This is a genomic window from Arthrobacter crusticola, from assembly GCF_004357995.1.
Lineage (GTDB): Bacteria > Actinomycetota > Actinomycetes > Actinomycetales > Micrococcaceae > Arthrobacter_D > Arthrobacter_D crusticola.
Genome location: NZ_SMTK01000003.1, coordinates 447,170 through 559,198, shown reverse-complemented (window position 1 = coordinate 559,198; position 112,029 = coordinate 447,170). Strand labels below are relative to the sequence as shown.

109 protein-coding genes and 3 tRNA genes (2 of these 112 only partly in view) are annotated in these 112,029 nt (G+C 68.7%); 48 read left to right on the top strand and 64 right to left on the bottom strand.

Annotated features, from left to right (window positions below; all coding sequences use genetic code 11):
• A protein-coding gene (locus tag E2F48_RS10405; protein WP_133403902.1) for an NAD(P)H-dependent flavin oxidoreductase crosses the window boundary here: on the top strand, window positions 1-366 show its 3' end. Its footprint begins 693 nt before the window's first position; the window shows 366 of its 1,059 coding nt (coding positions 694-1,059); the start codon falls outside the window, past its left edge; its stop codon occupies window positions 364-366.
• 15 nt (window positions 367-381) lie between these two features.
• Here E2F48_RS10405 and E2F48_RS10400 read toward each other — a convergent pair whose 3' ends face one another.
• Window positions 382-789 (bottom strand): SgcJ/EcaC family oxidoreductase, encoded by a 408-nt coding sequence (locus E2F48_RS10400; protein WP_133403901.1) that lies wholly within the window; start codon window positions 787-789, stop codon window positions 382-384.
• A gap of 77 nt (window positions 790-866) precedes the next feature.
• Window positions 867-1,574, bottom strand: coding sequence for an SDR family NAD(P)-dependent oxidoreductase (locus E2F48_RS10395; RefSeq protein WP_133403900.1), 708 nt, complete (start codon window positions 1,572-1,574; stop codon window positions 867-869).
• 75 nt (window positions 1,575-1,649) lie between these two features.
• Here E2F48_RS10395 and E2F48_RS10390 point away from each other — a divergent pair, with 75 nt between their 5' ends.
• From E2F48_RS10390 to E2F48_RS10370, 5 genes are all read left to right on the top strand, one after another.
• The gene (locus E2F48_RS10390) at window positions 1,650-2,258 is read left to right on the top strand and encodes a TetR/AcrR family transcriptional regulator (RefSeq protein ID WP_133403899.1); all 609 of its coding nucleotides are present in this window, start codon (window positions 1,650-1,652) and stop codon (window positions 2,256-2,258) included.
• Window positions 2,255-2,827 (top strand): GNAT family N-acetyltransferase, encoded by a 573-nt coding sequence (locus tag E2F48_RS10385; protein ID WP_246018804.1) that lies wholly within the window; start codon window positions 2,255-2,257, stop codon window positions 2,825-2,827. The genes E2F48_RS10390 and E2F48_RS10385 overlap by 4 nt, the downstream gene beginning before the upstream one ends.
• Window positions 2,828-2,902: 75 nt before the next feature.
• Window positions 2,903-3,208: a DUF4193 domain-containing protein gene (locus E2F48_RS10380; protein ID WP_133403898.1), complete on the top strand. Its 306-nt coding sequence runs from the start codon at window positions 2,903-2,905 to the stop codon at window positions 3,206-3,208.
• 54 nt (window positions 3,209-3,262) lie between these two features.
• Window positions 3,263-3,385, top strand: a complete 123-nt coding sequence (locus E2F48_RS10375; protein ID WP_120164674.1) for a ribosomal protein bL36 — start codon at window positions 3,263-3,265, stop codon at window positions 3,383-3,385.
• A 140-nt stretch (window positions 3,386-3,525) separates the two neighbouring features.
• Complete coding sequence (locus E2F48_RS10370; protein ID WP_165968741.1) at window positions 3,526-4,311, top strand: carotenoid biosynthesis protein; 786 nt, start codon at window positions 3,526-3,528, stop codon at window positions 4,309-4,311.
• Between the two features lie 12 nt (window positions 4,312-4,323).
• On the opposite strand, the gene E2F48_RS10365 is transcribed toward E2F48_RS10370, so the two are convergent.
• Together E2F48_RS10365 and E2F48_RS10360 are read right to left on the bottom strand one after the other, a co-directional pair.
• Window positions 4,324-5,757, bottom strand: coding sequence for a phytoene desaturase family protein (locus tag E2F48_RS10365; RefSeq protein ID WP_133403896.1), 1,434 nt, complete (start codon window positions 5,755-5,757; stop codon window positions 4,324-4,326).
• Window positions 5,754-6,620, bottom strand: coding sequence for a UbiA family prenyltransferase (locus E2F48_RS10360; RefSeq protein ID WP_133403895.1), 867 nt, complete (start codon window positions 6,618-6,620; stop codon window positions 5,754-5,756). Before E2F48_RS10360 ends, E2F48_RS10365 begins: the two co-directional genes overlap by 4 nt.
• Before the next feature lie 218 nt (window positions 6,621-6,838).
• On the opposite strand from E2F48_RS10360, the gene E2F48_RS10355 reads away from it, so the two are divergent.
• Complete coding sequence (locus E2F48_RS10355) at window positions 6,839-7,864, top strand: 6-phosphofructokinase (RefSeq protein WP_133403894.1); 1,026 nt, start codon at window positions 6,839-6,841, stop codon at window positions 7,862-7,864.
• A 62-nt stretch (window positions 7,865-7,926) separates the two neighbouring features.
• Window positions 7,927-8,640: a GNAT family N-acetyltransferase gene (locus E2F48_RS10350; RefSeq protein ID WP_133403893.1), complete on the top strand. Its 714-nt coding sequence runs from the start codon at window positions 7,927-7,929 to the stop codon at window positions 8,638-8,640.
• A gap of 22 nt (window positions 8,641-8,662) precedes the next feature.
• Here E2F48_RS10350 and E2F48_RS10345 read toward each other — a convergent pair whose 3' ends face one another.
• The 4 genes from E2F48_RS10345 to E2F48_RS10330 form a co-directional block, all read right to left on the bottom strand.
• Window positions 8,663-9,067, bottom strand: a complete 405-nt coding sequence (locus E2F48_RS10345; RefSeq protein WP_133403892.1) for an ankyrin repeat domain-containing protein — start codon at window positions 9,065-9,067, stop codon at window positions 8,663-8,665.
• On the bottom strand, window positions 9,064-10,149 hold the full coding sequence (gene ygfZ, locus E2F48_RS10340) for a CAF17-like 4Fe-4S cluster assembly/insertion protein YgfZ (RefSeq protein ID WP_133403891.1): 1,086 nt from the start codon (window positions 10,147-10,149) through the stop codon (window positions 9,064-9,066). The genes E2F48_RS10345 and ygfZ overlap by 4 nt, the downstream gene beginning before the upstream one ends.
• 67 nt (window positions 10,150-10,216) lie before the next feature.
• A complete protein-coding gene (locus tag E2F48_RS10335) occupies window positions 10,217-10,816 on the bottom strand; it encodes a nitrobindin family protein (RefSeq protein WP_133403890.1) in 600 nt (199 codons plus the stop codon).
• Between the two features lie 289 nt (window positions 10,817-11,105).
• Window positions 11,106-11,849: a hypothetical protein gene (locus E2F48_RS10330; RefSeq protein ID WP_133403889.1), complete on the bottom strand. Its 744-nt coding sequence runs from the start codon at window positions 11,847-11,849 to the stop codon at window positions 11,106-11,108.
• A 210-nt stretch (window positions 11,850-12,059) separates the two neighbouring features.
• Between E2F48_RS10330 and E2F48_RS10325 the strand changes: the two genes are divergently transcribed.
• The 8 genes from E2F48_RS10325 (at window position 12,060) to E2F48_RS10290 (ending at window position 20,428) form a co-directional block, all read left to right on the top strand.
• Window positions 12,060-12,770, top strand: coding sequence for a winged helix-turn-helix transcriptional regulator (locus tag E2F48_RS10325; RefSeq protein ID WP_133403888.1), 711 nt, complete (start codon window positions 12,060-12,062; stop codon window positions 12,768-12,770).
• Window positions 12,771-13,026: 256 nt separating this feature from the next.
• A complete protein-coding gene (gene mshD / locus E2F48_RS10320) occupies window positions 13,027-14,040 on the top strand; it encodes a mycothiol synthase (protein WP_133403887.1) in 1,014 nt (337 codons plus the stop codon).
• 70 nt (window positions 14,041-14,110) lie between these two features.
• Window positions 14,111-16,333, top strand: coding sequence for an RNA degradosome polyphosphate kinase (locus E2F48_RS10315; RefSeq protein ID WP_133403886.1), 2,223 nt, complete (start codon window positions 14,111-14,113; stop codon window positions 16,331-16,333).
• Window positions 16,333-17,301, top strand: coding sequence for an NUDIX hydrolase (locus E2F48_RS10310; RefSeq protein ID WP_133403885.1), 969 nt, complete (start codon window positions 16,333-16,335; stop codon window positions 17,299-17,301). The genes E2F48_RS10315 and E2F48_RS10310 overlap by 1 nt, the downstream gene beginning before the upstream one ends.
• 107 nt (window positions 17,302-17,408) lie before the next feature.
• Window positions 17,409-18,185, top strand: coding sequence for a thymidylate synthase (locus E2F48_RS10305; RefSeq protein ID WP_246018893.1), 777 nt, complete (start codon window positions 17,409-17,411; stop codon window positions 18,183-18,185).
• The gene (locus E2F48_RS10300; protein WP_133403883.1) at window positions 18,182-18,739 is read left to right on the top strand and encodes a dihydrofolate reductase; all 558 of its coding nucleotides are present in this window, start codon (window positions 18,182-18,184) and stop codon (window positions 18,737-18,739) included. Before E2F48_RS10305 ends, E2F48_RS10300 begins: the two co-directional genes overlap by 4 nt.
• 65 nt (window positions 18,740-18,804) lie before the next feature.
• A complete protein-coding gene (gene asd, locus E2F48_RS10295) occupies window positions 18,805-19,950 on the top strand; it encodes an aspartate-semialdehyde dehydrogenase (protein ID WP_133403882.1) in 1,146 nt (381 codons plus the stop codon).
• Window positions 19,951-19,999: 49 nt separating this feature from the next.
• The gene (locus E2F48_RS10290; RefSeq protein WP_133403881.1) at window positions 20,000-20,428 is read left to right on the top strand and encodes a hypothetical protein; all 429 of its coding nucleotides are present in this window, start codon (window positions 20,000-20,002) and stop codon (window positions 20,426-20,428) included.
• 77 nt (window positions 20,429-20,505) lie between these two features.
• Here E2F48_RS10290 and E2F48_RS10285 read toward each other — a convergent pair whose 3' ends face one another.
• From E2F48_RS10285 to E2F48_RS17425, 6 genes are all read right to left on the bottom strand, one after another.
• Window positions 20,506-21,615, bottom strand: a complete 1,110-nt coding sequence (locus E2F48_RS10285) for a UDP-N-acetylmuramate dehydrogenase (protein ID WP_133403880.1) — start codon at window positions 21,613-21,615, stop codon at window positions 20,506-20,508.
• Window positions 21,612-22,052 carry a MaoC family dehydratase gene (locus E2F48_RS10280; RefSeq protein WP_133403879.1) on the bottom strand — a complete coding sequence of 147 codons (441 nt, stop codon included), beginning with the start codon at window positions 22,050-22,052 and terminating at the stop codon, window positions 21,612-21,614. Before E2F48_RS10280 ends, E2F48_RS10285 begins: the two co-directional genes overlap by 4 nt.
• Window positions 22,049-22,501, bottom strand: coding sequence for a MaoC family dehydratase N-terminal domain-containing protein (locus E2F48_RS10275; RefSeq protein ID WP_133403878.1), 453 nt, complete (start codon window positions 22,499-22,501; stop codon window positions 22,049-22,051). Before E2F48_RS10275 ends, E2F48_RS10280 begins: the two co-directional genes overlap by 4 nt.
• Before the next feature lie 76 nt (window positions 22,502-22,577).
• Complete coding sequence (locus tag E2F48_RS10270; protein ID WP_120164637.1) at window positions 22,578-22,814, bottom strand: hypothetical protein; 237 nt, start codon at window positions 22,812-22,814, stop codon at window positions 22,578-22,580.
• A gap of 20 nt (window positions 22,815-22,834) precedes the next feature.
• Window positions 22,835-23,758 (bottom strand): DUF2797 domain-containing protein, encoded by a 924-nt coding sequence (locus tag E2F48_RS10265; protein WP_246018802.1) that lies wholly within the window; start codon window positions 23,756-23,758, stop codon window positions 22,835-22,837.
• A 64-nt stretch (window positions 23,759-23,822) separates the two neighbouring features.
• Window positions 23,823-25,253, bottom strand: a complete 1,431-nt coding sequence (locus E2F48_RS17425; protein ID WP_185149810.1) for a MinD/ParA family ATP-binding protein — start codon at window positions 25,251-25,253, stop codon at window positions 23,823-23,825.
• Between the two features lie 152 nt (window positions 25,254-25,405).
• Here E2F48_RS17425 and E2F48_RS10255 point away from each other — a divergent pair, with 152 nt between their 5' ends.
• The gene (locus E2F48_RS10255) at window positions 25,406-26,611 is read left to right on the top strand and encodes a low temperature requirement protein A (RefSeq protein WP_133403877.1); all 1,206 of its coding nucleotides are present in this window, start codon (window positions 25,406-25,408) and stop codon (window positions 26,609-26,611) included.
• Window positions 26,612-26,692: 81 nt separating this feature from the next.
• Here E2F48_RS10255 and E2F48_RS10250 read toward each other — a convergent pair whose 3' ends face one another.
• Entirely contained in the window at window positions 26,693-27,274 is a 582-nt protein-coding gene (locus E2F48_RS10250) for a helix-turn-helix domain-containing protein (protein ID WP_133403876.1), read from the bottom strand.
• Window positions 27,275-27,380: 106 nt separating this feature from the next.
• Between E2F48_RS10250 and E2F48_RS10245 the strand changes: the two genes are divergently transcribed.
• Window positions 27,381-28,427, top strand: coding sequence for an NAD(P)/FAD-dependent oxidoreductase (locus E2F48_RS10245; RefSeq protein WP_133403875.1), 1,047 nt, complete (start codon window positions 27,381-27,383; stop codon window positions 28,425-28,427).
• Window positions 28,417-29,085 carry a class I SAM-dependent methyltransferase gene (locus tag E2F48_RS10240; RefSeq protein WP_133403874.1) on the top strand — a complete coding sequence of 223 codons (669 nt, stop codon included), beginning with the start codon at window positions 28,417-28,419 and terminating at the stop codon, window positions 29,083-29,085. The genes E2F48_RS10245 and E2F48_RS10240 overlap by 11 nt, the downstream gene beginning before the upstream one ends.
• A 98-nt stretch (window positions 29,086-29,183) precedes the next feature.
• On the opposite strand, the gene E2F48_RS10235 is transcribed toward E2F48_RS10240, so the two are convergent.
• The 5 genes from E2F48_RS10235 to E2F48_RS10215 form a co-directional block, all read right to left on the bottom strand.
• Window positions 29,184-30,122: a hypothetical protein gene (locus tag E2F48_RS10235; protein WP_133403873.1), complete on the bottom strand. Its 939-nt coding sequence runs from the start codon at window positions 30,120-30,122 to the stop codon at window positions 29,184-29,186.
• 541 nt (window positions 30,123-30,663) lie between these two features.
• Window positions 30,664-30,737 (bottom strand) — tRNA-Met (locus tag E2F48_RS10230).
• A gap of 54 nt (window positions 30,738-30,791) precedes the next feature.
• Window positions 30,792-30,863: transfer RNA gene (locus tag E2F48_RS10225), tRNA-Thr, on the bottom strand.
• A gap of 128 nt (window positions 30,864-30,991) precedes the next feature.
• Window positions 30,992-32,899: a DEAD/DEAH box helicase gene (locus E2F48_RS10220; RefSeq protein ID WP_133403872.1), complete on the bottom strand. Its 1,908-nt coding sequence runs from the start codon at window positions 32,897-32,899 to the stop codon at window positions 30,992-30,994.
• A 339-nt stretch (window positions 32,900-33,238) separates the two neighbouring features.
• Window positions 33,239-33,880 (bottom strand): MOSC domain-containing protein, encoded by a 642-nt coding sequence (locus tag E2F48_RS10215; RefSeq protein WP_133403871.1) that lies wholly within the window; start codon window positions 33,878-33,880, stop codon window positions 33,239-33,241.
• A 98-nt stretch (window positions 33,881-33,978) separates the two neighbouring features.
• Between E2F48_RS10215 and E2F48_RS10210 the strand changes: the two genes are divergently transcribed.
• Both E2F48_RS10210 and E2F48_RS10205 read left to right on the top strand, forming a co-directional pair.
• Window positions 33,979-35,190, top strand: coding sequence for an amidohydrolase (locus tag E2F48_RS10210; protein WP_133403870.1), 1,212 nt, complete (start codon window positions 33,979-33,981; stop codon window positions 35,188-35,190).
• Complete coding sequence (locus E2F48_RS10205) at window positions 35,187-35,624, top strand: hypothetical protein (RefSeq protein ID WP_133403869.1); 438 nt, start codon at window positions 35,187-35,189, stop codon at window positions 35,622-35,624. The genes E2F48_RS10210 and E2F48_RS10205 overlap by 4 nt, the downstream gene beginning before the upstream one ends.
• Window positions 35,625-35,657: 33 nt before the next feature.
• Here the strand turns inward: E2F48_RS10205 and E2F48_RS10200 are convergent, their stop codons facing one another.
• Together E2F48_RS10200 and E2F48_RS10195 are read right to left on the bottom strand one after the other, a co-directional pair.
• Window positions 35,658-36,824 carry a cystathionine gamma-synthase gene (locus E2F48_RS10200; RefSeq protein WP_133403868.1) on the bottom strand — a complete coding sequence of 389 codons (1,167 nt, stop codon included), beginning with the start codon at window positions 36,822-36,824 and terminating at the stop codon, window positions 35,658-35,660.
• Between the two features lie 22 nt (window positions 36,825-36,846).
• The gene (locus E2F48_RS10195; RefSeq protein WP_133403867.1) at window positions 36,847-38,223 is read right to left on the bottom strand and encodes a cystathionine beta-synthase; all 1,377 of its coding nucleotides are present in this window, start codon (window positions 38,221-38,223) and stop codon (window positions 36,847-36,849) included.
• Window positions 38,224-38,485: 262 nt separating this feature from the next.
• On the opposite strand from E2F48_RS10195, the gene E2F48_RS10190 reads away from it, so the two are divergent.
• Entirely contained in the window at window positions 38,486-39,460 is a 975-nt protein-coding gene (locus E2F48_RS10190; RefSeq protein ID WP_133403866.1) for a DNA-3-methyladenine glycosylase family protein, read from the top strand.
• A 145-nt stretch (window positions 39,461-39,605) separates the two neighbouring features.
• Here the strand turns inward: E2F48_RS10190 and E2F48_RS10185 are convergent, their stop codons facing one another.
• Complete coding sequence (locus E2F48_RS10185) at window positions 39,606-39,998, bottom strand: thioredoxin family protein (protein WP_133403865.1); 393 nt, start codon at window positions 39,996-39,998, stop codon at window positions 39,606-39,608.
• Window positions 39,999-40,194: 196 nt separating this feature from the next.
• Between E2F48_RS10185 and E2F48_RS10180 the strand changes: the two genes are divergently transcribed.
• Window positions 40,195-40,977: a hypothetical protein gene (locus E2F48_RS10180; RefSeq protein WP_133403864.1), complete on the top strand. Its 783-nt coding sequence runs from the start codon at window positions 40,195-40,197 to the stop codon at window positions 40,975-40,977.
• An 11-nt stretch (window positions 40,978-40,988) separates the two neighbouring features.
• Window positions 40,989-41,474, top strand: a complete 486-nt coding sequence (locus tag E2F48_RS10175) for a DUF6314 family protein (protein WP_133403863.1) — start codon at window positions 40,989-40,991, stop codon at window positions 41,472-41,474.
• A gap of 17 nt (window positions 41,475-41,491) precedes the next feature.
• On the opposite strand, the gene E2F48_RS10170 is transcribed toward E2F48_RS10175, so the two are convergent.
• A complete protein-coding gene (locus tag E2F48_RS10170; protein WP_133403862.1) occupies window positions 41,492-41,788 on the bottom strand; it encodes a hypothetical protein in 297 nt (98 codons plus the stop codon).
• Window positions 41,789-41,910: 122 nt separating this feature from the next.
• Here E2F48_RS10170 and E2F48_RS10165 point away from each other — a divergent pair, with 122 nt between their 5' ends.
• Complete coding sequence (locus tag E2F48_RS10165; RefSeq protein WP_133403861.1) at window positions 41,911-42,132, top strand: hypothetical protein; 222 nt, start codon at window positions 41,911-41,913, stop codon at window positions 42,130-42,132.
• Between the two features lie 70 nt (window positions 42,133-42,202).
• Here E2F48_RS10165 and E2F48_RS10160 read toward each other — a convergent pair whose 3' ends face one another.
• The 4 genes from E2F48_RS10160 to E2F48_RS10145 all read right to left on the bottom strand — a co-directional run bounded on the left by E2F48_RS10160 (window position 42,203) and on the right by E2F48_RS10145 (window position 45,751).
• On the bottom strand, window positions 42,203-42,586 hold the full coding sequence (locus E2F48_RS10160; RefSeq protein ID WP_133403860.1) for a YtxH domain-containing protein: 384 nt from the start codon (window positions 42,584-42,586) through the stop codon (window positions 42,203-42,205).
• A 147-nt stretch (window positions 42,587-42,733) separates the two neighbouring features.
• A complete protein-coding gene (locus E2F48_RS10155) occupies window positions 42,734-44,134 on the bottom strand; it encodes a D-alanyl-D-alanine carboxypeptidase family protein (RefSeq protein WP_133403859.1) in 1,401 nt (466 codons plus the stop codon).
• 96 nt (window positions 44,135-44,230) lie between these two features.
• On the bottom strand, window positions 44,231-44,917 hold the full coding sequence (locus E2F48_RS10150) for an HNH endonuclease family protein (RefSeq protein WP_185149809.1): 687 nt from the start codon (window positions 44,915-44,917) through the stop codon (window positions 44,231-44,233).
• A 402-nt stretch (window positions 44,918-45,319) separates the two neighbouring features.
• Window positions 45,320-45,751 carry a hypothetical protein gene (locus E2F48_RS10145; protein WP_133403858.1) on the bottom strand — a complete coding sequence of 144 codons (432 nt, stop codon included), beginning with the start codon at window positions 45,749-45,751 and terminating at the stop codon, window positions 45,320-45,322.
• Window positions 45,752-46,087: 336 nt separating this feature from the next.
• On the opposite strand from E2F48_RS10145, the gene E2F48_RS10140 reads away from it, so the two are divergent.
• The gene (locus tag E2F48_RS10140; protein WP_133403857.1) at window positions 46,088-47,074 is read left to right on the top strand and encodes a glycosyltransferase family 4 protein; all 987 of its coding nucleotides are present in this window, start codon (window positions 46,088-46,090) and stop codon (window positions 47,072-47,074) included.
• A 132-nt stretch (window positions 47,075-47,206) separates the two neighbouring features.
• Here the strand turns inward: E2F48_RS10140 and E2F48_RS10135 are convergent, their stop codons facing one another.
• The 3 genes from E2F48_RS10135 to E2F48_RS10125 all read right to left on the bottom strand — a co-directional run bounded on the left by E2F48_RS10135 (window position 47,207) and on the right by E2F48_RS10125 (window position 48,731).
• Entirely contained in the window at window positions 47,207-47,728 is a 522-nt protein-coding gene (locus E2F48_RS10135; RefSeq protein WP_165968740.1) for a right-handed parallel beta-helix repeat-containing protein, read from the bottom strand.
• A gap of 103 nt (window positions 47,729-47,831) precedes the next feature.
• Window positions 47,832-48,542, bottom strand: a complete 711-nt coding sequence (locus E2F48_RS10130; protein ID WP_133403855.1) for a hypothetical protein — start codon at window positions 48,540-48,542, stop codon at window positions 47,832-47,834.
• A 107-nt stretch (window positions 48,543-48,649) separates the two neighbouring features.
• Window positions 48,650-48,731, bottom strand: a tRNA-Tyr gene (locus E2F48_RS10125).
• 235 nt (window positions 48,732-48,966) lie between these two features.
• Between E2F48_RS10125 and E2F48_RS10120 the strand changes: the two genes are divergently transcribed.
• On the top strand, window positions 48,967-49,455 hold the full coding sequence (locus E2F48_RS10120; RefSeq protein ID WP_120164599.1) for a YajQ family cyclic di-GMP-binding protein: 489 nt from the start codon (window positions 48,967-48,969) through the stop codon (window positions 49,453-49,455).
• A 126-nt stretch (window positions 49,456-49,581) separates the two neighbouring features.
• Here the strand turns inward: E2F48_RS10120 and E2F48_RS10115 are convergent, their stop codons facing one another.
• The 9 genes from E2F48_RS10115 to E2F48_RS10075 form a co-directional block, all read right to left on the bottom strand.
• Window positions 49,582-50,529, bottom strand: coding sequence for a metallophosphoesterase family protein (locus E2F48_RS10115; protein WP_246018800.1), 948 nt, complete (start codon window positions 50,527-50,529; stop codon window positions 49,582-49,584).
• A gap of 173 nt (window positions 50,530-50,702) precedes the next feature.
• Window positions 50,703-51,755 (bottom strand): metallophosphoesterase family protein, encoded by a 1,053-nt coding sequence (locus E2F48_RS10110; protein WP_133403853.1) that lies wholly within the window; start codon window positions 51,753-51,755, stop codon window positions 50,703-50,705.
• A complete protein-coding gene (locus E2F48_RS10105) occupies window positions 51,752-52,012 on the bottom strand; it encodes a hypothetical protein (protein WP_133403852.1) in 261 nt (86 codons plus the stop codon). The genes E2F48_RS10110 and E2F48_RS10105 overlap by 4 nt, the downstream gene beginning before the upstream one ends.
• A complete protein-coding gene (locus E2F48_RS10100) occupies window positions 52,009-52,341 on the bottom strand; it encodes a hypothetical protein (RefSeq protein ID WP_133403851.1) in 333 nt (110 codons plus the stop codon). Before E2F48_RS10100 ends, E2F48_RS10105 begins: the two co-directional genes overlap by 4 nt.
• On the bottom strand, window positions 52,338-54,119 hold the full coding sequence (locus tag E2F48_RS10095; protein ID WP_246018798.1) for a glycosyltransferase: 1,782 nt from the start codon (window positions 54,117-54,119) through the stop codon (window positions 52,338-52,340). Before E2F48_RS10095 ends, E2F48_RS10100 begins: the two co-directional genes overlap by 4 nt.
• Window positions 54,116-55,405 (bottom strand): lipopolysaccharide biosynthesis protein, encoded by a 1,290-nt coding sequence (locus E2F48_RS10090; RefSeq protein WP_133403850.1) that lies wholly within the window; start codon window positions 55,403-55,405, stop codon window positions 54,116-54,118. The genes E2F48_RS10095 and E2F48_RS10090 overlap by 4 nt, the downstream gene beginning before the upstream one ends.
• Window positions 55,395-56,213, bottom strand: coding sequence for a glycosyltransferase family 2 protein (locus tag E2F48_RS10085; RefSeq protein WP_133403849.1), 819 nt, complete (start codon window positions 56,211-56,213; stop codon window positions 55,395-55,397). Before E2F48_RS10085 ends, E2F48_RS10090 begins: the two co-directional genes overlap by 11 nt.
• Before the next feature lie 10 nt (window positions 56,214-56,223).
• Window positions 56,224-57,315, bottom strand: coding sequence for a hypothetical protein (locus E2F48_RS10080; protein ID WP_133403848.1), 1,092 nt, complete (start codon window positions 57,313-57,315; stop codon window positions 56,224-56,226).
• A gap of 101 nt (window positions 57,316-57,416) precedes the next feature.
• Window positions 57,417-58,268: a glycosyltransferase family 2 protein gene (locus E2F48_RS10075; protein ID WP_133403847.1), complete on the bottom strand. Its 852-nt coding sequence runs from the start codon at window positions 58,266-58,268 to the stop codon at window positions 57,417-57,419.
• 984 nt (window positions 58,269-59,252) lie between these two features.
• Here E2F48_RS10075 and E2F48_RS10070 point away from each other — a divergent pair.
• Window positions 59,253-60,038: a glycosyltransferase family 2 protein gene (locus tag E2F48_RS10070; protein WP_246018796.1), complete on the top strand. Its 786-nt coding sequence runs from the start codon at window positions 59,253-59,255 to the stop codon at window positions 60,036-60,038.
• A gap of 1 nt (window position 60,039) precedes the next feature.
• On the top strand, window positions 60,040-61,038 hold the full coding sequence (locus E2F48_RS10065; protein WP_133403845.1) for a glycosyltransferase family 2 protein: 999 nt from the start codon (window positions 60,040-60,042) through the stop codon (window positions 61,036-61,038).
• A 41-nt stretch (window positions 61,039-61,079) separates the two neighbouring features.
• On the opposite strand, the gene htpX is transcribed toward E2F48_RS10065, so the two are convergent.
• The 3 genes from htpX to E2F48_RS10050 form a co-directional block, all read right to left on the bottom strand.
• The gene (htpX, locus tag E2F48_RS10060; RefSeq protein ID WP_133403844.1) at window positions 61,080-61,961 is read right to left on the bottom strand and encodes a zinc metalloprotease HtpX; all 882 of its coding nucleotides are present in this window, start codon (window positions 61,959-61,961) and stop codon (window positions 61,080-61,082) included.
• Between the two features lie 116 nt (window positions 61,962-62,077).
• Window positions 62,078-63,358, bottom strand: coding sequence for an MFS transporter (locus tag E2F48_RS10055; protein WP_133403843.1), 1,281 nt, complete (start codon window positions 63,356-63,358; stop codon window positions 62,078-62,080).
• Window positions 63,359-63,435: 77 nt separating this feature from the next.
• The gene (locus tag E2F48_RS10050) at window positions 63,436-64,128 is read right to left on the bottom strand and encodes an alpha/beta hydrolase family protein (RefSeq protein ID WP_133403842.1); all 693 of its coding nucleotides are present in this window, start codon (window positions 64,126-64,128) and stop codon (window positions 63,436-63,438) included.
• Window positions 64,129-64,219: 91 nt separating this feature from the next.
• Between E2F48_RS10050 and E2F48_RS10045 the strand changes: the two genes are divergently transcribed.
• Together E2F48_RS10045 and E2F48_RS10040 are read left to right on the top strand one after the other, a co-directional pair.
• Window positions 64,220-64,726, top strand: coding sequence for a Fur family transcriptional regulator (locus tag E2F48_RS10045; protein WP_133403841.1), 507 nt, complete (start codon window positions 64,220-64,222; stop codon window positions 64,724-64,726).
• The gene (locus tag E2F48_RS10040) at window positions 64,723-66,210 is read left to right on the top strand and encodes a catalase (protein WP_133403840.1); all 1,488 of its coding nucleotides are present in this window, start codon (window positions 64,723-64,725) and stop codon (window positions 66,208-66,210) included. The genes E2F48_RS10045 and E2F48_RS10040 overlap by 4 nt, the downstream gene beginning before the upstream one ends.
• 279 nt (window positions 66,211-66,489) lie before the next feature.
• Here the strand turns inward: E2F48_RS10040 and E2F48_RS10035 are convergent, their stop codons facing one another.
• The 3 genes from E2F48_RS10035 to E2F48_RS10025 form a co-directional block, all read right to left on the bottom strand.
• Window positions 66,490-68,013: an amino acid permease gene (locus tag E2F48_RS10035; protein ID WP_133403839.1), complete on the bottom strand. Its 1,524-nt coding sequence runs from the start codon at window positions 68,011-68,013 to the stop codon at window positions 66,490-66,492.
• Window positions 68,014-68,276: 263 nt separating this feature from the next.
• Window positions 68,277-70,823, bottom strand: a complete 2,547-nt coding sequence (locus E2F48_RS10030; RefSeq protein WP_133403838.1) for an MMPL family transporter — start codon at window positions 70,821-70,823, stop codon at window positions 68,277-68,279.
• A 96-nt stretch (window positions 70,824-70,919) separates the two neighbouring features.
• Window positions 70,920-71,558 (bottom strand): TetR/AcrR family transcriptional regulator, encoded by a 639-nt coding sequence (locus E2F48_RS10025; protein WP_133403837.1) that lies wholly within the window; start codon window positions 71,556-71,558, stop codon window positions 70,920-70,922.
• 126 nt (window positions 71,559-71,684) lie between these two features.
• Between E2F48_RS10025 and E2F48_RS10020 the strand changes: the two genes are divergently transcribed.
• On the top strand, window positions 71,685-72,659 hold the full coding sequence (locus tag E2F48_RS10020; protein WP_133403836.1) for an aldo/keto reductase: 975 nt from the start codon (window positions 71,685-71,687) through the stop codon (window positions 72,657-72,659).
• Window positions 72,660-72,734: 75 nt separating this feature from the next.
• Here E2F48_RS10020 and E2F48_RS10015 read toward each other — a convergent pair whose 3' ends face one another.
• A complete protein-coding gene (locus E2F48_RS10015; RefSeq protein WP_133403835.1) occupies window positions 72,735-74,456 on the bottom strand; it encodes an amidase in 1,722 nt (573 codons plus the stop codon).
• Window positions 74,456-75,499, bottom strand: coding sequence for an agmatine deiminase family protein (locus E2F48_RS10010; protein WP_133403834.1), 1,044 nt, complete (start codon window positions 75,497-75,499; stop codon window positions 74,456-74,458). The genes E2F48_RS10015 and E2F48_RS10010 overlap by 1 nt, the downstream gene beginning before the upstream one ends.
• A 132-nt stretch (window positions 75,500-75,631) precedes the next feature.
• On the opposite strand from E2F48_RS10010, the gene E2F48_RS10005 reads away from it, so the two are divergent.
• Window positions 75,632-76,273, top strand: a complete 642-nt coding sequence (locus E2F48_RS10005) for a TetR/AcrR family transcriptional regulator (protein ID WP_133403833.1) — start codon at window positions 75,632-75,634, stop codon at window positions 76,271-76,273.
• Between the two features lie 36 nt (window positions 76,274-76,309).
• Here E2F48_RS10005 and pntB read toward each other — a convergent pair whose 3' ends face one another.
• From pntB to E2F48_RS09975, 6 genes are all read right to left on the bottom strand, one after another.
• Complete coding sequence (pntB, locus tag E2F48_RS10000) at window positions 76,310-77,788, bottom strand: Re/Si-specific NAD(P)(+) transhydrogenase subunit beta (RefSeq protein WP_246018794.1); 1,479 nt, start codon at window positions 77,786-77,788, stop codon at window positions 76,310-76,312.
• Between the two features lie 41 nt (window positions 77,789-77,829).
• On the bottom strand, window positions 77,830-79,386 hold the full coding sequence (locus E2F48_RS09995) for a Re/Si-specific NAD(P)(+) transhydrogenase subunit alpha (protein WP_133403831.1): 1,557 nt from the start codon (window positions 79,384-79,386) through the stop codon (window positions 77,830-77,832).
• Window positions 79,387-79,594: 208 nt separating this feature from the next.
• Window positions 79,595-80,020: a DUF779 domain-containing protein gene (locus tag E2F48_RS09990; RefSeq protein WP_133403830.1), complete on the bottom strand. Its 426-nt coding sequence runs from the start codon at window positions 80,018-80,020 to the stop codon at window positions 79,595-79,597.
• A gap of 9 nt (window positions 80,021-80,029) precedes the next feature.
• Window positions 80,030-81,553 carry an acetaldehyde dehydrogenase ExaC gene (gene exaC / locus E2F48_RS09985; RefSeq protein ID WP_133403829.1) on the bottom strand — a complete coding sequence of 508 codons (1,524 nt, stop codon included), beginning with the start codon at window positions 81,551-81,553 and terminating at the stop codon, window positions 80,030-80,032.
• Window positions 81,554-81,694: 141 nt separating this feature from the next.
• Window positions 81,695-83,023 (bottom strand): GAF domain-containing protein, encoded by a 1,329-nt coding sequence (locus tag E2F48_RS09980; protein ID WP_133403828.1) that lies wholly within the window; start codon window positions 83,021-83,023, stop codon window positions 81,695-81,697.
• A 59-nt stretch (window positions 83,024-83,082) separates the two neighbouring features.
• Window positions 83,083-84,504: an FAD-dependent oxidoreductase gene (locus E2F48_RS09975; RefSeq protein ID WP_133403827.1), complete on the bottom strand. Its 1,422-nt coding sequence runs from the start codon at window positions 84,502-84,504 to the stop codon at window positions 83,083-83,085.
• Window positions 84,505-84,673: 169 nt separating this feature from the next.
• Between E2F48_RS09975 and rarD the strand changes: the two genes are divergently transcribed.
• Complete coding sequence (rarD, locus tag E2F48_RS09970) at window positions 84,674-85,675, top strand: EamA family transporter RarD (protein ID WP_246018773.1); 1,002 nt, start codon at window positions 84,674-84,676, stop codon at window positions 85,673-85,675.
• A 96-nt stretch (window positions 85,676-85,771) separates the two neighbouring features.
• On the opposite strand, the gene E2F48_RS09965 is transcribed toward rarD, so the two are convergent.
• The 5 genes from E2F48_RS09965 to E2F48_RS09945 all read right to left on the bottom strand — a co-directional run bounded on the left by E2F48_RS09965 (window position 85,772) and on the right by E2F48_RS09945 (window position 93,291).
• Window positions 85,772-86,614, bottom strand: a complete 843-nt coding sequence (locus tag E2F48_RS09965; protein ID WP_133403825.1) for a universal stress protein — start codon at window positions 86,612-86,614, stop codon at window positions 85,772-85,774.
• A 135-nt stretch (window positions 86,615-86,749) separates the two neighbouring features.
• Window positions 86,750-88,876: an amylo-alpha-1,6-glucosidase gene (locus E2F48_RS09960; RefSeq protein ID WP_133403824.1), complete on the bottom strand. Its 2,127-nt coding sequence runs from the start codon at window positions 88,874-88,876 to the stop codon at window positions 86,750-86,752.
• 98 nt (window positions 88,877-88,974) lie between these two features.
• Window positions 88,975-89,994, bottom strand: coding sequence for a glycosyltransferase family 4 protein (locus E2F48_RS09955; RefSeq protein ID WP_133403823.1), 1,020 nt, complete (start codon window positions 89,992-89,994; stop codon window positions 88,975-88,977).
• A 328-nt stretch (window positions 89,995-90,322) separates the two neighbouring features.
• Window positions 90,323-91,867, bottom strand: coding sequence for an APC family permease (locus E2F48_RS09950; RefSeq protein ID WP_133403822.1), 1,545 nt, complete (start codon window positions 91,865-91,867; stop codon window positions 90,323-90,325).
• Entirely contained in the window at window positions 91,864-93,291 is a 1,428-nt protein-coding gene (locus E2F48_RS09945; RefSeq protein WP_133403821.1) for a flavin monoamine oxidase family protein, read from the bottom strand. The genes E2F48_RS09950 and E2F48_RS09945 overlap by 4 nt, the downstream gene beginning before the upstream one ends.
• Before the next feature lie 132 nt (window positions 93,292-93,423).
• Here E2F48_RS09945 and E2F48_RS09940 point away from each other — a divergent pair, with 132 nt between their 5' ends.
• Entirely contained in the window at window positions 93,424-94,200 is a 777-nt protein-coding gene (locus tag E2F48_RS09940) for a TetR/AcrR family transcriptional regulator (RefSeq protein WP_133403820.1), read from the top strand.
• Between the two features lie 315 nt (window positions 94,201-94,515).
• On the opposite strand, the gene gabT is transcribed toward E2F48_RS09940, so the two are convergent.
• Both gabT and E2F48_RS09930 read right to left on the bottom strand, forming a co-directional pair.
• Window positions 94,516-95,883, bottom strand: a complete 1,368-nt coding sequence (gene gabT / locus E2F48_RS09935; protein ID WP_133403819.1) for a 4-aminobutyrate--2-oxoglutarate transaminase — start codon at window positions 95,881-95,883, stop codon at window positions 94,516-94,518.
• A gap of 10 nt (window positions 95,884-95,893) precedes the next feature.
• Window positions 95,894-97,333: an aminobutyraldehyde dehydrogenase gene (locus E2F48_RS09930; protein ID WP_165968739.1), complete on the bottom strand. Its 1,440-nt coding sequence runs from the start codon at window positions 97,331-97,333 to the stop codon at window positions 95,894-95,896.
• Between the two features lie 177 nt (window positions 97,334-97,510).
• Here E2F48_RS09930 and E2F48_RS09925 point away from each other — a divergent pair, with 177 nt between their 5' ends.
• From E2F48_RS09925 to E2F48_RS09875, 11 genes are all read left to right on the top strand, one after another.
• Window positions 97,511-98,941: a PucR family transcriptional regulator gene (locus E2F48_RS09925; protein WP_133403818.1), complete on the top strand. Its 1,431-nt coding sequence runs from the start codon at window positions 97,511-97,513 to the stop codon at window positions 98,939-98,941.
• Between the two features lie 144 nt (window positions 98,942-99,085).
• A complete protein-coding gene (locus E2F48_RS17420) occupies window positions 99,086-99,622 on the top strand; it encodes a hypothetical protein (RefSeq protein WP_185149806.1) in 537 nt (178 codons plus the stop codon).
• Between the two features lie 127 nt (window positions 99,623-99,749).
• Window positions 99,750-100,898, top strand: coding sequence for a PP2C family protein-serine/threonine phosphatase (locus E2F48_RS09915; RefSeq protein ID WP_133403817.1), 1,149 nt, complete (start codon window positions 99,750-99,752; stop codon window positions 100,896-100,898).
• Entirely contained in the window at window positions 100,895-102,847 is a 1,953-nt protein-coding gene (locus tag E2F48_RS09910; protein WP_133403816.1) for a glycosyltransferase family 2 protein, read from the top strand. Before E2F48_RS09915 ends, E2F48_RS09910 begins: the two co-directional genes overlap by 4 nt.
• A complete protein-coding gene (locus E2F48_RS09905) occupies window positions 102,831-103,163 on the top strand; it encodes an STAS domain-containing protein (protein ID WP_133403815.1) in 333 nt (110 codons plus the stop codon). The genes E2F48_RS09910 and E2F48_RS09905 overlap by 17 nt, the downstream gene beginning before the upstream one ends.
• Window positions 103,156-103,584: an ATP-binding protein gene (locus E2F48_RS09900; protein ID WP_133403814.1), complete on the top strand. Its 429-nt coding sequence runs from the start codon at window positions 103,156-103,158 to the stop codon at window positions 103,582-103,584. Before E2F48_RS09905 ends, E2F48_RS09900 begins: the two co-directional genes overlap by 8 nt.
• A gap of 21 nt (window positions 103,585-103,605) precedes the next feature.
• Window positions 103,606-104,226, top strand: coding sequence for a trimeric intracellular cation channel family protein (locus tag E2F48_RS09895; RefSeq protein WP_133403813.1), 621 nt, complete (start codon window positions 103,606-103,608; stop codon window positions 104,224-104,226).
• Between the two features lie 77 nt (window positions 104,227-104,303).
• The gene (locus E2F48_RS09890) at window positions 104,304-104,729 is read left to right on the top strand and encodes a hypothetical protein (RefSeq protein WP_120167907.1); all 426 of its coding nucleotides are present in this window, start codon (window positions 104,304-104,306) and stop codon (window positions 104,727-104,729) included.
• A 1-nt stretch (window position 104,730) separates the two neighbouring features.
• Window positions 104,731-105,201, top strand: a complete 471-nt coding sequence (locus E2F48_RS09885) for an HIT family protein (protein ID WP_133403812.1) — start codon at window positions 104,731-104,733, stop codon at window positions 105,199-105,201.
• 226 nt (window positions 105,202-105,427) lie between these two features.
• Window positions 105,428-105,715: a hypothetical protein gene (locus tag E2F48_RS09880; protein ID WP_133403811.1), complete on the top strand. Its 288-nt coding sequence runs from the start codon at window positions 105,428-105,430 to the stop codon at window positions 105,713-105,715.
• Between the two features lie 170 nt (window positions 105,716-105,885).
• Window positions 105,886-106,992, top strand: coding sequence for a S1C family serine protease (locus E2F48_RS09875; protein WP_133403810.1), 1,107 nt, complete (start codon window positions 105,886-105,888; stop codon window positions 106,990-106,992).
• A gap of 10 nt (window positions 106,993-107,002) precedes the next feature.
• Here the strand turns inward: E2F48_RS09875 and E2F48_RS09870 are convergent, their stop codons facing one another.
• From E2F48_RS09870 to E2F48_RS09860, 3 genes are read right to left on the bottom strand one after another with little or no spacing between them, the layout of a single operon-like run.
• Entirely contained in the window at window positions 107,003-108,097 is a 1,095-nt protein-coding gene (locus E2F48_RS09870; RefSeq protein WP_246018766.1) for a polyprenyl synthetase family protein, read from the bottom strand.
• Window positions 108,098-108,106: 9 nt separating this feature from the next.
• A complete protein-coding gene (locus tag E2F48_RS09865) occupies window positions 108,107-109,423 on the bottom strand; it encodes a geranylgeranyl reductase family protein (protein WP_133403809.1) in 1,317 nt (438 codons plus the stop codon).
• A complete protein-coding gene (locus E2F48_RS09860; RefSeq protein WP_133403808.1) occupies window positions 109,423-110,190 on the bottom strand; it encodes a demethylmenaquinone methyltransferase in 768 nt (255 codons plus the stop codon). The genes E2F48_RS09865 and E2F48_RS09860 overlap by 1 nt, the downstream gene beginning before the upstream one ends.
• Before the next feature lie 114 nt (window positions 110,191-110,304).
• Here E2F48_RS09860 and E2F48_RS09855 point away from each other — a divergent pair, with 114 nt between their 5' ends.
• Both E2F48_RS09855 and E2F48_RS09850 read left to right on the top strand, forming a co-directional pair.
• Window positions 110,305-111,645: an isochorismate synthase gene (locus E2F48_RS09855; RefSeq protein ID WP_133403807.1), complete on the top strand. Its 1,341-nt coding sequence runs from the start codon at window positions 110,305-110,307 to the stop codon at window positions 111,643-111,645.
• Window positions 111,646-111,772: 127 nt separating this feature from the next.
• On the top strand, window positions 111,773-112,029 hold the 5' portion of the coding sequence (locus E2F48_RS09850) for a transporter substrate-binding domain-containing protein (protein ID WP_133403806.1). It continues 538 nt past the right edge of the window; only the first 257 of its 795 coding nucleotides appear in the window; it begins with the start codon at window positions 111,773-111,775; its stop codon lies beyond the right edge, outside the window.

The window sequence follows — 112,029 nt, the reverse complement described above, 5'->3', positions numbered from 1 at the left end:
GCACACGAACTGGGGGCCGAGGGTGTGCAGGTTGGAACGGCGTTCCTCGTGTCGGATGAGTCCGCCGCCTCGGCGGTCCACAAGGAGGCGGTCACCGGGCCGGCCGGCCGCAGCACGGTCCTGACCGGCGCCTTCACCGGGCGCCTGGCCCGGGGTCTGGTCAACCGGGTCACCCGGGAGGCGTCAGGGTGGGACACCCAGGTTCCCTATCCGGCCCTTGGCTCGATGACCTCGCCGTTCCGCAGGGCCGCAGAGGAGAGGGGCCGGGCCGATCTCGCGAGTTTCTGGGCCGGGCAGTCGGCTCCCCTGGCCCGGCTGGGCCCCGCCGCCGAAATCTTCGCCTCGTTTGCCGGGGCGTACGACTGACGGCGGGGCCGGACCCTACTGGATCTTCGAGACGTGGTAGTGGCTGATGAGCCAGCTTCCGCCGGCTCGCTGCAGCACCACCGTCAGGTGGACCGGAATCACCCGGCCGTCAAGGAACGAGAAGTCGACGTCGGCGTAGGCCACCAGGACGTCGACCGACAGCCGGCGGTGCTCGAGGATCCGGTAGTCGGCCCGCAGACCGGCCGGCTGCTTCTCGTAGTAGGCGGTGACGACGGGCCGGCCGATGCCATGGCTCCTGTCAAGGCCCTGGAAGATGGCATCCTCGGTGAAAAGGGATGCCACCTCCTCCGGCCGGTGGTCCCGGATTCCGTTCGCCCAGGCGGCGAAGACCGCATTGACGATACCGAGTGTGCCGGTGTCCGAGGCGTTCGCTTCAGGTGCTTCGATTCCAGACGGTTCCATGTCTTGTCCTTCAATTGGAGTGCGGACACCTCCGGTGTCCCTGTCGGCGAGCGGGAGTGCGGCCCGCTCCGGGAAAGCTAGCTGCCGGCGCTCTGGCCGCCGTCGACGTGGAGGACATCGCCGGTGACGAACGGTGCCTGCTCCAGGTAGAGGACACCCTTGGCGATGTCCTCGACGGTGCCCATCCGGCCGATCGGGTGCTGCCCGGCGAGCTCGTCATGGTTGTTCCCTGCGTGCAGCGGGGTCTTGATGTGCCCCGGGGAGACGGCGTTGACGCGGATTCCGCGGCCCGCATATTCGACGGCGAGCGACTTGGTGACCGAGGAGACGCCGCCCTTGGTGAGGTTGGCCAGGGCGGAGGGAAGGCCCGAGTTGGCGTACTCGACCAGGGTCGTGGTCACATTCACCACGTGTCCGGAGCCCTGCTCGAGCATCCGGGAAATCGCCTGCTGGGTCACGTAGAAGAACCCGCCGAGGTTCACCTGCACCACCCGGTCGTAATCCTCTTTCGTGTACTCGGTGAAGGGCTTGCCGACGAAGATGCCGGCGTTGTTCACGAGGGTGTCGATGCGCCCGAACTTCTCGATCGCCGTGGTGACGACCTTCTCCGCGACGGCGGGATCCGAGATGTCACCGGCGACGGTCACGAAGTCGGGCTCATCGGCGGGGGCGATGGAACGGGAGTTTGCGACGACGGCATAGCCGATGCCGCGAAGGGCTGCGGCGAGCCCTTCCCCGATACCCTGTGACCCCCCGGTGACGACGGCGACCTTGCGAGATTCCATAGTGTGCAGCTTTCTGTAGACGATCGGTCAACTACCAATTGCACAGTTATAGCCGACTGGTCTTATAATTGCAACATGGGACGAAAATCAGACGCACGCGAAAGAATCCTGGAGGCCGGCACGGCGCTCTTCCAGCAGCGCGCCTATGCTTCGATCGGCGTGGCCGAAATCTGCACCGCAGCCGGCGTGCCGAAGGGGAGCTTCTACCACTTCTTCCCGTCGAAGCAGGCGCTCGCCCTCGAGGTGATCAATGCGCACTGGATCAAGCAGGGCGCCCAGTGGTCGGGCATCCTCACCTCCTCGGAGCCCGCCCTCGACCGCCTGCGGAAGCTCTTCCTCGCCACGGCGGAGGTGCAGACGACGGCACTGAAGGGAACAGGCTCGGTCACCGGATGTCTCTTCGGCAACCTCGCCCTCGAGGTCAGTGCGCAGGATAATCCGGTGCGGGAACGCCTGCAGCAGATCTTCGAGGAACAGATCGACCTCCTCGAGGCCACTGTCCGGGAGGGCGCCGCTGCCGGGGAATTCGCAGGAGTCGACCCCCGCGGCGCGGCCAAGTCGATCGTCGCGCAGATCGAAGGGATGGTTCTCTTCGCCAAGTTGTTCAACGATCCCGGCCAGCTCGATGCCCTGTGGCAGAACAGCCTCGCCCTCCTCGGACTCCAGCCCGCTCCTGCCGCGTGAGGCCTCCGGAGGCCGCCCGCCTGACCGGCGGCGTCGAGGCGGCCCCGCTGCGCAGCTCGGACGCTGAGCGCCTTGCCGCGGCGTACAGCCGCAACCGGGACCACCTGGCGCCCTGGGAGCCCGCGCGCTCCGACCGGTTCTTCACCTCCGCGGGTCAGCGGGAGGCCATCGACGCGAAAGCCGCCCTCGTCGAGGCCGGTTCGGAGGTGCCGTGGGTCCTGCTCCGGAACGGGCAGGTCGTCGGGACGGTCACCATCACCGGGATCGTGCGAGGCCCCTTCCTCAACGGCCACCTGGGGTACTGGGTGGACTCGGAGTTGACCGGGCGCGGGATCGGCTCGGCCGCCGTCGCCTTCGCGGTGGAGGCAGCGCAGGACGTCCTCGGGCTGCACCGCCTGCAGGCAGCGATACTGCCGCACAACAGCGCCTCCCAACGGGTGCTGGACCGGGCGGGGTTCGAGGAGATCGGGGTGGCCCGGGCGTACCTCAGGATCGCCGGACGGTGGCAGGACCACCGGCTCTACCAGCGCATCCTCGAGCCCCCCGGTGCGGCCGCCGTTCGGGAATAGACGCAGGCCGCGCCCTGTTATCGACTGCACGAGTTAGGTCAATCCTGGTCTCGTTTGAAGGAGAATAAGCACTTTATGGCAACCGATTACGACGCCCCACGCGTCGCCCAAGAGGACCAGCCCGTCAACGAGTCGCTCGAGGCGATCAAGGCCAAGCACGGCGGCAATTCGCAGACGGCGGTCATCGACGTTGAGGAAAGCGACCTGGCTGACGGCTTTGAACTGCCGGGCGCGGACCTCTCCCACGAGGAGCTGCAGATCCAGGTCGTCCCCCAGCAGGACGACGAGTTCACCTGTATGAACTGCTTCCTGGTCCGCCACCGGAGCCAGCTGGCCCGCGAGCACAATGGAGCGATGTACTGCTCCGAGTGCGAGAGCTGAGCCGGCCCCCGGCACCCCCATACCATCCGCATAGTCAGCAGCAGGGAGTACATCATGAAGGTACGCAATTCGCTCAGGGCCCTCAAGGCCATCCCCGGCGGCCAGATCGTCCGCCGCCGTGGACGCACCATGGTCATCAATAAGAAGAACCCCCGGATCAAGGCCCGCCAGGGCTGATCGGGCACCTTCAGCGGCCGGCACGCGCACAGCGTGCCGGCCGTTGCCGTTAACGGGACCGCCACGCCACGGCACTGATATTCAACGTCACTGATATACAGCGGCACCGCCACGGCGGGCCGACCTGCAAAGATGGGCAGGTGCCGCACCCCGCCAGAACCCGCCGCTTTCCGCCCCTGCTCGCCGCCGCCTGCCTGTTCCTGCTGGTGTCCGGGTATTTCGTCGTCCGGTTCCCGGACACCCCGGGGGCCGATACCGCCTCCTACTTCTTCAACCTCCTCATCGCGCTTCCAGCGTTCGTCGCCCTGGTCCGCCAGCTGGGGCCCGCCCGGGCCGCGGCCGCGCTGGCCGCGGTGTCGGTCTTCGGCTACCTGATCGAGGGCGTCGGCGTGGCCACCGGCTTCCCCTACGGCGACTTCTCCTACGGCGATCCCCTCGGGCCGAAGGCCTTCGGCCTGGTGCCGTTCCTGCTGCCGCTGTCCTATGTTCCACTGGTGATCGGAACTGTCGCTGTCTTCGCGGGACGGTGGACGGCCCTGCGGACCATCGCCGCCTCGGCGGTGCTGCTGGTCCTTGTCGACGGAGTCCTCGACCCGGGTGCTGTCTCACTGCGGTTCTGGATCTGGGCCGACGGCGGACCCTACTACGGGGTACCGCTGAGCAACTACGCCGGCTGGCTGCTGTCCGGGCTGTGCGCCGCGGCGCTCCTGACCCTTCTGGGTGGACGGCGCCTCACCCGCCGCCCTGTCCGGCCCGGACTGCTCGACAGCCTGCTGCTCTCGCTCAGTTTCTGGCTCGGCGTCTCGATCTTTTCCGCACTGGTTTTCCCCGCCGTGCTGGCGGCGGCACTCCTCGCCTTCGTGGTGCGGCACCGCATTGCGCTCGCCGCCGCCCCCACGCCTGCTCCGGCCGCCAGGCACGCCTGATCCGCCGGCCGGTCAGGACCGCCGGCGCCGTGGAAGCGAGCGCAGCAGCCGTTCCGTGGACATCATCGCCCCGCCCAGGACCGCCGGCAGCCCACCGCCGGGATGCACCGAGGCACCCACCCGCCACAGCCAGGGCCTGCGGGGGTTCCACTGGGCCGGAACGTGGAACGGCCCGCTGAGCCACGCGGGGTGGACGGCCCCGTAGAGCGCCCCGCCGGCCGACCCGGCCTCGCTGAAATACGCCGGGTCGAGGACGACGTGTTCGCCCAGATAGCCGTCCAGGGGCTCCGGCAGTCCGAGTGCCCGCGAGACCCGGTCGACCTCTCCGGCGATGAAACGGTCGTCCAGGGCGTAGGCCCGGCCGTTCGCCGGGCTGGTCAGCAGCAGGGCAAGCGTCGGGGCCGCATTCGGGTACACCTCGCCCGCCGGATAGTAGTTCGCAAAGGCCATGGTCTGCCCCGGTTCCGCCCCGGCCTCCAGCGCGCCGTAAAGCTCCTCCGGGGAATCGGGCAGGATCACGCTGTGCCGGGGCGTCCCCTCGGGCAGCGGCCGGTCCAGCACCGCGTACAGTCCCACGGCCGAGCAGGAAAGCCTCCGCGGCGTCCGCGGTGTCCGGCCGGTCAGCAGCCGGGCCAACCGCTGCGTATCGACGCCGGCGACGACGGCGTCCGCCGGGTAGGTCCCCCGGGCCGTGCGCACGCTGCCTCTCCGGACCCTCTCCACCGGTTCCCCCGTGGAGATATCCACCCCTGCGTCCACCGCCAGCCGCTCCAGTGCCAGCACCAGGTCATACACCCCGCCGCGGGGCACCCAGACGCCGTCGTGGGCCATGACCGCAGGCATGCTCGCGTACAGCGCGGGTGTCCGGGTGGGACTGACCCCGGCGTTGAGGGTGTGGATCGCGATGACCTCCCGGAGCCCCTCCGGGAGCCAGGGCAGGCTGTCCAGGTAGCTGCGGGTGGTGAGGCGGCCCCCGTACAGCCGGGCGAGCCGGGTGAGCGCGGGATACGCGGCACGTTCGAGCGGAGGGGTTGTCAGCAGCGTGGTGACCTCCGGCCCGAGGCCCCCGTGCAGCGCAGCGAACCGTTCCCAGGCAGCATGCCAGGGGTGGCCGGGCGGCACCGGAAGGCTGCAGGACTCGCCCCGGAAGGAGTACGTTCCCACCTCGGCGAGCCGAACGAGTTCGAGCCCGGCGGTGCCGGCGGCGCTGCCGGGCGCTCTGCCGGTGAGGGCGTCGATGCGGCGGAGCAGTTCTTCCCAGACTCCCGGGAAGGTGAACAGCGAGGGTCCGGTGTCCATGCGCTGCCCGGCAACCTCAACACGCCGGCTCTTCCCGCCCAGGTTGGCCCCGCCCTCCAGCACGGTCACCGCGTGCCCGGCGGCGCCGAGGAGGGCGGCGGCCGCCAGGGACCCGATGCCTCCGCCCACGACGACGATCCGGCTCATCGGTAGATTCCCAGCAGCAGCGACCCGGTGAGCTGCACTCCTGCCACGGTGCCCGCGACATACGGGAAGGCGATGGAGTACCGGTAGAGCCGGTGCCCGGTTGCCGGGGACGGCGAGCGCAGGAGCGAGACGAGCAGCCAGCCGGCGATCCCGCCGCTCACGATGGCCACGGGCAGGCTCACCAGGGCGAAGCAGACCGTGGAGAGGGCCCACCAGAACCCGCTCCAGCCGACGACGCCGCGCGCGCCCAGGCGCACCGCCGTCGTCGTGATCCCGGCCGCACTATCCTCCTCGATGTCCTGGACGGCGTCGAAGGTGTGCTTGGCGGCGCTCCAGGCCATCAGGCCGACGGCGGCAGGCCAGAGGGGCGCGGCACCGAGCGCGAGCGGGACGAAGACCAGGGGAAAGGCGTAGGCGGCGTTGCTGAGGGAATCGAGGTAGGGGCGGGCCTTGAAGCGCGGCGGCGGGGCGGAATAGGCGATGAACACCGCCGCGTACAGGCCGATCCAGGCCAGGGCCGGCCACGGCAGGATCGCCAGGAACCAGGCGAGGAACGGGAGGTTCGTGGCGGCCACCCATATCCAGATGGAGCGGACCTCAGCGGCCCGGATGCGCGCGCCCTCGAGCGATCCCTTCCGCGGATTCAGCGCATCGGTGTCCTGGTCGAAAATGTCGTTGACGCCGTAGATCAGCAGGTTGAAGGGCAGCGTCAGCCAGATCAGCAACGCCAGCGCCCCCGGATCCCACAGCTCGCCGGCGAGCCACATGCCCACCGCGCCGGTGCCCAGGGTGTTGATCCAAAGCACGGGCCGCGAGATGGCAACCATCCGGGACGGTGCGGCGAGCAACCCTGATCGGGGCACGCGGGTCCTCCTTGGCTCGAATTCGGGCTGAAAACCGCCGGTCCGGACCTCGCCCGGCTGCGCGTGCGGCCGCGCGGCCCCTGGCGCTTTCCCAACACTACGGGCCCACCACGGCGGAAGAGTGCGCCGGTGTCCGTTCCCGTGTGTCTAGAATCATAGTTGAGCTCGACGGCGCGCTCTGCGATGAACCGTCAACCCAGCTGAAGGAACACACCCCTATGAAAATCGGAATGCTCACGAGTGGCGGCGACTGCCCCGGCCTGAACGCTGTGATCCGGGGGGCGGTCCTCAAGGGAATCAAGGTCCACGGCCAGGAGTTCGTCGGCTTCCGCGACGGCTGGCGCGGCGTCGTCGAGGGGGACGCCGTGGAACTGCAGCGCCACGCCGTGCGGGGCATCTCCAAACAGGGCGGCACCATCCTCGGCACCTCCCGGACCAATCCCTTCGACGGCAAGGGCGGGGCGGACGCCATCAAGGCCACGATGGACCGTCTTGGCATCGACGCGATGGTCGCCATCGGCGGCGAGGGCACGCTCGCCGCCGCCAAGCGCCTCACCGACGCCGGACTCAAGATCGTCGGTGTGCCCAAGACCGTCGACAACGACCTCGACGCCACCGACTACACGTTCGGCTTTGACACCGCCGTGCAGATCGCCACCGAGGCCATCGACCGGCTGCGCACCACCGGGGAATCCCACAGCCGGTGCATGATCGCCGAGGTCATGGGCCGCCACGTTGGCTGGATCGCCCTGCACGCGGGCATGGCCTCCGGGGCCCACGCCATCCTCATCCCCGAACAGCAGACGAGCATCGAACAGATCGCCCGGTGGGTCAGCGAGGCCAACGCACGCGGCCGGGCGCCGCTGGTCGTGGTTGCCGAAGGCTTCGTGCCCTCCCACATGGAACAGCCCCACTCGGAGCGCGGCCTCGATACCTTCGGCCGTCCCCGCCTGGGCGGCATCGCCGACCAGCTGGCGCCGGAGATCGAAGCCCGCACCGGCATCGAGACCCGGGCCACGATCCTGGGGCACATCCAGCGCGGCGGGGTCCCCTCCTCCTTCGACCGGGTCCTGGCCACCCGCCTGGGCATGGCCGCCGTCGATTCCGTGGCGGACGGCCTTTGGGGCACCATGGTCTCCCTCCACGGAACCGAGATCGCCCACGTCGGGTTCGAGGACGCCCTCGGCAACCTCAAGCGGGTTCCGCAGCACCGCTACGACGAGGCCGCCATCCTGTTCGGGTGATCTTCGTCCCGCCCGCGCCGCACGGAGCCGGGCGCGGCGTCCGTCCGTGTTAGTTTGCCGTCATGGAACTTGACCCGGGAACCGTGGCCATCATCCAACTGGCCTGGTCGAGGCTGCTCCGGCTCGAGGACGCGGCGTTGGCCGGCGACCCCGCCGAACGGATCGTGAGGGTCGATGAGGCCTCGGGCCGGCTCACCTTCGTGACCCTCTTCGGCAAAGAGGCGCTGGTGGGCCCGGAGTGGGCGGTTGAGGCCGCCCGGCGCCTTCCGGGTGTCCAGCTGCGGCAGCAGAGCACCCTGGTGGAGCTGAGCCGGAAACACGGAGGCAGGTCCCTGGGCGAGGCCCAGCTGTACTTCAGCGATACCCTGCCCAACCTCGAGGTCCTTCGAAACACCGCGGTGTCGAGCGACCAGGAGTTCGTCGACGGGCTGGAACGGATGTGCCCGCCCGACGACGTGTCCGAGGCCGGGCTGGGCAGCCTCGACCACCGGTTCATCCTCGTCGACGACCGGCGCCCGGAGAACCCGGCCCCGCTCGCGGGAGCGGGCTACGAGCCGTGGGCGGGAATCCTTGCCCACCTTCGAGTGCTGACCGCCCCCCAGCACCGCGGCCGGGGCCTGGCCGGCCGGATCACCGCCGTCGCCGTCGAGGAAGCCATGGCCGCCGGATTTGTGCCCCAGTGGCGCGCCCGCGTTGACAATACTGCCTCCCAGCGGGCCGCGCGCCGCGCCGGATTCGCCTTCGGCGGCACGCAGACCAGCGTGGCCCTTGGCTGAACCGCCGACCCGGGCGCGGCGGTCAGTCGAACAGCTCGGTCAGGTCCGTCCGCTCGAACATCCTCGCGGCGTCGCGCGCACTCGGGGTGCCCGCGTCGGGGTCTGCCCCCGCCTCATAGAGCAGCTGCGCGGTCGAGGTGTGGCCCTTGAACACCGCACCCGCCAACGGGGTCTGGCCGCGGTCATTGGCCTTGTTGACGTCGGCTCCGCGCCCCACGAGGTCCCTCACGATGGCCGGGTGGCCGTTGTAGGAGGCGAGCATCAACAGGGAGTCCCCCGCCGTATTGGTCAGGTCCGGCGGAACCCCGGCGTCGAGGTAGCGGACCAGGGTGGCGGCGTCGCCGTGGCGCGCCGCGTCGAAAAGCCGGCTGGCGAGGGCGAACGCCGCCTCGGCACCGGCATCCGCACCGGTGTCCCGGCCGGTCACCGGGGGCCCTTCAGGAAACCGGTGGCCCGGCCCACGACCTGGCCGGCGTCGGGGGGAACGATAACCTCCTGGGCGGCCGCGTACTGCTCGTCGGCGTCCTGCACCAGAAGCCGGGCGGACGGGTCGACCGAGCGCTTCACCACCGCGAGGGCGATGGGGCCCATCTCCCAGTGGTGCGCCACCGAGGTGATCCGCCCGACCGTGCGGCCCTCGGCGACGATGCCGCTGCCGCGTGCGGGAAGCGTGTGCTGGCTGCCGTCGAGGTGGAGGAAGACCAGCCGGCGCGGCGGGTGCCCGAGGTTGTGGACCCGTGCCACGGTCTCCTGGCCCTTGTAGCAGCCCTTGGCCAGGTGCACGGCGGTGCGCATCAGGTCCAGTTCGTGGGGGATGGTCTTGTCGTCGGTCTCGAACCCGACGCGCGGGCGCCAGGCGGCGATGCGCAGCGCCTCCGCCGCCATCATTCCCGCCGGCGTATAGCCCTCAAGCCCGGTTACCGCCTCGAGGAGCGAGACCTGCGGGATGAGGTACTCGAACCAGGGACGCTCCAGGCCCGGGTGGGATTCCACCGCGGAGTAGGCGAACCCTCCGGCGCCGACGCCCGGCCACGGGTCGGCCCAGACGGTGCGCCCTTCGAAGGCGTCGATCCGTGCCACCGAGCCCACCACGGCCCAGTCCGCCGAAACGTCGGCGATCTCCACGCGCAGCATGAACTTCATCCGCTGGAGCCATTCGGTGAGCCCGGGCGCCTCGGCGCCCTCGACGATCAGCCAGGCGGTGGCGCCGTCATCGACGATGCGGGCACTGAAGTCGATGCGCCCCTGGACGCTCAGCAGGAGGGTCTCCGACGCCTCGCCGGGCGCCAGCTTGAGCAGCAGCTGGGAGGAGAGCGTATTGAGCCAGCTCAACCGGTCGGGTCCGGTGACGGTCACGACGCCCCGGTGGGAGAGGTCGACGACAGCCTGCCCCTGGGCGAGGAGGCGCTGTTCGCGGAAGGGATCCCCGTAGTGGGCGGCGACGGCCTCGTCGGGGGCACCGCCCGGGACGGCTCCGGGCAGGCTGAGGAGCGGGCTGGTGTAAGTCATGTGGATGTAACGCCTTTCAGGCGGTGCTATTCCCCCGTCCGGCCGGCCGGACGGCACCGTAGCGGGGTCAGGAAAGCTTTTTGAGGATCGCCGAGGCGTGGGCCTGCAGCGCGTTTCCGGACGCGGCAACATCCCAGCGCCAGTACAGGTCGCCGCCGACCAGCCCGAACAGGCGCGTGGCGGCCGCGTACTCCTTGGAGTGCTGCCCGCGCATCACCACGTCGGTTGAGAGCTGGATCTGAGGTCCCTTGATGGTGCCGTAGTAGAGCTCGGCGATGCTGCCGGGGTGGACGATGGTGGCGGTGATGTCGAACCCGCCCGCGTCGTTGCGGAACTGCTCCACCTCATCCGCGGTCTTCAGCGCCGGCACGATGTCTGCCGGGGAGAGCCCCGGCCCGACGTCGGCGTCATTGAGCTTTCGGTCAAGCGCCCAGAATCCGGTCTCGACCGACAGCGGCCGCAGCCGGGAGCCCTGCTCGTCGGTGAGCCAGCTCTCGGCGGTGTACTGCAGGTACGGCAGCCCGTGCTGTTCGAACGTCATCCGCTGCCCGAAGTGCTCCGAGTCGGCGTCGCCCTCACCGAGGCGCCCGGTCCCTTCCCAGGTGCCAAGCAGCCAGGAGAGCGGAACCAGCTCAGGGGTGAGGTCGGTGGGAAGTTCGATTGACATTGCCGGGTTGCCTAACCGCTACTTCTGGCCCTTGTACAGGCGGGCGACCACGAGTGCGGCGAAACCCGCCATGGCGAGGCCGGCGACAACGAGCAGGCAGATGAAGAAGATTTCCAGTGCGAGGATCGACATATTTCCATCCTAACGCGCCCTTCCGGCCCGCAGTACACCATCGGGGGCGTGCCTCCGGGCGGGCGCCGGTGGGCCGATTAGCCGCTGGAGGAACCGCCAGCGCGGCAGGCGAAGCGGGCGGGCCCGACCGGCCCGGTGCCCCGCGGAACCGGCGCGTTCAGGAGAGCAGCAGGGTGTCCAGGAAATAGACGAGGGCCCCGATGGCAAGGACCGGGGTGATCCCGGCGGAGAGCGCCGCCGCGGCGTTCAGCGGTGCCTCCCGGGAGGCGAGCAGGCGCCGGCTGCTCACGAGTACCGCGCCGCTGACGAGGCCGACGAGGACGGCGGGCAGGACGGGGACGCCGGGGAGCAGGAGCGCGCCGACCCATCCGGCGGCGGCGGCGAGGACCAGACCCAGTGGAGCGGCGACCCGGTCGGGCCACCGCGGGAGCAGGCCCGCGAGGGCGGCGAGGACGCTGATTCCGGTCACGAGCATCATGGACGTCCCGGCGGCATTGACCGGCAGCCGGTCGGCGGCCGCCCACCCGGAGCCCAGGGCCACGGCGAAGACACCCGAACTGGCCCCCAGGGTCGATTCGAGGCGGTGGCTCTGACCGGTCCCCCGGAGCAGCTGGATCAGGAACACCGCACTCACGCCAAGGGCCACCGCGCCGGGGAACCAAACCATGAAGCCCGGGCCCGGGGTGAAGGCGGCGGCGGCGGTGGCGGCGATTGCGCTGAGCCCGATGGCCGTGGACTGGCTCTTGCGGGCGGGGACGCCCAGCAGGTGGGGCCAGCCGACGGCGGCCACGGCGCACAGGATCGCGGTGACAACGGCAACGGCCAGAGGTGAGACGAAGGATGTGCCGACCAGGCCCGCCACCGAGGCGGCGGCTGCCGCGGCCACTATCCAGAATCTCACCCGAGCAATACTGCCCTATGCCTCCGAGGTCTGGGAAACTCCCGGCCCGCGGTCCGGACAGGGCGGGCCAGGGCAGGGCTGCGGCGTCGGGCGCGGTGCCCGCCCTGCGGTTATACTTGTCCAAATCTTTACCGCCGGCGGCTTCCGGTTCTCCCGGTGCAGCTCCGGTCCGCCCGCCCGATGATGCGCGTCCCGACCCGTGGAGGACACATGCCGCACATCCTGCTGCTTACCAACAGTGCGGGATCCTCAGTGGAGATCCTCCCGGCCCTTGAACTGCTCAGCCACAAGGTGCATATCCTCCCCGCCGAACCCACCGCCCTGCTGGAGACCGAACCCTGCGACGTCGTCCTGGTCGACGCCCGGCGTGACCTCGTAGGTGCGCGTTCGCTCACCCAGCTCCTGAAGGCCACCGGGCTCAGTGCCCCGTTGATGCTCGTGTTGACCGAGGGCGGCATGACGGCGGTGACCGCCGCCTGGCTGGCCGATGACGTCCTGCTGGATTCGGCCGGGCCGGCCGAGGTCGAGGCGCGGCTGCGGCTGGTCATCGCCCGGGCCCAGGCGGCCGGGGAGGAGACCAGCTCCGAGATCCGGGCCTCGGGCGTGGTGATCGACGAGGCGAGCTACACCGCCCGGGTCGGCGGGGTTCCGCTGAACCTCACCTATAAGGAATTCGAGCTGCTGAAGTACCTGGCCCAGCATCCCGGACGGGTCTTCACCCGCGACCAGCTGCTGCACGAGGTGTGGGGCTACGACTACTACGGCGGCACCCGGACGGTCGATGTGCACGTGCGGCGGCTGCGGGCGAAGCTCGGCACCGACCACGAACAGCTCATTGCCACGGTGCGCAACGTCGGCTACCGGTTCACGCTGACACGGACACCCGAAGAGACCGGGGCCGACGTCGTCCAGGACGCCTGAAGGAACGGGCGCCTGAAAAGGACGCGCGGGGAGGGGCCTTAATGCGAAAAACCCCCATTCCTGCGGATGGGGGTTTTTCGTGGGCGGGGCCCAAAGTGGAGGACATACGGGTCGAACGTATCGCGGGCACCCCAGTGGTGCATCCCCCCTGAACGGTTTCCCACGCTACCCCAAACGGGAGCGTCCCGCCAAACCGGCGGCCTGAACCTTGGCCGGCGGCCGGTCCCGCCGGGCGCCGGGGCACTAGGCTGGGCCCATGACGGCCGATGCGCAGCTTTCCCCCTGGACGATCACCCGGACCTCCGGCACCCCGCAGGGGCCCCTGCTGGCGGAGATCCGCGAACTCGCCGCGCGGGCGGCCGAGGCCGACGGCAACCCTCCCCTGTCCGAGCAGACCCTCGTAAACCTGCGTTCCTCCGCGCCCGGCGCGGCCCGGGTCATGCTTTTCACCGCGCGGCCGCGGGCCGGCTCGGGCGGGGACGCAGGGGACGACGCGGAACTGGCCGGCGTCGCCGTCGTCAGCCTGCCCCCGGGCGGGGCGCCGGATGCGGGCCAGGAGGCCGCCGTCCTCGAACTGGTCGTGGCGCCTGACGCCCGGGCCGAAGGGGCCGGATCCGCCCTGGCGGCGGCGGTCGCCGCCGAGAAGGTTCCCGGGCTCCGGGCCTGGTCGCACGGCAACCATGCCGCCGCGGCCGCCCTCGCCGCCCGGCACGGGTTCCGGCCCGTCCGTGAGCTGTGGCGCATGCGCCAGACCCGGGCCGCGGACGCCGAGCTGGTGCCCTCCCCCGCCCTGCCCGACAAGGTCCGGCTTCGGACCTTCGTCCCCGGACAGGACGAACAGCTGTGGCTCGAGGCCAACCGGTCCGCCTTCGCCCACCACCCCGAGCAGGGGTCCACGACCCTCGCCGACCTGCAGGCCCGCATGGCCGAGGACTGGTTCGACCCCGGGGGCTTTTTCCTGGCCGAGGATACCGAGACCTCCCGCCTGCTCGGCTTCCACTGGACCAAGGTGCATGCCGGCACGGGCGCCCACCCGCCGCTCGGCGAGGTATACGTCGTCGGGGTGACGCCCGAGGCGCAGGGCCGCGGCCTGGGCAAGGCCCTCACGGTGGCTGGCATCGAGTACCTGCACCGGCGCGGACTGCAGGCCATCATGCTCTATGTTGACGCCGACAACACCGCCGCCGTGGCCCTCTACCGCCGCCTGGGCTTCACGCGCTGGGACGTCGATGTCATGTATGCAGGTGGAGAAGACACGCCCAGCTTGTAAGGTTGGATTCCAGCACAGTGCCCGCTTCTACGCGCGCCCCGAGACACCATTGAACGCCGCAGGAGACACCATGGCATCTGAGACAGCCGCCCGAGTCCCATCCCGTTACGGTTCCTCGGAAACCTCGCCCGCCCGGGCCACCCAGGACCGCATCGAGATTCCCGAATTCGCCCCGAGCCTGCTGCCGACCGGTGACATCCGCCCGGACCGGTTCCTCGACCGCGAGATCAGCTGGCTCGACTTCAACGCGCGGGTGCTCGAGCTCGCCGAGGATCCCGACCTCTACCTGCTGGAGCGGGTCGCGTTCCTCTCGATCTTCGCGTCCAACCTCGACGAGTTCTTCATGGTGCGCGTCGCCGGCCTGAAGCGCCGCATCGCCACCGGGCTCGCCGTTCCCTCCGCGGCCGGGCTCAGCCCCATCGAGCAGCTCGAGAAGATCATGGAGGACGGCTACCGCCTCCAGCAGCGCCACGCCGCGGTCTTCGCCGAGCAGATCCGCCCCGCCCTGGCCAAGGAGCACATCCACCTCACCACCTGGGACGAACTCGACGAACCGGCGCGGGTCGAGCTGAACAAGCTGTTCGCCGAGAAGGTCTTCCCCATCCTCACCCCGCTCGCGGTGGACCCGGCGCACCCGTTCCCCTACATCTCCGGGCTGTCGCTGAACCTCGCCGTCGTGGTGCGCAACCCCATTAGCGAAAAGGAACTGTTCGCCCGCGTCAAGGTGCCCGACCAGCTGCCCCGCCTGCTCTCCGTTGACGGGCACCGCGCCGGCAGCGTCGCCGGGCGCACCGCCCGCTTTATCGCGCTCGAGGACGTCATCGCCGTCCACCTCGACCAGCTCTTCCCCGGCATGGAGGTGCTCGAACACCACACCTTCCGGGTCACCCGCAACGAGGACCTCGAGGTGGAGGAGGACGACGCGGAGAACCTGCTGCAGGCACTCGAGAAGGAGCTGCTGCGCCGCCGGTTCGGCCCGCCGGTGCGCCTCGAGGTTGCCACCGACATCAACCCGAGCATCCGCGCGCTGCTCGCCCGCGAGCTGGGCATCGAGGAGGACGAAGTCTTCACCCTCCCGGCGCCCCTTGACCTGCGCGGGCTCAGCGTCATCGGGAAGATCGACCGCGGGGAGCTCCACTACCCCAAGCATGTACCGCACACCAGCCGGCACCTCAACGAGAGCGAAACCTCCAAGGCCGCCAACGTGTTCGCCGCCATGCGGCGCCGGGACATCCTGCTGCACCACCCGTACGACTCCTTCTCCACCTCCGTCCAGGCCTTCCTCGAGCAGGCCGCCGCCGATCCCAAGGTGCAGGCCATCAAGCAGACCCTGTACCGCACCTCCGGGGACTCCCCGATCGTCGACGCCCTGATCGACGCGGCCGAGGCCGGCAAGCAGGTGCTCGCCCTCGTGGAGATCAAGGCCCGCTTCGACGAGCAGGCCAACATCTCCTGGGCGCGCAAGCTCGAGCAGGCCGGCGTGCACGTGGTGTACGGCATCGTGGGTCTGAAGACCCACTGCAAGCTCTCGCTGGTGGTGCGACAGGAGATCGACGGACTGCGCCGCTACTGCCACATCGGCACCGGAAACTACCACCCGCGCACGGCCCGCTACTACGAGGACCTCGGCCTGCTGACCTCGAATGACCAGGTGGGCGAGGACCTGTCCCGGCTGTTCAATCAGCTCTCCGGCTACGCCCCCAGGTCCACCTTCAAACGGCTGCTCGTGGCGCCGCGCTCGGTACGCTCGGGCCTGATCGACCGGATCGAGCGGGAAATCGCCAACAAGAACGCGGGCAGGGCCGCCCGCGTGGTCATCAAGGTCAACTCGATGGTCGACGAGGCCATCATCGACGCCCTCTACCGGGCCTCCCAGGCCGGGGTGAAGGTCGATGTCATCGTCCGCGGCATCTGCTCGGTGCGGCCTGGCGTGCCCGGGCTCAGCGAGAATGTCACCGTGCGCTCCGTGCTGGGCCGGTTCCTCGAACACTCGCGGGTGTTCGCGTTCGCCAACGGCGGGGACCCCGCGGTGTTCATCGGCTCCGCCGACATGATGCACCGCAACCTCGACCGCAGGGTGGAGACCCTGGTGCAGCTGAGCGCCCCGGATGACATCGAGTACCTCATGACGCTCATGGACCGCTACATGGATCCGCGCACCTCCAGCTGGCACCTCGACGAAACCGGGGCATGGACCCGGCACGCCAAGGACGAGAACGGCGAGGACCTCGGCGACATCCAGTCCTGGCTGCTCGCCTCCCGTGCCCGGCAGCGCGCCGCCATCCGCCGCTGATGTCCGCCGACGTCCAGAGTCCGGCCGACGCAGTGCCGTCGGCCACCGAGGTCGCTGTCACCGCCGCGGGCACCCTATGCTGGCGGACCGAAAAGGGGCGCCTCGAGGTGCTGCTGATCCACCGTCCGCGCTACGACGACTGGTCCTGGCCCAAGGGCAAGCTCGACGACGGGGAGACCACCCCGGAGTGCGCCGTCCGCGAGACGCACGAGGAGGTGGGCCTGAGGGTCCACCTCGGCATCCCGTTGCCGTCCATCGACTACGCGGTGTCCTCCGGACGCAAGGTGGTCCACTACTGGGCCGCGAAGGCGGACCGCCTCAAGCCCGTCCCGGACGGCAAAGAGGTTGACGAGTACCTGTGGTGCACCCCCGACAAGGCACGCCTCCTGCTGACCAACCCCTCCGACGTGGAGCCGCTTGATGCCCTTGAGGAGGCCCACGAACGCCGGGACCTCGGCACCTGGCCGCTGATCATCGTCCGCCATGCCAAGGCCAAGCCGCGCTCCTCCTGGAGCCGGGCCGAGGGCGAACGGCCGCTCGCGGCCACCGGCCGGCGCCAGGCGGTGGCCGTGAGCGGGCTGCTGCAGGCCTGGCGGCCCGAGCGGGTCATCAGCAGTCCGTGGGTCCGGTGCGTCCAGACGGTCTCGCCCTACGTCGCGAAGGCCGACGCGAAGCTCAAGCTCGTCGACGCCATCACCGAGCACGACGCGGCCCGGAAACCGGGGCGCGCCCGGGCTGCCGTCGAGAAGGTCTTCGACAAGCGCAACCCGGTGGCGATCTGCACGCACCGGCCGGTCCTGCCCCTGGTCTTCGGGGTGCTGCGCGGGCACATGGCGGCGCACCTGGCCGCCCTTCTGCCGGTCGCCGACCCCTACTTGTCACCGGGTGAGGCGGTCATCTGCCAGGTCAGCTCCGTCAACCACGGGCGCATCGTCTCCGTGGAGCAGTACCGCGCCTACGACGACTGACACGCCGCGGCGCCGGCGGGCACGCCGGTGCCCCGGCCGGTCCTCGCTAGACTGGCACGGTGAGCACACCCCTGAACACCCCGTATGAAGACCTGCTGCGCGATGTGATGTCCAACGGCACGGCCAAGTCCGACCGGACCGGCACCGGAACCCGCAGCGTCTTCGGACGCCAGCTTCGCTTCGACCTGCGCGAGTCCTTCCCGCTGATCACCACGAAACGGGTGCACTTCAAGTCCGTCGCGCTGGAACTGCTCTGGTTCCTGCGCGGGGAGTCGAATGTCCGCTGGCTCCAGGAACAGGGTGTGTCCATCTGGGACGAGTGGGCCGACGCCGACGGCGAACTCGGCCCGGTCTACGGGGTGCAGTGGCGCTCCTGGCCCACCCCGGACGGCGGACACATCGACCAGATCGCCGCCGTCATCGAGGGACTGAAGGCGAATCCCGACTCCCGGCGGCACATCGTGTCGGCCTGGAACGTCTCGGAGATCTCCAACATGGCCCTTCCCCCGTGCCACGCGTTCTTCCAGTTCTATGTCGAGCCCTCCGCCGAGGGCCCGGGCCGGCTGTCCTGCCAGCTGTACCAGCGGTCGGCGGACACCTTCCTCGGCGTACCGTTCAACATCGCCTCCTACGCCCTGCTGACCCTCATGGTGGCCCAGCAGGCCGGGCTGGAGCCCGGGGAGTTCATCTGGACCGGCGGGGACGTGCACATCTACGACAACCACGTGGAGCAGGTCACCGAGCAGCTCTCCCGCGAGCCCTACCCCTACCCGCGGCTGCGGATCACCCGCACCCCGGAGAGCATCTCCGATTACACCCTCGAGGACTTCGAGGTGCTCGACTACCGGCACCACCCCACGATCAAGGCTCCGATCGCCGTATGAGCTTCGATGATGTCACCGTGACCGGCGCCGTTGACGGCGGGCCGGTGATCGGCCTGATCTGGGCGCAGACCGAGGACGGGGTGATCGGCAAGGGCGGCGGCATGCCCTGGCATGTCCCCGAGGACCTGGCCCACTTCCGCAGGATCACCACCGGCCACCCGGTCATCATGGGCCGGCGCACCTGGGAGTCCTTCCCCGCGAAGTACCGCCCGCTGCCGGACCGCACCAACATCGTCGTGAGCTCCTCCGGCCCGCTTGAGGGCGCCGTCGTCGTCGGTTCCCTCCAGGACGCGCTCGCCGAGGCGCGGCGGGCACCCGGCGCCGAGCAGATCTGGATCATCGGCGGCGGGAAACTGTACACCGAAGCGGTCGCCGAGGCCAACGCGGCGGTGGTCACCGTCATAGAGACCGACACCGACGGGGACACCTACGCGCCGGTGCTTGGCCCGGAGTGGGAGCTGAAGGGCGTCAGCCCCGCCGGGGGCTGGCTGGACAGCACCGCCGGCACCCGGTACCGGCTGAGCCTGTGGGCGCGCCGCTCACAGACGGACTAAGGCCCGACCGGCAGCCAGCGTAACTGTTCCTCCCCCCGCACGCCGGGCTCGCCTAAGCTTGGAGGATGACCTCCGCAGCAAGCATCTCCCCCCTGCCCTCCGTCGGCTTCGTCGGCTGGCGCGGCATGGTCGGCTCCGTCCTCATGCAGCGCCTCCAGGACGAAGGCGACTTCCGCCTGTTCAACCCCGTGTTCTTCTCCACCTCCAACGCCGGCGGGCCGGCGCCGTCCTTCGCCGAGGGCGCCGGGAAGCTCGAGAACGCCTACGACCTGGAGACGCTGGCGAAGCTGCCGATCATCGTCACCGCCCAGGGCGGCGCCTACACCTCGGAGGTGCACCCCAAGCTGCGCGACGCCGGCTGGGACGGGCTGTGGATCGACGCCGCCTCCACGCTGCGGATGGAGCCCGAGTCGATTATCGTGCTGGACCCGGTCAACCGCGGGGTCATCGACGCCGGGCTGGCCCGCGGCGTGAAGGACTTCATCGGCGGCAACTGCACCGTCTCCTGCATGCTCATGGGCCTCGGCGGGCTGTTCCGCAACGGCCTGGTGGAGTGGGGCACGTCCATGACGTACCAGGCCGCCTCGGGCGGCGGGGCCCGGCACATGCGCGAACTGCTCAACCAGTTCGGCGCCCTTCACTCGAGCGTGCTCACCCACCTCGACGACCCGGCCTCGGCCATCCTCGAGATCGACCGGGCCGTCCTGGCCCAGCAGCGCAACCCGGAGCTCGACGCCTCCCAGTTCGGGGTGCCCCTGGCCGGCTCGGTGATTCCGTGGATCGATGCCGACCTGGGCAACGGACAGTCCCGCGAGGAATGGAAGGCCGGGGCGGAGACCAACAAGATCCTAGGCACCGGTAACGGCGGGCGGATCCCCTTCGACGGGCTGTGCGTGCGGATCGGCGCCATGCGATCGCACTCGCAGGCGCTGACCCTGAAGCTGACCGAGGACCTGCCGGTCGCCGAGATCGAGCGCCTGATCGCGGCCGATAACGAGTGGGTGAAGGTGGTGCCCAACACCAAGGATGCCACCGTGACCGAACTGACCCCGGTGGCCGCAACGGGGTCCCTGGAGATCCCCGTGGGACGCATCCGCAAACTCGAGATGGGCCCGGAGTACATCAGCGCGTTCACGGTGGGCGACCAGCTGCTGTGGGGGGCGGCCGAGCCGCTGCGTCGGATGCTGCTCATCAGTACCGGGAACCTGTAGCCGGCACCCCGCGCGTGGAAGTGTCAGAGGGCGGAGGCAGAATACCGGCATGGAACACACCGACGTCGACCGCATCCTGACCGGTTTCTTCGCAGCCAGCGCCCGCGGCCGGCATCCGGAAACAGTGATCCGGTACGGGAGGGTGGAGACCGGACTGAGGTCCTACCTCGAGGGCGAGGGGGCGCGTTCGCTGCCGCCGGAGGCGGCGTCGCTGCTTGAGCTTGAACGCCAGTTCTCCCCCGACGCCGCCTACGTGCGCCTGATGGGCGCCGCTGAGCTCCTCCACGCCCTGCCGGGATTCCTGGGCGTGCGCTGGCTGGCAGCAGACTTCCATGACCGGCTGGCCCAGATCAGCCTCGCCTCCCGTCTGGCGCAGTGGCTGTGCACCCGGCAGCTGGTGGACCGCAAGGCTCAATGGGGTGACGTCCTGCTGACCCGCGCCGCCGCCGAGCACGCGCGGCGGACCTCGGTGACGTAGACGCGGTTCTCAGCGGCCGGCCGGGTTCACAGGGTGCCGGGGCAGGCACGCTTCGGGCAGTACCGGGGTAACGGCACCTAGGGCGTGCTGGGTGCCGGCAGCGCGCACCCGATCAGCAGCGGTTCGGGCTGCAGCCGGATCCCGAACTTCGCCTCAACTCCGTCCGCCACGAGCCCGGCCACGGCCAGCAGGTCCCGGGCGGCGGCGCCGCCGCGGTTGGTCAGGGCCAGGGTGTGCTTTGTCGACAGGGAGGCCCTCCCGCCTGCCGCGGCGAACCCGGTGTCGCCGGCCAGTCCGAAGCCCTTGGCAAAACCGGCCCGCTCGATCAGCCAGGCGGCGCTGAGCTTTACCTTGCCGGGATCCGCAGCCGGGTACCGGGGGGCGTCCTCCGGCAGGCCCGCCGCGGCCGCGGCGTCGATGATTGGGTTGGTGAAGAAGGACCCGGTGCTGAAGGTGTCGCGGTCCTGCGCGTCGAGGACCATGCCCTTGGCCGCGCGCAGCCGAAGCACCTCGCGGCGCACGTCGGTGGCGTAGGCCCGTTTGCCGACCTCGACACCCAGGGCGCGGGCCAGTTCGGCGTACCTCACCGGTGCGCTCATGCGGCCGAGCGCGAGCTGGAACTCGACGGTGAGGACCACGTAGCGCGGCGAGCCGTTGACGGTGGTCTGCTTCAGCAGCGAGTCCCGGTACCCGAAGTGGAGTTCGAAGTTGGTGAAACTCTTCACCGCCGAGGCCTGCCGGTCCCAGGTGCGCACCGTGGCAATCGTCTGGGACACGTCGGAGCCGTAGGCGCCGACGTTCTGGACAGGCGTCGCCCCGGTGGAGCCGGGGATGCCCGAGAGCGCTTCGAGGCCGGAGAAGGCGTGCTTCACCGTGTACTCCACCAGCTGATCCCAGTCCTGCCCGGCCTGCGCCCGGACCATGACCCCGCCGCAGGTGGCGTCGTCGTCGTTCACGGTGAAGCCGTCGGAGGCAATCCTGACCACGGTGCCCTCGAAGCCTTCATCCGCGATGACGAGGTTTGAGCCGCCGGCCAGGATGAGCAGCGGCTCGCCTGCGTCGTCGGCGGTGCGGACGGCGTCGATGATCTCCTGTTCGGAGCGTGCCTCGATGAGCATGCGGGCGGGCCCGCCGACCCCTGCGGTGGTGAGGTCAGCCAGCGGCGTGCCGGTCGGCTGCGGGGTCATGACAGGCGCACCACGGCCTGGGCCTTCACGAGGACCTTCTGGCCCTCGAAGGTCACCGTGAGGTCGATCCGCGCCGTCGCCTCCTCGGGGTTCAGCGCCCCGATGGTCCCCCGGACCTCGAGGATGGCGCCCGGGACCCCGGGCTGCGCCGTGGTGTCGGCGACCACGACGGGCTTGGTGAAGCGCGTCTGGTAATCGATGACGGAGCCCGGATCGCCGGTCCAGTCGGTGACCAGCTGCACCGCCGCGCCCATGGTGAACATGCCGTGGGCGATCACCCCGGGCAGGCCGACGCCCTGGGCGAAGTCGGAATTCCAGTGGATGGGATTGAAGTCCCCGGAGGCCCCGGCGTAGCGCACCAGGTCCTGGCGGGTCACCGGAATCGTTACGGACCCGATCTCCTGCCCGACGGTCAGTTCAGCTGCTGGGATGCTCACTGCTGCTCCTCTCCCCGGACGAGCAGGGATGACGATGTCGTGGCGGTCCGCACACCGTCCACGGTTGAGATTTCGGCGCGCGTGGTGATCATTGCCCCGCCGCCCATGGCCCGCACCGAATCGACGTGGAGCGCGGCGACCAGCTCATCCCCGGCCACGACGGGCCGGTGGTGGGTGAAGCGCTGGTCGGCGTGGACCACCCGGGAGAAGTCGATCCCGGCGCCCGGGTCGGTGATGAGCTGGGCGTCCGCGCGTTGCGCCACGATGATGGCGAACGTCGGCGGCGCCACCAGGTCGGCGTACCCGAGGGCCCGGGCCGCTTCAACGTCGTAGTGGGAGGGGTGGGTGGCCTTGACGGCGCGGGCGAAGTCGCGGATTGCCTCGCGCCCCACGGTGTATACCTCACCGGCGGGGTAGCTGCGTCCCTGCAGGTCGGGGTTGATGGTCATGGGTCCTCCGGGAGTTCGCGGGCGGCGGGCTGGTTTCAAGCGTAATCGAGCGGCCGGGTCGGTGGCCGGTCGGAGCTCAGCGGGGCGCTGCGGAGCTCCGGCGCCGCCGGGCGTCGCGGGTCCGCACCACCATGCCGGCGATATGGCATAGCAGGCCCGCGCCGATCACCGGCATCGCGGCGAACACCGCGGCCTCGGCGTCGGCTGCTGCCCCTGCCACGGCGAGCGCGATGCCGGCGCCGGTGAGGATCAGCGCGGAGATCAGGAGCCTGCGGTAGAGCACCGATCCCGTGTCCCAGGGTGTGTTGAGCATCCCTTCATCCTACCGTGGCCCTAGAAGAGGGACTCCTGGACGGCCGGGACGGCGGTCGTGTAGTCCCCCGGCGCGATCCGCCGTCCCTTGAGGCGGGACAGGTCCGCGAGGAAGCGCAGCGGGGCGCCGTCGAGGCTGACGAGGGCGCAGGAGCCCAGCAGCGGCCCGACGACGAACCCGTGGTCGCCGCTCTCGAGGTCCCCCGGGTAGGGCTGGACCCCGCCGGCCGTCAGCACCTCCTGCCACGACGGCGGTGGATCGAACTCCTCGGTGACGACGGTGAAGCCCTCGAGTTCCATCCCCTCCCGCAGCAGCCTCCGTGCGGACTCGGCGAAGCCAGCGTTGATTCCGGCGAGCCGCTCCGGGGGCAGCGGGCGGCGGAGTGCCTCGGCCTTCGCGGCCGAGCGCACGGCCTGCGGCAGGCCAACGCTGCGCGTCACCTCGTCCTCGAGGACGCGCACCACCCGCCCATTGTCGGCGAGGGCCACATAGGAGGCGGTGACGGCGCCCTGCTCCACGAGCCGCCCACGCTTGCGCTTGGCCGAGGCGGTGCCGACCTTGGTGGCGCCGTCGGCGAAGGTCGCCACGTACAGCCAGTGCGGTTCGTCGAGGTAGCGCCGAAGGCCCTCCGGGGCGATGCCCGAGCGGTGGAAGTCGTGCATGAAGCGCAGGTCGTCCTGGGCGAAGCACGGCCCGCACTGGTAGCCCCGCTCGGCCTCGGCCCGCCGCGGGCAGGGCACGTGCGTGCGGGACTCGGCGTCGCGGACCCGGTAGGAGCCGAGGCAATAGCGGACACCGGCGGGGCCGAGCGTCCGGTAACCGAGCCGGGAGCCTGGCTGCAGCGGCAGGTCCGTCCGGACGCCGTCGGGGTCGGCGAGGACCAGGGCCGGCGCCTCGCCGTGCCAGGCCACCCCGCTGCACAGGTAGCGTCCGCCGGGAATCACCAATTCAGCTTAAGTCACCGGCGGGCCCGTGGCCCCGTCCCGGTTCCCGGCGGTGCGCCGGGGCTCAGAGGCCTTCGGCCACCGCCGCCGCGGCGGCGAGCCAGGCCCGCTGGGTGGCGGGGCGCAGGGAGCCGTAGCGGATCCTGCCCTTCAGCAGGGCGGGGTCGAAGGGGATGGTGACGGCGCTGCGGGCCAGTTCGGTGAAGCCCGCGGCGATCGCCTGGGCCTGGGGGGCGGTGCCGTTCTTGTCGGACTGGCTGACGATGACCACGGCGTTGCGGGAGAGCTGCTCGTAGTCGCCGCCGCGGGCCCGCAGGGCTTCGAGCAGGAGGGCGCCGGCCTCGGCGTGCTCTTCGAGGGTGGTGGTGGCGATGACGAGCTGGTGGGTGTGGTGGAGCATGCGCAGCCACCGTTCGGCCGTCTCGTCGTTGCCCGAATCCACGACGTTCAGCCGGAAGTACTTCGAGGCGACCTCGTGCAGGGCGTCGAAGTCCCGCGAGGTGACCTTCTGTTCGGAGGCCAGCACGTCCGGTTTGGAGCGCAGCACGTCGTACTTGTCTTCGGTCTGGTGGTGGACGTAACGGGCGAGCAGCGCCGACTGCGCGGACGGAGCGAGCAGGGCGCCGGTCTGTGGGAGCAGGTCGAGCACGGTTGCCTCATGCGGGCCCTGCTCGGTCCGCCAGCCGAGGGTGCCGCGGGTTTCATTGTTGTCCCAGGCCAGGACGGGCCCGCCCCCGTTGCGGGCGAACACCGCCGCGAGCATCACCGTGGTCGGGGTCTTGTTGGCCCCGCCCTTGCCGTTCACGACGGCGATGGTCCGCGGGCCCGGCCAGTGCTGGCTCACGGCGCGGGTGTGCGCGCGCACCGTCAGTTCAGCGGCGGACGGCGGAATCCGCACGCCTATGCGGGTCAGGGCTCCCCGCAGCCCGGTCTCGGCGGGCACCACCGCCGTGTCGGGGGTGAGGAAGGAGCGGCGGCCGGTCCGCGCCGCGGAGGCACGCGGGCGCGTCACCGGAGGGTCGGCCGGCTGCGGGGGAAGCTCTGCCACGGGTTCGGAGCCGAACGCTCCGCGCGGCCCCCGGCCGTGCTCGATCAGCCGGGACTCCCCCGGTTCGGCGTCGGGGAGGTCCGTGTCGGAGGGCTGGGACGCAATGGCTCCGGCGTTGGAGAGGTCGGGCTCAAACGCCCTGGTGTCGGAGAGGTCGGACTCAAACGCCCGGGTGTCGGAGAGGTCGGACCCGTAGGGCTCCGGTTCGTAGGGAACGGTGCCGTAGGGGACCGTGCCGGTCGTCCGGCCGGCGATCGAGGGGGCGTAGTCCGGTGCTGCGTCGGGCCCATACGCGACTGGAGCGCCGTCGGGCTCCTCATCGGCGGACAGCGGCTCCCACCGGGTCCCCGGGTCCCCCTCGAGCAGGGACTGGCGGCGCCGGCCCGCCCTCGTGGGGTAGGTGTCGTTCGTGCTGTCGGCGCTCCACACGGAGTCACGTTCGGTCATTTAAGTCCATCCCCCCGCACACCTGATGGGGCGGCTGCTTAGCGGTCATTGCCTTCGCCCATCCTATAAGTACCCTGATCGTCGAAGCCGCAGCCGAGTAACAGTGGGTTCGGATCGGAGACACCGCCCGGCCCGCAACTTATGCTTTCCGTATGTTTCCCGCCTTTCGATCGATGCGCCAGGTCCGGGTCTCGGACGAGTCCCACCGGGTTACGACTTTCGAACTCTTCTTCGACCTCGTCTTCGTTTTCGCCTTCACCCAGGTCACCGGCTTCATGGCCCATGAACACACGGGCCTGGGTGTGCTCCAGGGCATGATCATCCTGGGCATCCTCTGGTGGTCCTGGGTCTGCTATTCATGGCTCGCCAACCAGACCCACGTCGACGAGGGCATCGTGCGGCTCGGGATGTCGCTCGCCATGATGGCGATGTTCATCGCTGCCCTGACCATCCCGGAGGCCTTCCACGACATGGCCGGAGGCCTGGACGGACCGCTCGTGTTCGCGTTGGCCTACTTCGTCGTGCGCCTGGTTCACATTGGGCTGTACCTGGTCGCCGCCGGGGACGACGTACCGCTCCGGCGCCAGGTGATCAAGACCTCGAGCGCCATGTTCACCGGCTCCGCCATCATCATCACCGGAGCCCTCGTCGGCGGGTCCTCCCAGACCTGGTTCTGGCTGGCCGGCCTCGCCGCGGATATCACCCTCACCTACCTCACCTCCGCCGGCGGGAACTGGCGGGTCCATTCCGCCGCCCACTGGGCCGAGCGGTACGGGCTCGTCGTGATCCTCGCCCTGGGCGAGTCGATCATCTCCATTGGCGTCGGCGCCTCGGAACGCCCGGTGAGCACCCTGATGATCCTGGGCGCGGTCTTCGGCGTCGGCCTCTCGGTCTGCCTGTGGTGGCTGTACTTCGACGTCCTGGCGATCGCGGCCGAGCACGTGCTGGCGCGGCTCCGCGGGCGGGCGCGGTCGGCCCTCGCCGTGGACGCCTACACCTACCTCCACCTACCGCTGATCGCCGGGGTCGTGCTGTCGGCGCTCGGGGTCGAGGATGCCCTGGCGCACCTCGATGAATCATCCGGCTACGGCTGGCTGGGGGCCGGCGCACTGCTGGGCGGGACGGCCCTGTACCTCCTCGCCCACGCGGCATTCTGGCGAAGGGTCGGCGGGTACTGGAAGACGTGGCGGCTCAGCACCGCCGCCGTCCTGCTGGCCCTGATCCCGGCCGCCTCCGGGTTCGCCCCGCTGGCGGCGCTTGGACTGGTTTTCGGATTGTGCGCTCTCCTCGTCATCGTCGAAACGAGCGTCTATGCGGAGAAGCGGGCGGAGATCCGCCGAAGCCACTCTGCGGCGTAACGCGGCGTGTCCGCCCGTGTCGGGTGCCCCTGCCGCACGGCGTCCCCTGCCCGTTCGCCGGCAGGGCGTCCCCGCCGGTTCCTAGGCCTTGGGCCGGGCCCGGACGTGCATCTTCTCCCCCTGGTGGCCGAACAGGCTGAGGAATTCCACCGGGTGCTCGTCGGCGGAGGCGAACCAGTGAGGGGTATGGGTGTCGAATTCGGCGGCTTCCCCGGGCCCCAGGACGAAGTCCTGATCGCCGAGCACGAGTCGCAGGCGTCCATTGAGGATGTATAGCCACTCATACCCTTCGTGCACGCGGAGTTCAGGTTCGCCCTTCCGCGCGTCGGCGGCAAGCACCATCTTGTACGCCTGCAGCCCGCCGGGCCTGCGGGTCAGGGGAAGGGCCGTCATGCCGCCGTGGCGGATGGGCCGCAGGTGGATCCGCGGATCCCCGGTGGTCGGCGCGCCGACGAGGTCATCGAGCGGGACCTGGAACAGGCGGGCCAGGGGCAGGAGCAGTTCGAGGTTGGGGCGCCGCTGACCGCCCTCGAGGCGGGACAGGGTGCTCGCCGAAATGCCGGTGGCCTCGGAGACCTCGCCGAGGGTGAGCCCCCGTTGCTGGCGCAGTGCGCGCAGCCGCGGGCCCATGGCGTCAAGAACCGATGAAAGATCGCTCTCCATCCCCGCATTTTGCCATATCGGCAAGGAATATTGCCAGCACTTCCACCCGGCGGGACAGTGGATACGAGGGCGCCGACCGTAAGCGCCTCGGAAAAGGAGAAGCATCATGCAGGACTCTTCGCGTTATGACGTCATCATTATCGGCGGCGGCGCCGCCGGGCTCAGTGCGGCGGTGGCCCTTGGCCGGTCCCTGCGCACCACGGCCGTGATCGATTCAGGGGCACCACGGAACGCCCCCGCGGCCGGGGTGCACAACTTCCTGTCCCGGGACGGCGTCCCGCCGCTCGAACTCCTGGCGGCCGGGCGGGTCGAGGCGGCGTCCTACGGCGCGGTCCTGATCGACGCGGAGGCGGTGCGCGTCGGGAAGGATCCGGACGGTTTCACGGTCACGCTCGGCGACGGCGGGCGGGTTTCCGGCCGCCGCCTGCTCGTGACGACCGGGCTCACCGACGAACTGCCCGACGTCGAGGGGCTCCCCGCGCACTGGGGTTCCGGCGTCATCCACTGCCCCTACTGCCACGGCTACGAGGCCCGCGGCAAGGCCATCGGCGTCCTGGCCACCGGCCCGATGGCGATGCACCAGGTCCAGATGTTCCGGCAGCTCAGCAGCGACGTCACCCTCTTCCTGCACACCGCGCCTGAGCCGACGGACGAGGAGGAGGAACTCCTGGCGGCACTGTCGGTCCGCGTCGTCTCCGGGAGGGTCGAGGCGGCCGAGGAGACGGACGGCTCGCTCTCGGGCGTGCGCCTTGAGTCGGGCGCCAGCGTCCCGCTTGACGCCCTCGTGGTGGCACCGCGCTTCGCCGCGAACTCGGTGCTGCTCGAGTCCCTCGGCGTGGAAATATCCGAACACCCCATGGGCATCGGCTACTCGGCGGAGGTCGACCCGCAGGGCCGCACCTCCGTTCCCGGGGTATGGGCGGCCGGCAACGTGGCGGACCCGGTGGCCCAGGTGATGGCCTCGTCCGCGGCGGGCCTGATGGCAGGGGCCGCGATCAACGGGGACCTCATCGCCGAGGAGGCGAAGGCGGCGGTGGAGCGGCGCCGGGCGGCCCGCGGGCCGGGCCTTGGCGGGGCGCCGGCCGGGTCCGACAATGGAATCACCACGGGGACACCCGGCAGGACAGCGGAGCTGGAGAGCCATGCACACTGAAATGGACCAGGAGTTCTGGGACCGGAGGTACGCCGAGCACCGCAGGGTGTGGAGCGGGAACCCGAACCCACACCTTGTCACCACGGCCTCCGCCCTGCCTCCCGGGCGCGCCCTCGACGTCGGCTGCGGCGAAGGCGCAGACGCCCTGTGGCTGGCCCGTAGCGGGTGGCGGGTGACGGGCGTCGACATTTCCGAGGTGGCCCTCGGGCGGGCCCGCGAGCAGGCCCGGCTTGAGGACACAGCGGTGGCCGCCCGGGTCGACTGGGTGCACGCCGACCTCCTCGAGGCACCGCCGGAGCCGGGCGGCTTCGATTTGGTCTCGGCACAGTTCATGCAGCTCGCCGAGCCGGCGCGCTCGGCGCTGTTCTCCGGGCTCGCGGAGGCTGTGGCGCCGGGCGGGACCCTGCTCATCGTCGGCCACCACCTTTCCGACCTGCAGACGACGGTGCGGAGGCCCCCATTGCCCGAGCTGTTCTACACCGCAGAGGACCTCATTCCCCTGCTCGACGGCGGCTGGGACATCACCGCCTGCGAGGCGCGCCCCCGGTCAGTGGCCGACACCGAAGGGCACCAGGCGACGATCCATGACACGGTGCTCCAGGCCCGCCGGCACGGACCCAGCCACGCACAGGCGCCGTCCGCTGCGGGACCGGTGTGACCTCACCCCCGCAGGCACACTCCTCGGCGGGAGGGTCGCCGGAGGCCGCACCGCAGCTCCGCTGATGCCCGGGGAGCACTCCCTCAGGGCGGATTGTCCTACTTGCCGTTGGCGACTTCGAAGGGCACGATCAGGATGCCCGACGTGGTCGAGTTGCGGCGGTACTGGTCATTGCAATCGGCGCGCAGGAACAGCTTGTGCTTGCCATTGGTGAGCCTGGTGGTGTCGATTCTGATTCGCCCGTCATACCCCCCGCTGGCTCGTCGGAGGATCAGACCGGGAACGTTGGCATGGAGATCCGGGTCGATGCGGACTTCATGGGCCGTGACGGGCGGGTCGCCCGCCTCGCCGTGCCAAACCATCTTGACGGCGGGTGACCAGATGCCGCTGACGGGAATGTTCGGAGCCGGAACCGTCAGGAGATCCGCTTCGCAATATCCGCCCTTGGCCAGGTTCCTCCCGGGGGATGAGTACCACCCCTTGCCGCGCAAATAGGATTCGTCGGAGATATCGTTCACGATGCGGGTAGGCGACAGATCGACATAGTACTGAAAGTTGAGGGAGGCAGTCATGCGGGCCGTGGTTGTCCTGCCGCGCCTAGCAGGGTCTGCGACGTCGGAAAAGAAGCGCAAACGCGTTTCTTTGAGGCCATCGGTCGAGAAAATGGACGGATCAACCCTCACCTTGCCCCACCGGGTGCACGTACCTGGAGTGGGGCACTTCCAACCGGTTTGGTAGAGCTTGGACTGCGGCTTCTCGATAGACGCACTCTTCATGACAACCGACACGTAGGGCGTCTTTGTTTTGCCGGTATTGGCCTCCTGGAGACCGGGATCATGGAGCATCATCCGGATGTCGAGTGTGAATGGTCCGGTCACGGTTTCGCGTTCGGGAATACAAGCCCCGATATGGATATGACCATGGTCCGTGCCTGCGGGAGTCGCCCCTGCGGTGGGTGTCCACCAGGACTGCGTTTCAACGAAGGTACGTTTCTCCGGATAACCCGCACAGGTGAGGGGGTTAGGGGTACCGGCCACGGTCGGGACGGGAGCGGCGCTGAGTAAGGCGCTGACCACAAGGAGCAAAGCCAGGACCATCTGCGCGGGTCGTTCGAGATACCTCGGAGTTATCTGCATAGCTGGCTCCGTTCACTGCTGGCCGCTGGCCCCCGAACGGCTGGAAAGGCCCTCGGACGATTGAAGCGTCGGTGAAGAGCCGCCCGCCAGATGTGGTGGCACCTGGCGGGGTGAGGTTGGTTGTGGGCACTATCTACGGATGGGTCCCAGGAGGGCCTGGTCCGACTGGGGGTGGGTCAGCGCCCAGGCCGTGGGATGTGATTTGAGGGATCCGCATAGCGGGTTGTTCCCGGCGGTCCATGGAAGTAAATTACGTCTTCGCTGGCTCGAGGGGAAGAGGCGCCTCTCCCTGTTACGAGGGGTTCATGGGAGGGCCGCTCCGCCGCACGCCGCGTCCGTCGTCCTGATCGCCTCACCAGGCACCGCCGGTGCTGCGGTGCCCTGCAGCAGTGCCCTGAGACAAAAACCCCCGGAATCGAGGATTCCGGGGGTCTGTATTTTGTAGCGGTGGTGGGACTCGATCCCACGACCTCACGATTATGAGTCGTGCGCTCTAACCAGCTGAGCTACACCGCCCTAAATGAGGCTGCCCGCACCGATCGGATGATCGTCACGGGCCCCTCATTCACGAGCCCCCCACCGGAATCGATCCGGTGACCTCGTTCTTACCAAGAACGCGCTCTACCACTGAGCTAGGGGGGCAACAGCAAGAAACTTTACCAGTTCCGAGCCGCTGTGTGAAATCAACAACCGCCCTGGCGGGCAGACCCCTGATTCCGCTTCGGATCCCCGCCGTGGCGGGGATCCGAAGGGGTTAGTCTAGGTGATTTTCACCACTGGTCGGACTGCGCGTTGGCGCGTCCGAGGCCCGCTCCGGCGGCCTTGCCCGAACGCGGCTTGCGTGAGCTGTCGCTGGAGAACCGGGTGTCGCCGTCGCGCTTCTTGAAGTCCTTCGAGTCCTTGTTGAATTCCTTCTTGAAGGGCTTCTTGAACTCGCCGGCCGGGCGCTCGCGGTTGGGCTTGCGGCCCTTGTCGAGCTCGAGGTGGATCAGCTCTCCGCCGATGCGGGTCTTCGACAGGGCGCGCCACTGGTCCTTGGAGAGATCCGCGGGGAGCTCGACGAGGGTGTGGTCGGCGCGGATGTCGATGCCGCCGATCTGCGAGGAGGAGAGCCCGCCCTCGTTGGCGATGGCACCGACGATGGAGCCGGGCATGACGCGCTGGCGGCGTCCGACGGCGATCCGGTAGGTGGCATTGCCCTCGGTGAGGGTGCGCGTCGGCCCGCGGGAGCCGAAGGCGTCCTTGCGGCCCTCCGAGCGCTCCCGCTGCCCGGCGGGAGCCACCGGGATGTCCTTGACCAGCAGCGGGTTGCCGCCCTGGGCCATGACGGCCAGCGCAGCGGCGATCTCGGCGGCCGGAACGTTGTGCTCCTGCTCGTAGCTCGCGATGAGGTCACGGAACGCCGAGACGTCCTCGCTGGCGAGGGTCTTGGTGATCTTCTCGGCGAACTTGTTCAGGCGCAGTTCGTTGATGGTCTCCGAGGAGGGGAGCTGCATCTGCTCGACCGGCTGGCGGGTCGCCTTCTCGATGGAGCGCAGCAGGTACTTCTCACGCGGGGTCATGAACAGGATCGCGTCACCCGAACGCCCGGCCCGGCCGGTGCGGCCGATGCGGTGGACGTAGGACTCGGTGTCGTGCGGAATGTCGTAGTTGACGACGAGCGAGATGCGCTCGACGTCGAGGCCGCGGGCGGCGACGTCGGTGGCCACGAGGATGTCGATCTTGCCCTCACGCAGGGCCTCGACGGTGCGCTCGCGCTGCTGCTGGGGAATGTCACCGTTGATGGCTGCGGCCGAGAAGCCCCGTGAACGCAACTTGTCCGCCAGGTCTTCGGTCGCCATCTTGGTACGGACGAAGGCAATGATGCCGTCGTAGTCCTCAACCTCGAGGATGCGGGTCATGGCGTCGAGCTTGTGCGGGCCCATGACCTGCAGGTAGCGCTGACGCGTGTTGGTGCCGGTGGTCGTCTTGCCCTTGACCGCGATCTCGGCCGGGTCGTTCAGGTATTTCTTGGCGATGCGGCGGATGGCCGGGGGCATGGTGGCGGAGAACAGCGCCACCTGCTTCTCGGCAGGGGTCGAGGAGAGGATCTGCTCGACGTCCTCGGCGAAGCCCATGCGGAGCATCTCGTCGGCCTCGTCGAGCACGACGTACTCAAGGGCCGACAGGTCGAGGGAACCCTTGGAGATGTGGTCGATGACGCGGCCCGGGGTGCCGACGACAACCTGGGCGCCGCGGCGCAGGCCCGCAAGCTGGGGTCCGTAGGGGGATCCGCCGTAGACGGGCAGCACGGTGAAGCCGTCCATGTGGCGGGCGTAGGAGGTGAACGCCTCGGCGACCTGGAGCGCGAGCTCGCGGGTCGGGGCGAGGACCAGGACCTGGGTGTTCTTGCTGACACCGTTGATGTCGGCCAGCTCGGCCATCTTCGACAACGCGGGAACCGCGAATGCTGCGGTCTTTCCGGTGCCGGTCTGGGCCAGGCCGACGACGTCGCGGCCCTCGAGCAGGACCGGAATGGTGGCGGCCTGGATGGGTGAGGGCTTCTCGTAGCCGACGTCGGTCAGCGCAGCGAGGACGCGGGCGTCGAGGTTGAGGTCGGTGAACAGCAGCTCTCCGGCGTCATCGGCAGCCGGGGCGTCAACGTTTTCGGAGATTTCGGGGGACAGATTTTCAGGCATGGAGGGAAGACCTTCAGGTAGATGCCGGACGGCCCGGAAGGCGGGAGCCAACTGGTGCCGTGCTTACAACGAAATCCGGCACTGTTTCAATCCCGCGGCAGGACTTCCCGTCACAACTGGGCTTCCTGCTCCAAGAGCTGAAATGTGTGACGTTTTCTTCTAGCCGGCGCTCCCTGATGAATCTGCTCGCGGAAAATCTCGACGAGCCCCAACACAACCTATCCGCCTGAAAAGGACGGAAATTAAGGGAATACCGGTGTGGGGGATGTTTCAATCCTACCGCATGCTGGCTCCGGCCCCTGCCGTTCGGGGCAGGATCGACGGGTGACGTTGGGCACGTTAGGCGCCGGCGAGGGCCTGCACGGCCGCCCTGTGGACCTGCGGGGCAAGCGTAAGCTCCTGCGCCCCGGCCTCCATCAGGCGCGCACCGGCGGCGGCGTCGAGCCCGCCGAACACCTGGGCGATGGTCACCCCGTGGGCCGGGCGCGAGGTGATGGCGACCGCATCTCCGGCCTGCACCGACCCGCCCTTTACCACCCGAAGGTAGGCGCCCGGGCGGTTGGCGGCGGTGAAGCGCCGGATCCAGCCGGGCTCGCTTAGGTGCCGGGCGAAGTTGCCGCAGGGGATCCGCGGCATCGTCACCTCGAACTCCACGCCGTTGATGCTCCACCGTTCACCGATCACCGCATTGCTGGCGTCGATCCCGGCGAGCCGCAGGTTCTCCCCGAACAGTCCCGGCTCGATCGCGCGGCCGAGCTCGGCGCTCCAGTAGTCGGCGTCCTCCTGGGCATAGGCGTACACGGCCTTGGTGGGGCCACCGTGGTTTTTCCGATCGGCCTGGAGGTCGCCGGTGAGCCCCAGCGGGTGCACCTTCACGGGCCCCGCGACGGCGCGCTTGTCGATGGCGCTCACCCCGACGGTGTCGCGGGTCGGCACCAGCCCGTGGACGAGGCAGACGGCGAGGACTTTCCCTTGGCTCATGCGGTCATCCTATGCGTCCGGGCGCCGCAGGTCCGCTCTGGATCGGGCGCCCTCCGGGTAGATTGGGTGGACCACCGACGAGCGCGAAAGGTCCCCTCATGACCACCCCTCGAACCTCCGGCGCGGCGCCCGCGCCGGCCCTGGCCATCCTCAACGCCCATGTCGTGCCGATCGACGGCGAGCCCTTCGACGGGACGGTCGTGCTCGAGGACGGAAAGATCTCGGCCCTCGGAGCCGGCGTCGAGGCACCGCCCGGAATGGAGACCCTGGACGCGGCCGGCAGGTGGCTGCTGCCGGGCTTCGTCGACGCCCACGTCCACCTTGGCACCCATGAGGAGGGCGAGGGCTCGGCCGGCGACGACACCAACGAGATGACCGACCCGGTGATGGCCGGGGTGCGGGTGCTCGACGCCATCAACCCGTACGACCCCGGCTTCGACGACGCCCTGGCCGGCGGCATCACCACAGTGAATGTCAACCCCGGCTCAGGCAATCCGATCGGCGGGCTCGCCGTCGCCATCCACACCCACGGCCGGTACATCGAGGAGATGCTGCTCCGCTCCCCCAGCGGCCTGAAGTCCGCCCTGGGCGAGAACCCCAAGCGGGTGTACGGCGGGAAGGACAAGACGCCCTCGACCCGCCTCGGCACCGCCCTGATCATCCGCAAGGCGTTCAAGGACGCCCAGAACTACCTGGGCAAGGACGATGAGAACGCCCGCGACCCGCACCTCGAGGCCCTGGCCATGGTCCTGCGCCGCGAAATTCCCTGGCGGCAGCACGCCCACCGGGCCGACGACATCGCCACTGCCCTCCGGCTCGCCGACGAGTTCGGCTACGACCTGGTGCTCGACCACGGCACCGAGGCCCACCTGCTGGCCGACGTGCTGGCCGAGCGCGGCACCCCGGTGCTGATCGGTCCGCTGTTCACCACCAAGTCCAAGGTGGAGCTGCGCGGGCGGTCGCTGGCGAATCCGGGCAAACTCGCGGCGGCCGGCGTCGACATCTCCATCATCACCGACCACCCCGTCATCCCCATCAACTTCCTGGTGCACCAGGCAACCCTGGCCGTGAAAGAAGGCCTCGACCGGACCACGGCCCTGCGCTCGATCACCCTCAATCCGGCGAAGGTGCTCGGACTCGCGGACCGGCTCGGCTCCCTCGCGGTGGGCAAGGACGCCGATGTCGTGCTGTGGAGCGGTGACCCGCTCGACGTGATGCAGCGGGCCCTGGGCGTGTGGATCGGCGGGCGGAAGGTGTACACCTACGACACCGAGGCGCGCGCCGGCGTCGTCGCTCCGCGCGGGGCATGAGGCGCGCCGCCGCCGGAACGCAGGACCCGGCGCGTCCGCGCCACCCGCGGACGCTGCGGGCTGCCGCGGTGCTGTGGCTGGTGGCCGCGGTGCTGCTGCTCGTGGCGGCCGGCTCGTTCGCCGGCTCGGCCGCCCTCCCCGGCTCGGACAGCACCGCGCTCACGGGGCTCGCTGCAGTGCTGGGGGCGTTGGCCGTCCTGCAGCTCGTGCTCCTGCTGCGCCTGCGCCGGGGCCGGCGCAGCGCCCGCGAACTGCTGAGTACCGTGGGAATCATCGCCGGGCTGCCGGTGCTGGTGCGCGGCACGCCCGGGCTGTCTGTCATCGCCGTCGTGATGCTGCTGGCGGTCGTGCTGATGTGGCTGCCGGCCAGCAGCGCCTACTTTCGGGTGACCGACCCCAAGCCCCGGAAGAGGCGGGGGCTGCCCGGTACCTGACCGGACAGCCCCCGCCTTCAGCCGACTCGGCCGTTACCCCCGGAGCGAGCCCAGCGCCTGCTCAAGGTCGCTGATCAGATCCTCGAGGTCCTCGATGCCGACGGAAAGCCGGATGAGGTTTTCCGGCACCGCCAGGTCGGTGCCCCGCACCGAGGCATGCGTCATGGCCGAGGGGTAGTTCATGAGCGACTCGATGCCGCCCAGTGACTCCGCGAGAGTGAAGACCTTCGTCGATTCGGCCACCGCACGCGCCGCGGCCTCCCCACCGGTGAAGGTCACCGAGATCATGCCGCCGAAGCTCTTCATCTGCGCCGCGGCGAGGTCGTGGCCCGGATGCTCCGGCAGCCCCGGGTAGTACACCCGCTCCACGCCCTCCTGCTCGGTGAGCCACCGGGCGATCGACGCGGCGTTCGAGCTGTGCCGGTCCATGCGCACGCCCAGAGTCTTCAGCCCCCGCGTGGTCAGCCAGGCCTCCATCGGCGCGGACACCGCCCCCACGGCGAACTGGATGAAGCCCACCTTTTCGGCAAGGTCCTCGTCCTTCACGATCACGGCTCCGCCGCTGGCATCGGAGTGCCCGCCGATGTACTTGGTGGTCGAGTGCACGACGACGTCCGCACCGAAGCTCAGCGGCTGCTGCAGGTACGGGGAGGCGAAGGTATTGTCGACGACCAGCAGGGCGCCGGCCGCGTGGGCGATCTCCGCAATGGCGGCGATGTCGGTGATCTTCATCATCGGGTTCGACGGCGTCTCGACCCACACCATGCGGGTCTGCCCGCCGGCGACCGCGGCGCGCACGGCGTCGATGTCGGCCATGTCGACGGCGCTGTTGGTGATGCCCCACTGGGACAGCACCCGGTCGATCAGACGGTAGGTGCCGCCGTAGGCGTCGTTCCCGAGCACGATGTGGTCCCCGGGCCGCAGCGCCGCCCGGATGAGCGAATCCTCAGCGGCCAGGCCCGAGGAGAAGCTGAACGCGTGCGTTCCGCCCTCCAGTGCCGCCAGCTGGGACTGCAGGGCGTCGCGCGTGGGGTTGGTGCCGCGGCCGTACTCGTAGCCGTTGCGCAGCTTGCCGATGCCGTCCTGGGCGAACGTCGTCGTCTGGTAGATGGGCGGGATCACGGCCCCGGTGGTCGGGTCGGGAACCTGGCCCGCGTGGATCGCGCGGGTGTTGAAGCCGAAATTGCTTGACTGGGTCACGCTGCTCCTGGTGGTCGAAGGGTTAGCTGCTCATATAGGTCAGCAGGTCATGGCGGGTCAAAATTCCCACCGGCGCGCCGGCGAGGGTGACCAGGACCGTGTCACTGTGCTGGAGGCGCTCCCGCGCCGTGCCGACCGACTCCATCGAGCCGATCAGCGGCAGTTTCGGACCCATGTGGGCCGAGACGCTGTCGGTGAGTTTGGCCTGGCCGGTGAAGATCTTCTCCGTCAGCGAGCGTTCGTCGACCGATCCGAGCACCTCGCCCAGCACCACGGGCGGCTCGTGCGAGAGCACCGGAACACTGGAGAGCCCGTACCGGGTCATCAGGGTGATGACGTCGCGGAGGGTGTCGCCCGGGCGGGTATGGACGAGGTCGGGCAGGGTGCCTGCCTTCGCGTGGAGCACCCCGGCCACGGGCGCGTCGTCCCCGGCATCGAGGAAGCCGTGCGACTCCATCCAGTCGTCGCTGAAAATCTTGCCCAGGTAGCCGCGGCCGCCGTCGGGCAGCAGGACGACCAGGACGTCGTCGGCGGTCAGGTCCTTGGCCGCACGCAGCGCCGCGACCACCGCCATGCCGCAGGATCCGCCGACCAGCAGGCCCTCCTCGCGGGCCAGGCGCCGGGTCATGGCGAAACTCTCGGCGTCGGAGACTGCGATGATCTCATCGGGCACGGAGGGGTCGTAGGAGGCGGGCCAGATGTCCTCGCCGACGCCCTCGACGAAGTAGGGGCGCCCGGTGCCGCCGGAGTAGACCGAGCCCTCGGGGTCGGCGCCGATGACCCGGACCGGGCCCCCGGCGCGGTCCGCGGAGACCTCCTTGAGGTAGCGTCCGGTGCCGGTGATGGTGCCGCCGGTGCCGACGCCCGTGACGAAGTGGGTGATCCGCCCGTCGGTGTCGTTCCAGATCTCCGGCCCCGTCGTCTCGTAGTGGCTCAGGGGTCCGTTCGGGTTGGAGAACTGGTCGGGCTTGTACGCGCCGGGGATCTCGCGGGTGAGCCGGTCGGAGACCCCGTAGTAGGACTCGGGGCTGTCCGGCTCCACGGCCGTCGGCGTGACGACGACCTCCGCGCCGTAGGCCGCCAGGACGTTGCGCTTATCCTCGCCGACCTTGTCCGGCACCACGAATACGCACTTGTAGCCGCGCTGCTGGGCCACCAGGGCCAGCCCCACACCGGTGTTGCCCGAGGTCGGCTCGATGATGGTCCCGCCGGGCCGCAGCTTGCCCTCGGCCTCCGCGGCGTCGAGCATCTTCGCCGCGATGCGGTCCTTCACCGACCCGCCCGGATTCAGGTACTCGACCTTCGCGAGCACCGTTGCCGCGATGCCGTCGGTGACCCTATTGAGCTTGACCAGGGGGGTGTTGCCGATCAGGTCGACTACTGAGTTCGCATACTTCATAGTCCTAAAGCTACCGGGTGGCGCTCGGAGAGGGGTGCGGCCTGAAACACATCGACCCAAAGCGGTGCCCGCGGGTCCCCCCGGCGGCGGACGGACCACTTTGCGGCAAACGCACCGGATTAATCGCGCGCGCTTGTCGCTTTTGGGTGCGCCGGACGTCTTTGGGCTGCCCGGACGTCATGGAGCGCACCGGTCCTGCCACGGGCGGAGTGTCGCGACCCGGGCACGCCGGGGGCGCCGGGGTCCGTGGCACCATGGTGGGATGAGCAGTTCCCCCGTTGTCGTCGGTTCCGCCGGCGTCACGACGGTCTGGGAGCCCGGCGGCCCCTACCACCTCGCCGGCACGATCGGCACGCTTCAGTGCGGCGCGTACGACCCGGCATTCCGCACCGTTGGCAGCGCGCACTGGCTCGCCTTCCGCACGGCCGACGGCGCCACCACCCTGCGCCTCCAGCAGCGCGGTACCCTTCGGTCGTCCCGGGTTGAAGCCACCGTCTGGGGCCCCGGCGCCGAAGCGGCACTCCACGGGCTTCCGCGCCTGCTCGGAAGCGAGGACGACTGGAGCGGGTTCGACAGCCCCGACTTCCGGGCCACGCTTCCCGAGCTCGCCAAAAAGGGCCGCTACCTGAGCCCCGGGCTCCGCCTGCCTTCCACCGGGCGCGTGCTCGACGCCACGGCCCGGGCCGTGCTGGAACAGCGGGTCACCACCTTCGAGGCACGGCGGTCGTGGCGGTACCTGCTCGAACGGTACGGGGATCCCGCCCCGGGCGCCGGCGGATCCGCTCCCCCGGAGCTCCGACTGCCGCCGACCGCCGAACAGTGGCGGAAAATCCCCTCCTGGGAGTGGCACCGCGCCGGCGTCGACCCCCGCCGCTCGGCCACGCTGCTCCGGGCGTCGCTCGTCGCCTCGGGCCTCGAGCGCCTCGCCGCAGTGCCCGCCGGTCCACTGGTGAGCCGGGGCCTCTCCTCGGTGTCCGGGATCAGCGTCTGGACCTCGGCCGAGGTCATGCAGCGTACCCACGGGGACCCCGACGCCATCTCGGTCGGGGATTACCACCTTGCCTCCTTCGTGGGGGCCGCCCTCACCGGACGGCGGACCGACGACGCCGGGATGCTCAAGCTGCTCGCCCCCTGGGCGGGGAACCGGCAGCGGGTGGTGCGCATGCTCTATGCCAGCGGCTTCCGCAAGCAGGCCTTCGGACCGCGCCTTCGGCCCGAGGACCACCGCTACCACTGACCTCATCGGCGTTGGCAGGCACGGTCCGTTCCACCGCGCCGATCCTCCACTTCCCGGAACCCGCCGTACGCCCCGGAGACGGCGAAACCCCCACCTCCGATGGGAGGTGGGGGCCCGACCAGGGTCTTGGAGAGAGCCTGCTGCCTTACTGGCCGTCGGCTGGATCGGCCTGGGCGGCGGCCTGCTGCTGGGCGACCTGCTCGTGGACGGCCTTCATGTCCAGGCCCTTGACGGCGTCGACGAGTTCGGAGAACTGCGAAGAGTTCAGGGCCCCGGGCTGGGAGAACACGAGGACCTGCTCGCGGAACGCCATCAGCGTCGGGATCGAGGTGATCCCGGCGGCGGCGGCGAGGGACTGCTCGGCCTCGGTGTCGACCTTGGCGAAGACGACGTCCTCGTGCTGCTTGGACGCGGCGTCGTAGACGGGCGCGAACTGCCGGCAGGGCCCACACCACTCGGCCCAGAAGTCAACGAACACAATGTCGTTGCCCTCGATGGTCTCGGGGAAGCTTGCCTCGGTGATATCGATGGTTGCCATGGTTCAACGGTAACGAGTCCACCGGACGGTGTCGCCCGTGTTCGCTGTCGATGAAGCCCCTCCAGCGCTCCACCGCCGGAGCCGCCGCGGGCGGAACGCCTTCCCTGGTGCCCGAGACCATGGTGGACACCCGTGTTTGCGCCGCGCCCGCCACAGGCATAGCGTGGCGGGTATACAACTCCAGCCCTAGGCGATCATGAGCGACTCCCCGGCAAATGCTGCCGCTCCAAATGCGGTGCAGGCGCGCAGGACGCTCGATGAGGGCGAATCGGCGGCCGCCCGTCTCCACGGCACGTCGACCGCGCCCGAGGGCTGGCTCCTCCTCGTCGTGGCGGCGGGACTCGCCTGCTACTTCGCGGCGTCCTTCCTCGGCGTCCGGGCCTCACAGCTCACCGGAACCGCGCTCGCCGTGCTCCTCGTGGCAATCGCCGTCCTCGGAGTGGCCTTCCCGTTCCTGCTGCGCCGGCACCGCACCATCCGCCCGCGGCATTTCCCCGCCGTCGAAACCGCGGCGATCGTGGCGTCGGTGCTCCTGGGCGCGGCGTATCTGCAGCACTTCCGCGGGGCGCCCCCCGGGATGTCCAATGCGTTTTCCTCCGGTTTCACCGCGGTCCTGCCGCTGGCCGCCTGTGCCCTTTTCCTCATCGTTCGGTCAATGGCGCTGGGCGCAGGAGCACGCACCGTCGACCCGCCTGCGCCTCCGCGCGACCGGCGCTTCACCCTTCTTGCTGCCCTGACGCGCGTTCACTGTGCGTCCCCGTCGAGCCTGGGCGCCGCCGTCGGTCTTTCCCCCGATGAACTGGCCGCCGAGGCCGCGGGGCTTGAGAAGCAGGGCCTGATCATGGCGCAGGAGCGCCTCATCTCCCCCCGCGACACGGCCGAGGTCCGACTCACCGGCAGGGGACACCTGGAGGTCCAGGAGCGGACGGAGGCCCTCCGGACGGCTGCCGGTCCTTCTCGCGGGCCTCAGCCGGACTAGGCTTGAGTGCCATGAATGTCCCGGTTCCCGATCTTCGCTCCTACCTCCTCGGCGCCTGGCGTGTCCGGCGCAGCCTCCTCAACCGCGCCGATGCGACGGTGGGCACGTTCACGGGAACCCTCACCTTCCGGCCGGTGCCCGACGGCGGCCCGGGGCTGTTCTGGCACGAGGAGGGGACGGTGCACTGGCCCGGCGTTCGTCCCTCCACCGGACGAGCGGTTGCGCCCTTCACCGGCCCCGCAAGCCGGCGGTACCTTCTGGTTCCCGGCGGGCCGGCCGCGCCGTGGGAGGTCCTGTTCGAGGACGGCCGGCCCTTCCACCGCCTCGGCCTCACCACGGGCTCCTGGCGGGACGAGCACTGGTGCTCCCCCGACACCTACCGGGTGGAGTACACCGCGTTGGCGCAGGACCGGCTGAACTACGAGTGGGACGTGACCGGGCCCGCCAAGGACCAGCTGCTGACCACGGAGCTGACGCGGGAGGACCCGACCGGCTGAGACGCCGGCCCTGAAGCTCAGGCGGCGAACCTCCCCGGGGCCGGCAGTTCCCTGCGGGTGCACTGATCGGCCGGAAGCCACGCTTCGCGGGCCCGTGAATGCTCGATCCACTGGACCCGCACGGCATCGGTGGTCCACGCCATGGCGAAGCCCTTGACAGTGCGGACGGTGCCGTCGGCATAGCAGAGCCGGGCCCACAAGGCAGGGGCCTTCACCGACTCGGTCACCGGCCCGGCAGGCCGCTCCAACTGCAGCGGCGGTCCGTACCGGTCGGCGGCCGGCGGAATCCCGTGCCACCCCGAAGCCTGCGCCATGCCAACAGGGTAGACCTGTGCGGTGACACCGGCGAGGGGTTGCCCCGCCGAGGGTGTCCGCTGGAAAAGCGCGACGGCCGGGGAGCCGATTACTAGAATGGACAGGGAGGAGGGAACCGCCGATGAAGGCCTACGACTCGCTGCCGCCGATGGCGAAGCGCCTGACGAAATGGGCTGCCATCGGGTTCGCCGCGGCCGTCGTGCTTGCCGCCGTCCTGATGGTCTTCGTTGACTTCTGGGTGGCGTTCTTCATCGCCCTGGGCCTGTACCTCGCGCTGATCGGCCCCCTGAACGCCGCCGCCCGGCGGGAGCACCTGGAGATCCTGCGCTCCAAAGAACACTGAAACGGCACACTGAAACGGGCCCGACAGGCACACGATGTGCCGGCCGGACCCGCATGTCCCGGACGCCGGGTCAGCTCAGCGGCGGACGCGAGTTGGGGTCGTCGGCAAGGGTAGGGATCGGGTCGACCATGGTGGGGTCGTCGAGGCCGGTCCCTGCGAGGCCTCCATCGGTCACGGGCGGCGGCACGACGGCGACGGGGGTGCCCGAGTACGGGGTGTCCTTGGAGTCCGAGCCGTTGCCCCGCTTCTTCAGGACGCTGGTGAGCTTCCCCTGGACGGCAGGGGCCTTGTCCTTAACGGTGTCGGTGGCGCTCGAGACGGTGCTCTGGATCTTGGGGTTGTTCCACAGCTGGTTGGCCTTGGTCCTGATCTTTTCGTAGCTCTCCCGGCCGGCCCGCGTGCCCAATACATACCCGGCGGCCATGCCCGAGGCGAAGACAAGCTTGTTTTTCATCGTGGTGCTCCGTTCGCAGATGGACGCTGTCCCCTTGAATCTAGACCAGCGGCATCGGCCGTGCACTCGGCTCATTCTTCTGGATTTGCGGGATACCCTCCCGTAGAATCCCGCGCCCGCAGGCCCGGTTGTCCGCCCGATCCCGCCTCAGCGGAAGACGTTAAGCGGCCCCCATCCGGTGCCGACCTGCCTGCTGGCAAGGAACTTATTGGTGCCGAGTCCGTAGTAGATCAACCGCCCGTCGGTCACCTTGGCGATAAGCCCGCGGCTCCCGGCGCCGTCGAAGCCGAAGGAGGCGTGCGACTGCGCGATCGTGTTCCAGCCGGAACCGATCTGACGGCGCGTCTCGGAGACGAAGCGGCCGGCGCCGTTGGACCGGTAGAGCATCAAAGCTCCGGAAGTGCGTGTCGCCAGCACGTCCTGGCGCCGGTCGTTGTCGAAGTCCGCCATCGTCAGCTTCAGGCCCTGCCAACCGCTCCCGAGCTGCTGGCGCGCCCCCAGTGCACCCCCGGACGGATTCGGGTAATAGTACAGGGTCCCGTCGGAGCCGTACCCCACCACTCCCGGATACGGGTGGCCGTTGTGCCATTTGCCGACGGTGATGGTCATCGACTCCCAGCCGGCCCTGCCCACCGTGATGGGGCTGAGGAACCCGCCGGAGGCGCGGCCACGGTAGACGGTCAGTGCGCCGCTCTTCCACTGGGCCACAACGTCCTTGATTCCGTCGGCGTTCCAGTCGGCCGTGAAACCGGACTTCAATTGGCCCCAGCCGGAGCCCAGCCTGAACCGCGGCGAGAAACTTCCGCGCTGGTTCCCGGGATAATTCCAGAGAACGCCGGCGGAGTCAGCGGCGAGAACATCCGCCGCACTGGGGATGGAGGGCCCGCTGAAGTACTGCTCCATCGTTGGGATGCCGCGGTTTCTCATGTCGGTAGCCAGTGCGACGCCGACATAGCGCAGGTGCCAGGGTTCGTAGGTGTACCCGGTGATGTGGGTGTAACCCTTGGGGTACCGGACGATAAACCCGTAGCGGTGCGCATTGGCCGCCACCCAGCGCCCGCCGGGGGTATCACCGAAGCAGCCGGCGAGTTCGCACCCTCCGGCGGCGTTGCCGACGTCGACGGCGAGGCCGGTCTGGTGTTCGCTGTGGCCGGGCCTGGCGGAGATCCGGTCGGCCTCGGCCTGGCCGTAGGTCCGCACATAGTGGTTGTACAGGGCCGCCTGCTCGTCGTACGAACGGTAGGCGCTGACGACGCCGAGCGAGTGACCCGCCGAGCGGGCACCGCTGAAGAGCCGGGTCACTGCCGAGGCGACGTCCCGCCGCATCCAGTGGCCCGTGCCGGCCCAGTTGACCCGGTCCGGAGGAACGTACCGCAGAGGATTCAGCGGGTGGGTCTTGTTGACGAGGACCCAGTGGTGGTTCGGGTCCGAGACCACGGTCGCAGCGCGGGCCGGGCTCACCCCGACCAGACACATCAGCAGAACAAGAGTGACGACGATGGTGCGGCGGGCAGCTCCATTGAGCCCGCTCTCCCTGGAAGCCCGCATGCCAGCCCTTCCGCTTCAGCGACCTTGGCGCTCAGAATACTCTTTGCCACCCCCGAATGGGAGGGCCGGGGACACCCGCCAGCACATTGCCTGCGCTCAGACCTTGGTGATGGTCAGCCTCGTCGGCGGGCACGCATCGGCGTACCGGACCAGTGCGGCCTTCTCGACGCTGTCGACCGTCAGGCCCCAGCGCGTCTTCACGGTGATCCACTGCGCGACGTAGGTGCAGCGGTTCAGCGGAGGTGCCCATTCCTCGGGGCCCGACGTTTGTTTGGCCCTGGTCAGGGTTCCCGGCTGCGCGTTGAGCGAGCCCGGATAATCCAGGTCGTTGTAGAAGGCGATCCGGCGGTCCTGCGTCCATGAGCGTGCGCCCGAACCCCACGCTTCATGAGCCGGAACCGTGTGGTCGATCTGGACGGTGGTGGCCGACCTGTGGTTCCGGTTGTCGAACCCGGTCACCCACCGACTGTTCGCGACCGTGCAGCGCCGGGCCGAGGTGTAGTTGGGCGACCCCTTGCTCTCCTGGACCAGCACCTCGGCGCGGGTGTCCTGGCAGTCCCCGTCCGCGTCCACCCAATGGCCGAAATAGCGGTCGCGGTCGAATCCGAGATTGTCTTCTGCTGCCACGGGAAGGGCCCGGGCTGCCTCCTGAATCGTGGTGACCTGGGCTGATGCTGCGGAGGCGGCGGCAGGCGCGGCGGAGGCAGGCGCGGCGGCAGGCTCGACCGCGGTGACGAGAAGGCCCGCGGCGAGCAGCGCCAGGAACCCGGACTTGATGTTCATGCTCAATCCCTGAAAGACAGACGTGCCTCGAACAGGCACTCGAACAAGCATCCCACCCGATGCCGGGCTGGAGGGCCCTGGTGGGTGAAAACTGCGAAAAAACTTGGTCTCCTTGGCAGCGCCTGATCCGGACGCATCCCCAGCGATTTCGCCAACAACCCGGCAAAAAGGAAGCCCACCCTGACCTTCCCCAAGGTCTGGACGGACTGTCTTCCCCGGTATTCCGGCGATGTTGCAGATGAGGGATTCGAACCCCGTGGGCTGTGCCAGCTGATCTACATTGCCGCCTGGGGTTCATCAACGGCATATAGCCGACTGACGGGGGCCGTGATGATCGTTCAAGACTGGCCATCCGGCGCATCTGCCTCCTCGAGTTCAGCTAGGGATTCGCAATACAGCACCTTAGTGGGCCCATTCCCATGCGCTCTCGGTCCAGAAGTCCTCAGCGACGAGGATCCCTGACGGGTTCGCCAGGTCGAGGAGGACTAGTCCATTGACGTTCTCGCCGGGGCCGATCGAGTAAGGAAGCAACACTGAGTCATCGAGGCAGAAGATGATGGCGGCAGTGTCCGGGCTGGCGTTGGATGTTGTGCCGTCTGGCGCGATCGCGGTGAAGTTTGATGCGGAGAAGTTGAACTCGTTGATGAGATCCGAGTTGAGCATGTTCGGACTTGTCTGGACGGATACAACTAGCGCGACGAAGTGGCCGTTCTCGGGCGGGCTGGCGAGTTCGTCTGTGCATTGGATATCGACGGCAATGCGGTTCACGACGAAGCTGACGAGCAATTCACCGTTAGCGTCCTTGATACCTGCGTTCTCACCAATCTGCTTCATCAGGTTCCCTCGCGGGGAAAGTTGGGTGGAGGGAGCAGATGGCGGCAGAGGCGGCGGTGGCGCTTGGGTCGGCGCGGGCGGTGGCATCGGTTTCGGGGCCGTAGCGGGGGCCGGCTTTGGCGCTTCCGTCGTTGAGGCTGCTTCCGTCATTGGAGAAAACAACCACCCCCAGACCTGGTCATTCAGGGCCAAGTTTGGATGCACGGGAACCGGGTAAATAGTCCGTGAGCTTCGACGGAAGGGGTTCTTGGTGCTGATCTGTCCGAGCCGGTGGGACCCCATGCCAACCCGTACTCACGACGCAAGGATAGCGCCCACCCAACTATGATCAGTTGAATGGGAGACCGCAAAGACATCAACGCTTTACACATCCACGACGCAGCCAACGTCGGCAAAAACCTTGTAGAAAAGGCAAACGAACTCGGCCGCCGATGGTCGACCACAAAAATCCCTTGGTACTACAAAAAGCAATGGACTGGGCCGCTTAAGCACCCCGCCCTCCGCGCCCGACCCCTCGTATGGGACGGGACTCTCGCCATCTACTCCCTGCGGTACGACGTAGCCCACCTGCACACCGGCGGCTTATCTCCGCACATGCGGTGGGTCAGGAAGCCGTGGGTGCTCCACCTCCACGGCACAGACATCCGCACCCGCCAATACGACGCATGGAAGTCGAAGATTGAGTTCGGCATGAAGCACGCGTCCGCCGTCGTGTACGCCACACCGGACCTCGCGGAACACGTCGAGAAGCACAGGGCGGATGCAATCTACCTTCCGATAACCGTGCGCCTCGACCAAGCCCCCACCTGGCAGCCTGTACCCAACCGTGTGATCTTCGCTTCCAGATGGGAGGAAGTGAAAGGCATGGAGATGATGCTCGAAGTGGCCCGCTTGATAAGGGAAGCCCGCCCCAATGTCGAGATGTGGGGCCTCGACTGGGGTCCCGGCGCCGCGGACGCCCGGGCAGCCGGCGTCTCTCTGGTCCCGAAGAAAAGTTACGAGGACTACAAGAACTGGTTGGCAACAGCGTCCGTCGTCGTGGGGCAGATGACCGACGTACTTGCAACAAGTGAGCTTGAAGCACTAGCCAGCGGCGTCCCTCTGGTGAGCAGTGCCCGCCAAGATTACTACCCGGAGTTGGTTCGGCTCAGTGGGCCCGAGCCGGCAGAAGTAGCTTCCGGGGCGCTTATGGCCCTCGATGATCCTCAGCAAGCGTCCGCAAAGCAGGATGCTAAGTCTTTCATCGCCCAGGTCCATGATGCGGAAGCCGGCGTGAAAGCGCTTTCAGGGATTTACGCGTCGATCATCGCGCAGGAGGATTAGACGACGATTAGCCCCCACACTGTAAAGGGTGGGGGCTAATCGATAGGGTCACCTAACGGACTATGAACACCGATACCAATGCTGCGGCGATATTGCCGAAATGACATTCTGCGAATAATGCCAGGAACACCATTAGGCGACAATCGCCGTATACAGGCGCGCACCCCGCCAAAGCTGCCCGCCCAACTTTTGCGCGGGCTGGGATACCGGGGTGGCGAAACCTGCGATGAGGTTACCGTCGATCATCCCGCCCGTTGAGGTACCGGAGTAGAGGATGCCCACCGGCCGCGTCTGATCCTGAAGAACTATGTTCTGCGCGGTTTTCACGGCGTTGCTGGACTCCCCAGCGATAGGGGTATTCGTGGGGGACGTTCCGCGCATACCCCGCAGCGTGTTCCCAGTGATGGATACGGCGTTGCAGTTGGTGAACAGGCGGATCGCGTACCCGTTGTAGTCGCGGATCACGTTGGCGTTGATGATGCTGTCATAGGAGGCGGCGCTGAGGGCGATCACCTGGTTGTAACAGCCTTCCGCGGTGTTACCCGAGACGAGGACACGGTCCACGGCCACTCCGTAGAACAGCCTGCGGACGCTCTTGCGGTGTTCCCGGTAACCGTCAGTCCGGTCGTGTAGGCGGCGTAGATCGGGTTGCACCCAACATTCGCCGTCGCATCCGGGATGCACTGGACGAAGCGGTTATTTGAAATCTCCACCTCCGAGACCTTTACCCCGGTAGCGGAGTCCCCGGACACGTAAATCAGGTTCGGCGACGTCGAGGTGGAAGTAGATCCCTCGAAGTGGTTGCCGGTAACCCGGAGGTTCCGGGGCACCAAAGGCACCGCGTAGGTGATGTTCGATGCCGTGTTCGCCACGTCGGCCAGGGCCGCCCGAGGTGCGTGCGGTAGAACATGATCCCTGTGGCCGGCTGGGCGGTCGTGGAGATGAACCGGTTGTTCACCACAGAAACCCCGTCCGCGGCGACGAAGTGAAGGATCCCGAAGTAACTGCTTGTCGTGTCCGATACAGCGTCCTGGATCAGGCAGTTTGAGACGGTGATGTTGCGGTAGTAGCGGCCCTCGATGGAAGCGTGGCTGCCCACCGGGTTCGGCGCCGGGTAGGTGGTCCCTCCAACCGTGAGCGGCAGGAACCGGCACCCGTCCACCGTGACATTAATCGTGGGCAGCCCGTCGTAGGAGCCTAGGTTGTCCGCGTAGGACGCCCCGGCCAGGGTGGACACGTCGACCTGAATCGCTTCTTTGTAGAGGGAATCGGTAGTGGAAGGTGCCTTGCCCAGGACGGTGCAGTCCCGCACGGTCACCCCGTCGCAGCCCTGAAGACCCATGACGTGCCCGAGCTTCAGGCACTGCTCGAACGCGCAGTCGTAGACGAGCACGTTCCGGGCGTGGTGCAGGGAGAATGACGTATTCCCGACAGTGCCGGTGATGCCGTTGCCGACGCCCTGGATCACGCCGTCTCACAGGCGAAGGGCAAGGTGTGGGCAAGAACCTAATCTCGAGAAAGCGAAAGGCCCGCCCTTCCCTGCTGTTGCAGTGAAGTGCGGGCCTTTCCTTGCTGTGGCAGATGAGGGATTCGAACCCCCGTAGGCTGTGCCAGCTGATTTACAGTCAGCCCCCTTTGGCCGCTCGGGTAATCTGCCGAACGTCTCCAGATGAAGACAACCCGCAGCAAGCGCGGGCAAGACAACTTTACAGAACATCCGCCTCATAATCGAATCGGCGTCAACAATGCGGAAGAAACGGGTGGAACCGTACCCGAGGCGTCGGTTCCGCATCCTCGATGAACAGGCGGAGGCGGCACGACGCCGGCCGGGCGCCGCTGCCCGCGAGCCAGTAGGCTGGAAGCAGGAAAGAATCCAACTTCAAGGAGGCACAGTGGCTAGCGAATCCACGTTCGACGTCGTAAGCAAAGTGGACAAGCAGGAGGTGGCCAACGCCCTGAACCAGGCCCAGAAGGAGATCGCCCAGCGGTACGACTTCAAGGGCGTGGGCGCGGAGGTCGACTTCAGCGGCGAGAAGATCCTCATGAAGGCGAATTCGGAGGAGCGCGTGCTCGCCGTCCTCGATGTCCTTCAGTCGAAAATGATCAAGCGGGGCATCTCCCTTAAGTCCCTGGACACCGGAGAGCCCTACCCGTCCGGGAAGGAATTCCGGCTTGAGACCTCCATCAAGGAGGGCATTGCCCAGGACATCGCCAAGAAAATCAACAAGCTGATCCGCGACGAGGCGCCCAAGGGCGTCAAATCCCAGATCCAGGGCGACGAGCTGCGGGTCAGTTCCAAGTCCCGTGACGATCTGCAGGCCACCATGGCCCTGCTGAAGAACTTCGACGAAGCGGACCTGCAGTTCGTCAATATGCGCTGACCCCGCTGGCAGGCGGTGCGGGGTCGCGGGTTCGAGGACCGGCACACCGCACCGCGACAGCACGGGCACGCTGAGAATCCGGGCAGCTGTGCCGCCCGCGCGGGCGGCAGGCCGCGGCGCTGACTCCTACTGCGGTGCGGAACGCCAGCCCACGTCCGTGCTGAACCCGGTGGTTGGAATGAATTCCCAATTGAAGGATCCATTGTCGCGGAGCGTCACGTGAAGGAACCCGTGCGTGTCGCTGAACCGCTTGGAGATGTACCACGGGTTGCTCGTGAAGGGGCGGAGACTGGCGCCTCCTGTGGACACCTGGAATGCCGTCATCCCGTCCGGAACGCACTGGTCGGCGTTGTTCACCGGACAGGACCGTTCGTAGTTGTGTTGTGACGCTGCCAGGGTTAGACGGACCCGGTGCTTCCACATCACGTCGATCCACGGCTTATGATCGGCAGCCCGCTCGTGTGCCTCGGTGTCCGACGTGAAGTAGGGTTCGTGGTGGATGACTGCCAGATGCTTTCCCGCCTTCTTGGCAGCGGCAAGGTCCTTGTCCAGCCACTCCGTCAGCTCCTCAGCGCGCTCTGGGTTGTACCTCCAATGCGCAGATGACAGGAACGCGAAATGCCAGTTCCCGAAGTCCTTCGAGTACGGCTCCCCGTTCCAGATCCAACCCCTCTCCTCGTTGATCGCGGACTTCGCCTCGGAGCCCGGGCATTGGCCATTCATGAAGTTGTCGAGGTCACCATTGCGGCCGGGCTGCCAGTCGTGGTTGGGAGCGGACACCCAGTACAACTTGGGCATCGTGCCGCCCCACAGCGGCTCCCAGTAGTCCACGTAGTCATCGCAGTACGCGGTGTCGTACTGGAAGTCCCCCAGCCCCAGGAACGCGTCAATCTCGTCGTTCTCCACGAGCTGGGTGATCGCCGCACCATTCCGACCGGAGGGGCTGTCGAGCGCGGTGGTCTCGGCGCCGTTCATGTCGCCGACAGCAGAGATCTGAACCTCCTCGGGCGGTTCGGGATCGCTGGTGCACCCCGCGGTCGAGACCACCACAAGGGCTGCGACGATCGCGGCCACGCAACGGAGCGGTGTCAGACGAGGGAGTGCCGAGTGCATCCGATAACCCCTTCTGAATCTTCCCGAGGGCGACGGCCCGGACAGCAGATCGGGCGTTCGCCCCCAGCATAGCGAGACCACAGGGTTCCTACCACGGGTGCACCACCTCCGACCGGCGCCGGCATCGCCACGGCTCAGCTCCCAGCCGGACGCCAGTACCGCAGCCCGCCGCTGGTGGCGCCGTCGGGATCGATGTCGACCACGGCGTACGGGAACGCCCGGCGGTCCGACTGGTCCGGTCCGGGACCGCGGACGTCCGAACACCAGGTGCCGGTGTTGACGTACCGGGTGGTGGACGCCTCGAGCGCCGACTCGAGTGCCCGGTGGGTGTGGCCCGAGATGTACCAGGCCACCTCGAAACCATGCGCCTCAAGGGTACGTGTGATGGAACCCGCTGCGGCGGGAGCCTCCCCGCTGCGGACCGCGCGCCCGGTGCCGCGGCGCACCATGCGGATCGCGGTGGCCGGGAGGGCCGACACCGTCCGGAACCGGGACAGGCGGGCCAGGTCCCGAACGGTGTCCCCGTCGAGCGCGAGCCGCTGTGACTCGTTCTGCAGGAGCGCATCGTACGCGGGCTGCCTGACGCGGCGTTCCGCCCGCTCCGAGCCCAGGCAGGCCCGGGCAACGGCCCCGGCGCGGCTGAGACGCGACTTTGATGGATGGGCATGCCAGGCGGCAAGCGGTGGGAGGTGCAGCTGCTCGGTGTCGTTGACCGCCGCGCGGAGCACCTCCGGAATCCGGTGCAGCGCGTGGTGCTGATGCCCGTGCTCAGCCACCAGCACGTGGGGCACGTGCAGGATCCACGGGTGCACCTTGACCCGCGCCGGCTCAACGGGTGACAGCAGCGCCGACAGGCGGGCGGCAACCGAGGGCCGGGCCAGGTCCGCGTCGTGGTTGCCGCAGAGGAAGTGCAGTTGCACACCCCGCGCTGCACAGGCCTCCAGCGCGTGGAAGGCGGCCGGGTGGCGGGCAAGGATGGACTTGAGCCGGAACTGGCTCCCATCCCCCGCCAACCCGGCCAGCTCGAACGTATCGCCAACGAAGGCGACGTGCTGCTGCGGGTGGGCGGCTGCAAGCACCTCGCGGCGCAGGAACTCGGCCAGCATCCTGCCCGGGCCTCTGGGGTCGTCATCCGATTCACCCAGGTGGAGGTCGCTGAGAAGCCACCACCGCACGGCACTACTCACGCGAGCAGTCCCAGCACGCGTGGAAGGAAGAGGAGGACGCACAACACCAACATGACAGCGACGATCACGCGGCCTTGCGTTTGGCTGACGGTCGCGGTGCCTGTACGCCGCCCAGTGTCGGGTCCAGTGACCGGTCCGGCGCGGCGGATTTCGATCGTCACGAGGGTGACGATCAGCACGGCGGCCACGACCAGCCCCGCCAATTCCAGCGCCAGGCCGCTCGACGCGACCAGCCCCCTCAGATCATCCATCATCATGCCACCTCCTGCCGCGCGCGCACTATGCATGCGAGGACGGTAATCACGCCCATCGTGACAACGCAAGCCTGCCACGACCACAAAGCGAGGTAGAACATCGCGGTTGACACCACCGTCAGCGTCCCCAGACCGATCGCCAGGACAAGCACCACGGCAAGCGCGACGTCTGTCACCTGCGTGAGTCGGGCCAGTGCCTGCCCCGGGAGGAGGACGAGGACAGCTATCGCGGCCACCGCCTGCAGTGGTGCCGGCAGCCCGACGATGGTCGCCACCGACAGCACAATGGCCGAGAGGCCGAGCGCCACGGTCAGCCGGTTGACGCCGCTCATGGTGCCACCACCTCGTACACGCGTGCGTGGGCGTCTCTAAACGCGAGCTGTACGCCCTGCTGGGTTCTCAGCCATCTTTCCAGTTCCGCGAAGTCGCGGGTGCTGGTGTCGCCCTGGATGACAAGACTCGCCTCCGCCGAGCTCATGAGCACCAGGTAGGCGCCCTCGGCATTGCCCCGGGCGAAGTCATAGACGGTCGGGCCGCACGTCGACGGCGTCAGGTCCTGCTCACACAGGTCCTCGATCGTCCGGTAGCGGTGGTCGAGGTAGGCATCGTCACGCCACGGCGTCGGATGTGCAGCAGAGATGATCGCCGAGTCGGGCGGTGCCATCCTCTCCGCGGCGTCAATGGCGGCGATCTCACTGTCGGCGAAGACGTCATACTGCGCGTTGCCGAACCGGCCCGTGACGGTCAGGGCGGCCAGCAGGAAGCAGGTGACCACGAGGACCCCCGTACCGCGTGAGGAAGGACGGGCGCCGTCGTCCGTGGGAAGCAGAATCGAGCATGCCTGCAGGGCGATGAACGGCAGCGCGAACAGCGAGACACGGATGAGCATCTCGCCGCCGTACATCTGCACGGGGAAGATCAGCAGTGGGGACAGGGCAAGAAGGATCACCCGGATGTCGAGGCGCCCTCTGCGCCAGTCGCGCACCGCCCCCGCCGCGGCGAGCGCCCACAGCACGACGGTGAGAAGGACCCGGAGCTGCACCACAAGCACGTGCCCGGGGGTCCCGCTCACCCGGTCGACGACGTTTGCAGTGATCGCTGCCCTAAGCCCCGCGTCCTCAAGGGGCGGGTGCCCGACCAGGTATGGACTCGCCGGGTAGACGAGCCAGAGCACCAGCACGATGCCGGCGATCAGGGGCAGCCGGGTGGGCCAGACCCGCCCGCTCAGAGTGAGTGCGGTGATGGCGACGAGCATCATGAACGGAGTCAGCTGATGGCTCGCGCAGATGACCACGATGAGCAGCAGTGTCACCACCAGGGCGCCCACCCGATGCCCCGGGCGGGGGTCGGCGGGCGCCCGTCCCCGCCACCACTCCGCCAGGTCGGCGCGTCGAAAACCAGGGAACGGGGCGGAACGGGCGCCCAGCGGGCCGACGAGCAGCCCGATCAGGACGAGGTACAGGAAAAAACCGAACGCCTGGGGCGACAGGTAATCCTGGTCCTGCCAGTTGCCGAGGCAGAAGAGCCAAAGCACCAGCCAGCGCCGTCGCGGATCACTCGTGAGGTAGCGCGTCGCCACGCCCACGGCAGCGAGCCACAGACCTACGTTGACCACCGGCGCCCACAGGGCCACGGTCACCGGGTCCAGGCCGGTCGCCGCGAGCATCGTCGCCAGGAGGGCGAAGAAACCCGGCCAGTTGAAGTAGGCGTCGATGCCGGGATCGACTCCCACCTGCGAGAGGGCGTCGGCGACTCCGAGGTGACGGAACGCGACCTCCCCCCGTGGAACGTCCGTCACGAAAATTGCAGTCCCGAAGAGCACGAGCACGAGTGCCACGAGGAGCGACATCAGAACCGGGCGGCGTGCAGGGCCGTCGGCGTCCCCCCGCAGTGCCACGAAGAAGGCGATGTTCAGGATCAGGACCCCGATCCAAAACGGGTAAGGCAGCACTCCGACGAGCCCCATGTCGCTGTCAACGGGTACGGCCACCGTGGAGGCGGCGCCCACGGCGAGGGCCAGCGCCACGACACCCGCGACGATGCACATCACATCACGGAGCTTCCAGCGGCGGCCTTCGGTGGGCCTGGTCACTTCAAGTTCGTCGATCACTGTGCCTCCTGCCTGACGCGCCGGAGAATTGCGACCAGCCGGAGGCCGACCACCGCGGCCCCGGCGGTAAGCGCCACCAGGAACGACAGGGCCATGGCGCTGGCGCCCCTGTCGGCGGCCAACAGCGCCGCGGCGGAGACGGTGGTTCCGACCGTCATGCCGACGAGAATTGGCTCAACATACCGGCCGCGGATTCGGCACACGGCGTTATAGGTCTGGAGCACCGCGTACGGCACCACTCCAACCGCCAGCAACCGCAGAGCGACGGTGGACGAGTCGGCGTAATTGTCCCCGAGCAGGTGAAGCAGCGGACGGGCGAGGGCGGCGAGGACGATGGCAGCCAGGCATCCAAAGGCCAGCGACCAACGGAAACTCCGCAAGACGGTCGAAATGAGCCGCCCAGGGTCGCGGACACCTTCGGAGAACTGGACGATGCCCATCAGCATTGGAGCGGTGTAAGCAGCCCAGGCCATCATCCAGGCGGGATACCAGTACGCAGCGGTCGCCGGCGATACCAGGTGCGCGAGCAGGAGCGGCAGGACAAGCCCGGGGGCGCGCTCGGTGAGCGTGATGAGCTGGTTCGGGACGCCAAGCACCAGCAGTGAACGGCCGTGCGCCAGGTGCAGGGACGGCCGTGGCCGGTAACCGATCAGTCTCCGCAGCTGGATCAAGCCAATGAGGAACGCCACGACCGACCCGAAGGTCCAGCAGACCATCAGCACATCGGCGGCAGCGCCGTTCCTCCACCAGGCTAGAAACGCTGCGGCCCCGAATGAGAGCACGCCGCTCACCGTGTACCGTATCGTCGCGCTGGCTCCGCGGCCCAGCGCCACGAGTGTTTGGTCAAGCACGGTGCACAGGGTCCCTGTGACGACGGCCGCCAGGAACGTGAACCAGAAGAGAATCGAGGTTGAGGCTGTCTCCGCGTCCGCGGTCAGCAACTGCAGGAAGAGGAAGCCGAGGGCCAGCACGGTGCCGGTCACCCCCACGATGCCGAATGCGGAATTCAGCACCCGCGCGGGTGGCTCCCCGCGCCCCACGGAGACGATCACGGCCGACCCGGTGCCCAGCACCGCGAGCTGCGTGCAGATCATCACCGCCGAGACCGCTGCCGTGGTGAGCCCGACCTCATGGTCGGTTGTCGCGCGGGCGGCCACGATCCAGAAGGCGAAACCCGTACCCGTCGCGGCAGCCTTGGCCACGATTAGGCCGATCGAGCTGTGCAGGGCGGAACGCCGGACGACGGTCGAGGGGCCTGAGACCGCGGGGGCGCGCTCAGCCCGCACGACCGAGACCTTTCGCCATTCCCGCGTAGTTGTACCAGCAGAAGGCGAGGTAGTAGCGCAGCCACCGGGGCTGGCCCCCGGCCAGGCTCAAGGCGCTGCCCCGGACGGCCGCGGCGGCGGGCAACAGAGCCAACCTGGCACCGCGCCAGCCGTGCTTGCGGATCATCCGTCCGAGCCCCGTCCCGTCCATGAGGAACTGATCGAGCGCGAAGTCGAAATCGTCGGCGGCGAAACGATGTTCGACGAGGACCTTCTGGGAGACGCCCGTTCGCATTCCTGACTGCCGCATGCGCCAGCGCAGCTCGATGTCCTCTCCCGACTTGAACGAGTCGTCGAAGCCCACGCCCAGCATCAACTCCCGGTCGATGATCGTTGCCACCAGCCCGAACCAGTTGCGGCTTCGGCCGGTGCGGTGGTGATGGGCGAGCGCCTGCCCCCAGTAGCCCGGACCGGCGACACTTTCCAGGCCGGCCTGGAGCGCGTCATACCCCTCCTCTACCAGCTCCGTGAGCAGGTCAGCGACCCCCGTTGGCCCAAACACCACGTCGGAGTCGACGAGCAGGACCCACCGGGTGGTGCTGCTCTTCACACCGAGCGTTCGGGCCCAGGGCAGCCCGCGGCCTTCGTCACTCAGAACCCGGGCACCCGCCGCGGTGGCAATCTCCACGGTGCGGTCGGTGGAGCATCCGTCCACCACGATGATCTCGGCGACACCGGAGTGGCTCAGGGCCTCGAGGCAGCGCGGCAGCATGCTTTCTGCATTACGGGCGGGAACGACCGCAGTGATCTCGCTGGGGCTGGCATCCATGCTCCACCCCTCAGGACTGCTCGTCGAGGACCGACGGCAGCAGCTCCTCTAGGTATCGAACGATGTCGTCCGAGGCTTCGTCCGCAGAGTACGCGGAAGGCACCTGCAGCAGGTGGCAGGGACGTCCGTCGAGTGCTTTGCTCAGCACCACTCCCTTCGCGGCGAAGTGCTCACGCCAGGGGACCACGGAGGTGGCCGCCAGGCCGGTCACGACCCGCTGCGAGAAACCTGCCATCTCGATGTGGAAGTTGCCGATCATGCGGTCGACCATCCAGTCCTTCGACCGCTCCACCAGCCGGGACCGGCTGCCCTCGAAGCGCTCGATGTACACGGCGGCCGCGAGCGGGGCCGAGGTCGTCACTTTGCGGCCAGGGAACGCGCTCGACGCATCGACCATGCGGTGCTCCGGCGACCACCGGCGGGAGAAGTCCGCGAGGCGCGGGTAACGAATGACGTACGGGTGCACGAGGGTGGTGAGACGGCCGACGCTCTGCGAAAGCCCTGAGGGGACGAGGGGTTTCCGAACACCTTCGAACAGGTGCGGGTAGATGGCCCGGTGATGCGGCTTGATGAACATCGGCTTCGCATAGCCGAGCTGCATGCCGTCCTCGGCGAGGAAGGCCCAGTCATCGCCCATGAACGACCATCCCTCGCGCCTCATCAGCTTCGCGGCGGTGCTCGTCTTACCGGTTCCTCCCGCGGCGGGAAGCGCGATCGCGTGACCTTTGTAGGCCATTGTCGCCGCGTGGAACATGGCGGCTCCTTGAGCGACCATTGCGGAATCGAGAACAGGCACCACGGAGGTCAACAGCTCGCCCGCCCCGTGAATGCGCCACTGCTCGGAGTCCCTGACGATCTGGACCCGATCGGCCTGGAAACGCGCGCTGTTCTCGGTGTACGCGAGTTCGTGCTCGAGCAGACCGGCGTCGGGCATCGGCTCCGGCTGATCATCGACAATGATGTCCGCCGGCCCCTCGGTGTCGGTAGCGAAACACGCCAACATGGTATGGAGCTGGGTCGCCGACGGCGCCTTCGCGTCGACGCGGATCCTCACCCGGCCGTGGATGTCGAAGTTCAGTGCCTTGGTATGCCCGTTGCGCATAGCGTCCCCTGTCTTGATGGTGTCGGTCTAGTGGTGTGTCGGTGTGCATAGTGTCGGACCTGCCGCGGTTTCCTCGGTGCTTGCGGTGGGGACCGGTTGGGTCAACTCGCGTTCATCAAGGGAAGAACGCTTTGTGGGTCCGTCGGTGTTCGAGGGAAGCTCACAGTGGAATAGGCGTACTTCACCCGCCGCAGCATCTCGGGGCGTGCCCCGGCGGTGGGGGCCTCCCACAGCAGGCATTCATGCGCCATGGTGCGGAGCACCCGCCACCCGTCGCGGAACGTCTGCAGGTTTGAGGCCCCGGAGATCCGGTCCAGCTCCAGGCTGGGAACCTCGGCAATCCGCAGGCCGGCCTTCGCCGCTTTGACGATCAGTTCGGTCTCGATCTCGAAGCCGTCGGATTCCAGCTGCAGGACCTCAAGGCACTCCCGGCGGAAGGCGATGTAGCCGTAGCAGAGGTCCGAGTAGTTGCTGTGCAGGACCATATTGGCCAGCCCGGTCAGCGCCTGGTTCCCGACCCGACGCAGCCAGGTCAGGTCCTCGGAACCGCCTCCGGTGACATGCCGGGAACCCTTGACGAAGTCGAAGTCGTGCTGCAGCGGGGAGATGAACCAGCCGATCTCCTGCGGATCCATGCTTCCGTCGGCGTCGAGCATCACGATGATGTCCCCCGAGGCCGCCGCGAAGCCGGCCCGCAGTGCGACGCCCTTGCCCTTGCGCTGCTCATTGACGATGACGACATCTCCCCGGACTGCACGTGCCACCTTGACCGTATTGTCGGTGGAGCGGCCATCGACAATGACGACCTCGTCCACGTAGGAGGGCATGCGGCGAAGCACCCAGGGCAGGTTCATTGCTTCGTTCAGGGTCGGAATCACAACGCTCACCGAGGCCAGGGGCGTTGGAGCGTTGTGATTGGATAACGAATTGGGGCCGGGGTACGGAATTGACATGATCTCACCACTTTGCAAGCGAACGGTTGGAACTGGCCGCGGCGGCCATGGAGAGCGGTCCGGACGGGTTCACCGAATAGTCCTTGCCGATGACAATTCCCATTACTCGGCTCCAACCTCTGAGGTCGCACCGGGTGTCCGTCCTCCAAGAGAACCCCTGGCCCTGGGTGGGTGATGCAAGGTGTACCAAGGGTGAACCGGAGGTGCTGCTCGGTGAAACCACAGTAGAACTTGATCATTGGGGGTGTCGCCGAAACTGCCTACCCGACTTGATTTGGCCATTACCCGAGCTTTTCGCTCGCTACTTGGACAAATTGCCGAAGGCGTACTTGGGCATTAGAGTCCGTTACTTGTCCCGGGCAGCCATCGGAGGTGCCGGGCCGCGTTCCGGCATCCCGGCGCGTTCCGCTCATGGTGTTCAGCGCCGGCCCTATCGGCCTGGTCCCGAACGGGCGCCCGGTGACCACGCCGGGCAATGGCATCGGGTACGAGGCGTCACAGTCGGTGGGAACGTCGGTTGGGACAAGGTGCAGCGCCCACGCAGAAATCCGTGCGAGCTGCTTAGAGCACATGCCGCCCGGGACCTACGGTTCTGATCAAGACGGGTAATCATCCGTAGCGCGCGAGTAATCCCCCCTCAGCCAAATTACCGGATTGAGAATTTGTCCAAGTATTGGGCGGAAAGCTCGGGTAATGCCCTCGTCAAGACGGGTAGGCGGTTTCGGCGACACTTCAAAGACCAAGTTTTAGTGTGGTTTCACCAAGCAGCATCTCCGGTTCACGTTGTGTTCACCTTGCGTCACCCACCCAGGGCCAGGGGTTCTCTTGGAGGACGGGCACCGGGCGCGGGAGTCCGGACCGCCCTCCCTGGCCACCGCGGCCAGTTCCAACCGTTCACTTGAAAAAAGTGGTGAGATCTTGTCTATTCCGTACCCCGGCCCCAATTCGTTATCCACCCACAGCGCTCCATCACCGCTTGCCTCGGTGAGCGTTGTGATCCCGACCCTGAACGAGGCAATGAACCTGCCCTGGGTGCTTCGCCGCATGCCCTCCTACGTGGACGAGGTCGTGATTGTCGACGGTCGATCCAAGGATCACACTGTCGATGTGGCCCGGGCGCTGCGGGTCGACGTCCTGGTCGTCTCCGAACCCCGTGCTGGGAAGGGCTGGGCGCTGCGGGCCGGCTTCGCGGCGGCCTCGGGGGACATCATCGTGATGCTCGACGCCGACGGAAGCATGGATCCGCAGGAGATCGGCTGGTTCATCTCCCCGCTGCAGCACGACTTCGACTTCGTCAAGGGTTCCCGGCATGTCACCGGAGGCGGTTCCGAGGACCTGACCTGGCTGCGCCAGGCTGGGAACCAGGCGCTGACCGGGCTGGCCAATATGGTCCTGCACAGCAACTACTCGGACCTCTGCTACGGCTACATCGCCTTCCGCCGGGAGTGCCTTGAGGTCCTGCAGCTGGAATCCGAAGGCTTCGAGATCGAGACCGAACTGATCGTCAAGGCGGCCCGGGGAGGACTTCGCATCGCCGAGGTTCCGAGCATGGAACTGAACCGGATCTCCGGGGCCTCAAACCTGCAGACGTTCCGCGACGGGTGGCGGGTGCTTCGCACCTTGGCCCGGGAGTGCACCTCCTGGGACGCGCCCACCGCCGGGGCCCGCCCCGAAGCACTCCGACGGGTGAAATACACCTATCCCAGTGTCCGCCATTCACGGACCCCCACCGATCCCCGCAGCGTACTCACCCTGGCGGAAGGAGCCTGATATGTCACCCACCGGAGTGCGACCCACTGTTTCCGTGGTCATCTGTTGCTACACCCAGGAGCGGCTGCCGCTCCTGACCAGTGTCGTGGAGTCGGTCCGGGTCCAATCGGCGCCCCCGCAACAGATCATTATTGTGGTTGACCACAATAAGAGCCTCTATAAGCACCTCATCGCGAATTTCAGTGCCGTGACGATCGTTGAGAGCACCGGCCAGCCCGGGCTGGCGGGTGCGCGCAACACCGGAATCGCCCACGCGACGTCGGATCTTGTCGCCTTCCTTGATGATGACGCCGAGGCAACCCCGGACTGGCTTGAGCGCCTGATCTCGTTCTATGACGATCCCGATGTGCTGGCCGTGGGCGGGCGGGTTAACCCGGTCTGGGAAGCGGGCCGGCCCGGGTACTTCGGCGAGGAACTCGACTGGATCGTGGGATGCAGCCACCGCGGCCTGCCGCGGATGGCCACCGAAGTCCGCAACCTGATCGGTGCGAACATGTCTTTCCGGCGGGAGACCCTCGAACTCGTCGGCGGTTTCAACCAGGACCTTGGCCGGCAGACCGCCAAGCCGCTTGGCTGCGAGGAGACGGAAATCTGCATCCGGGCCAGCCTCGCATCGCCGGGCGCGCGCATCGTTTACGATCCGGTCGCAGTGGTGAACCACCATGTCCCTGCCGCCAGGGGAACCTTCCGGTACATGGCCGCCAGGGCCTGGTCGGAGGGGCTCTCGAAGGCCCAGGTGAGCCATCTTGTCGGCCACAAACGCGCCCTTCGCTCCGAACGGCACTATGTCCGCAGGGTCCTTCCCCGCGCCGTCCTGTCCGGAATCCGGGACTGGGGCTCGGGCAAGGACAGCGCCGGGTTGGGCCGGGCGGGAGCTGTCGTCGCAGTGCTGGGCATCACGACCGGAGGGTATCTTCGGGGACGCCAGCTTGCCCACTTCGCCCGGTCCCGCTCCGCCGAAGCAGTCCCTGCGGCTGTCGAGTGGCGAACCGTCCAGTGAGGGCGTAAGCCGCAAGTCACCGGCGCCGCCGGGGGCAGCGGTCAGCGGTCGATGGGGCGTCCGGCCATGCCCTCCAGCCGCGCAATCCGCTGGGGAATCGGCGGGTGGCTGGCGAACAGGCGCTGCATGCCCCCGCCCCGGAACGGGTTGGCGATCATCAGGTGTGACGTGTTGACCAGGCGCTGGTCCTGCGGTAGCGGTGCCCGCTGCGTTCCCGTCTCCAGCTTGCGCAGCGCCGAGGCCAGCGCCAGCGGGTCGCCGGTCAGGCGCGCGCCGTCCTCGTCGGCGTCATACTCGCGGGTCCGGCCGATCGCCATCTGGATCAGCCCCGCCGCCATCGGGGCGAGGAATACCAGCAGCAGCGCGGCGATCGGGTTGCCCCCGGAGTTGCGGTTCCCGCCCATCAAACCGGTGAAGGCGAACAACTGCGCCAGCGAGGTGATCACCCCGGCGACGGCGGCGGCGAGGGAGCCGGTGAGGATGTCCCGGTTGTACACGTGCATGAGCTCGTGCCCGAGCACCCCGCGCAGCTCACGCTCATTGAGCAGCTGCAGGATGCCCTGGGTGCAGCACACCGCGGCATTCTGCGGATTCCTGCCGGTGGCGAAGGCGTTGGGCGCGAGCGTCGGTGAGATGTAGAGCCGCGGCATGGGCTGGTTCGCCTGCGCGCTGAGCTCGCGTACGATCCGGTACATCGCCGGCGCCTGCTGCTCGCTCACCTCGACCGCCCGCATGCTGCGGATCGCCAGTTTGTCGCTGTTCCAGTAGCTGTAGGCGACGGACCCGACGCCGAGAAGGGCGAAGATCAGCAGGAACGAGGAGTTCCGGGTGGCGCCCGCGAGAGCCGCCCCGAAGAGCAGGAACAGTCCCATGAGCGAGCCGAACAACAGCGCGGTCTTGGCTCCGTTGAAGTGTCTGTGCACTGTAGGGCATCTCCTTCAGAGGGTCTTGTCTAGGGAGAACGGCCGGGCGCGGCGCTCCGTTCCACCGGTTCCCGAGCCGCCGGGAGGGCAGGGTGAAAGCGGCACGGGCCGCGGTGTCAGGCCTGCGGATTGCGCGAATCGTACTGGGCGAAACGGGGCTGCCACTTCGCCAGCAGGCCCACGAGGGCGATGCACAGCAGGCCTCCGATCACCGGCGTCCAGCCCTCCCCCAGCCACTCGGCGCCGCCACCGGCGACCATGTCGCCCAGGCGCGGGCCTCCCGCAACGACGACGATGAAGACGCCCTGCAGCCGCCCGCGCATCGCATCGGGGGTGGCGGACTGCAGGATGGTGCTGCGGAACACCGAACTGACGGAGTCCGAGATGCCGGCGAGGACGAGGCAGAGCGCGGCGGGAATGATCCAGGGCGTCACCGCGCCGCCGGCACCGGGTCCGGTGGATCCGGCCGCGACGACCACGAGGCCGAAGGCACTCACCGAGGCACCCCAGCCCACGATGGACCACAGCACGGCCAGGCCCTGGCGGTGGATCCGGCCGAGCGGGCCGGAGAACAGGCCCGCCAGCACCGAGCCGAACGCCACCGCCGCGAGCAGGATGCCCACGGTGAGTTCCCCGCCGCCGATCAGGACGGCGCCGATGGCCGGCAGCAGCGCCCGCGGCTGGGACAGGATCATGGCGGCAAGGTCGACGAGGAAGGTCATGCGGATGTTCGGGCGGGTGCCCAGGAACCGGAACCCCTCGAGCACCGAGGACAGCCCGGCCCGCCGGGTGGGGCCCTCGGGCGGCATGGGCGGGAGGCTGAAGACGGCCCAGAGCGCGGCGGTGAAGGTGACGGCGTCGATCGTGTAGGTCCAGGCGTAGCCGACCTGTGCCACCAGGACGCCCGCCAGCAGCGGCCCGACGGTGAAGGCCAGCCCGAAGGTGAGCATGCTGAGCGCGTTGGCGGCCGGCAGGAGTTCGGGGCGCACCAGCCGCGGGATGATCGAACTGCGCGTGGGCTGGTTGACGCCGGCCGCGCCGCTCTGCACCGCGACCAGGAGGTACAGGAGCCACACGTTGTTGAGGCCGGCCCAGGCCTGCGCGGCGATGGCGATGGTGGTGAGCCACAGGGCAAGTCCCGAGTACAGTGCCACCGTCCGCCGGTCGTGGGCGTCGGCGATCGCCCCGCCGTACAGTCCGGCCACCACCAGCGGCACCAGCGCGAAGAGCCCCAGCAGGCCCACGCTCAGGCTCGAGGAGGTCAGGGCGTAGACCTGGAGGCTGACGGCCACCAGGGTGAGCTGGGTGCCGGTGGCCGAGAGGGTCGTGCCGATGTAGAGCCGGCGGAAGGCCCTGCTCTCCTTCAACGGCGTGATGTCGGCGAGGAGTCTGGGCACTCCAAAAGTGTAGCCGCCATGTGGTTCGCAACGGCAACTACCGGCGCCGGAACCGTCAGGGATTACGCCCGGCGGCGTTACTCGGCGGCGGCGATCGCCTCGTCAACCATCTTCAGTACCCGGCGGTCCGCGATCGGCCGGAAGTGGCCCATGGTCTCGAGCTGGATGTTGCGCGCCCCTTTCAGGAAACTGCCGCCGGGGATATGCGGGTCGAAACGCCCGTAGATCGAGGTGATGCGGGCATTGACCTCGAGGTTGCTCCCGAGCGAGACCAGGGTGCGGTTCTGGGGAGAGAAGGCCCGGATGCTCGGCAGGACGAAGAAGTTCGCATAGATCGAACCCGAGAACGGGGTGTTGATGGCGACGAGCCGGCTGACCCGGCTTCCGGGCAGGGTCATCAGGTACTTGCCGATCAGTCCGCCCTTGCTGTGGGCGACGATGACGACGTCGCGCAGGTCGCGTTCTTCGAGGTATTCGGCGGCCAGTGCCGCCATCGCCGCCACGCTGCCGCGGTTGTATCCGAGCTTCTCCACGACGTGCACCGGGTGCCCGGCCCGGTGCAGGTGGGCGGCGACCGGACGCAGGAACTGCCAGGGCTCGTAGACGCCCGGGATCAGCAGCACCGGCAGCTTCGCGGGCCCTCCGGAGTGCTCGGGCCCGGCCGCGAGGTACCGCGCCGGGTCATCGCGCACGAGGAGCCCGTGCACCTGCCAGAAGCCGACGTACGCATAATCGAGTGTCCAGGCCCACGCCCGCCGCAACAGATTCATCGTTCCACCGTACCCAGCCATGCCGCGCGGCGGGGCGCAAGTTAGATGGACCTTATTATGAATTTCTCAGAACTAGTGGTTGACTCCCTTCATGACCGACACCGCTCCGCATTCCACCGCGCGCGAGGCGCAGTGGTCGCAGGAGCTGCGGGGCTCCGGGCGCCGGGTGACCCGGCAGCGCCTCGCCGTCCTCACCGCCGTCGAGCGCTTCCCCCATGCGACCGCCGACGATGCCGCCGCGGCCGTGCGCCAGGAACTGCCGCACATCGCCGTGCAGTCGGTGTACGTCATCCTCGCCGACCTCACGGCCCTGGGCCTGCTGCGCCGCATCGAGACCCCCCACTCCCCCGCCCGGTACGAGACCCGAGTCGGTGACAACCACCATCACGCGGTGTGCACGGCCTGCGGACGGATCGAGGACGTGGAGTGCGCCGTCGGCCACGCCCCCTGCCTGACCCCGCAGTGGTCCCCCGGCTCGGCCGGGATGACCATCCAGATCGCCGACGTCCTCTACCAGGGGCTGTGCGGCGACTGCCGCGCCCCCGCCGCCGGCCTAACGATTTACCCCAGCAGCACCACAGAAACAGGAGCACAGTGAACGCCAATTTCAGCACTACGCAGTCCGGGGCGCCCGTCGTCGACGACAGCAACTCGTCAGCGATCGGCCGCGACGGAGCGATCCCGCTGACCGACCACTACCTGATCGAGAAGCTCGCCCAGTTCAACCGCGAACGGATCCCCGAGCGCGTGGTCCACGCCAAGGGCGGCGGAGCCTTCGGTGTCTTCGAGACCACCGAAGACGTCAGCATGTACACCAAGGCGGCCCTGTTCCAGACCGGCGCCGTCACCGAGACGCTGCTGCGCTTCTCCTCCGTCGCCGGTGAGCAGGGCTCCCCCGACACCTGGCGCGATCCCCGCGGCTTCGCCCTGAAGTTCTACACCTCCGAGGGCAACTACGACCTCGTGGGAAATAACACCCCGGTCTTCTTCATCCGCGACGGCATCAAGTTCCCGGACTTCATCCACTCGCAGAAGCGCCTCCCCGGCACCAACCTGCGCGATGCCGACATGCAGTGGGACTTCTGGACCCTGAGCCCGGAATCCGCCCACCAGGTGACATGGCTGATGGGCGACCGCGGCCTTCCCGCCTCCTGGCGCACCATGAACGGCTACGGCTCGCACACCTACATGTGGATCAACGAGGCCGGTGAGAAGTTCTGGGTCAAGTACCACTTCAAGTCCAACCAGGGCCACGAAACCCTCACGGTCGACGAGGCGGAGTCCCTGGCCGGCTCGGACGCCGACCACCACCTGCGGGACCTCTCCGAGAACATCGCCAAGGGCAACCACCCGAGCTGGGACCTCAAGGTCCAGGTCATGCCCTACGACGACGCCAAGGACTACCGGTTCAACCCGTTCGACCTCACGAAGGTCTGGCCGCACGCCGACTACCCGCTGATCCCGGTCGGGAAGCTGACGCTGAACCGCAACCCGGAGAACTACTTCGCGCAGATCGAGCAGGCCACCTTCGCGCCGTCGAACTTCGTGCCCGGCATCGCCGCAAGCCCCGACCGCATGCTGCAGGCGCGCATCTTCTCCTACGCCGATGCGCACCGCTACCGCGTGGGCACCAACCACGCGCAGCTGCCCGTGAACATGCCCAAGAGCGAGGTGCGCAACTACTCCAAGGACGGCGCGGGCCGGTACCACTTCAACTCCGCCTCCACTCCGGTGTACGCGCCGAACTCGGTGGGCGGCCCCGCGGCCGACCCGGCCCTCTACGGTCCGCACGGCGGCTGGGAGAACGACGGCGAGCTCGTGCGCGCCGCGCACACCCTGCACGCCGAGGACGACGATTTCGGCCAGGCCGGCACGCTCTACCGCGAGGTCTTCGACGACGCGGCCCGGGCCCGGTTCCTGGAGACGATCACCGGCGCCGTCGGCGGCGTGGTCAGCTCCGAGATCCGCGAGCGGGCCATCCAGTACTGGACCAACGTCGACGCCGACCTCGGCGCCAAGCTGAGGGCCAACCTCGGCTCCGGTGAGACCCCCGCGTCGGAGTCGGAAGCGGCCCTGTACTAGGAGCCCTTCCGCGCCGCACGCGCCAGAAAACGTCGAACGCACCCGGTTTTCCAGGTGCGTTCGACGTTTTAAGGTGCGTCTGTCGTTTCGGGGTGCGTTCGTCGTGAACGGAGGTGTCATCGCCTCCCGACGGGCCGCTCCGGGGCCGTCGGCATTCGCGGGGAGCGATCCACCGGACCGCGGCGCCGCAATGCGGCCTAGGTACACGAAAACGACGGGCGCACCGGATATTTCCGGTGCGCCCGTCGTTTTGGGGTGTGTTCGTCGTGAACGGAGGCGTCAGCGCGTCCCGGCGCCGACCATCTCGTCGGCATCCGGCTCGGTCGAGCCCGCCGCGGTCTTCGCATTGAGCTGGGAGTGGCGGTAGCCGTAGGCGAAGTAGATGGCGAATCCGGCGACCAGCCATGCGGCGAAGAACACCCAGGTGATCGTGGCGAGGTTGAGCATCAGGTAGATGCACAGCAGCGCCGACACGATCGGGATGATCTTGCCGAAGGGCACCCGGAACGCCGGCAACAGGTCAGGTCGCTTGCGCCGCAGCACCAGGATGCCGACGCTGACCATGATGAAGGCGGAGAGGGTGCCGATGTTGATCATTTCGGCGAGGATCTCGACCTGGGTGAACCCGGCGAGCAGGGCGACGACGACGCCGCACAGGATCTGCGTGCGGGCGGGGGTGCCGCGCTTCTCGGAGGTGCGGCTCAGGAAGCGGGGCATCAGCCCGTCCCGGCTCAGGGCGAAGACCACCCGGGCCAGGCCCATGAGCAGCACCATGATGACGGTGGTCAGGCCGATGAGGCTGCCGATCGAAATGACTCCGGCGGCCCAGTCGGCGCCGACGAGCTGGAACGCGGTCGCCAGGGACGGGGCGCCCGACTCACCGAGCTCGGTGTGGGAAACCATGCCGGTGACCACGAGGGTCACGAGGATGTAGAGCACCGTAACGACGGCCAGGCCGGCGAAGATGCCGCGCGGCAGGGTCCGGCTCGGGTTCTTGACCTCTTCCGCCGAGGTCGCGACGACGTCGAAGCCGATGAAGGCGAAGAAGACCAGCGCGGCGCCGGAGATGATTCCGGTGAAGCCGAACGCCGACGGGGTGGCTCCGGAGAGGAAGGACAGGAAGGGCTGGTCGGCCCACTTGGCCTCGGTGTCGGCCGGCGGCTGGGATTCCGGCACGAACGGCGTGTAGTTCTCGGGGCTGACGTAGAAGAACCCGACGACGATGACGAAGAGGACGATCGCGATCTTGATGACGGTAAAGACGCTGTTCACGCGGGCGGAGAGCTTGGTGCCCAGCACCAGCACGGCGGTGAAGATCGCGACGATCAGCAGCGGTCCCCAGTAGAGGGGAAGCCCGAAGAAGCTGATCTCCGAGGGCACGTCGAGGTTGAGCACCGCGAACAGGTCGCTGAGGTAGATGCCCCAGAACTTCGCGATGACGGCCGCGGCCATGAGGAGCTCGAGGATAAGGTTCCAGCCGATGACCCAGGCGATGAGTTCGCCCATGGTGGCGTAGGTGAAGACATAGGCGCTGCCGGCCACGGGAATGGCGGTGGCGAATTCGGCGTAGCACATGATGGCCAGCGCGCAGGTGATCGCGGCGAGCACAAAGGAGATGGTGACGGCCGGTCCGGCATTGAACGCGGCGGCCTGGGCTCCGACGGAGAAGATCCCCGCACCCACGGCCACGGCAACGCCCATGATCATGAGGTCCCACGTGTTCAGGGAACGCTTGAGCCGGCGCCCCTTTTCGTCCGAGTCTGCAATCGACTGCTCAATCGATTTTGTGCGCAATAGGTTCAATGGCCTGCAACTTTCACAAGGGGGGTGCGGCAGCGGGGGAAAAACTGCCCAGACAAGCGTATTGAGGTCCAGCCGCTGGGACGGAATCCGTCCACATGGTGAGATAGTTTGCAAGGGCCACCATGTGGTCCTCCGGGGCACACCGCGGGAGCGGTCCGCGACCCCGAGAGCGACCGCGGCCCGGGAAAGCGACCGCCGCGCCGGATATATCCGGCGCGGCGGTCGCTTTCGGGCCGTTCGGTCGCGAAAGGGTGGGCCGGCGGTCAGCCCGCTGCCGGCACGGGCTCCCGCTGCGGTTCGGGCCGCGGGGTGAGCTTCGCCCCCTCGACGTCGACGTCGGGCAGGATCGTATCCAGCCAGCGCGGCAGCCACCAGGCCTTCCGGCCCAGCAGGTACATCGCGGCGGGCACGAGCGTCATGCGCACCACGAAGGCGTCGAGGAGCACTCCGAAGGCCAGCCCGAAACCGATCGGCCGGACCATGGTCAGGTGCGAGAACACGAAGCCGGCGAACACCGACACCATGATGATCGCCGCCGCTGTGACAACCCGTGCGCCGTGGCTGAACCCGACCCTCACCGCGGCCCGGGCGCTCCCCCCGTGGACATACGCCTCGCGCATTCCCGAGACGAGGAACATCTGGTAGTCCATCGCGAGCCCGAACAGCACCCCGATCAGGATGATGGGCAGGAAGCTGAGGATCGGGCCGGGGTTGGTCACGCCGAAGAGGTCCCCGAACCAGCCCCACTGGTAGATCGCCACGGTGGCCCCGAAGCTCGCCAGCAGGGAGAGCAGGAACCCGGCCGTCGCGATGAGCGGCACGAGCACCGAGCGGAACACCAGCAGGAGCAGGAGCAGCGAAAGCCCGACGACGATGGCCAGGTAGAGCGGCATGGCCTCCATCAGCCGGGCCGAGACATCGATGTTCGCGGCCGTCTGGCCGGTCACCGACACGGAGACCCCGGTCGTGTCCTCGATGCCGTCGGAGGAGGCGCGCAGGGTGCGCACGAGGTCCTCGGTGGATTCGCTGGCCGGCCCCTCCTCGGGGAGCACCTGGAAGACGGCGGTGCGCCCGTCGGCGCTCACCGAAGCGGGAACCGAGGCGGCGACGTCGGGGATGTCTGCCAGCAGGTCGTTGACGTCGAGCTGCAGTTCGGCCAGGGCAGCCTCGTCCGCGGTGGCCGGCATCGCCCCGACGACGATCAGCGGACCGTTGGCGCCCTCGCCGAACTTTTCGTCGACGGTGCTGTAGGCCTGAAAGGCGGTGGAGTCGGCGGGCTCGGATCCGCCGTCGGGCAGGCCCACCCGCAGCTGGGCAGCGGGCACGGCGATGGCGCCGAGCAGCAGGACGCCGGCCACGAGGGTGAGCGCCGGCCTGCGGGTGACGAGGCCGCCCCAGCCGCGGCCGCCCTCGGCCCGCCGGTCCTGGGCCCGCTGCTCCTCCTCCGGGGAGGTCCCGCTGGACCGGTGGGCGTTGCGGGCCCACGCCCGCGCGGAGATGAGCCGGGTGCCGAGAACGGCGAGCAGGGCCGGGGTGAGGGTCAGGGCCACGAGCACCGAGACGGCGACTGTTCCCGCGGCGGACAGGCCCATGACGGTGAGGAACGGCAGGCCGGGCACGGCGAGAGCCGCCAGCGCGACCACGACGGTGAGCCCGGCGAAGAGGACGGCGTTGCCGGCGGTGCCTGTGGCCCGGCCGACCGACTCCTCAAGGCCCATCCCGTGCAGGAGTTGCGTGCGGTGCCGGTTCACGATGAAGAGGGAGTAGTCGATGCCCACGGCCAGACCCAGCATCAGCGCCAGGACCGGGGAGATGCTGTTCATCTCGATGATCCCGGACAGGGCGAAGGTGATGCCCACCCCGACGCCGACACCGATCACGGCCATCAGGAGGGGAAGGCCTGCGGCGACGAGCGTACCCAGCATGAGGACAAGGACCAGGGCGGCGACGAGCAGGCCGATGACCTCGGCGTAGCCGAAGATCTCGGAGACGTCCTCGACGATGTCCTTGCTGTAGTCCACGGTGACGCCGCCGCCGGCGGCGGTTCCGGCCTCCTCCTGCACGGCTTCGCGCAGTTCCGGGGACACGGCGTTGATGGACTTCTCGAACTGGACGCTGGCGACGGCGGCGGACCGGTCCTCCGCCACCAGTCGGATGCCCGAGGAGGCCCCGAGGCGGCGTTCGGCCAGTTCGAGTTCGGTCCTGCCCCGCTCGAGTTCGGCCGCGCTGCCCTCAAGCTCGGCCCGGCCGGCGTCGAGGCGCTGCTGCCCCTCGGCGAGCTGGGCCCGGGCGGCATCCAGGGCAGGACCCGGCAGGGAGGCCGCACTCTGTTCAAGCTGGTCCCGCTGGGAGTCGAGCTGCTGCTGGCCCTCCTCGAGCTGCTGCCGGCCCGAGGCCAGCTGCTCCTCTCCTGCGGCAAGCTCGGCGCGGCCGCTCTCAAGCTCCGACCGTCCCCCGTCGAGCTGCTCCGTCACGGCGAAGGGGTCGACGACCGACCTGACGCCGTCGAGGTCGGCGACGCCGGCGAGGGCCTCCCGGACCGCAGCCTCCTGGTCCGGGGTGAAGGCCGCGCCGTTCTCGGTCCGGAAGACGACCGTCCCGGTGCCGCCGACGGCCTCGGGCAGTTCGCGCCGCAGCTGGTCCGCGACGCGCTGGGACTCGGTGCCGGGGATGGAGAAGTTGTTGGTGAGGGTGCCGGAGAAGAAGACGGCGGAGGCCCCCACGGCCACCATGACGGCCAGCCAGGCGGAGACGACCCACCACCGCCTGCGGTAGGCGAACTTGCCGAGCCGGTAGAGCAGAAATGCCATTGGAAGTGTCCTTGGGTAACGGAGGTGGGGTGACGGAGGTGGGGTGACGGAGGTGGGGTGACGGAGGTGGGGGCGGGCGGCGTGGGTATGAGCGGATCAGGCGGGGTGCGCGAAGCCGTCCCGGAGCATTGAGAGGGCCAGCACCATGCGTTCCTCGAGGGCGCCACCGGCATCCCCGTGCCGGTCCGGGTCGTCGGCGGCCCAGTCGTGCATCGCCGCCTTGGCGCAGGAGAGCACCGAGCCGACCAGGGCGCTGACATAGAGGGGCGAGGCGCCGCCCTGGAGGTGGTGGGTGACGGCCTCGATGATCCGGGCTTCCGCCCGTTCCCAGGCGTGAAGCTGGGCCCGCAGCAGTTCCGGGCTGCCCGCCGCCATCCGGAAGAGCTCTCCATGAACCGCGAGGTCCTGGACCTTCGCGGTGGCGGCGAGCGCGGCGATCATCGCGTCGAGCAGCGGCTCCCCCGCCGGGCGCCGGGAGAAACTGGAGATGGCGAGTTCGAGGAAGGACTCGGTGCTGACGTTGAGGGCTTCCTCGGCGCTGTGGAAGTAGTTGAAGAAGGTGCGCCGCGAAACCCCGGCCCGGGCCGCGATCTGGTCCACGGTGAACGATCCGGCTCCCTTGCTGCGCGCCAGGGTGAGCGCGGCCCCGGCGATCGCCCGGCGGGTGTCGATCTTGTTCTGTTCCCGACGGCCCACAGGCTCCGGGGGCTCCGCCGCGTCCTCAACCGTTTGCACGCTTCGAGGCTACGCTGAATTTTGCACGCTGTGCAAGAAATATTCCGACGGACGGGATGCGGACAGGAGACCGGGCCGACCGCGCGGGTCTAGGCTTGCCGGAAAACCCCACCGAAAGGCGTTGAGATGAAACACCTCACCCTGGGACAGGACCTGGAGGTCTCGCGGCTGGGCCTCGGCTGCATGGGCATGTCGGCCTTCTACACCGGCAGCGGCACCGACGACGACGCAGCCGTGCGCACCCTCCACCACGCGCTCGATCGAGGCATCACCTTCTTCGACACAGCCGAGATCTATGGCCCCTACACGAACGAGGAACTGCTGGGCCGGGCCTTCGCCGACCGGCGGGACCGGGTGGTGATCGCCACCAAGTTCGGTGTCATCCGCCACACCGCCTCGGGCGAGCGGGGCCTGGACGGCAGCCCGGCGAATGTGCGCCTGGCCGTCGAAGGCTCCCTCCGGCGTCTGGGCACGGACCACATCGACCTGTACTACCAGCACCGGATGGACCCCGCCGTCCCCGTCGAGGAGACGATGGGCGCCCTGGCCGAACTGGTCGGGCAGGGAAAGATCCGGCATATCGGCCTGTCCGAGGCGGCGCCGGCCACCCTCCGCCGTGCCCACGCCGTGCACCCGGTAACGGCGCTGCAGACCGAATACTCGCTGTGGACCCGCGACCCCGAGCAGGAGATCCTCCCGCTGGTGCGCGAACTCGGCATCGGGTTCGTTCCGTACTCGCCCCTGGGCCGCGGATTCCTTACCGGGACCATCCGCAGCCTCGACCAGCTCGACGAGGCGGACGTCCGGCGCTACAACCCGCGTTTCGCCGGGGATAACCTTGAGGCGAACATCCGGATCGTCGAACAGGTCGACGCCGTGGCGCAGCAGGTCGGAGCGACCCCCGGGCAGGTGGCCCTCGCCTGGCTGCTCGCCCAGGGCGGGAACATCGCACCCATTCCCGGCACCCGCAGGATCGAGCACCTCGAGGAGAACATCGCCGCCGAGGCCCTCGAACTCTCGGGCGACCACCTCGCCGTACTGAGCGCCGTCGCCGCGCCGGTAGGGGACCGGTATGCGGACATGTCGACGGTGAACCGCTGAGCCGCGGCGCCCAACTGGTAACGGGGGCCCGCTCGTGGGCAGCCTGAGGTAAATGGCCGGGTTAGGCCGCCGGACTCAGCCCAGCGGCGGAGTCCTCGGCGGCGGAGTGCGGCGCCGGCCCGTCGCCTCGAAGGCGGCGGCGAACCCCAGGAGGGCGGCGTCGTCGTAGGCCCGGCCGGCGAAGGTGAGGCCGACGGGCATGCCGGTGTCGGCCATCGTGCCCATCGGCACGGTCACGGTCGGGATGCCCAGGTGCCTCGGGACCAGGTTGCCGTTGGCGACCCAGACCCCGTTGCGCCAGCCGAGGTCGGCGGAGGCGGGATTGACGTCCATGTCCGCCGGTCCAACATCGGCGGCGGCGGGGAAGACCACGGCGTCCAGACCGAGGCGCTCCATCCACTCCTCGAGGTCAACGCGGCGGGTTTCCTCGAGCCCGCGCAGGCCCTCGGCCAGGTGCGGGATCGCAAGGAAGGACTCCACCGGGTGGTCGCGGACGCGGTCCGGATAGGTGGTGATGTCGTCGTCGAACCCGTCGTAGCGGTCCGGAAGCGCACCCTCGGGGGCCGGGAAGATCGCCGCGCCGTCGACCGCTGCCAGGCTGTCGAGGGCCGGATCGCCATTGGCCTTCAGGAAGTCGTCCCACGCCCACGACGAGAGGTCGGTGATCTCGCGCTCAAGGTAGTGGGGGCTGACCAGTCCGCGGGTGGCGAGAGTGGGGGCGCCGGGGCGGTCGCCCTCGTAGTTGGAGACCACCGGGAAGTCGACGTCCACCACCTCGGCGCCGGCCGCCTCGAGGTCGCGGCGGGCAGCCTCCCAGAGGGCGATTACCGACGGGCGCGTCTCGATGCGCCGTCCGGTGGGCCCACCGATGCCCGGGCTCTCCCCTGTGCCGGCGTCCGGATCGGCGTTGATGTACATGCGGGGCACCCCGAAGCGCCGGCCCGCCAGCGCCGCCCGGGCGCCGTCGGGGCCCGCCGGGGCCAGCGCCGGGTAGGACGGCGGCCGCAGGTCCGATGCGGGCGGGATCTCCACCCACGGCTGGGCGCGCCAGAAGTCGCCGCGGGTCTCGGCGTCGTCGGCGACGATCACGTCGAGCAGCTCGAGCAGGTCGGCCATGGAGCGGGTGTGCGGAACGACCACGTCCATGGTCGGCACCAGGGGCCAGTTGCCGCGCACCGAGATGATTCCCCGGGAGGGCGTGTAGGCGCACAGGGCGTTGTTCGACGCCGGTGCCCGTCCGCTGGACCAGGTTTCCTCGCCCAGGCCGAAGGCCGCGAAGCTCGCCGCGGTCGCCGTGCCCGAGCCGTTTGAGGATCCCGAGGCGAAGGCCGCGGTGAGATAGTCGGCGTTGTAGGGGCTCTCGGCGCGTCCGTAGAGCCCGCGCTGCATGCCGCCATTGGCCATCGGGGGCATGTTGGTCAGCCCGATCAGGACCGCGCCGCCGCCCCGGAGTCGTTCAATGGTGAAGGCGTCGCGCTGGGCGGTGAGGTGCTCGAAGGCCGGGGAGCCCGCGGCGGCCGTGAGCCCCTCGGCCAGATAGCTGTTCTTGGCGGTGTACGGGATGCCATCCAGCGGTCCGAGCACGGCGCCGTCGGCCCGCCGTGCGTCGGAGGCCCGGGCGTCGGCAAGGGCCCCGGGGTTGGACACCACGACCGCGTTCAGCCGGGGGCCGCTCCGGTCGTAGGCCTCGATCCGCTCGAGATAGGCCCGGGTGAGGTCCTCGCTGGTCGCCTCCCCGGACTCCAGGGCGGCCCGCAGCTGCGCAATGGAGGCCTCGACGACGTCGAACCGGGCCATCAGGCGTTCCCTCCGTCCAGTGCCGGCTGCTGCTGGGTGATGCAGTGGATGCCCCCGCCCCTGGCCAGGATCGGCCGGGCGTCCACGGTCACCACCCGCCGGCCGGGGTAGGCCTCCGCGAGGATCTCGGCGGCCAGGGCGTCGGCGCGTTCTTCGCCGTAGCCGCAGGCGATCACGCCGCCGTTGACCACGAGGTGGTTGACGTAGCTCCAGTCGACGAACCCTTCGCTGTCGCGCAGGGTGGCAGGCGCCGGCAGCGGGACGATTTCGAAGGGCTTGCCTGCGGCGTCGGTCTGGGTCTCGAAGAAGGCCGACAGCGTGCGGCTGACCTCGAAGTCGGGGTGGCCGGGGTCGGACTGGAGGTGAAGCAGGACCCGGCCGGGCGAGGGCAGGGTGGCAACCATGTCGATGTGGCCGCGGGTACCCAGGTCCTCGTAGTCGCGGGTGAGGCCGCGGGGCACCCAGATAATCTTCATTGCGCCGAGAGTGCGCGCCAGCTCCGCCTCGACGCGCGCCTTGTCCGCGTAGGGGTTCCGGCGTGGATCCAGCTGGACCGTCTCGGTGACGAGGACCGTCCCGGCGCCGTCGACGTGGATCGCCCCGCCCTCGTTGACGAGCATCGAGCTGATGAGCTCGGCGCCGCTCTGCGCTGCGACGACGCGGGCCATCTCCGCGCTCTTCTCCCATTCGGACCAGGCGGGGGCGCCCCAGCCGTTGAAGGTCCAGTCCACCGCGCCGAGGACGCCGGGGCGCTCGTCGTCGAGCACGAAGGTCGGTCCGACGTCGCGCATCCAGAACTCGTCGAGGGGGACCTCGTGGAGCCCGACGGCGCTGCCGAGCAGGTTCCGGGCGCGCACCATTTCGCTGGGGTCGACCGCCATGGTGACCGGTTCGAACTCCGCGACCGCGTGCGCGACGGCGGTCCACGCGGCATAGGCTTCGGCCGCCGACGCGGCGTCCGCGCCGAGGGTCAGCCCCGCCCGGGGAAACGCCATCCAGGTGCGTTCGTGCGGTGCGGTCTCGGCCGGCATCCTCCAGGCCATCTGCGGCTCCTTCATCCCGTGCGGCCCTCCGGCGCCGGAGCCCGGGGCCCTCGGCCGTTCGTGGCGGCGCTGCACATTCTTTTATTGATCAGATGATCAACAGGCTTGAAAACTACTTTAGACTGAAGCGTGATGTCAAGCACTCCTCCGAGGCGCGCGGCCCGGAAAGCACCGTCCGAGCGCGCCGCCGAAATCGCCGAAGCCGCCCGTCAACTGGCCCTGGAGCGGGGCCTTGCGGCGATCACGCTGCGCAGTGTTGCGGCGCGGGTGGGCGTGGCCTCCGGTCTCGTTGCGCATTACCAGCCGAACGTCGACGCGCTCGTGGCGGACACCTTCGCCACCATCGTGGCAGCCGAAACGGCGGAGGTCGCCGCCCTGCTGGCCCGGCTCCCGGAACCGCCGCAGCGGCTCGCTCTCCTCCTGGACACACTGCTGGACGGGGCGCGCCTCGACGTGACCGCGGTCTGGGTTGAGGCCTGGACCCTTGGCCGCCGGAACGAGGCACTCGCCGCCAGCGTCCGCGTCCAGATGGACGCCTGGCAGGCGGTGCTGCAGGACGTCGTCGAGGCGGGAATCGCGGCGGGGCGGTTCGAGACCCCGGACGCGGCCTCCGTCGCCTGGCAGATCCTGGGCATGATCGACGGCCTGAACGCCCAGGCGCTGGTTCGCTGGGACGGGGTCAACGACCGCGGCGTGCACCTGGCCCGCGCGGTCGAGGGCATGGTCGGCGCGGCGCGCGGCTCCCTGGTCCACGGCGGCTCTCCCCGGGCCTGACCGCGGCGCGGTGCTGGCTCCGCTGCCAAACCGGGGTCAGTGCTGACCGGGTGCGGCGTTGTCTGCCAGCGGAGAGCTCACGGGGTCCTCCGAAAGGCTGCGAAGGATGTCCTCGACCCGCGCTTTGGCGTCGCCAAAGAGCATCGAGGTGTTGCCGCGGAAGAACAGGGGGTTCTGCACGCCGGCGTAACCTGCTGCCATGGAGCGCTTGAACACGATGACGTTCTCGGCCTCCCAGACCCTCAGTACGGGCATGCCGGCGATGGGGCTGGTGGGGTCCTCGGCCGCCGCGGGGTTGACGGTGTCGTTGGCCCCGATCACGAGGACCACCGAGGTCCCATCGAAGTCGTCGTTGATTTCGTCCATCTCCAGAACGATGTCGTAGGGGACCCGGGCCTCGGCGAGCAGGACGTTCATGTGCCCGGGCAGGCGTCCGGCGACCGGGTGGATGCCGAACCGCACGTTCACCCCGCGGGCCCGCAGTTGATGCGCGAGTTCGGCCACGGGGTACTGGGCCTGGGCGACCGCCATGCCGTACCCGGGGGTGATCACCACGCTCGAGGCGTCGAAGAGCAGCTCGGCGGTCTGCCGGGCCGTGATCTCCCGGTATTCACCCTGCTCGGCGTCCGTTGCTGCAGCGGGAGCGATGCCGAATCCGCCGGCGATCACGGAGATGAACGAGCGGTTCATCGCCCTGCACATGATGTAGGAAAGGTAGGCGCCGGAGGATCCGACCAGGGCCCCGGTGATGATGAGCAGGTCGTTGTTGAGCAGGAAACCCGCCGCGGCCGCGGCCCAGCCGGAGTAGCTGTTGAGCATCGAGACGACGACGGGCATGTCCCCGCCCCCGATGGACGCCACGAGGTGCCAGCCCAGGCCGAAGGCGAGCACAGTGACGGCGATGAGCAGCTCCAACCGGGAGTCGTTGACGTACCAGACCGTCAGGGCGGCGAACGCGGCGAGGGCGCCGAGGTTGATGGCATTCTTCCCCGGCAGCATCAGCGGGGCTGACTTCATCCGGGCCGAGAGTTTGAGGAACGCCACGATCGACCCGGTGAACGTCACCGCTCCGATGAACACGCCGATGAACACCTCGGCATGGTGCACCGCCAACAGGTCCCCGGCCAGGGCGGGGGCCTGGAGGTGACCGTTCCAGCCGACCAGGACGGCGGCAAGGCCGACGAAGCTGTGGAGCAGGGCGATGAGCTCGGGCATGCCGGTCATTTCCACAACGCGGGCGCGCCACAGCCCGATCCCGCCGCCGACCACGACGGCGGCTGCGAGCAGGATCAGGCCGGTCCAGCCCCGGGCCGTTCCCAGGGTGCCCTCCAGGGCCAGCCAGATGGTCGCCGCCAGGGCGAGGGCCATGCCGGCGATGCCGTAGAGGACCCCGGCCCGGGCTTTCTCGTGCCTGCTCAGCCCGGCAAGACTGAGGATGAACAGCAGGGCGGCGGCGATGTAGGCCGCACCCGCAACCGACTCTGCGGTGAATGGTCCGGAAACGGCAGTCGACACGTCCAGGCTCCTCGATAGGGTTGGTGCTGAGGCGCCCGGGCTCATGGTCGAGCCCTGTCGCCGCGGGCGAACATTCCGAGCATGCGCCGGGTCACGGCGAACCCGCCGAAGATGTTGATGCTCGCCAGCAGGACCGCGGCGGCGGCGAGAACCTGCACCAGCGGGTCATTCGAGGTGACCTGCAGCAGCGCCCCGATAACGATGATTCCCGAGATGGCGTTCGTGACGGACATCAGTGGGGTGTGCAGGGCGTGGTGGACCTTCCCGATCACGTAGAAGCCCACCACGACGGAGAGCATCAGTACCGTGAAGTGTTGGGGCAGCGGCGCCGGCGCCACGGCGTTGATCAGGAACAGCACCGCGATACCCGCGGCGAGAAGACCGGCCTTGCCGGCAGCGCTGAGTCCCGGCGTCGCCGTGGTCATCCCGGCAGCCGGCACGGCCGCGCGGACGGTCGAGACCGGCGCCGCGGAGACCTGGACCGGTGGCGGCGGCCAGGTCTTCTCTCCGTTCCGCACCACGGTGACCGAGCGCTGCACCACGTCGTCGAAGTCGATTCTCAGCTGCCCGTCCTTGTCCTTCGTCAGGAGGCGCAGCAGGTTCAGCAGGTTCGTCCCGTACAGCTGGGAGGCCTGCGCCGGCAGGCGGGCCGGAAAATCCGTGTAGCCCAGGATCACCACGCCGTTGTCCGTGACCACCCGTTCCCCGGCGACCGACCCCTCGACGTTCCCGCCCTGCCCTGCCGCCATGTCCACGATCACGCTGCCCGGCCGCATCCCCGCCACATCCGCCGCCGTCAGCAGCCTCGGCGCGGGACGTCCCGGGATGAGCGCGGTGGTGATGATGATGTCGACGTCGCGGGCCTGCTCGGTGTAGATTTCCGCCGCCCGGGCGTTGTAGGCCTCGCTGGTGGCCCTTGCATACCCGTCGGAGGACGTCATTTCCTCGCCGACCTCGACCGGGAGGTAGGTTCCGCCGATGGACTTCACCTGATCGGCTACCTCGGGCCGCGGGTCGGTAGCGCGCACGATCGCGCCGAGGCTGCTTGCGGCCCCGATCGCCGCGAGGCCCGCCACGCCGGCCCCGGCCACCAACACCCTGGCAGGCGGCACCTTCCCCGCCGCGGTCACCTGCCCGGTGAAGAACCGGCCGAACTCGTGCGCCGCCTCGATGACCGCCCGGTAGCCGGCGATGTTCGCCATCGAACTGAGGACATCCATGGACTGCGCCCGGGAGATCCGCGGCACCGCATCCAGGGCGAGCGCGGTGATCGGGCGCGCCGCCAGGGCGTCCACCAGCTCGGGCCGCAGGCCGGGGCTCAGCATTCCGATCAGGGTCGCGCCCTCGGCCAGCCGGTCGATCTCGTCTCCGGTGGGCGGGTTCACCTTCAGCACCACGTCGCTGCCCCATGCCTCGTTGGCGCCCCCGATGACGGCACCGGCGGCGGTGTACGCGTCATCCCGGAACGAGGCGGACTCGCCCGCACCCTTCTCGACCACGACGTCGTAGCCCAGTTCCAGCAGCTGCCTCACCGTGGCAGGCGTTGCCGCCACCCGCGTCTCCTGGCCCATTTCGGCCACGATGCCAATACGTGTCACGTCTCTCCTCGTGCAGTGTTGAGGGAAGTGTAAGGCCGGAGACCGGTTTGGTGGCGGATTCCGCAGGCGCAACCGGCCGGGGTGCGGTCCGCTGCGGCGGAGCCGGCCCCGGGCGGCGCCCGCCGCGGACCGGCCGGACACGCAACCGACGGGAGCCCCGGCCGCGCCGGAGACTCCCGTCGGTTGCCCTGCTGTTGGAGGCCGTGGCCTAGGGCATCAGCCTCGACCGGATGAGGAACCGCTTGCCCTCGGGCGCCTCCACCGAAAAGCCGCTCCCGCGCCCCGGCACCACATCCACGGTGAGGTGGGTGTGCTTCCAGTACTCGAACTGCTCCCGGGACATCCAGAAACCGATCGGCTTCCCGCCGTTCCCGGGGGCACCCCCGGTGGGCTCACCGCCGTCGTCCCCGGCGGAGATGTCGAGGACGCCGAGCAGGATGTCCGCCTCGGCCGTCAGGAACTCGCCCTCCGGATAGCACATCGGCGAGGACCCGTCGCAGCAGCCCCCGGACTGGTGGAACATCAGCGGCCCGTGGAGGTCCCAGAGCTTGCGCAGCAGCTCGGTGGCCTCCGGGGTGAGGGCGACCCGGGAGAAGTCCTCCCCCGGGATCACCACCGACGCTTCGAGTGTCACGGCGCGTTCCTAGAAGAAGCCGAGCTTGTTCTCGGAGTAGCTGACCAGGAGGTTCTTGGTCTGCTGGTAGTGGTCGAGCATCATGGCGTGGTTCTCGCGGCCGATCCCGGAGGACTTGTAGCCGCCGAAGGCCGCCCCCGCCGGGTAGGCGTGGTAGTTGTTGACCCAGACCCGGCCCGCCTGGATCTCCCGGCCCGCGCGGTATGCCACGTTGCCGTTGCGCGACCAGACGCCGGCTCCGAGCCCGTAGAGGGTGTCATTGGCGATCTCCATCGCCTCGGCGTAGTCGTTGAACCGGGTCACCGAGACCACCGGGCCGAAGATTTCCTCCTGGAACACCCGCATGGAGTTGGTGCCCTCGAAGATCGTGGGCTTGACGTAGAAGCCCTCGGCGAGGTCGCCGTCGAGCATCAGTCGCTCACCGCCGATCAGGACCTTGGCGCCCTCCTGGGCGCCGATGTCGAAGTAGGAAAGGATCTTCTCCAACTGGTCGTTCGAGGCCTGCGCGCCGACCTGGGTGTCGGTGTCGAGCGGGTTGCCCTGCACCATCTTCTCCACCCGGGCCACGGCGTCGGACATGAACGAGTCGTAGATCGAACCCTGGACCAGCGCCCGCGACGGGCAGGTGCAGACCTCGCCCTGGTTGAAGGCGAACAGGGCGAAACCTTCGAGCGCCTTGTCGTAGAAGGAGTCATTCTTCTCCGCGATGTCGGAGAAGAAGATGTTCGGGCTCTTCCCGCCCAGTTCGAGGGTGACCGGGATGAGGTTCTGGCTCGCGTACTGGCTGATCAGCCGGCCCGTGGTGGTCTCGCCGGTGAAGGCGATCTTGCGGATGCGCTTGGAGGAGGCCAGCGGCTTGCCGGCCTCGACGCCGAAGCCGTTGACCACATTGACCACGCCCGGGGGCAGGATGTCGCTGATCAGCTCCATGAGCACGAGGATCGACGCCGGGGTCTGCTCGGCCGGCTTGATCACGACGGCGTTGCCGGCGGCCAGGGCGGGCGCCAGCTTCCAGACGGCCATGAGGATCGGGAAGTTCCAGGGGATGATCTGGCCCACGACGCCAAGCGGCTCGTGGAAGTGGTAGGCCGTCGTGTCGTCGTCGAGCTGGGAGATGCCGCCCTCCTGGGCGCGCACGGCGCTGGCGAAGTAGCGGAAGTGGTCCGCCGCAAGCGGCAGGTCGGCGGCGAGGGTCTCACGGACGGGCTTGCCGTTGTCCCAGGTCTCGGCGACCGCGAGCATCTCGAGGTTTGCCTCGATGCGGTCGGCGATCCGGTTCAGGACCAGTGCCCGGTCCGCGACCGAGGTCTTCCCCCACGCCGGAGCCGCCTTGTGGGCCGCGTCGAGGGCGAGGTCGATGTCCTCGGCCGTGCTGCGGGCAACCTCGCAGAAGACCTTCCCGTTGACGGGGGAAACGTTCTCGAAGTACTGGCCCTTGATCGGGGCAGCCCATTCACCGCCGATCCAGTTTTCGTACCGGGGCTTGAAACTGACCTTGGATCCGTCCTGGCCAGGCTGGGCGTAAACAGTCATTGTGTAACTCCTTGGGCGTTGGAAACTCCGGTGGACGCCGTCGTCCACGCCCCGAGCCTAGGACGCGGCACGTTGCACCGACGTTGCACGGCCCACCGCAGGGGCCAACGACCGGCAGGCCCACCGGCGGGCCGTCGGCCGTCAGCGGTGCCAGTCGCTGCCCAGTTCCCGCTCCAGCCGTTCGATGTGGGCCACGACCGCCGACCGGCGGGGGGAGCGTGCCGGAAGCACCTTCAGGGCCGTCATCCAGGCGTCGGCGTCGTACTCGGCCTCGGGCAGCTGGAGGTACTGCAGCAGGGCCTCGGCCCCACCGTCGTTGAGGACGGCGTCCCGCAGCAGGAAGCTGATCTCCCCCCGCAGGCGGGTGATCGCCGGGGCCTGGGAGCGGGGAAGCACCTGGCCCTTGTAGATCCCCAGGGCCAGGAGGTGCGAGCCCCGGTGCAGATGGTTCAGCACCTGCACCGCATCGAGGATGAGTTCCTGCGGCAGCCGGTACGGCCGCGACGCCGGCATCAGGGCGCCCCCGTGCTGGCCGAGGGCCTTGCGCAGGCGCAGCATCTCCGCGCGGACCGTGGTCACCGACGCATGCTCCGGGTAGGCCATCACGGCGAGCTGTTCGGCGCTGAGCCCCTCGGGATGCATGGCGAGCAGGGCGAGGAGTTCGGCGTGGCGCAGCGTCAGTTCGCTCGCCCGGCCCCCGGCGTGGAGCAGTCCGTAGTCGGTGCCGAGGATCTGCAGGCTGCTGCGGTACAGCGACTGCGGGACGCCCCGGTCGGCGGGCCGGCGGGACGGGGAGAGCCTGCTGCGCAGCCGCTGGATAGTCAGCTGCGCCTCGGCGGCGGCCACGCTTGCCTGGACGAGGGAGAGGGTGTGACCGGCGACGGCGTCGGAGGCTCCGGTGATGTCGACGACGCCGAGGACGGTGCCGGAATCGGGGTCGTGCAGCGGCACCGCGGTGCAGCTCCACGGATGGGCCTGCGGGCTGAAGTGTTCGGCGCCGGCGATCTGCACGCTGCTGTCAAGGGCCAGGGCGGTTCCGGGTGCACTGGTGCCGACGGTGGCCTCAGACCAGTCAGCCCCCTCCATGAACATCATGCCCTCGGCCCTGCGCAGCGATGCCCGGTCGCCGTGGACCCACAGGAGCCTGCCGTGCTCGTCGCCGACCGCGACCAGCAGGCCGCTGTCCCGGCTGGGCTGGATGAGGAGCCGGTCGATCACCGGCATCACGGCTGCCAGCGGATGGCTCTCACGGTAGGCCACCAGCTCGTCCGGAGTGTAGGACAGCCGGGCGCCGGCCCGCTCCGGGCCGGTCAGATGCCCCAGGGAGCGCAACCATGAGTCGTGGACCACCCGCCGGAGGCTGCCTTCGGGCGGATCACCCCGGCCGAGCGCGCTGTGCGCGTCGACAGCGCGCTGCTGAACCACTCGGGATGTAAGGTCCCCCGAGGAGGTCGGTCGGAACGGCGACATCGGCACTCCACATCATGAATTCCGCCGCACAGGGGGCGGAACTCACAGTGTAACCGAGGTCACTCCCCGCGCGATATGGCGATCATGTCCTCGCGGGGGACGAGTTTCACCCGTTCCCGGACGAGGTCGCCGTTGCCCGTCTCGTTGACGAAGTTGGCTCCCAGTTTCAGCTCGTGTGCGTCCAGGCGCAGCCATCCTTCCCAGGTGGTGTATTGGACGCCGCGGGATTCGAGCAGTTTGATAATGGCGTCCTCCGATGGGTCCTCGGCCGCCGGCAGGTTGAGCCGGTCCTCCAGCAGGAAGCCGATGGTCTCCAGGGCGTCGCCCTTGGTGTGGCCGATGAGCCCGACGGGTCCGCGCTTGATCCACCCGGTGGCGTAGATGCCAGGGACGGGGTTGCCCTCCTGGTCGATGACGCGCCCACCCTCGTTGGGGATCACGCCGCGCCGCGAGTCGAAGCCGACCTCGGGCAGTTCCGAGCCGAAGTAGCCCACGGCCCGGTAGACGGCCTGCACCGGGTAGTCGATGAAGCTTCCGGTGCCGCGGACGGTGCCCTCCCCGGTGAGCTCGGTGCGCTCGAACCGGATGCCGGCTACCCTGCCCGGGGTTTCCGGCGAATCGTAAATCTCCACCGGGGTGTGCAGGAAGTGCAGGTGCAGCCGGCGGGAGGCGCCGGTGGGCTCGTCCTCGACCAGCCAGTTGGTGAGGGTCTTGACCATGGTCTTGGTCTGGTTGTTCGTCGCGATCTGCTTCTCGGAGGCCTCGTCGAAGTCGAAATCCTCGGGGTAGAGGACGATGTCGACGTCGCGCGAGTGGGACAGCTCCCGCAGTTCGAGGGGAGTGAACTTGACCTGCGCCGGACCGCGCCGCCCGAAGACGTGTACGTCGGTGACGGGCGACCGCCGAAGACCGTCGTAGACGTTGTCGGGGATCTCGGTGGTCAGCAGGTCGTCGGCGTGCTTGGAAAGCATCCGGGCGACGTCCAGTGCGACATTGCCGTTGCCGATGACGGCGATTTCCCTGGCGTCAAGGGGCCAGTCGCGGCTGACGTCGGGGTGCCCGTCGTACCAGGAGACGAAGTCCGCTCCGCCGAAGGAACCCTCGAGGTCGATCCCGGGGATGTTGAGGTCGGCGTCCCTGACGGCGCCGGTGGCGAAGATGACCGCGTCATAGAAGCGGCGGAAGTCCGAAAGCGTGAGGTCGCGGCCGTAGTTGACGTTGCCCAGGAACCGGATGTCGCCACGGTCGAGCACCTTGTGCAGGGCGTTGACAATGCCCTTGATGCGCGGATGGTCGGGTGCCACACCGTACCGGATCAGGCCGTAGGGGGCCGGGTACTGATCGAAGAGATCGATGCTGACCTCGAAATCCCCTCCCTGGACCTGGTGGGATTTCGTCAGGATGTCCGCGGCATACACGCCGGCGGGGCCGGCTCCGATGATCGCGACCCGCAGCGGACGGCCCGCAGCTGAGGTAGACACTGATTTGCCTTCTTCCGTGGTGGAAACACTCAAGGTAACCGGTCGGTGCGCCGAATTTGCGCACATTTATCTATTCTAAATCAGTGCGGCGCAGGGGGCTAAACCAGTGGCGTGGATCTCACTTCGCCCCTCGGGGAATAATTTCCGGTCCTTCACGGTTCCTCACCGTGTGAGCGATGCGACAGCGGTAAAAACTCAACGACCGGCCCGCAGTGAGAACTCACTCGGCATCTTCTACGGCATCGGCGCGTACGGCCTCTGGGGCCTGCTCCCGCTCTACTTCCTCATCCTCCACCCGGCCGGCGCGGTGGAGATCGTCGCGAACCGCGTCCTGTGGTCCCTGATCTTCTGTGTCCTGCTGCTGACCGCGACCAGGGCCTGGGGCACCGTGCTCGCGGCGGTGCGCGCTCCGGGCATCGTCGGAAACCTCGCCGTGGCCGGCGCCCTCATCGCCCTGAACTGGCTGACCTACACCTACGGTGTCACCACCGGCCACGCGATCGAGGCGGCCCTCGGCTACTTCATCAACCCGATCGTCTCGGTGCTGCTCGGGGTCATCGTGCTCCGGGAGAAGCTGCGCCGCCTGCAGTGGGTGGCCATCGGGCTGGGCTTCGTCGCGGTTATCGTCCTCGCCGTCGGGTACGGCACCGTGCCGTGGATCGCCCTGATCCTCGCGTTCTCCTTCGGCTTCTACGGCTTCGTCAAGAAGCGCGTCGGGTCCCGCGTCGACGCGGTGTCGAGCCTGAGCATCGAGACGGCGCTGCTCACCCCGGTCGCCGCAGCGGTGATGATCTGGCTGGGCGCGACCGGCGCCGCCACGCTCACCACCGAAGGTCCCGGGCACTTCTGGATCATGGCGGCCTCCGGGGTCATCACCGCGGTCCCCCTGATCTTCTTCGGAGCGGCCGCGCGCCGGCTGCCCCTGAGCACCATCGGCCTGCTCCAGTACCTCGCCCCGATCCTGCAGTTCCTGCTGGCCCTGTTTGTCTTCGGGGAGGAGATGCCGCCGGAGCGCTGGGTCGGCTTCGGACTCGTCTGGTCGGGCCTGGCGCTGCTGACCATCGACATGCTGCGCTCGGTGCGCTCGGCCCGCCCGCGGAAGGGGTCCGGCGGAGCTTCTCCCGCCGGCAGCGCCGCACCGGCCGGGCAGACCGCGCCGGTCTCCTCCTAGGGACTAGCTCCCCCTAGGAGGCTGCCTCCTCCCGTGCCGTGGGTCCCCCCGGGTCGCTGCCTCCCGGGCCGTAAGCCCCCTTCCGGGGCTGGCGGGTCAGGCCGCCGCGAGGTTCCAGTCGCGCGGCACCACGACCATGGGCACCGGCAGGGCACGCAGCATCTTGTTGGCCGTCGAGCCCAGGAACAGCTGGCTGTGCTGGGCGAGGCGGCTCGAGCCGACGATCACCAGTTCCCCGGCGTCCCATTCGACGTCGTCGATCGCCTGCTCGATGGTCCTGCCGTGGGCGACCGCAATGGTGGCCTCGTGGCCTCGTGGAAGCTGCTCGACGGCCTTGATGAGCACCGTGTTGGCGTGCTGGTGGGCCTGGTTCACGGCCTCCCCCGAGTCCGTCGGGTCGCTGACATCCAGGGCCACCAGCGAGATCAGGCGCAGCGGCACCCCGTGCCGGGCGGCGGATTCGACGGCGACGTCGAGCACCGCCCCGGCACCGGCCCGGGTGCCCACGGCGCAGGACATGCGGGTGATGGTGTCCCGGTGGCGGTAGCCGCGCGGCGCGAGCGCCACCGGCACCGGCGAGGAGTGAAGGACGGCGTTGGCAACGCTGCCCACGGTGAAGCGCCGCAGCAGTCCGTTGCTTGAGGCGCCGATCACGATCAGCTCCGCCTCGAACTCGCGGGCGGCCTCGAGCAGGCCCTCGGCGAACGAATCGGCCGTCCTCACATGGGTCTGTACGGCGACGTGGTCCGGGGTGCCGGCGGCGGCCTGGGCGAGAGCGGCCTCGGCGCGGTCGGTGCCGGGGGCGGCACCGCCGGAGCGCGGCCGGTTGAGCACGGTAACCAGGTCGACCTGCGCCCCCTGGGTGGAGGCCAGCGAGGTCGCCAGCGCGAGGGCGTCCTGGCCGCGGTCGTTTTCCGTGTATCCGACAACGTAGCGCACGGGGTTTCCTTCGTTCGGCGGGTGCCCCGGAGCAGCGGAAAGGCCGCGCCGGCGCAGGATGGCTTTCACTCTATCCCCTGCCCGGCACGGCCTTGACCGCGGCGGCGCGGTGTCCTCAGCCGATAGAACACCGTCCTAGATGAGGTCCTCCAGGGGACCGCGGGGCGCGGGGCGGTGTCTCACGCCCGCCGGAAGTCCTTCGATCGTCCCGCCGCCTGCCGCGCCGCGCACGCTGATGCGGGAGGCACCGAGGCGCACGTTCCCGGCGCTGACGCTTCCGAATTCCTCCGGCAGCACCGGGGCCAGGCACACCTCGCCCTGCGGCAGGAGCGGGTCGAAGCGCAGGAGGGTGCGCAGAAGGTGGACCGGGGACGCCGACGCCCAGGCCTGCGGGGAACACGATGTGGGGAAGGGAACCGGCTCGGCGAACTCGTCGCGGGAGAAGCCGCAGAAAAGCTCGGGCAGTCGGCCGTCGAAGTACTCGGCGGCGTCGAACAGGCCCCGGGCGACCCTCACCGCTTCCTCGACGAAGCCGTACCTCATGATGCCGGCGGCGACCAGGGTGGTGTCGTGCGGCCAGACGGAGCCGTTGTGATAGCTGACCGGGTTGTAGGCGCCCATATCGGAGGCGAGGGTGCGGATTCCCCATCCTGTGAACATTTCCTCGGACATGAGCCGCTCGACCACAAGGGGCGCCTTGTCGGCATCGACGATGCCAAGCCACAGGCAGTGGCCCATGTTGGAGGCGCACGCGTCCACGGGTCTCTTGTCCTTGTCCAGCGCCACCGCGAAGTAGCCCCTGTCCGGCAGCCAGAACCGGTCGTTGAACTCCGCCTTGAGATACGCCGCCTTATGCGCCCATTTGGCGGCACCCGGGTCATCTCCGAGCTGCCGCGCCAGAAGTGCCCGGCCGAGGTAGGCGCTGTAGACGTAGGCCTGCACCTCACAGAGCGCCAGCGGGGCTTCGGCCAGGGAACCGTCGGCGAAGTTGATGCCGTCCCAGGAGTCCTTCCAGCCCTGGTTCACCAGTCCGTGGTTGTTCCTCCGCCCATACTCGACGAATCCGTCGCCGTCGCGGTCGCCGTACCGCTCCACCCACTCCAGGGCGCGGTCGGCATGCGGCAGCAGATCCGAGATCAGGTCGCTGGCCAGTCCCCACCGGCCCATCTCACCGAGGAGGGCCACGAAGAGGGGGGTGGCGTCGGCGGTGCCGTAGTACGCACGGTTGTGCCCCAGTGCCAACCCGGCGCCGGTCCCCAGCCGGACCTCGTGCAGGATCCTTCCGGGCTCCTCCTCCGTTGACCGGTCAACCTTCTCCCCCTGCATGGACGCCAGCGTCTGGAGCGTGCCGGCGGCCAGGGTGGGATCCACCACCAGGGCCATGTAGGAGGAGATGAGCGAGTCCCTCCCGAACAGCGCCATGAACCACGGTGCCCCCGCGGCCACAGCGGCACGCCCGGGGTCGTCGGGATCGAAAATCCTCAGCGCACCAAGGTCCTCCCGGCTGCGGGCGAGGACGCGTTCGAGGTTCCGGTCGCTGATGGCGAGGCGGGGCGCCTCGCGCTCCCAGTCGGCATGCCGTTGGGCCGCTACATGGTGCACGGACCCCGCGGTCGGGGAGAACGGCTCGTCCGGGCCCACCCCCTCGACGAGGGGCGTGCTGATGATCCGGGCCGACCACGACCCCCGCGGTTCGAGTTCCGCCAGGAAGAGGAGCGACCCTTCGGTGACCACTCCTCCGGGTGCGCTCACCGCGACCCCCCTCTGGGACTCGTTCCTCACCGCTTCGATCCGGAGTTCGTCGCCGCGGACCTGCCGTGTGCCTTCCTTTGAGGCGGCTATCCTTCCACCCTTCACCTCGAACAGGTCGCTGAGGTCGGCGTCGATCAGGATCTGGATCCGGCAGCTGACCTGCCGCTGCGAGAAGTTGCGGAGCCGGATGTCGTCGCGCAGCCCCGGGCCGACCTCACGCTCGTGTTCCACCACGATGGGGCTGTCGGCGCCGTCGGTTCCGCTCGGCCTGCCGACGAAAACCGCCCGGTAGGGTTCCGGGGTGCGTGCGCTCAGGGGTTCAAGCGGGGAGCCGTCCACGGTCAGCTGCCATCGCGACAGGATGCGGGTGTCCTGGTAGAACGCCCCCTGAGGAAGACCCGGAAGGATGTCCCCGCTCTGGGCCGATATGCAGAATGAGGAACCTTCGACAAGAGTGACGGCGCCGAGGCCCGGTGAGCCTGCAGCATTATCCGCATTCCATCCATTCATGGACCGCTCCCGATCGATATTCCGCTACCGACAAGCCATTGGGCCCTCGCCCGTGTCCATGGTCCCGCACCCCGGATTCCGCGGCAATAGGCCGCGGTTCACCCCGCCGCCGCAGTTTGCAGATACAGGGCCAGGTGCTCATGAACCATCCGTTCCGCACTGAAACGCTCCTCGGTGCGGGCCCGGATGACGGCCCGGTCAAGTCCCGCCGCGCCCGCCAGGAGCGGTGCGAGCGCATCCGGAGTATCGGCGAGATACCCCGTCACGCCGTGTTCAACGATCTCCGGTACAGCTCCGAGCGGCGTCGAGACGACCGGCGTGCCGGTGGCCAGGGCCTCGATCGTCACCAGCCCGAAGGGTTCCGGCCACTGGATCGGGTTGAGGAGTGCGATTGCGCCCCCGAGAAGTGCGTATTTGTCGCCGTCGGCGACTTCGCCCAGGAACTCCTCATTCGGCCCCAGGATCGGTTCAACGGCATCGCGGAAGTACTGAAGTTCGACGGCTTCGCGCATCTTCGCCGCGATCTTCAGGGGAAGTCCTGCGGCCCGGGCGGTGCGAATCGCTTCGACAACGCCCTTTTCGGCGCACATCCGTCCGAGGAAACAGACATAGCCGCCTTCGCCCCGGCCGACCGGCACCCTGGCAACGTCGATGCCATGGTGGATGACCGCGGCCACCCGGATGTCCGGCGACCCGCTGAGCTGACTGCGTGAGATCGCAACGAGGGCGGTGTCCCGTGCTGCGGCCCGGTACAATTCCCGGCTGGCCGGAGTCAGCCGGTTGTGGATCGTTGCCACCACCTCGGCGCGCGGAGGCCGGTGCCGGTATAAAGGTCCGGCCGGGGTGTGGTCATGAATGAGGTCCACCTCGGCGAGCCCGGCATAGGCACGGGCGACGTGGTGCAGTTCCGAGCCGGTGATTCCCAGGGTCGAGGGATCCGACACTTCTGTGTTCGGAAGCAGCGGGACCGGACACCTGCTGTCCGCCGGTGCGGCCAGCAGCACCTCGTGACCGGCTTCGGTGAGCCCCCGGGCGAGGGAGTCGACCATCAGCTCCACACCGCCGTACCCATCCGGCGGAACCGGAAGCCACGGTCCCGCAATCAATCCGATCCGCATGATGACTCGCCTCGCACTGGCCGGCCCCTATGGATGCTCACGGCCCACGGGCCGCGGGAGGCTCCTTATCGAGGCGCTGCGGCGGGGGCCCACCGGTCGGGATCGGCGGCCACGCCGTCGACCGGTCAGTGGCGGCGTGCCGTAGGTCCAAGCCGTCCGGGGCGTTCCGTACGTCGATAGTAAGCCTCCTGACGGATTTCGTCGAGCCGGCAGGAGGCGTACCGGTTTGGCGGTGACGGTGGAGACCGGCGCCTTTAACGACGGAGGCCGCCGGCGGAACCTCCAGGAGAGGAATCCACCGGCGGCCCGGTCGGTACTCAGTCGGTGCTCAGTCGGTCAGGACGTCGTCGAACGCGTCCTGGGAGGTGCCCTTGCGCAGGCCCGCGCCCTTGAAGAAGCCGGGGTTGCGCCGGTACTGGATACCCATGAGCACGGCGCCTAGCAGGAGCACGCCGATCCCGAGGATGAACACCATGCCGATGCCGCCGACCTCCGAGCCCGAACCGTAGGCCGGGTCCATGGAGTCCATTGCCGTCTTGACGAACATCACCAGGAGGATGACCCCGCCCAGCAGCGGTGCGAGGAACTTGCTGAGGAAGTTGCCCGCTCCGCGGAAGGCCTCGGCACGGAAGTACCAGACGCAGGCCAGGGCGGTGACGCCGTAGTAGAAGCAGATCATCATGCCAAGGGCCGTGATGGTATCCCACAGGGCGTTCTCGGACAGCACCCGGGTCACCACGTAGAACCCGGCGGCGGCGACGGCGGCGGCGACCGTCGCATAGCGCGGGGACTTGTAGCGGGGGCTGACCGTGCCGTACTTGGCCGGCAGGGCATCGTAGTGGCCCATGGCGAGCAGCGTGCGGGCGGGCGAAACGAAGGTCGACTGCAGCGAGGACGCCGAGCTGCTCAGGACGGCCATCGACATCAGGATGGCGAAGGGACCCATGACCGGCCCGGCAAGTGCGGCGAAGATGCTGCCCTGGTTGTCGGGGTTGCCCGCGCCGAGTTCGCCGTCGCCGACGCCGGCGAAGGACAGCGTGGCCAGCGCGACGATCAGGTAGATGGCCATGATGACGACGATGGTGACGCCTGCTGCGCGACCCGGGGTCTTCTTGGGGTTGGTCGCTTCCTCGTTCATGGTGAGGCAGACGTCCCAGCCCCAGTAGATGAAGATCGACAGTGAGACGCCGGCGGCGAAGGCGGAGAAGGATCCGACGGCGAAGGGGTTGAACCATTCGGCGCTGATCGGGGTGGCATCGAAGGCCGAGCCGTTGGCCACGTGCGCGAACGCGGCGATGGCGAACCAGGCCAGGACGATGACCTGGAAGGTGACGAGCACGTACTGGACGGTCTTGATCGTTTCCATGCCCCGGTAGGAGATCCAGCAGGCCGCCGCGATGAAGATCAGGGTGGTGAGGATGTTGACCGGCAGGTTCAGGGTCAGGTCGGCCAGCGCGTCATTGCCGGTGAGCTGGGCAAGCATCAGGTAGAAGAAGTCGACGGCGACGGCGGCCAGGTTCGACAGGACGATGATCGTCGCGGCGATCGCACCCCACCCTGCCATCCAGCCGATCCACGGGCCGAAGGCCCGGGTGGCCCAGGTGAAGGAGGTTCCCGAGTCGGGCATTGCCTTGTTCAGCTCGCGGTAGCCGAGGGCCACCAGGAGCATGGGGACGAAGCCGACGAGGAAGATGGCCGGAAGGTTCACCCCCACCTCGGCAACGGTGGGGCCTAGGGCCGCGGTCAGGGTGTAGGCCGGGGCGATGCTTGAGACGCCGATGACGACGGCGCCCAGCAGGCCGACGGCGCCTGCGCTGAGGCCCTTCCTGCTGAGGCCTGTCCCCTTGCCGGCCGTGCGTACCTCTGTGCTCATTGGGTCACCTTCGTGAAGAGGGAACCCGGACCGGAAGCGGTGCCGGGTGGTGGAGCAAGGATGCTGCTGATGGTCTGTGCGGTGCGCCGGCCCATGCGGACCGCTCCGTCGACGTGCTGGTAACCCTCGGCGGCGATGTCCGAGCAGGACCAGTGGATCGGCCCGACGGGGGTGTGCTGGTGGCGGCCGTACCGGCTCAGCCCGCCGAGGTCGTAGCTCGAGGCGTAGGCGCCGCGCGTCCATTCCTCGGAGGCCCAGTCGGATTCGTAGTAGACCTCGGGGGTCAGGGCTTCGGGGCCGAGGAAAGCGGCGATGGATTCGAGGATCCGCTGCCGCCGCTGCTCCGGCGGCAGTTCAAACATCGCGTCGGCCTTCTCGTCGGAGACGAACCCGACAAGGGTTCCCCGGGCGTCGCCGTGGTTGGTGTTGTCGTACACCTCCTGCACGATGGAGCCTGCGCCGAACCCGGTGCCGGAGAGCCCTGCGGCGCGCCAGAACGGCCTGGCGTAGACGGCGTGGACCTTGATGACCAGGCCCAGCGACTGGTGCTGGTGCATCTGGTGCTGCAGCCGGGGCAGCGGCGGGTCGTAGGAGATCCGGGAGTAGAGGTTCGGCGGCACGGCCACAATGCAGCGCCGGGCGTGCACGGTGAGCGCCTCGGAGACGGCGGTGACACTGGCGCCGTCGTCGTCCGTCCCGCCGCTCCAGCGCAGGGTGCGGACCGGGGCATTGAGGAACACGTCGTCGCCGAGTTCGGCCGCCATGCGCTTTGAGACCTCCTGCATGCCGCCGACCACGCGCTTGTCGAGGATGAAGTTCTCGTCAACGAGGTTGGAGAAGGATCCGGCGGTGGCGGCCATGAGCACCGCCTGCAGCGCCGAGAAGGAGTGGGCGGGCTTGGTGAGCATTCCGCCGGCGATGAAGAGCCCGATGTTGTTGCAGGCCTCCTCGTCGTTGGAATGCCGGCGCAGCCAGGAGGCGAAGGACTCGGAGTCGAGCTCGCGGGCGAGCGGGTGCTCCCAGGGCGCCTCGGGCCCGGCCTCCTCCACCAGCCGATCGAGCAGTTCCGTCAGGCGCTCCATTTCGGCCCGGGTGTGCTCCCCTACCGGGAACCACTCCCCCGTATAGCGCCGGGCGGTGCCGTCGGCGCCGATGTAGACCGACTCCCCGTCTCGGTAGCGGGAGTAGGTCTCGAGGCCGAGCTCCTCGAGCAGGGCCTTCAGGGCGGTCTGGTCGGGTGAGACCCACTGCCCGCCGACCTCGAGGACGGCGCCGTCGATGACGTCGGTGTGGGTGCGGCCTCCGACCCGGTCCCTCGCTTCGAGGACCGCCACCGTGTGGCCGGCCCTGCGCAGTTCACGCGCGGCGGTCAGGCCCGATGGCCCTGCGCCGATCACGACGACGTCGCGTTCAATCGTTTTCATGGTCTCCTTACGGCGGCGGTGACGTCCGCCACAAAATGAATGGTATTCATTTACTGTGAGGACTTTAGCGAACCGGCCCGCCTTTGGGAAGAGCCGTAGGATAAATTCGAACAAGGGATGGGAGCCGCTCGAATGACCGCAGCTGCGCAGGGAACACCGCGGCGTGCCGGGCGGCCTCCGCGGGGGGTGCTCTCCCGGGAACGCATCACCTCCGCCGCCGTCGCCCAGATCGCCGCCGAGGGCTATGAGGGGCTGACCATGTCGGCCCTGGCGCGCCGCCTGCGGGTCGCCCCCTCGGCCGTGTACAACCATGCGAGTTCCAAGCAGGAAGTGCTGCGCTGGGTGCAGGACCATGTAATGACCATGGTGGATTTCAGCGCCTTTGCCACCGAGCCGTGGGACGAGGCGGTCCGCCGCTGGGCCTGGTCCTACCGGGAGGTGTTCGCCCGGCATGCACCCCTGGTGCCCGTCATCGCCGTCATGCCCGTCACCGACGCCGCGGAGACACTGCGGATGTACGAGGAGGTCACCCGGGGCTTCCTTGCCGCCGGCTGGCCCGAGGAACGCGTGGTTCCGGCCATCGTGGCGCTCGAGTCCTTCATCTACGGCTCGGCACTGGATGTCTCGGCGCCCAGCAACATCTTCGACTCGGGCGCTCTGGGGCCGGAGTTCCCGGTGTTCACCTCGGCCGTGCACAGCGCAGCCCGCACCGCAGACGAAGGCCGAGTCGGTTCCGATGCCGCAGCCGCCTCCGATGCCGCCGGTGGCACGGACGGCTCCGCGGAGCCCGGAGTCGCGGGCGGGTTCGCAGGGGATTCCGCGCAGGGCGGGGGCAATGCTGCCGATGTTGCGTTCAGCACGGGCCTCGAGGCGCTCATCACGGGCCTGAAACTGCAGCTCACGAGCTGATCCCCCGCCGTCGGCGCGCCGAAACTGCAGCTCACCACGCTATCCCGGCCCATGGTGTGGTGACGTGCACACTCGGCGGGAGTGCACCCGCCCGACGCCGAAACTGCAGCTCACCACGCTATCCCGGGCTCAAAGCGTGGTTAAGTGCACTTTCGGCGGGGGGCAATTGAGCCGAAAACGCAGATCACCACGCCATCCCGAAGGAAGAACGTGGTGATCTGCAGTTCCGCGCGGGGTGCGCCTCGAAGGTGCTACCCAGCATGGGTTCTACCCGGCATGGGTTCTACCCGGCATGGGTTCTACCCGGTATGGGTTCTACGCGGCGGCGCGGATGGCCCCCTCAAGGACGTCCAGCCCGTCGAGCAGCAGCTCATCGCCGATGACCAGCGGAGGCAGCAGCCGGATCACATTGCCGTAGGTGCCGCAGGTCAGGATGATGACGCCTTCCTTGAGGCACGCCGCCGCAATGGCCTTGGTGGCCTCCGGGTTGGGCGTGGTGGTCCCCGGCTTCACGAACTCGATGGCGAGCATCGCACCGCGGCCGCGGACCTCGCCGATGATGCCGGCGTCGCCGAGCTCCTCCTGGAGGGCTGTGAAGCGGGGCACGACGATGCCCTCGATGGCGCGGGCGCGCCCGGCGAGGTTCTGTTCCTTCATGGTGCCGATCGCGGCGAGGGCCGCGGCACAGGCGACGGGGTTACCGCCGTAGGTGCCGCCGAGGCCGCCGGGGTGGACGGCATCGAGCAGGTCGGCCCGGCCGGTGATCGCCGACAGCGGCATGCCGCCGGCGATGCCCTTGGCCATGGTGATGATGTCGGGCACGACGCCCTCGTGGTTCACGGCGAACCACTCGCCGGTGCGGCAGAACCCGGACTGGACCTCGTCGGCGATGAAGACGACGCCGTTGTCCTTGGCCCAGGCGGCGAGTGCCGGCAGGAACCCCTCGGCGGGAACGATGAATCCGCCCTCGCCCTGGATCGGTTCGATGATGATCGCCGCGACCGAGTCGCCGCCGATCTGCTTTTCGATCATGGTGATGGCGCGCTGGGCCGCCTCCGCGCCGGTAATCGAGGGGTTTTCCTCGCGGTACGGGTAGCTCATCGGCATCCGGTACACCTCGGGAGCGAACGGACCGAAGTTCGTCTTGTACGGCATCGACTTCGCGGTGAGGGCCATCGTGAGGTTGGTGCGCCCGTGGTAGGCGTGGTCGAACGCGACGACGGCGTTGCGGCCGGTGGCAAGGCGCGCCACCTTAACGGCGTTTTCCACGGCCTCGGCCCCGGAGTTGAAAAGCACGGTGCGCTTCTCGAAGTCGCCGGGGGTCAGCTCGGCGAGCTGCTCGGCGACGGCGATGTACCCCTCGTACGGAGTGACCATGAAGCAGGTGTGGGTAAAGTGGCCCACCTGCTCCTGGACGGCCTGCACGACGGCCGGGTCGGAGGCGCCGACGCTGGTGACGGCGATGCCCGAACCAAGGTCGATGAACGAGTTGCCGTCGACGTCGCGGACGATTCCGCCGTCGGCGTCCGCGGCGTAGACCGGCACACCGGAGGCCACCCCCTTGGCGACGACGGCGCCGCGGCGGGCGTCGAGGGCCGCGGACTGCGGGCCGGGAAAGGGGCCCGTCAGGTGCCGCTTCTGCTCCAGGCGGAAGGTCGGCTGAACTGCTGGAAGTGTTGTCATGGTGTCCCTCCTAGGCATCCAGCACGGTCATGACGTGCTTGATGCGGGTGTAGTCTTCGACGCCGTACATCGAAAGGTCCTTGCCGTAGCCGGAGCTCTTGAAGCCGCCGTGGGGCATCTCCGCGGTAAGCATGATGTGGGTGTTGATCCACACGGCCCCAAAGTCGAGGTCGCGGGAAGTACGCATTGCGGTTCCGTGGTCGGTGGTCCACACGCTCGAGGCCAGGGCGTACTCGACGTCGTTGGCCATCTCGATGGCTTCGGCCTCGGTGAGGAACTTCTGCACGGTGATGATCGGGCCGAAGGTTTCCTTCTGGACGATGTCGTCCTCCTGCTTCGCGCCGGTGATGATGGTCGGCTCGAAGAAGTAGCCCTTGTCGCCGGCGCGCTTGCCACCGGTGGCGATGGAGCAGTGCGCCGGCAGGGCGTCCATGACGGCGTTGACGGCGTTGAAGTGGTTGATGTTGTTCAGCGGTCCGAAGTAGTTCTCGCTGTCGTCCTGGCTGCCGGTCTTGAGCGTCTTGGTGTGCTCGACCATGGCGGCGACGAGTTCGTCGTGGGCCGCTTCCTGGACCAGGACCCGCGTGATCGCGGTGCAGTCCTGCCCGGCGTTGAAGAAGGCGAATTCGGCGATGGCCGCGGCCGACTTCTTCAGGTCGGCGTCGGCGAAGACGATGGCCGGGGCCTTGCCGCCCAGCTCGAGGTGTGCCCGCTTGAGGCCCTTGGCCGCACCGGTGGCCACTGCGATGCCTGCCCGGACGGAACCAGTGATCGAAACGAGGCCCGGGGTCTTGTGCTCGACCATGGCGGCGCCGGTTTCCCCGTTGCCGAGGACGACGTTCAGCACGCCGGCCGGCAGGATGTCCTGGGTCAGCCGGGCGAGGACGAGGGTGGACTCGGGGGTGGTGTCGCTGGGCTTGAGGACGACGGTGTTGCCTGCGGCCAGGGCCGGCCCGATCTTCCAGACGGCCATGAGCAGGGGGTAGTTCCAGGGGGCGACCTGGGCGACGACGCCGATGGGCTCGCGGCGGACGTAGGAGGTGTGGCCCTCCAGGTATTCGCCGGCGGACTTGCCTTCGAGCAGGCGGGCCGCTCCGGCGAAGAAGCGCAGCTGGTCTGCTCCGGCGGAGACCTCCTCGGCGGCGATCATTTCGCGCACCTGGCCGGTGTTGCGGTGCTGGGCCTCGACGAGTTCGTCGCTGTTCGCCTCCAGAGCGTCGGCAAGGCGCAGCAGCATCAGCTGCCGCTGGCTCGGCGGGACGTGCTTCCACGAGGCGAAGGCCTGCTTGGCGGCAGCCATGGCGGCGTCGATGTCGGAGGCGACGGAGACCGGCGCCTTCGCCACAAGTTCACCGTTGGTCGGGTTGACGATGTCGAGCAGCTCGGTGCCGGCGGCGTCGACGAATTCGCCGTTGATGTAGTTCTGCAGGGTCTGGACCACAGCGTTCATCCCTTTCATTGCGGGGTTGGGCCGCCGCCGGTGCGGCCGAAAATTGCCGGCGTTGCGGATCGGGCGCCAATTTAATGCTGACCCTATCCGGCGGTGCTCACGGTTCACTAGGTACTCTTGCACAGGATCCTCAGGATTCTCTCATGCAGGCGCACAACTCAATCCTAGGATAGTTTCATGGCAATCTCCCTTGCAGATCTGCTGGCTGTCTCCAGCCTCCGCCTTGAGCCCGCCGGCGGCGCCCCCGCGTCGGACACGCCGATCGGCTGGGTCGCGGTGACCGAACTCGAGGATCCGCTGCCGTTCCTCAGCGGCGGCGAAGTGGTCCTGACGACGGGGGTGCGGCAGACGACTCCCGCCGCGCAGCGCCGTTTCGTGCGCCGGGTCTCTGAGGCCGGCGGCCTCGCCGTCGGCTTCGGGGTGGGCCTGTCCCATCAGCGCATCCCGCCGGCCCTACTCGAGGAGGCGCGCCGGGTGGAACTGCCGGTCTTCGAGGTCCCCTACGAGACGCCCTTCATCGCCATCGGCAAGATCGTTGCCGACTCCCTCTCCGCGGAGCATTACTCGCGGCTCGAGGACCTCCTCCGGGGCCACCAGGTGCTCGCTGCGGCCCTGCTGGGGGGCGGCGGGATGTCCCGGCTGCTCGAGGAACTAGCGGGCATGCTCGGCACGGACGTGGCCCTCTTCCAGTACGGCACGCGCATCGCGGGCGGGCGGGCGCCAGCCGGCATGGTGCCCGCCGGAACAGACCGGAGCTGGCACCGGGTTCCGGTGGCGACCGGGCTGAAGGACCGGTGCACCCTGGTCATCGCCGAACCGTACGCCCCGGCTGCGATCGTCGACTATGCCCAAAGCCTGATCAGCGTGGAACTGAGCAACCAGGCCCGCCGCCGGGCGGGCGAACGGGTCACCGCCGGACAGCTCCTGCAGGACATCGTGCGCGGCGCGCTCGCCGGGCCCGACGCCGTCGCCCGCCTGGGCAGCACCGGCCTGGACTGCACCGGACGGCACGTGGTGGTGGCCGTGGAGGTGGCGTCGGGGCAGCGGAAGGCCCTGCGGACCCTGCCGCTGCCCGAGGACTGCGCCGGCGTCCTCACGGCCCTGCTCGACGACCGGCTGCTCGTCCTCGCCCCCGAACCGGACGGCGCCGGGCTGGGAACCCGGCTGGGCGCCTACCTCCACGCCGCGGGTTTCACGGCGCGGGTGGGCATCGGCGGCGCCTACGCACAGCCCAACGGGTTGCGGTGGAGCTACTTCGAGGCCCGGGAATCCCTGACGAGGGGCGGGCCGGTCAACCCACCCAACCGGCTCAGCCTCACCTCGCTGCTGCTCTCCAGCGAGGACGTTCCCCTTGCCGATCTCGCCGCTGAGGCCCTGTCCCCGCTGGCGGACTTCGACGCAAAGCACGGCGGCGGGCTGATCACCACCCTCGAAAGGTATCTGGCGCTCAACGGGTCGGTGGCCGCCGTGGCTGACGCCCTTCAGCTGCACCGCAATACCGTGCGTTACCGCCTTCAGCAGATCGCGGACCTGACCGGCTTCGATCCAGCGGTCACCGCCGATCGGGTGCACCTCTACCTCGCCCTGAATGTGCGGGCCCTGCGGTAGGCAAGCGCAGGAAATGCGCAGGTTCTTAAGGATTCGCCGAGGAAGTCCACAGCTTTACCGCAATCCGCGGACTGACCGGGGAAGCGGCGAATACCGTCGATGGAAGAGCCGGCGCTGGGCCGGCTCACCCGAAGTGAGGTATTCGTGAACGTTGTACAGAAGATCGCCGCTGCCGGTCTCACCGGCATGCTCGCACTGACCCTCGGAGCGGGTGCTGCATATGCGGCCCCGTCCCCCACGGCCAAGGCCAACCCCGTCGCCGCCGCCGCCAAGGCCAAGCCGGCCGGCGCCTCCAACTCCACCGTCGCCAAGGCCAACCCCGTCGCCGCCGCCGCCAAGGCCAAGGCTCCGGTTGCCGCGGCGAAGGCTCCCGTCGTCGTCGCCAAGGCATCCGTCGCGGCCGCCAAGGCCCCGGTTGCCGCCAAGGCCAACCCCGTCGCCGCCGCCGCCAAGGCCAAGGCGCCCGGAACATCGAACTCCGAGGCGGCCCACCTGCACTCCAAGGGCTACCAGAAGAACGTCGACAAGCCGAAGCCCCCGGTCGTGGTCGTGCCGCCCGCACCTGAGCCCGCACCCGCCCCGGCACCCGAGCCCGCACCGGCCCCGGCACCCGAGCCCGCACCGGCCCCGGCACCCGAGCCCGCACCCGCTCCCGAGCCGGCACCCGAGCCCGCCGCCTAACCAGCTGCGGCTGCTGGAATGAATGAGGGGCACCGGCGCCGACCGCCCTCGTGCCCCTCATTCGTACGCGACACGACGAACTACGCCGCTACATGGACAGCTCCGGCCGTAGCGTTTAATGAGGGACATGACTGACGCTCCGGATCGACGCCGTGCCCTGGTTGTAGAAGACGACGCCGATATCCGGAGCCTCCTGGTGCAGATCCTCACCATGCAGGGCTTCGACGTGACCGAGGCGGGAACCGCCAGGGAGGGACTCATGGCCGCGCGCCTTGGAGTCGACCTGATCACCCTTGACCTCAACCTGCCCGACGGCGACGGCATCGAAATCTGCAGGGAAGTGCGCACCTTCTCCGATGCCTACATCCTCATGATCACCGCCCGCACCGACGAGATCGAACGGCTCACAGGCCTTGAAACCGGAGCCGACGACTACATCTCCAAGCCGTTCAGCCCGCGCGAGCTCGTTGCGCGCCTCAACTCAATCTTCCGCCGCCACAACCGGCAGAGCGCCGTCGAGGAGGCCAACGCCACCGAAAGGCGCCGCGCGGCCGAAGTCCAGCAGAGCCTGCTGCCCCGTGACGCGCTCTCCCTCGACGACTACGACCTGGCCGGCCAGTTCCGTCCCTCCCGCAGCGTCGGCGGGGACTTCTACGACTGGTACCGGACCGCCGACGGGCTCCACCTCACCGTCGCCGACGCCATGGGCAAGGGCATGGGAGCGGCCCTGATCGCCGCCACCGTCCGCGCCGTCATGCGTTCGGTCTCCAACCAGTCGAACATCGACGCGGCGTTCAACGCCGCCGCCCGGGCCACCGAGCCGGACCTCGACAAGGCGGGGTCCTTCGTGACCCTCTTCCACGCCCGGTTCAACACCTCCTCCGGCGTCGTCGACTATGTCGACGCCGGCCACGGCCTCGCACTTCACATCACTGCGGGCGGCGACTGCACCCGCCTCTCCCCCGGCGGGCCGCCCGTTGGAGCCTGGCCCGGGCAGACCTGGACACCGGGCCGGCTTGTCCTGGCCCCCGGGGACACCCTCGCCGTCATCAGCGACGGCCTGCTCGACGCCTACCCGACGATCGATGACTTCACCGCAGCGATGGCCCGGGTGGTCCATTCGAGTGGAAGCGCCGCGCAGGCCTGCGAGACGCTGCTCGGGCTCGCCGACGTGCCCGAGGTCGACGACGACGTCACCGTCGTCATCCTCCGCCGGAAGGCAGCCGGCGCCACCGGTGAAGCCGGGAACCTGCGTGCGGCAGAGCGTGCCGGATGAGGAATTTTCCGGCCCGCCTCCTGGTGGTCCTGACCGTCCTGCTGGGCATCAACTATCTCGCATGGCGCTGGCTTGAATCCCTCAACTGGGACGCCTGGTGGATCGCGGTTCCCCTGGTGGCCGCGGAGACCTACAGCCTGATCGACGTCGGGCTGTTCGGGCTGACCGTGTGGAAGAAGAAGCAGCGCACGGCCCCGCCCGCCCCCGCCGGTGCCACTGTCGACGTCTTCATCACCACCTACAACGAGCCCCCGGCGATGGTCCTGGAGACGGCACTCGCGGCGAAGGCCATCCGGCACCCGCACAGCACCTGGATCCTCGACGACGGGGGGCGCGGGGAGGTGCGGGAGCTGGCACGGCAGCATGGCCTCGGCTACCTCACGCGCGGTCCCGACTGGGCGGACCGGCCCCGGCACGCCAAGGCAGGCAACCTCAACAACGCGCTCATGGAGACCCAGGGCGAATTCCTGCTGATCCTTGACGCCGACCAGGTCCCCGATGCGGCGATCCTCGAGAAGACCCTGGGCTACTTCAACAACCGGCGGGTGGCCCTGGTGCAGACCCCGCAGTACTTCGCCAATGTGCCCGACGACGACCCGCTGGGCAGCCAGGCCCCGCTGTTCTACGGACCGATCCAGCAGGGCAAGGACGGTTGGAACGCGGCCTTCTTCTGCGGATCCAATGCCGTCCTGCGGCGTGAGGCCCTCATGCAGCTCGGCCTGGCCGGCTACGTGAAAGAGGTCGAACGGGGCGTCACCAGGGCACTGAAGGCCTCCCGGACCGCCCTGCGCCGGGCCCGCAGATCGCCCGAGGCGGCCGATCCCCTGGTCGCGGGGCTGCTCGACGACGTCGAGTCGGCAACGGAACGGGCGCGCGCCGAATTGCGCGCGGGAGTGTCCCTCAGCGAGGTCACCTACCGGGTGCGCCGAACCGTCGACGAGGCCGTGCAGTCCCTGGTCGGCGCCGACTTCTCGTCGCTGGAGGCCGACCTGGCTGACATCGCGGCCCTCGAGCAGGGTACCGAATCCGCCCTTCCGGGCGGGGGCGAACTGGACGGGGCAATCGAACGCATGTCCCACCGCGACCTGTCGCCGCTGGCGGCCCTTGAGTCGGTCCAAGAGGTCCTTGACGCCCTGTCGATCGAGCGCTCCGCGGAGGCCCAGCCGATCATGCCGATGGCGACCATCTCCGTCACCGAGGACATGGCCACCTCGATGGGGATGCACGCGATGGGCTGGCAGAGCGTCTACCACCACGAGATCCTCGCCACCGGGCTGGCCCCCGAGGACCTTTCGACAATGCTGACGCAGCGTCTGCGCTGGGCGCAGGGCACCATCCAGGTCCTGCTGCGGGAGAATCCGCTGGTCCGCCGGGGCCTGGGACCGGCGCAGCGCCTGATGTACTTCGCGACGATGTGGTCCTACCTCAGCGGCTTCGCAGCCGTCGTCTACTTCGCGGCCCCGGTCATCTACCTCACCCTCGGGGTGCTTCCGGTGACCGGGATCAGTTCCGAGTTCTTCCTCCGCTTCGTGCCGTTCATGGTGATCAACCAGCTGCTGTTCGCGGTCACCGGCCGGGGAATCCCCACCTGGCGCGGCCAGCAGTACAGCCTGGCCCTGTTCCCGACCTGGATCCGGGCCTGCACGACGGCGGCCCGGAACGTGTGGTTCGGACGCCCGCTGGGCTTCGCCGTCACGCCCAAGACCCGTCAGGAATCCGGACCCCGCTGGGACCTGATCCGGCCGCAGCTGATCGTGATGGCGCTGCTCGCCGCAGCACTTGTCGTTGGGGTGGTCCGGCTTGCGGCCGGACTGAATGAGCCGATCGGGACCCTCGTCAACGTGGCCTGGGTGGCCTTCGACCTGCTGGTCCTCAGCGTGCTGATCAAGGCAGTAAAGTACAAGGGGTTCACACCCGAGAAGAGGAGCGTAGATGCGGTTCAGCACTGAACAGAAGGACTCCTATACCGAGGTTTCCGGCACCGGACGGCTCAATATGGTTGCTGCGCCGAAGCTGCGCGAGGTGGTCGGCGAGGTGGTCTCTGCGGGGAACAAGCGCATCGTCCTCAACATGCTGGCCACCGAGTTCATCGACTCCTCGGGGCTTGGCGCCCTGATCGGCTGCCTGAAGATGGCCCGCCAGGCCGGCGGAGACCTGCGCATCGCCTGCGTGCAGCCCCAGGTGAAAATGGTCCTTGAGCTGACCAGCATGAACCGCGTCCTGACCCCGCATGCCACCGCCGAAGGCGCCTTCTCCAATGACTGAGGTGCTCGCGGAGCGCGCCTACCAGGCGCCAGCGACCCCAGAGGCGATCGACGAACTGCACACCGAGCTCGACCGGATCTGGGAGGTCGCCTCCTTCGTTCCCGAACTCGACCAGATGGCCTTCACCACCGCGGTGATCGAGTCTGCCTCGAACATCGTGCAGCACGGCGTCGCGGTGGCCGGCGGCGAGCTCCGCCTGGGGGTGACCCTGACCGTCATGGCCTCGGTGCTGCAGGCCCGCATCTCGGAGATCGGCGCGGTGCCCTCGCCCGAACTGCCGTCGGCTTCCCTCCCCGACGACGACCAGGAGAGCGGCCGGGGGCTGGCCCTGATCGAGGCGCTGATGACCACGATCACCGTGGAGTTGCGGGGCGAAACGAAGACCTGGGTGCTTTCGCGGGAGATCGAAACCCCGGCCTGACCCACCCCTGAAAAGGACCTCATGACCGCCGCGTCCCAGATCGCCCTGATCCTTGACCTGCTGGGCGTCTTCTTCTTCGCCGTCTCCGGCTCCCTGCTGGCCGCACGCAATGGCTTCGACCTGGTGGGCTCCCTGCTGCTGGCCTCCCTCGCAGGTCTCGGCGGCGGCGTCGTACGCGACGTCATCATCGGCACCCCGCCGGCGGCGTTCAGCAACCCGGCCTACCTGATCCCTCCCCTGCTGGCGACAGTGCTCGTGTATTTCACCGTCGCGGGGGTGGAACGGATCAAGCGGGTCCTGGTGATCTTCGACGCCGGCGGGCTGGCCCTGTTCTGCGTCACCGGGACCGTCAAGGCCCTCTATTTCGGCCTCAACCCCGTTGCCGCCGTCCTGCTCGGCGTGACGACCGGGGTGGGCGGCGGCCTGCTGCGGGACGTGGTGGCCAACGAGGTGCCGCAGCTGTTCGACCCGCACGACATCTACGCGCTCCCCGCCATGCTTGGCGCTGCCGTCGTGGCCCTGCTCGTCGGGGCCGGCTGGTTCAACCTGTTCACCGGCACCGCGGCCGCGTCCGTGGTCTTTGTGCTGCGCCTGCTGTCCTGGCGGTACGGCTGGCGGGCACCGCTCGCGTCGCGGACCTAGGCGGCAGCGGGCCGGTTACCGGGCCCCGCGTTGGGAGATAGGATGGAGCCTTCCCCCAATCCCATCTGGAGTTTTTCGTGACCGAGCTGTTCCTGGACAAGTTCCGCGCCCTGGTTCCTGCCTACTTTGACGACCAGTGGGAAGAGGAGGACGGCCTCTCGCCCGCCGAGATCGATGAGCTGATGGAGGGGAAGGATTTCCAGCTGCCCCTGGCCCTGCGCGAGTTCTACCTCGCGGTCGGGGCGACCGAGGACATCATGGAGGCGTTCCACTTCTTCTGGGACCCGGACGAGCTCGAGATCGAGGACGGGTTCCTGCTGTTCCTTGAGGACGAGGACGAGCAGTACACCTGGGGCATGCGGGCCGACCAGCTGTCGGTGCCCGACCCAATCATCTGGCGCCGCAACAATGCCCGCGGCGAGTGGCAGAGCGAAGAGGGAACGTTCAGCGAATACGTCCTGGACCTGTTCGAGTGGGTGTTTGAAGACACCGACGAGGACTGAGATGTCCGAGTTCGTCAACCACGCCCCCGCGGGCTACCAGTGCCCCTTCTGCGACCTGGCCCGCGGCAACTTCGATAACCCGCGCAACCTGTGCCGGCCGGAGGACGTCATCTACGCCGACGACCTCGCCCTCGCTTTCATCGCCTCGCACGGGTTCGAGCCGAATCCGGGCCACGTGCTGATCACCCCGCGCGCCCACTTCGAACTGCTGTACGAGCTTCCCGACGACGTGGCCTCGCGCATTATGCTCCTCACCCGCGACCTCGCCGTGGCGATCAAGCGGGCATGGCAGCCCGACGGCGTCTCCACCCGCCAGCACAACGAGCCGGCCGGCAGCCAGCACGTCTGGCACTACCACCAGCACGTCCTGCCGCGGTGGCACGATGACGGTTTCTATTTCACCCCCAAACGCCCCATCGTCGACCCCGAGGTGCGCGCCCGGAAAGCACGGGAACTCCGCGCCTTCCTGTGACCGCGGCCCAGCTGTGGCAGGGTGTTCCGTCGCCATAGATCCGCGGCCGGCCGCCCGGTGGGTCCCCGGCACCGTACCGGGTGCGGTGCAGCTCGGACCGCACGCCATCCCCTTGCGGTCCGGCGCCGGGTGGTGCTATTTAAAGAGTGTTCCCGGGCGAGTCCCGGGGACGGCAAAAACATATGCGGCCATTGTGTAATTGAAACCTGATTCTGCAGGGGTTCCCATGTTGATGCAGTCCGTCGAGTCCCGTGAAGAATTCGCGGTGTCCGGCTTCCTCGAATTAATCTGCCTTGAGGATGACTTCTTCGACGCCGAGTTCCAGGAAATCGTCGAACGGATCGATCCGCCCGGGCGCGTCCGCGGCATCGCCGCCCCGGCCCGCCGCCGCTGGAGCGGCGCCGATCCCGCTCAGGGCGCCCACCGGCCCCGCCGGTTGCGGCAGCACGGCAGCCGGACGCCGCCGCCGGCCCGGGAGCGTTCGCCCCCGGCCCTGAGCCGGCGGGGGTCCTGAGCATCCCATCGCACCGGGCGCCCTTCGGGCGCCCACCCATCCTTGACAGCCGGCCGGCCGGGCCGCCCAGTTAGTAAGCAGTTTTAGTGATCGGCGGTGCCGGCCCGGCCGGACCGGCACCCGGTGCGTATGGCGCCGGCGCCCTCCCGGCCGGCCGGGGAGGAATCCGAATGAGACGACCCTTAAAGGTCCACCGCAGCGGGCTGGGGCCCCTGGCGCCGCTCGTGCTCGTCCTGGCGGTGCTGACCGGATGCACCGCGTTCGAAGGCAATGGGGACGCCGATCCCGGCCCGACGGCCACCCGGACGGCGCAGTCTGCCGAGGCGGGGACCGGGGATGGTCAGGGTCCCGGGTCCGCGGAACCGGAAGACGCCGCGCTGTCCATCCCGGAGATCGTCGAGGCCGTCCAGCCCTCGGTGGTGACCATCTTCACCGAGGGCGGGCTGGGCAGCGGGGTGATCTACTCCGAGGACGGACTGATCATCACCAATGAACACGTGGTGCGCGGCAACACCGAGGTGGAGGTGGCCTTCGCCGACGGCCGGCGGGTGGCCGGCACCGTGACCGCTGCCGACCGGGTCTCCGACCTCGCACTGGTCCAGGCCGACCGGGAGGACCTGCCTGCGGCACAGTTCCAGGACCGGCTGCCGGAGATCGGGGAACTGGCGGTGGTGATCGGCTCTCCCCTCGGCTTTGAGAACACGGTGACGTCCGGGATCATCTCGGGTCTGCACCGGCAGATCCCCGGCTCGGCCTCGAGGAGCCAGTCGCTCGTGGATCTGATCCAGACGGACGCCGCGATCAGTCCCGGCAATTCGGGTGGCGCCGTGGTCAACGGCCAGGGCGAGATCATCGGGATCAGCGAGGCGTACATCCCGCCCCAGTCCGGGGCCGTCTCACTGGGGTTCGCCATCCCCGCCCCCACGGCAACCGCCATTGCCGAGGAACTGCTCGAGGACGGCACCGCCGACCACGCCTACTTGGGCCTGACCCCCGCTGCCATCACGCCGCAGATCGCCCGGCAGCTGCGCGTCGAGGACACCACGGGCGCCGTGGTGATCTCGGTGGCGGAGGGCGGGCCGGCCGGCGAGGCGGGACTCCGCCCTGGGGACATCATCACGTCCCTCGACGGGGAGGAAGTGGCTTCTCCCGAAGACCTGCTGGCGGTACTGCGCCGCCTCGACCCCGGCGACGCCGTCGACGTCGAGTTCAACCGCGGAAGCGACAGGGAGCAGGCCCGGATCGAGCTGACGGAGCGGCCGACCGAGGGCCTTTGAGCTCCGGGGCTTACACGTCCCGGCTGACCACAGCCTGCGCGAAGCTCGTGAGGGCCTGCTTCACCACGCTCTCGGGCAGGGGCTCCAGGGCGGCGACGGCGTCGTCGGCCCAGCGCTGGGCGAAGGCCCACGCCTCCTGGGTCTGCGGGTGCGCACGCACCGCGGCCACCGCCTCCCCGAGCGCCTCATCGGAGCTGAGGTCGCCGTCGACGAGGGCCAGCACGTCCGCGGCGGAGGCGTCACCGGCGGCGGCGGCGCGGCGCAGCAGGATGACCGGCAGCGTCGGCACGCCCTCGCGCAGGTCGGTGCCGGGCGACTTCCCGGAGGTGACCTTCAGCCCGGTGACGTCGATGACGTCGTCGGCAAGCTGGAAGGCGACCCCGACCTTCTCGCCGTACTCCACCATGACGTCGATGACTTCCTGGGAAGTGTTGGCGAACAGCGCACCCAGCTGGCCCGAGGCGGCCACGAGGGATCCGGTCTTGTCCGCGATGACCGAGAGGTAGTGCTCGAGCGGGTCCTGGTTCTCGCGCGGCCCCACGGTCTCGTGGAGCTGCCCGAGGCACAGCCGCTCAAAGGTGCGGGCCTGGATCCCGAGCGCTTCTCCGCCGAGTTCGGACACCAGGATCGAGGCGCGCGCGAAAATCAGGTCCCCGGTGAGGATGGCCACGGTGTTGCCCCACACCTCGTGTGCCGTGGGGGCGCCCCGGCGGTAGGGCGCCGAGTCCATCACGTCGTCGTGGTACAGGGTGGCCAGGTGGGTCAGCTCGACGACGACGGCGGCCTGGACCACCTCGGGCCGGCCGGGGTCGCCCAGGTGGGACGCCAGGAGGGTCAGGAGCGGACGGATGCGCTTGCCGCCGGCCTCCACCAGGTGGCGGGAGGTGGCGTCGGCGAGCCGATCGGCGCTGGCAATGGCCCCGCGGAGCTGCTTTTCCACCTCGGTCAGGCATGAGGAGACGGCGGGGCCCAGGTCGGGATCGTCGGCGATGAGCGCGAACCCCGGCGGCAGCTTGAAGGAGGAAAGGCCGTCGTCCGGGTTCTCAGCGGTGTCGAGCGTGCCGTTTTCCACGCTGGTCATGCCGGAGTCGAAGGAGGAAGTCACTGTATAAGCCTAACCAAGTGGGGTGGCGGATGACGCACGGGTACCGCGGGGGGCCAGCGGCTGATTGGCGGTGGGCGGCACCAGCGCTTCGAGCAGGTGGATCACCCGGTCTTCGAAGCCGCGCCCGCCGGCGTCGGTGAGGTTGGCGAGCATCCTCACCACGAAGCGCATGAGCACCGGAATCGGCATGCCGGTGCGCAGGGCCAGCCGCAAAATGGCCGGTTTGCCGATCAGCTGGGCGAACACCCGGCCGAGCGTGAAGTGGCTCCCCCATTGGGACCGGATATGCGGGGCGTAGCCGGTGAGGACCTGGTCCCTTCCGGCGAGCGAGGTGACGTCCTGGGCCGAGGCGATGAACTCCGCGGCGAAGCGCGCCGATTCCATGGCGTAGGAGATGCCCTCGCCGTTGAAGGGGGAAACCATTCCGCCGGCGTCGCCGAGCAGCAGCAGGCCCGGGCTGTAGTGCGGGGTCCGGTTGAAGCCCATGGGCAGGGCGGCGCCGCGGATCTCCCCAACCTGGTTTTCCGGGGTGAACCCCCACTCGGCGGGCATGCCCGCCGTCCAGTCCCGCAAGACCTGCTTGTAGTCGAGCTTCCCGAACTCCGACGAGGAGTTGAGGATGCCCAGCCCGACGTTGGAGGTGCCGTCCCCCACTCCGAAGATCCACCCGTAGCCGGGCAGCGGGCGTCCGGTGGCGTCGGGCAGTTCAAGCCAGCCCTCCATCCAGTCGTCGTCGTGCCGGGGGCTGGTGAAGTAGGTGCGCACGGCGACGCCGAGGGGCCGGTCGTCCCGTTTGGCCATCCCGAGACTGACGGCGGTGCGGGTGGAGTTCCCGTCCGCGGCCAGGACGACGTCGGCGGAGAAGGTGCGCGACTCACCCGTCTTCCGGCCCGCGTCATCGAGCAGGTTCACGGTGACGCCGGTGACCCGGCCCGTTGCGTCCCGGACGGCCGAGGAGACCGAATGTCCCTCCAGGATGGTGGCGCCGGCCGCGCGGGCGTGGCGGGCGAGGGCCTCGTCGAAGCCGAGGCGGGTGCGCACCAGACCGTACCCCGGGAAGTCGCTCAGGTCGGGCCAGGGCACCTCGACGGTGCGGCCGCCGGCGAGCAGGCGCAGGCCTTTATTGCGCCGCCAGCCGTCCGCTTCGTCGTGCGGCAGGCCGAGAAGCTGGATTTCGCGCACGGCGCGCGGGGTGAGTCCGTCGCCGCAGACCTTCTCCCGCGGGAAGTGCGTCTTCTCAAGGACGGTGACCTCGACGCCGGCCCGGGCGAGGTAATAGGCGGCGGTGGAACCTGCGGGGCCCGCCCCGACGATGAGGACTGACACTAGTTGACTGCCCGGGTGCTGCGGCGGCGGAGCCGCGCGCGGGCGGCCGGGGCCGCTGAAGGCCGTGGCGTCCCGCCCGGTTTGACCGCACGGTGGATGGCGACGATCCCGCCGTTGAGGTTGCGGTAGGCAACCTCGCCCCAGCCGCTTCCGGTGATCCAGGCGGCCAGTTCGTCCTGGTTCGGCCAGGCGCGGATGGACTCGGCCAGGTACACGTAGGCGTCGGGGTTGGAGCTGACCTTCTCGGCGATCGCCGGCAGCGCGCGCATGAGGTACTCGGTGTAAAGGTTGCGCCACAGCGCAACGGTGGGCTGGGAGAACTCGGCGATGACGAGCCGGCCGCCGGGCTTGGTGACCCGGAGCATCTCCTCGAGGGCCCTGCGCGGCTCGTTGACATTGCGCAGCCCGAAGGAGATGGTGCTGGCGTCGAAGGAGTTGTCGGCGAACGGCAGGTTCGTGGCGTCGCCGGCGACAAAGTTGATGTCGGGGCGGCGGCGCTTGCCCACGGTGAGCATGCCGAGGGAAAAATCACAGGCGACGACGTCGATGCCGTTGTCCGCATAGGGCTCGCTGGAGGTGCCCGTCCCGGCGGCAAGGTCGAGGACCCGCTGTCCCGGCTCGGCACCCACCGCCTGCACCACGAGGCGCCGCCAGCGGTGCGTCTGCCCGAGGGAGAGCACATCGTTGACCACGTCGTACCGGGGCGCGACGCCGTCGAACATGGCTGCTACTTCATCAGGGCGCTTTTCCAGTGATGCACGGTTCACCCGCCCATTGTCTCAAACAAAACGGCCCCACCCGACCGCGGCCGCCGGACCGGCCCCCGCCTCCGGAGCTGCGCCGGAAGCCGCGCCCGCACACCGGAGTAGGCTTGGATCATCATGAGCAATCCCTTTCCTGCCGCGCTTGCGCCTGCACCCGGGCGCGCGGGTGGCCTGAGAAGCATCACCATCCCCCGGGGGCGGATCGAACCCGAGACGGGCCTTCTCGATTATGTGGTCCGCAATGACGCCCATACCTGGATCCGGCGCGGAGGCGGCCTTGTTGCCTTCGGCGAGGTGACCCGTTTCACCACCTCCGGCCCGGACCGCTTCGCGGAGGCGCAGCGGTGGTGGCGGAGCGAGCTGGAATCCGCCGAGGTAATCAACGGTCTCTCCGTCCCGGGCACCGGACTGGTGGCGTTCGGCTCCTTCGCCTTCTCGAAGACCTCGCGGCACCCCTCGCGGCTGATCGTGCCGGAAATCATCATCGGCTGCCGCGACGGGCAAAGCTGGTTGACCTATATCACTGACGATGCCGACGCCGAGCTGAGTGCGGAGGCAGCGGAGGCGGTCCTCGCTGCCTACCTCGAGGAGGTGGACCCCGCCCGGGCCCCGCACCCGGAAGACCGGCTCGCTGCGGGGGTGCTCACCGAGGAGCAGTACCTTGAGGCGGTGGCCGGCGGGGTGCGGCGCATCCAGGCCGGGGAGCTGAGCAAGGTCGTCCTGGCCCGCGACGTGGTGGCCGAACTCGGATCCCCCGTCGCCACGGCCCAGGTCCTGCGGGAGCTGGCGGTGCGGTACGAGGACTGCTGGACGTACTCCGTGGACGGGCTGATCGGCTCCACCCCGGAAATGCTGATCAAGGTTGAGGATTCGACGGCGCAGGCCCGCGTGCTCGCCGGCACCCTCGACCGCGCGGGCGCCCCGGCGGACGACCCGGGGTATGCCGAGCGGGTGCTTGCTGGGTCGGCGAAGCAGCTTCACGAGCACTCCATCGCCATCGACTCCCTGACCCGCCAGCTTGAACCGTTCACGGACTCCATGACCTCGCACAGCGAGCCCTTCGTGCTGCAGCTGCCAAATGTCTGGCATCTGGCCTCCGACGTCCGTGCCCGGTTGACCCGGGACGGCGGCGGCGAGGTGCCGACCTCGCTCGCCCTGGTCGAGGCGCTGCACCCCACGGCGGCGGTCTGCGGCACTCCGACGACCGTTGCCGGCGCGCTGATCCGTGAGCTTGAACACCTTGAGCGCGGACCATACGCCGGACCGGTCGGCTGGATCGATGCCGAAGGCAACGGCGAGTGGGGCATCGCACTGCGCGGCGCCGTGATCGAAAGCAGTACCCGGGTGCGGCTGTATGCAGGGTGCGGAATCGTTGAAGGCTCGCAACCGCAGGCCGAACTGGCCGAAACCTGGAGCAAATTCCGCCCGATGATCGAGGCGCTTGGCCTTTCCCACTAGGAAGGCCGTATTGCCCGCCGCAAATGGTTGGTTACCAATACGCATCTCCTGTAGCCTGTGACGCACATCTCTTGTGCAGTTAGAATCAACACGACCTTTCCTACCCGTCCAAACGCAGAGGTATCCGATGTTTTCCACGAAAACCGCAATGCTGGCCGCACTGGCCGCCGGAACGCTGGCGCTGAGCGCCTGCGGCGGCGGCTCCGACGAACCCGGGGCAACAGGTGAGGCGGGCGGCCTCAACCTGGTTAACGAAGGCGCCCTGACCGTCTGCTCCGACATCCCCTACCCGCCGTTCGAGTTCGAGGAAAACGGCGAGTACACCGGCTTCGACATGGACCTCATGAGGGAGATCGCGTCCGGCATGGACCTGGAGCTCGAGGT

Bases quoted from the DNA above. Each gene is read 5' to 3' on its own strand.
- E2F48_RS10400 (WP_133403901.1), bottom strand. From the start codon at position 789: ATGGAACCGTCTGGAATCGAAGCACCTGAAGCGAACGCCTCGGACACC.
- E2F48_RS10395 (WP_133403900.1), bottom strand. From the start codon at position 1,574: ATGGAATCTCGCAAGGTCGCCGTCGTCACCGGGGGGTCACAGGGTATC.
- E2F48_RS10390 (WP_133403899.1), top strand. From the start codon at position 1,650: ATGGGACGAAAATCAGACGCACGCGAAAGAATCCTGGAGGCCGGCACG.
- E2F48_RS10380 (WP_133403898.1), top strand. From the start codon at position 2,903: ATGGCAACCGATTACGACGCCCCACGCGTCGCCCAAGAGGACCAGCCC.
- E2F48_RS10375 (WP_120164674.1), top strand. From the start codon at position 3,263: ATGAAGGTACGCAATTCGCTCAGGGCCCTCAAGGCCATCCCCGGCGGC.
- E2F48_RS10365 (WP_133403896.1), bottom strand. From the start codon at position 5,757: ATGAGCCGGATCGTCGTCGTGGGCGGAGGCATCGGGTCCCTGGCGGCC.
- E2F48_RS10355 (WP_133403894.1), top strand. From the start codon at position 6,839: ATGAAAATCGGAATGCTCACGAGTGGCGGCGACTGCCCCGGCCTGAAC.
- E2F48_RS10350 (WP_133403893.1), top strand. From the start codon at position 7,927: ATGGAACTTGACCCGGGAACCGTGGCCATCATCCAACTGGCCTGGTCG.
- ygfZ (WP_133403891.1), bottom strand. From the start codon at position 10,149: ATGACTTACACCAGCCCGCTCCTCAGCCTGCCCGGAGCCGTCCCGGGC.
- E2F48_RS10335 (WP_133403890.1), bottom strand. From the start codon at position 10,816: ATGTCAATCGAACTTCCCACCGACCTCACCCCTGAGCTGGTTCCGCTC.
- E2F48_RS10325 (WP_133403888.1), top strand. From the start codon at position 12,060: ATGCCGCACATCCTGCTGCTTACCAACAGTGCGGGATCCTCAGTGGAG.
- mshD (WP_133403887.1), top strand. From the start codon at position 13,027: ATGACGGCCGATGCGCAGCTTTCCCCCTGGACGATCACCCGGACCTCC.
- E2F48_RS10315 (WP_133403886.1), top strand. From the start codon at position 14,111: ATGGCATCTGAGACAGCCGCCCGAGTCCCATCCCGTTACGGTTCCTCG.
- E2F48_RS10310 (WP_133403885.1), top strand. From the start codon at position 16,333: ATGTCCGCCGACGTCCAGAGTCCGGCCGACGCAGTGCCGTCGGCCACC.
- E2F48_RS10305 (WP_246018893.1), top strand. From the start codon at position 17,409: ATGTCCAACGGCACGGCCAAGTCCGACCGGACCGGCACCGGAACCCGC.
- E2F48_RS10300 (WP_133403883.1), top strand. From the start codon at position 18,182: ATGAGCTTCGATGATGTCACCGTGACCGGCGCCGTTGACGGCGGGCCG.
- asd (WP_133403882.1), top strand. From the start codon at position 18,805: ATGACCTCCGCAGCAAGCATCTCCCCCCTGCCCTCCGTCGGCTTCGTC.
- E2F48_RS10290 (WP_133403881.1), top strand. From the start codon at position 20,000: ATGGAACACACCGACGTCGACCGCATCCTGACCGGTTTCTTCGCAGCC.
- E2F48_RS10285 (WP_133403880.1), bottom strand. From the start codon at position 21,615: ATGACCCCGCAGCCGACCGGCACGCCGCTGGCTGACCTCACCACCGCA.
- E2F48_RS10275 (WP_133403878.1), bottom strand. From the start codon at position 22,501: ATGACCATCAACCCCGACCTGCAGGGACGCAGCTACCCCGCCGGTGAG.
- E2F48_RS10270 (WP_120164637.1), bottom strand. From the start codon at position 22,814: ATGCTCAACACACCCTGGGACACGGGATCGGTGCTCTACCGCAGGCTC.
- E2F48_RS17425 (WP_185149810.1), bottom strand. From the start codon at position 25,253: ATGACCGAACGTGACTCCGTGTGGAGCGCCGACAGCACGAACGACACC.
- E2F48_RS10255 (WP_133403877.1), top strand. From the start codon at position 25,406: ATGTTTCCCGCCTTTCGATCGATGCGCCAGGTCCGGGTCTCGGACGAG.
- E2F48_RS10250 (WP_133403876.1), bottom strand. From the start codon at position 27,274: ATGGAGAGCGATCTTTCATCGGTTCTTGACGCCATGGGCCCGCGGCTG.
- E2F48_RS10245 (WP_133403875.1), top strand. From the start codon at position 27,381: ATGCAGGACTCTTCGCGTTATGACGTCATCATTATCGGCGGCGGCGCC.
- E2F48_RS10240 (WP_133403874.1), top strand. From the start codon at position 28,417: ATGCACACTGAAATGGACCAGGAGTTCTGGGACCGGAGGTACGCCGAG.
- E2F48_RS10220 (WP_133403872.1), bottom strand. From the start codon at position 32,899: ATGCCTGAAAATCTGTCCCCCGAAATCTCCGAAAACGTTGACGCCCCG.
- E2F48_RS10215 (WP_133403871.1), bottom strand. From the start codon at position 33,880: ATGAGCCAAGGGAAAGTCCTCGCCGTCTGCCTCGTCCACGGGCTGGTG.
- E2F48_RS10210 (WP_133403870.1), top strand. From the start codon at position 33,979: ATGACCACCCCTCGAACCTCCGGCGCGGCGCCCGCGCCGGCCCTGGCC.
- E2F48_RS10205 (WP_133403869.1), top strand. From the start codon at position 35,187: ATGAGGCGCGCCGCCGCCGGAACGCAGGACCCGGCGCGTCCGCGCCAC.
- E2F48_RS10195 (WP_133403867.1), bottom strand. From the start codon at position 38,223: ATGAAGTATGCGAACTCAGTAGTCGACCTGATCGGCAACACCCCCCTG.
- E2F48_RS10190 (WP_133403866.1), top strand. From the start codon at position 38,486: ATGAGCAGTTCCCCCGTTGTCGTCGGTTCCGCCGGCGTCACGACGGTC.
- E2F48_RS10185 (WP_133403865.1), bottom strand. From the start codon at position 39,998: ATGGCAACCATCGATATCACCGAGGCAAGCTTCCCCGAGACCATCGAG.
- E2F48_RS10180 (WP_133403864.1), top strand. From the start codon at position 40,195: ATGAGCGACTCCCCGGCAAATGCTGCCGCTCCAAATGCGGTGCAGGCG.
- E2F48_RS10175 (WP_133403863.1), top strand. From the start codon at position 40,989: ATGAATGTCCCGGTTCCCGATCTTCGCTCCTACCTCCTCGGCGCCTGG.
- E2F48_RS10170 (WP_133403862.1), bottom strand. From the start codon at position 41,788: ATGGCGCAGGCTTCGGGGTGGCACGGGATTCCGCCGGCCGCCGACCGG.
- E2F48_RS10165 (WP_133403861.1), top strand. From the start codon at position 41,911: ATGAAGGCCTACGACTCGCTGCCGCCGATGGCGAAGCGCCTGACGAAA.
- E2F48_RS10160 (WP_133403860.1), bottom strand. From the start codon at position 42,586: ATGAAAAACAAGCTTGTCTTCGCCTCGGGCATGGCCGCCGGGTATGTA.
- E2F48_RS10155 (WP_133403859.1), bottom strand. From the start codon at position 44,134: ATGCGGGCTTCCAGGGAGAGCGGGCTCAATGGAGCTGCCCGCCGCACC.
- E2F48_RS10150 (WP_185149809.1), bottom strand. From the start codon at position 44,917: ATGAACATCAAGTCCGGGTTCCTGGCGCTGCTCGCCGCGGGCCTTCTC.
- E2F48_RS10145 (WP_133403858.1), bottom strand. From the start codon at position 45,751: ATGAAGCAGATTGGTGAGAACGCAGGTATCAAGGACGCTAACGGTGAA.
- E2F48_RS10140 (WP_133403857.1), top strand. From the start codon at position 46,088: ATGGGAGACCGCAAAGACATCAACGCTTTACACATCCACGACGCAGCC.
- E2F48_RS10105 (WP_133403852.1), bottom strand. From the start codon at position 52,012: ATGATGATGGATGATCTGAGGGGGCTGGTCGCGTCGAGCGGCCTGGCG.
- E2F48_RS10100 (WP_133403851.1), bottom strand. From the start codon at position 52,341: ATGAGCGGCGTCAACCGGCTGACCGTGGCGCTCGGCCTCTCGGCCATT.
- E2F48_RS10085 (WP_133403849.1), bottom strand. From the start codon at position 56,213: ATGGATGCCAGCCCCAGCGAGATCACTGCGGTCGTTCCCGCCCGTAAT.
- E2F48_RS10080 (WP_133403848.1), bottom strand. From the start codon at position 57,315: ATGCGCAACGGGCATACCAAGGCACTGAACTTCGACATCCACGGCCGG.
- E2F48_RS10075 (WP_133403847.1), bottom strand. From the start codon at position 58,268: ATGTCAATTCCGTACCCCGGCCCCAATTCGTTATCCAATCACAACGCT.
- E2F48_RS10065 (WP_133403845.1), top strand. From the start codon at position 60,040: ATGTCACCCACCGGAGTGCGACCCACTGTTTCCGTGGTCATCTGTTGC.
- E2F48_RS10050 (WP_133403842.1), bottom strand. From the start codon at position 64,128: ATGAATCTGTTGCGGCGGGCGTGGGCCTGGACACTCGATTATGCGTAC.
- E2F48_RS10045 (WP_133403841.1), top strand. From the start codon at position 64,220: ATGACCGACACCGCTCCGCATTCCACCGCGCGCGAGGCGCAGTGGTCG.
- E2F48_RS10030 (WP_133403838.1), bottom strand. From the start codon at position 70,823: ATGGCATTTCTGCTCTACCGGCTCGGCAAGTTCGCCTACCGCAGGCGG.
- E2F48_RS10020 (WP_133403836.1), top strand. From the start codon at position 71,685: ATGAAACACCTCACCCTGGGACAGGACCTGGAGGTCTCGCGGCTGGGC.
- E2F48_RS10015 (WP_133403835.1), bottom strand. From the start codon at position 74,456: ATGGCCCGGTTCGACGTCGTCGAGGCCTCCATTGCGCAGCTGCGGGCC.
- E2F48_RS10010 (WP_133403834.1), bottom strand. From the start codon at position 75,499: ATGGCCTGGAGGATGCCGGCCGAGACCGCACCGCACGAACGCACCTGG.
- E2F48_RS10005 (WP_133403833.1), top strand. From the start codon at position 75,632: ATGTCAAGCACTCCTCCGAGGCGCGCGGCCCGGAAAGCACCGTCCGAG.
- exaC (WP_133403829.1), bottom strand. From the start codon at position 81,553: ATGACTGTTTACGCCCAGCCTGGCCAGGACGGATCCAAGGTCAGTTTC.
- E2F48_RS09980 (WP_133403828.1), bottom strand. From the start codon at position 83,023: ATGTCGCCGTTCCGACCGACCTCCTCGGGGGACCTTACATCCCGAGTG.
- E2F48_RS09960 (WP_133403824.1), bottom strand. From the start codon at position 88,876: ATGAATGGATGGAATGCGGATAATGCTGCAGGCTCACCGGGCCTCGGC.
- E2F48_RS09955 (WP_133403823.1), bottom strand. From the start codon at position 89,994: ATGCGGATCGGATTGATTGCGGGACCGTGGCTTCCGGTTCCGCCGGAT.
- E2F48_RS09950 (WP_133403822.1), bottom strand. From the start codon at position 91,867: ATGAGCACAGAGGTACGCACGGCCGGCAAGGGGACAGGCCTCAGCAGG.
- E2F48_RS09945 (WP_133403821.1), bottom strand. From the start codon at position 93,291: ATGAAAACGATTGAACGCGACGTCGTCGTGATCGGCGCAGGGCCATCG.
- E2F48_RS09940 (WP_133403820.1), top strand. From the start codon at position 93,424: ATGACCGCAGCTGCGCAGGGAACACCGCGGCGTGCCGGGCGGCCTCCG.
- gabT (WP_133403819.1), bottom strand. From the start codon at position 95,883: ATGACAACACTTCCAGCAGTTCAGCCGACCTTCCGCCTGGAGCAGAAG.
- E2F48_RS09930 (WP_165968739.1), bottom strand. From the start codon at position 97,333: ATGAACGCTGTGGTCCAGACCCTGCAGAACTACATCAACGGCGAATTC.
- E2F48_RS09925 (WP_133403818.1), top strand. From the start codon at position 97,511: ATGGCAATCTCCCTTGCAGATCTGCTGGCTGTCTCCAGCCTCCGCCTT.
- E2F48_RS09915 (WP_133403817.1), top strand. From the start codon at position 99,750: ATGACTGACGCTCCGGATCGACGCCGTGCCCTGGTTGTAGAAGACGAC.
- E2F48_RS09910 (WP_133403816.1), top strand. From the start codon at position 100,895: ATGAGGAATTTTCCGGCCCGCCTCCTGGTGGTCCTGACCGTCCTGCTG.
- E2F48_RS09905 (WP_133403815.1), top strand. From the start codon at position 102,831: ATGCGGTTCAGCACTGAACAGAAGGACTCCTATACCGAGGTTTCCGGC.
- E2F48_RS09900 (WP_133403814.1), top strand. From the start codon at position 103,156: ATGACTGAGGTGCTCGCGGAGCGCGCCTACCAGGCGCCAGCGACCCCA.
- E2F48_RS09895 (WP_133403813.1), top strand. From the start codon at position 103,606: ATGACCGCCGCGTCCCAGATCGCCCTGATCCTTGACCTGCTGGGCGTC.
- E2F48_RS09885 (WP_133403812.1), top strand. From the start codon at position 104,731: ATGTCCGAGTTCGTCAACCACGCCCCCGCGGGCTACCAGTGCCCCTTC.
- E2F48_RS09880 (WP_133403811.1), top strand. From the start codon at position 105,428: ATGTTGATGCAGTCCGTCGAGTCCCGTGAAGAATTCGCGGTGTCCGGC.
- E2F48_RS09875 (WP_133403810.1), top strand. From the start codon at position 105,886: ATGAGACGACCCTTAAAGGTCCACCGCAGCGGGCTGGGGCCCCTGGCG.
- E2F48_RS09855 (WP_133403807.1), top strand. From the start codon at position 110,305: ATGAGCAATCCCTTTCCTGCCGCGCTTGCGCCTGCACCCGGGCGCGCG.